We start from the raw sequence: 115343 nt of genomic DNA on the forward strand, positions 1-115343 counted from the left end.
GTCACGGTCGTCGTGTTCTCCTCGGTGCTCGGCACGACCCTGAGCCTCGGCGTCACGCGAGCCGCGGCAGCAGAGGCGGGCGCGGACATCCAGGTGCGCGCCGTCGAGATCGCCCCCGACACCGTGGCGGCCGTCGCCCGGCTCGAGGGCGTGAGCGCAGCCGCCGCGCTCACGCGCAGCGCGGGCCTCCAGCTCGCCGACGGCCTCGGCACGAGCGGGTTCACGCTCGTGCTCGCCGACACGACAGCCCTGCACGCCGTCCGCCCCGAGCTGCCGGAGCTCGACGCCGAGGTCGACGGGCGCATCCCGGTCGTCGTGTCGCGCGACCTGCGCGGCACCGCGGGTGGCTCGGCCGAGATCGGCCCCGCCGCCGTGACCCTCGTCGACACGGCGGCGCCCGACGCTCTCCCCGGCGTCACACGTGACTGGGTGCTCGCCGATGCGCGGTTCGCGGAGGAGCTCGGCCGCGGCACCGCTGTCGCGCAGCGCCTGCTCGTCGCCGTCGACGACCCCGACGAGGCGGACGCCGTCGCGGCGGCCGTCGTGCGCACGGTGACCGAGCCGCTGAGCGAGAAGGCCGCGCAGACGGTCACCGTCACGACCGCGCGCGGCGTGCTCGACGACGTGCGCTCCTCGCCCGTCATCGCCGGTATCGAGGCGGCGCTGCCCTTCGCCGCGGTGTCGGCGCTCGCCCTCACCGTGCTCGCGCTCGTTCTCGCGACGCTGGCGGCGGGCGCGGCGCGCGGACACCTCGTCGGCGTGCTGCGCGTCATCGGGGCGGACCGGCGGCAGTTGCGCCGCATCCTCGCGTGGGAGTCGGCGCCCGTCGTCGTCGCGTCGATCGTGGTCGGCGTGGGCCTCGGCCTCGCCCTGCCGTTCGTCGTGACCTCCGCCGTCGATCTGCGCGCCTTCGTCGGCGGCGACGTCGTGCCGACCCCGGTCGTCGACCCGCTTGCGGTCGGCCTCGCGGTGCTCGCGGTGCTCGCCGCCGCGGGCCTCGCCGGCGCGGTAGCACTCGCGCTCGGGCGGCGCCTCGCGCCCGCCGCGACGTTCAAGATGGGAGAGAGATGAGTCCCCACATCCGCTGCGCCGACCTCGTGCGCATCTTCTCTGCGGAGGGCGTCGAGGTGCAGGCCCTGCAGGGGCTCACCCTCGCCGTCGAGCGCGGCGAGCTCACGGCGATCGTCGGGGCCTCCGGCTCGGGCAAGTCGACCCTCCTCTCGATCCTCTCGGGTCTCGATGTGCCGACCGCCGGCAGCGCCCACGTGGCCGGCCACGACCTGCTCGCGATGTCGACGCGCGAGCGCACGCTCTACCGCCGCCACACCGTGGGGTTCGTGTGGCAGCAGACCTCGCGCAACCTGCTCCCCTACCTGACGGCCGCCGAGAACATCGCGACAGCGCTGTCCGTGTCCCGCACGCCCCGACGCGCGCGCCGCGCCCGGGCCATGGAGCTCCTCGAGCTCATGGGCATCGGCGCGCTCGCCGACCGCCACCCCGCCGAGATGTCGGGCGGCCAGCAGCAGCGCATCGCGATCGCCGTCGCGCTCTCCAACTCGCCCGAGGTGATCTTCGCCGACGAGCCCACGGGCGAGCTCGACGAGGCCAACTCGCAACTCGTCTTCGACGCACTGCGCACCGTCAACGGCGAGCTCGGCACGACCGTCCTCATCGTCACGCACGACCAGGCGGTGTCAGCGCAGGTGCGTCGCACGCTGCAGATCCGCGACGGACGGATGTCGACCGAGGTGCATCGCAGCACGCGCACCGACGAACACGGTCTCGAGAGCGTGCACGCCCAGGAGTACGCGGTGCTCGACCGCGTCGGCCGCCTCCAGCTGCCCGAGGAGTACCTGCGGGCGCTGTCGCTGCGCGACCTCGTGCGGCTCGAGCTCGAGCACGACCACGTGCAGGTGCATCCGACCGACCACAGCACGGGGAGCGAGCGATGAGCCGGCAGATCGTGGCGCGAGCCGAGGGGCTGCGACGCAGCTACGGGCGGGGCGCATCCGTCGTCCACGCCCTCGACGACGTGTCGATCGAGCTCGGCGCGGGCGAGCTCGTCGTGCTGCGGGGGCCGTCGGGCGCCGGCAAGACGACGCTGCTCAACCTCCTCGGCGGGCTCGACACGGCGGATGCGGGGCGCGTCTGGGTGGGCGACGTCGAGTTGGGTGCCGCGAGCGAGGACGAGCTCGTCGAGCTGCGACGCAGCGAGCTCGGCTACATCTTCCAGAGCTTCGCGCTGCTGCCCGTGCTCTCGGCGCGCGAGAACATCGAGCTGCCGATGCGCCTGCGAGGCGCGCCGGCATCGGAGCGCGTCGCGCGCACGGCCGAGCTGCTCGAGGTCGTGGGGCTCGCGGCGCACGCCGAGCAGCGACCCGGGGAGCTGTCGGGCGGGCAGCAGCAGCGCCTCGGGATCGCGCGCGCCCTGGCCAACGGACCGCGCCTGCTCATCGCCGACGAGCCCACGGGCCAACTCGACAGCGCGAACGCCGAGGCGATGATGACGCTCATCGCGTCGCTCGTGCACAGCCGGATGGTCGCGGCGATCGTCTCGACGCACGATCCGCGCATGGCGGCGCACGCCGATCGCATCGTCGACCTGCGCGACGGCAGACTCGTCGCGGGCTAGGTGCCGACGCGGAAAGCGGACGCGCGGGGCGGGACTACGCCGACTTCTCGGCGCGGCGCGCGGGACGCGGCACGATCGTGGGGGCCGCGTTGTCGATGACGGCCTCGCGCGTCACGACGACGCGGGCCACCTCGTCGCTCGAGGGCACCTCGAACATGATCGGCCCGAGCACCTCCTCGAGGATCGCGCGGAGGCCGCGGGCACCCGTCTGGCGGAGCACCGCGAGGTCGGCGATCGCCTCGAGCGCGCCCTTGTCGAACTCGAGCTCCACGCCGTCGAGCTCGAACATGCGCTGGTACTGCTTGACGAGCGCGTTCTTCGGCTCGGTGAGGATCTCCATGAGCGCCGACTGGTCGAGCGGCGACACCGTCGTCACGACGGGGAGACGCCCGATGAACTCGGGGATGAGACCGAACTTGTGCAGGTCTTCCGGGAGCACCTCGCTGAAGAGCTCGGCCTCGTCGCGCTTGCTGTGCAGCGGGGCGCCGAAGCCGATGCCCCGGCGGCCGACGCGCGCCGAGATGATCTCCTCGAGGCCCGCGAAGGCACCCGCCACGATGAACAGCACGTTCGTCGTGTCGATCTGGATGAACTCCTGGTGCGGGTGCTTGCGGCCGCCCTGCGGCGGAACCGAGGCGACCGTGCCCTCGAGGATCTTGAGCAGCGCCTGCTGCACGCCCTCGCCCGAGACGTCGCGCGTGATCGACGGGTTCTCGGCCTTGCGGGCGATCTTGTCGACCTCGTCGATGTAGATGATGCCCGTCTCGGCGCGCTTGACGTCGTAGTCGGCGGCCTGGATGAGCTTGAGGAGGATGTTCTCGACGTCTTCGCCGACGTACCCGGCCTCGGTGAGCGCCGTGGCATCCGCGACCGCGAACGGAACGTTGAGGCGCTTCGCGAGCGTCTGAGCGAGGTAGGTCTTGCCGCAGCCCGTGGGGCCGATGAGCAGGATGTTCGACTTGGCGATCTCGACGTCGTCGCGCTTCGCCTCGGCCGGCGCGAGCTGCTGCATCGAGCGGATGCGCTTGTAGTGGTTGTAGACCGCGACCGAGAGAGCGCGCTTCGCGGGCTCCTGCCCGATGACGTACTCCTCGAGGAAGTTGAAGATCTCCTTGGGCTTCGGGAGGTCGAACTCGCTCGTGACCTCTTCGCCCGCCTCGGCGAGACGCTCCTCGATGATCTCGTTGCAGAGCTCGACGCACTCGTCGCAGATGTACACGCCCGGACCGGCGATGAGCTGCTGAACCTGCTTCTGGCTCTTGCCGCAGAAGGAGCATTTGAGCAGGTCGGCGCTCTCTCCGATGCGTGCCATGCCGGTCTCCCTCCGAAGCGGTACCGAGAGCCTAACCCGTCCCGGTGACGGAGGTGGGCCTTCGCGCGTTTCCCGTGTCGGCGCGCCGTCCCCGATTCGCGTGGCACGCATCCGGGGGCGTCGGACCTGCACCTCGCACGCCGCGACTACTCTGGAGACATGACGCCGAGAGCCGCACGCCTGCTGCGCGGTGCGCTGCTCGGCGGCGTCGCGACGGTGCTCGCGGCCGTGTCGCACCTCGTGGGCGGCGGGCCCGCCCCGAGCGGTCTCGCGCTCGTGCTCGGCGGTGTGTTCGCGACGGCCGTCGGCACGATCGCCGTCGGCCGCCTCCGCCCGGGCCGGCGCGCCCTCACGCTCCCGCGGGTGATCTCGGGCGTCGCGATCTCGCAGCTCGCCTTCCACCTCGTCTTCTCGCTGCTCGGCCAGGGCGCCGCCGTCGCGACGACGGGCGGCCACCACGGCCTCGCGGCGATCGCCTCCGACCCCGGCGCGGCCATCGCGCAGGGCGGCGCCGGGATGTGGATCGCCCACCTCGTCGCGGGCGTGCTCACGGTGCTCTACCTGCGCCACCTCGAGTCGCGCGTGTGGACCGTGCTCGCACAGCTCGGCGGGCTCGCCGTGCGCGCGCTGCGCGTCGCCGCGACCGCGCCCGTCGCCGACGCACCCCGCCTCACGGCCGCGCGCGCCCCGCGCGTGCCCGCCGCATCCGCTCTCCTCGACACGATCGCCCGCCGCGGCCCGCCCGCCGCCGCCCGCGCCTGACGCCGACCGCTCGCGGTCGCCTCCGGCGCGCACGCGACCGCATCCGCTCACCCGTCAGGAGAACCATGTCTTCGATCACCCGCCGCACCACCGCGGCCTCCCTCGCCGTCGCCGCCGCGACGGCCCTCGCCCTCGCCTCCCCGCTCGCCGCGAGCGCGCACGTGACGTTCGACGAGAACACCGCCGAGGCCGGCAGCTACGCCCTCCTCACCCTCAAGGCGCCCAACGAATCGGAGACGGCCGCGACCGTCTCGCTCACCCTCACCCTGCCCGCCGACACGCCCTTCACGAGCGTGCGCACCGTGCCCGTCGCCGGCTGGACCGCCGAGCTCGTGCGCGAGACGCTGCCCGAGCCGGTCACGGTGGGCGACGGCACGATCACCGAGGCCGTCACGCGCATCGTGTGGACGGCGGATGCGGGGGCCGGCCTCCGCGACGGTGAGCTGGGCCTGTTCCCGGTCTCGCTCGGCCCCGTGCCCGACACCGGCAGCATCGTGCTGCCCGTCGACCAGGGCTACAGCGACGGCAGCGTCGTGTCGTGGGCCGACACCGAGGACGGGGCCGACCATCCGGCGCCCGTGCTGTACGTGAACGACGCCCCGGCCTCCGACCACCACGGGGGCTCGGACGACCACGCGACGCCCGAGGTGACGAGCGCACCCGACGCGGACGCCCCCGCCGACGGGTCGGCCGCCCAGGTCGACGTGCTCGCACGCGTGCTCGGCATCGCCGGGCTCGCGGTCGGCGCGGTCGGCGTCGTGCTCGCGCTCGTCTGGCGGCGCCGGGCGGCCGATGCCGCGGTCGCCCCGCGCGCACCCCGCGACGGCGGCGACGCGTGACACGCGCCCTCCGCGCCCTCGCCGCGGCGGCAGCAACCGTCGCGGCGGGGGCCGCCCTCGTGCTCGTCACGGCCCCCGCCGCGGAGGCCCACAGCGTGCTCGTGGCCTCGACGCCCGCCGCGGGGTCGACGCTGTCGGAGCTGCCCGCCGAGTTCTCGGTGACGATGAACGAGACCCTGCTCTCGGGGGCCGGGGATGCCGCCTTCGCGCTGCGCGTCGTCGACGCCGAGGGCCGCTACTTCGGCGACGGATGCCTCACGATCGTCGACGGCACGATGTCCACCGGTGCCGCCATCGGCCCCGCGGGCGACTACACGCTCGAGTGGCAGGTCGTCTCCGCGGACGGTCACCCGGTCGGCGGGGAGATCCCGTTCAGCTGGACCGGGGAGGCCACCGCCGAGGGCGCCGCCCAGCCGGCCGCATGCGGGGACGAGGCGCCCCCGGCCAGCACCCCGCCACCCGCGGACGGCGGTCATCACGCCGGCGACGCGGCCGAGGTGCCGCTCGCCGACGTGCTGTGGATCGTGGGGGCGGTGCTCGCCGTCGCGATCGCCGTGACGGTAGCGCTCGTCGCCACCCGCCGGCGCCCCTGACGCGGACGACCCCCGCCGGACCATCCGGCGGGGGTCGTCTCACGACAGGACGTCAGGCCTTCGTCAGCGCCGCCTGCGCGTTCTTGCGGCTCGAGAGCACCTGGTCGATGAGGCCGTACTCGAGGGCCTCATCGGCCGAGAGGATGCGGTCGCGCTCGATGTCGGCGTTGATCTCCTCGACCGACTTGTTCGAGTGACGCGAGAGCGTCTCCTCGAGCCACGTGCGCAGGCGCATGATCTCCTTCGCCTGGATCTCGATGTCGGAGGCCTGGCCGCGGCCCGCCTCGCCGACCGCCGGCTGGTGGATGAGGATGCGCGCGTTCGGCAGCGCGAGGCGCTTGCCGGGCGTGCCGGCGGCCGCGATGACGGCGGCGGCCGAGGCGGCCTGGCCGAGCACGACCGTCATGACCTGCGGACGGATGTACTGCATCGTGTCGTAGATCGCCGTCATGGCCGTGAACGAGCCGCCGGGCGAGTTGATGTACATCATGATGTCGCGGTCGGGGTCCATCGACTCCAGCACGAGCAGCTGGGCCATGATGTCGTCGGCCGACGCGTCGTCGACCTGCACGCCGAGGAAGATGATGCGGTCCTCGAAGAGCTTCGCGTAGGGGTCCTGGCGCTTGAAGCCGTAGGCCGTGCGCTCCTCGAAGCTCGGCAGGATGTAGCGCGACTGCGGCATGCGCGAGGCGAGGTCTCCGCCCGCCATGAACGTGGGGGTCTCCATGAATCCTGTTCCTTGTCTCTCTCGCGCTTACTTCTGGTCGGTGCCCGCGCCGCCCACGACATCCGCCGCCGAGGCGCGGATGTGGTCGACGAACCCGTACTCGAGGGCCTCCTCGGCCGTGAACCACCGGTCGCGGTCGCCGTCGGCGTTGATCTGCTCGACCGACTTGCCGGTCTGGGCCGCCGTGATCTCGGCGAGGCGGCGCTTCATGTCGAGGATGAGCTGCGCCTGCGTCTGGATGTCGGACGCGGTGCCGCCGAAGCCGCCGTGCGGCTGGTGCAGGAGCACGCGCGCGTTCGGGGTGATGTAGCGCTTGCCCTTCGTGCCCGCCGTGAGCAGCAGCTGGCCCATCGACGCGGCCATGCCGATGCCGACCGTGACGACGTCGTTCGGGATGAACTGCATCGTGTCGTAGATCGCCATGCCGGCCGTGATCGAGCCACCCGGGCTGTTGATGTAGAGGTAGATATCCTTCTCGGGGTCCTCCGCCGCGAGCAGCAGCAGCTTGGCCGCGATCTCGTTCGCGTTGTCGTCGCGCACCTCGGATCCGAGCCAGATGATGCGGTCCTTCAGGAGGCGGTCGAAGACGCTCGGCTGGAATGCCGGTTCTGCCATGGGAGGAAGCTCCTTGATCTGCGACATGGACACCGTGTCGATGTCGCTCACGAATCTACCGGGGCGCATTCTGCGGCTCGGCCGTGTTCGCCCTGGGCAGAGTCGCGTCGCGCCCCTCCCTTCTGCTGTTGTGCAGGACTTCGCTGTTGTGCAGGACTTCGCTGTTGTGCAGGTGATCTCGCGGCGCTGGCATCCGCTGGCCCCGGATTTCCCGGCCTCGCGCAGCGGTCTCCTGCACAACAGCTCACGACCTCCTGCACAACAGCGTCGCGCCGCGCCTAGCCTGGGGCGATGGACTGGCAGCAGCGGATCGCGGCCGTGTGGGCTGAGGCGGATGCGCTCGGGGACGCCGAGCTCGTGGCGCGGATCGACGAGATCGCGGCCGAGCACCCGGACGAGCCGCTCGCGCTCTTCGAGCAGGGCGGCGCGCGCGACTCGACCGGCGACGAGGCGGGGGCGGAGGAGTTCTACCGACGCGCCCTCGCATCCGGGCTCCCCGACGACGAGCGGGCGCAGTGCGTCATCCAGCTCGCGAGCACCGTGCGCAACCTCGGCCGCCCCGAGGAGTCGCTCGAGCTGCTGCGCGAGGAGTTCGAGGGCCGTGCGCCCGACGACCCCTACGCGGATGCCGCGGTCGCCTTCGCGGCGCTCGCCCTCGTCGACCTCGGGCGGCCCGTCGAGGCGGTCGCGGCGCTCCTGCACGCCCTCACGCCGCACCTGCCCCGCTACCACCGCTCGGTGCCGGCGTACGCGGACGCCCTCCTCGGGGAGCTCTAGCCCGTCTTACCGCAGCAGCCGCTCGAGGGTGTTGACGTTGCGGCTCGTGAGGTGCGGCTTGTACGCGGCCTTGCCGATCGCCTTGCCGAGCACCGAGTCGAGCGTGTCGCCCTTAGGCACCGTCCAGTAGACGACGCCGTCGCCGGCCGCGGCGCTCTCGTGCGCGGGGTCGAGCTCCGTCGCGAGCAGCTCGTCCGCAACGCGCGGCTCGAGCACGAAGAGCACGTAGTCGTGCCAGCCGTCGCGGCCGCGCTCGAACGGGTACGCCTCGACGATCGCGCGCAACGCATCCGTCGTGAGCACGTGCACCCACGCGTCGTAGCCGAAGCGCTCCCGCAGGGCCGCCTCGATATCCGCTTTCACCTCGCGGCCGGATGCGTCGCTCGTCACGAGCGCGTTGCCGCTCGCGAGCACCGTGGTGACGTCGGCGTAGCCGCGCTCGACGAGCAGCTCGCGCAGCTCGGCCATCTTGACCGCGACGCCGCCGACGTTGACGCCGCGCAGGAGGATCACGTACCGCACGCCGTCACCCTACGCCCGCCCCCGGACACGCCGAAGGCCCGGCCCTCTCGCCGGTCGAGTGCCGCCGAAGGCCCGGCCTTCTCGCTGGTCGAGTGCCACGCCGAAGGCCCGGCCCTCTCGCTGGTCGAGTGCCGCCGAAGGCGGTGTATCGAGACCGAGAGAAGGCCGGGCCTTCGTGAGACGTCAGTGCTCGTGACCCTCGTGGTCGTCGTGGTCGTGGTCCACGCCGACGAGGTCGGTCTCGTCGATGATCTCGGAGTCGTCCGAGCCGTCGCCGAGCACGGTCGCGGTGAGCGCCGAGACGTCGACCGCCTTGCCCTTCTCGTCGACGACCTTGGCCTTCGAGAGGGCCACGGCGACCGCCTTCGAGCGGGCGACCTCGCCGACCATGGCGGGGATCTGGCCCGAGTTGCCGAGCGCCTGGATGAAGTCGCCCGGCTCCATGCCGTACTGAGCCGACGCCTGCACGAGGTAGGAGGTGAGCTCGTTCTGGCTGACCTTCACCTCCTCCTTCTCGGCGATCGCGTCGAGCAGGATCTGACGGCGGAAGACCTTCTCGCTCTCCTCGGCCACCTCGGCGCGGTGCACGTCGTCCTCGAGGCGACCCTCGTTCTCGAGGTGACGGTGCACCTCGTCGTCGATGAGGCCCTGCGGCACGGGGATGTCGGCGTTCTCGACGAGGAGCTCGACGAGCTTGTCGCGCGCGGCGACCGCCTGGCCGAACTCGGCCGACTTCTCGAGCTGCTCCTTGATGTCCTTGCGGAGCTCGCCGATCGTGTCGAACTGCGACGCGATCTGCGCGAAGTCGTCGTCGGCCTCGGGGAGCTCGCGCTCCTTGACCGAGAGCAGCGTGACGGCGATCTGGGCCTTCTCGCCCTGGTGGTCGCCGCCCACGAGCTCCGACTCGAATGTCGTCGACTCGCCCGCGGTGAGGGTGTCGAGCGCCTCGTCGATGCCCTCGATGAGCTCGCCCGAGCCGATCTCGTAGGAGATGTTCGACGCGGTGTCGATCTCCTCGCCGCCGATCGTCGCGACGAGGTCGAGCTGCGCGAAGTCGCCCTTCTTGGCGGGGCGGTCGACGGTCACGAGCGTGCCGAAGCGGCTGCGGAGGTTCTCCAGCTCGGCCTCCACCTCATCCGGGCCCACCTTGACCGACTCCACCTCGACCTTGAGGCCGTCGTACTTCGGGAGCTCGAACTCGGGGCGCACGTCGACCTCGACGGTGAAGACGAGGTCGCCCGAGAAGTCCTTCTCGCTCGGCCACGTCGAGACGTCGGCCTCGGGGCGGCCCAGAGGGCGGAGCTTCTCCTCGTTGGCGGCCTCGCGGTAGAAGCGCTCGAGGCCCTCCGACACGGCGTGGTTGAGCACCTCGGCGCGGCCGATGCGCTGGTCGATGATGGGCGGCGGCACCTTGCCCTTGCGGAAGCCGGGGATGTTCACCTGCTCCGCGATGTGCTTGTACGCGTGCTCGATCGAGGGCTTGAGCTCCTCGGGGGTGACGGTGATGGTGAGCTTCGCGCGCGTGGGCGACAGCTTCTCGACGGTCGTGCTGACCATGGGGATGTACTCCTGGGGTTGTTCGCTGATGTTCCGTCGGGGCGACAGGATTTGAACCTGCGACCTCCCGCTCCCAAAGCGGGCACTCTAGCCAAGCTGAGCTACGCCCCGGATGTCCGGGCCTTCTCGCAGCCGGCTGTCGGGCGGGGTGACGGACGCGATCCGGCCCGAAAACGGCCTCGCACAGTCTAGCCGGTGCCGCGCGCGCCTTCGCTCCGATGTCGGACGTCGGGCGCACCATGGCTGCATGGCGAACATCGACATCATGGAGATCCGCGCGTTCGAGCCCCGTTGCGTCGACTGCGGCGAGACGGGCCCGATCGAGTCGAGCGCCTTCTGGGCGATGGCGTGGGAGGAGGCGCACGTGTGCGTCGCCGCGCGCATCGACGCCGAGGCGCCCGAGCTCATGAGCGCCTGACCGAACCGACCTCTCCCCTGCGTTAGACTCGCGGGGTTGCCCAGCCGTTCTCGGCGGGGCTCCGGGGCGGTAGCTCAATGGTAGAGCCTCAGTCTTCCAAACTGATTACGCGGGTTCGATTCCCGTCCGCCCCTCCACGTACTGCGTTCTCCGCCTTCGGGATCCCGCGCTTCACAGCGTCCTCCCCGGTGCTGTGAGCGGTCCTCTGTAACCATGGAGGAACCACCGGAGGGGTTTCAGGATGCGTCGCACCCGGACGACCGGCGGACTCGCGGGTCTCGCCGCGCTCACGCTCGCCATGGGCGGCGTGCTGCTGCTCGACGCGCCCGCCGTCGCGGCCGAAGCCCCGGAACCCACCCCGAGCGCAGAAGCGTCGGCTCCGCCCGACCCAGGGGCCGCGGATGCGTCGGCACCGCCCGACACGGGGGTCGCCGACGCCGACGCGCCGGTCTTCACGACTCCCCCGCAGCTCCCCTCGGCTCTGCGCGGCGTCTCCTACGCCACCTGGATCGCAGCGGATGCGGATCCCCCGGCGACCTTCGCCGTCACGTCCGGCGCGCTCCCGGCCGGGCTCGCCCTCTCGCCCGACGGCCTCATCAGCGGTACCCCCGCGACGGTCGACGACGCGACCTTCACGGTGACGGCGACGACGGGCGAGGAGGGCTCGGAGGCGACCGCGGAGCGTCAGTTCACGCTCGCGGTGACGCCGCAGGTGCCCGTGTTCGCGACGGGCGAGCTGCCGACGGCACGCGCGGGCACGCCGTACGAGGCCGCGATCGTGGCGTTCGGCACGCCGACCGCGAGCTACGCGCTCGTCGGCGGAGCGCTCCCCCCGGGACTCACTCTCCGCGCGAACGGGACGATCGACGGCACGCCCGCCGCCTCGGGCACCGTCGGGTTCACGGTGCGGGCGACGATCACCGACGGCGGCGAGTCGACGACCGCGACGCGCGACTTCACCCTCGTGGTCGCACCGCGGGCGGCGGCTCCGGCTCCCGGCCGGCCGCCCGCAGCGCCGCCGCCCGCGGGCACGCCGGGCGGTGAGCAGGAGCCCGCTCCCGCGCCCGAGGCCCCCGCGACGCCGTCGCCCTCCCAGACCTCCACGGCGCCCGACGCCCCGGATACCGACGGACCCACGATCCCGGCGGGGGCCGGCGAGCCCGGCGAGAGCACGGGAGGTGACGAGGACCTCACGTGGCTGTGGCTCGTAGCGGGCGTCGCCCTCGTCGGCGCGGTCGCGGCGACCGTGCTGCTCGTCCGCCGCATCCGGAGTCCGTGACGCTCGATCCCGCGTGCGCCGCTCCACGCGCGCCCGGGCGTAGCCTGACGACGTGAGACGTCTCGCCCGCGCCACCGCCGACTGGTTCCGTCGTTCCCGCCACATCGTGCTCGCATCCGTCGCCGCGGTCGTGCTCGGCGTCATCGTGTGGGCGAACGCGTCGCCCTGGCCGTCGGCCATGGTCATCCGCTGGGTGTTCGAGTCGGGGCGCGACGCCGACATCGCCGAGCTGAACCGCCACCTGCCCGACGCGCTGCCGCACGAGACGCTCGACGTGCCCTACGGCGACGCCGGCCACGACACGACCTTCGACGTGTTCTGGCCCGAGGGCACGACGGATGCGCTGCCGACGGTCGTCTGGATCCACGGCGGCGCCTGGATCTCGGGCGACAAGGTCGACGTCGCGCCGTACCTGCGCATCCTCGCGGCGGAGGGCTACACGACCGTCGGCCTCAACTACACGGTCGCGCCCGAGGCGGCCTATCCGACCGCCGTGCGGCAGCTCAACAGCGCGCTCAAGCACCTCGTCGCGAACGCCGACGAGCTGAACATCGACCCCGATCGCATCGTGCTCGCGGGCGACTCGGCGGGCGGGCAGCTCGCGAGCCAGCTCGCGGCGATGATCACGAACCCCGAGTACGCGCAGCTCGTCGGCATCCGTCCGGCGCTGCGGGCCGAGCAGCTCGTGGGCGCCGTGCTCAACTGCGGCGTGTACGAGCTCGACGGCATGGCGAAGCTCAACGGGATCGTGTCGTGGGGCTTCAAGTCGGCGCTGTGGGCCTACACGGGCACGAAGGACTGGTCGTCGGAGGCACCCGGCACGCTCATGTCGTCACTCGAGTTCGCGACCGCGGACTTCCCGCCGACGTGGATCTCGGGCGGCAACGCCGACGGCCTCACGTGGCTGCAGTCGGTGCCGATGGCGAATCGGCTCGAGGAGCTCGGCGTCGACGTGACGCGCGTCTTCTACGCCGCCGACCACACCCCGGCGCTCGGGCACGAGTACCAGTTCCACCTCGACGGCGACGACGCCCAGGCTGCCCTCGCGAGCACCCTCGACTTCCTCTCCCGCGTCACCCGCTGACCCTCGCCCGCCTCGGCCGTCGCCTCAGGATGCGGCGGCCCGGGCGCGCTCGACCGCGGTCGGGAGGGCGGCGAGGAAGGCGTCGACGTCGGCATCCGAGGTGTCGTGGCCGAGGGTGATGCGCAGGGCGCCGCGGGCCTCCGCCTCGGGCACGCCCATCGCGAGCAGCACGTGCGAGAGCTCCGGCACGCCCGCCTGGCACGCCGACCCCGTCGAGACGGCGATCCCGGATGCGTCGAGCAGGTAGAGCAGGGCGTCGCCGTCGGCGCCCGCGAAGGTGAAGTGCGCGTTCCCGGGCAGTCGCCCCTCCCCCGCGGGCGCGCCCCGGAGCACGGCGCCCGAGACGGAGTCGAGCACCCCCGCGACGAGCCGATCCCGCCCCTCCGCGACGCGCGCGAGCGGAAGCTCCGCGACGGCGCGCGAAGCCGCGACGCCGAACGCGACGGCCCCCGCGGCATCCTGCGTGCCCGAACGTCCGCGCTGCTGATCGCCGCCGTGCAGGAGCGGCTCGACCGTCGCCGTGCGCACGAGCGCGAGCGCGCCGACGCCCACCGGGCCGCCGACCTTGTGCGCCGAGACCGACACGGCATCCGCCCCCACCGCGTGCACGTCGACGGGCACCTGCCCGAACGCCGCGACGGCGTCGAGGTGCACGGGCGCGCCGTAGCGGTGCGCGAGGGCGACGAGCTCGGCGACCGGCTGCACCGTGCCGACCTCGTTGTTGGCCCACAGCGCCGTCACGAGCGCGACCTCCTCGGGGTCGGTCGCGAGCGCCGCGGCGAGCGCGTCGAGACGGATGCGCCCCTCGGCATCCAGCTCGACCCAGTCGACGCGCGCGCCCTCGTGCCGCGCGAGCCACTCGACCGCGTCGAGCGTCGCGTGGTGCTCGCCGAGCGGCGCGATGACGCGCGGACGCCGCGCACCCCGGTTGCGCGCCCAGAACATCCCCTTGACCGCGAGGTTGACCGACTCGGTGCCACCCCCGGTCAGCACGACCTCGACGGGGTCGACGCCGAGCGCGCCGGCCACCTGCTCGCGGCCCGTCTCGAGCAGCTCGCGGGCGGCCTGGCCGGCACCGTGGATCGACGCGGGATTGCCGACGACGCGGAGCGCGTCGGTGTACGCCGCGAGCACCTCGTCCGTCATGGGCGAGGTCGCGGCGTGGTCGAGATAGACCGCCACGATGCCTCCTCCGCCGTTTACAAGCACGTCACGCGCACCACCTAACCTAGACGTCATGCCCGCCGCCGACCCGCTCCGCGATCTCGGCGTCCGCCTCACGCCCGACGGCGGCGAGCTCCGCGTGTGGAGCGCGAACGCGAGCTCGATCGAGCTGTGCATCTTCGACGAGAAGGACGCCGACTGGGTCGCCGAGCGCGTGCCGCTCACGAAAGGCAAGGGCGACGTCTGGAGCGCCTCGACGCCGTCGCTGCAGCTCGGCACCGCCTACGCGCTGCGCGTCGACGGTCCCGATGGTCCCACCCACGACTTCGACCCCGACCGCTACCTGCTCGACCCCTACGCGCGCGGCCTCGCCCGCACGCGCGACGGCGGATGGCGCTCCTACGTTCAGGACACCGCCTTCGACTGGGGCGGCGTCGAGAAGCCCGGCATCCGTCTCGATCACACCGTGATCTACGAGGCCCACGCGAAGGGCCTCACGAAGCTCAACCCGGAGCTGCCGGAGGAGCTGCGCGGCACCTACGCGGGCCTCGCGCACCCGGCGACGATCGCCTACCTGAAGGAGCTCGGCGTCACCGCGGTCGAGCTGCTGCCCGTGCACCAGTTCGTGTCGGAGCAGCGCCTCACCAAGATGGGGCTCGTCAACTACTGGGGCTACAACACGCTCAACTTCTTCACGCCGCACGCCGCCTACGCGACGCGTGAGGCCCAGTTCGGCGGCACGGGCGCCGTGCTGCGCGAGTTCAAGGGCATGGTGAAGCTGCTGCACGAGGCGGGCATCGAGGTGATCCTCGACGTCGTCTACAACCACACGGCCGAGGAGGGCCGCGGCGGGCCGACGAGCTCGTTCCGCGGCATCGACAACGCGAGCTACTACCGGCAGACCGCCGAGGGCGACTACATCGACACGACCGGATGCGGCAACACGCTCGACTTCGGCCGCGCGGTGACGCAGCGGCTCGTGCTCGACTCGCTGCGCTACTGGGCGGAGGAGGTGCAGGTCGACGGGTTCCGCTTCGACCTCGCGGCCACGCTGGGGCGCGGGGAGGGCGCGGAGTTCGACCCCGCGCATCCGCTGCTCCGCGCGATCATCGACGACCCGCTGCTGCAGGGCGTCAAGTTGATCGCCGAGCCCTGGGACGTCGGCATGGGCGGCTGGCAGGTGGGCAACTTCCCCGTCGGCTGGTCGGAGTGGAACGACGGCTACCGCGACCGGATGCGCAACTTCTGGCTGCGCGACATCGCGCAGGCGCGCGAATCGGGCTCCGCGAGCGAGGGAATCGGGTCGCTCGCACGGCGTCTCGCGGGGTCGAATCACGTGTTCGCGCTCGAGCGGGGGCCGCTCGCATCCGTCAACTTCGTGACGGCGCACGACGGCTTCACTGCCGCCGACCTCGTGTCGTACGACCGCAAGCACAACCTCGGCAACGGCGAGAACAACCGCGACGGCTCGAACGACAACAAGTCGTGGGGCCACGGCGCCGAGGGGCCGACGCAGGACGAGGAGATCCGCGCCACGCGGCGCAAGGCCGTGCGCAACCTGCTCGGCACGCTCCTGCTGTCTGCCGGCGTGCCGATGCTCACGGCGGGCGACGAGTTCGGCCGCAGTCAGCGCGGCAACAACAACGCGTACTGCCACGACTCGGAGCTCACCTGGCTCAGCTGGGACCGCCGCGAGTGGCAGGAGGACCTCTTCGAGGTCGTCAAGACGCTCATCCGCCTGCGTCGCGAGAACCCTGCCCTGCGCCCCGTGCGCTACGGGCGCTGGGGCGAGTCCACGCCATCCGCCAGCCAGATGGACTGGTACAACAAGGACGGCGAGACGATGGGCATCGACGACTGGGACTCGCCCGAGGAGCGCACGCTGCAGTACCTCGCGGCGTCGACGCCCGAGTTCGAGGACTTCAACCGCATCCTGCTCGTCGTGCACGGGCTCGAGACGGATGTCACGGTCACCCTGCCCGCGCACGAGGGCGTCGAGCGCTACACGCTGCTGTGGGACTCGGGCCACGACGACATCAGCGGCATCGAGGGGGTGCACCGTCCGGGCGAGGAGCTCGCGATGGCGCCCACGTCGATGCTGCTGTTCCGGGCGGACTGATGGCGGGCACCCCGGCGACGGCCGCGCTCACGGCGGCCGGCATCCCGTTCACCGAGCACGCGTACGCGCACGACCCCGCGAACCGCGACTTCGGCATGGAGGCGGCGACGGCGCTCGGGCTCGACCCCGACCAGGTGTTCAAGACGCTGCTCGCGGATGTCGACGGGCGCCTCGTCGTCGGCATCGTGCCCGTCACGGGCAAGCTCGACCTCAAGGCGCTCGCGGCGGCGGTCGGCGGCAAGAAGGCGGCGATGGCGGACCCTGCGCTGGCCGAGCGACGCACGGGCTACGTCGTGGGCGGCATCAGCCCCATCGGCCAGAAGTCGCGCCACGAGACGGTGCTCGACGAGACCGCCGAGCTGTGGGACGTCGTCTACGTCTCGGGTGGGCGCCGCGGCTTCGACCTCGGCCTCGCGCCCGCCGACCTCATCCGCGCCACGGGCGCCATGGTCGCCGACATCGCCCGCTGATAGTTCCCGTTCCGCGTGTTTGCACCCGAAGGAACGGGAACTAACACGCGGAACGGGAACTAAGACGGGTCGGATGCCGCGGCTGCGGCTCGCGAGCGGCGGGGCTCGATGCCGGCAGCCGCGACGACCGCGACGGCCGCGAGCCCGAGCGACACGAGGATCGCACCGCGGAGCCCCACCTCCTCGCCGATGAAGCCGAGCAACGGCGGACCGACGAGGAACGCGAGGTAGCCCGCCGTCGCGGCGAGCGAGACGCGCGCCGTCGGGTCGGGTCCGGATGCGCCCGCCGCCGAGAGCGCGACGGGGAACCCGAGCGACGCCCCGAGGCCCCACAGCACGACCGCCGCGAGGGCGAGCGCCTGCCCCTGCCCGAACGAGATGAGCGCGATGCCGACGACCGCGCTGAGCGCGCTCACGGCGAGCACGGGCGGGCGGCCGAAGCGGTCGACGAGCGCGCCGCCCGAGAACCGGCCGATCGTCATCGAGACGGCGAAGAGCGCGAACACCGTCGACCCCCACGCCTCGTCGAGCCCGTAGTCGTCGACCATGATGAGCGGCAGCCAGTCGTTGGCGCTGCCCTCCGCGAAGGCCATCGCGAGGATGACGACGCCGATGAGCAGCAGTCGCGGGTCGCGCCACACGGCGGGCCGCGGCACGCGCGGGGCGGAGCGGTCGCGGCGCGGCTCACGGCCCACCCCGCTCGGGATGGCGCGCATCGCGGGCACTACGACGACGAGCCCCACGGCGCCCACGATCACGAGATGCCACAGCACCGAGAAGTCGGTCGCCGAGAACCCGATGCCCGCGACGCCGCCGACGACCGTGCCGAGGCTGAAGCATCCGTGCAGCACGGGCAGGAACGACTTCCCGCCGATGCGCTCGACCTCGGCGCCCTCGACGTTCATCGCGACCTCCGCGAGCCCCGTGCCGAGGCCGAAGACCGCGAGGGCCGCCGTGGCGAGCGGCGCTGATCCGAGCGCCGAGGCGACGCCGAGCACGGGCATGCTTAGCACGGTGCCCGCCGCCCCGACAATGAGCACGGGTCGCGTGCCGACGCGGGCGACGAGCGCCCCCGATCCGAGGATGCCGACCATCGATCCCACGGAGATCCCGAAGATCACGATGCCCATCTCGGCCGTCGAGGCGTGCAGCGCGTCGCGGATGGCGGGGGTGCGGGTGACCCACGAGCCGATCGCGAGCCCGGGCACGAAGTACAGGGCGGCCAGCGCGAGGCGACGGGCCGCGAGGGTGGTGCGCGTCATCCCGCGAGCGCCACCAGTCCGAGCTCGGCGTGCGAGGCGAGCAGCGGATGCCGCGGCACGACGCGCACGGTGTACCCGAAGGCCCCCGCGCGCTCGAAGCGCACCGAGCCGCGGTAGACCGCCGGCTTGCCGAGATCGTGGCTCTCGAGCTCGAGCGGCACGACCCGCACGTCGCCGAGCTCCTCCCCCGCTCGCGGACGGCCGTGCACGAGCTCGACGGAGACGTCGTCGGGGCCGAGCTCGCCGAGCTCGACGAACGCGCGCACGCGCAGCTCCTCGCCCACGTGCGGCGACGCATCCACGCCGCCCGACTCGACGTGCGCGACGTGCACCTCGGGCCACGTGCGGCGCACGGTCGCGGTCCATGCGGCGAGGCCGCGGGCGGGCGCGTAGTCGTCGGCGCTCACGGCGAGCTCGGCCGCCGCGGCGGGCACGTAGAGCCGCTCGACGTACTCGCGCACCATGCGCTCGGCCGAGAGCTCGGGCGACAGCGTCGCGAGCGTGTGGCGGATGTCGGCCACCCACGCGCCGGGCACGTCGTCCGCGCCGCGGTCGTAGAAGCGCGGGGCGATCTGGTGCTCGATGAGGTCGTACATGGCGGCCGCCTCGAGGGCGTCGCGTTCGCCCGCATCCCCCGCCGAGTCGGCCGACGGGATCGCCCAGCCGTTGCGCTCGTCGTGGAACTCGGCCCACCATCCGTCGAGGATCGAGAGGTTGAGCGAGCCGTTGAGCGCCGCCTTCATGCCGGATGTGCCGCACGCCTCGAGCGGACGCAGCGGGTTGTTGAGCCACACATCGCAGCCCGGGTAGAGCTTCTGCGCCATGCCGATGTCGTAGTCGGGCAGGAAGACGATGCGACCGCGCACCTCCGGGTCCTGCGAGAACTCGACGAGCAGCTGGATGAGGCGCTTGCCGCCGTCGTCGGCGGGGTGCGACTTGCCCGCGACGACGAGCTGCACGGGGCGCTCGGGGTCGGTGAGCAGCGCGCGCAGGCGGGCCGGGTCCTGCAGCATGAGGGTCAGGCGCTTGTAGGTGGGCACGCGGCGGGCGAAGCCGATCGTGAGCACGTCGGGCGACAGCAGCTCGCGATACCACGGCGGCGCGGGCACGCCCGGGTTCTGCTCTTCCCAGGCCTCGACCATGCGGCGGCGGGCGTCGTCGACGAGCTGCTCGCGCAGCCGCCCACGCAGCGCCCACAGCTCGGCGTCGCTCACGGCATCCGAGGTCCAGTCGCACGCGGTCGCGTCGTCGGTGCCGAGGCGGGATGCCGCGAGCGCGCGCACCTGGGGATCGGTCCAGGTGGCGGGGTGCACGCCGTTCGTGATGGAGGTGATGGGCACGTCGGCCGGGTCGAAGCCCGGCCACAGGGCGCCGAACATGTGGCGGCTCACGTCGCCGTGCAGCTTCGAGACGCCGTTGGCGCGCTGCGCGAGGCGCAGGCCCATGACGGCCATGTTGAAGGTGTCGGGCGCGCCGCCGTCGTAGTCCTCCGCGCCGAGGGCGAGCACGTCGGCGACGTCGACACCCGGCAGCAGCTCGGTCGAGAAGTAGCGCTCGACGAGCGGCGCCTCGAAGCGGTCGATGCCCGCCGGCACGGGCGTGTGGGTCGTGAAGACGGTGCCCGCGCGCACGACCTCGAGCGCCTCGCCGAAGCTCAGGCCCTCGGCGATGAGCCCGCGGATGCGCTCAAGGCCGAGGAAGCCCGCGTGCCCCTCGTTGGTGTGGAAGACCGAGGGCTCCGGGATGCCCGTGAGACGCGCGTAGAGCGCGACGGCCCGCGCGCCGCCGATGCCGAGCAGCAGCTCCTGCAGGAGGCGGTGCTCTCCCCCGCCGCCGTAGAGGCGGTCGGTGACCGTGCGGAGCTCCTCCGAGTTCTCGGGGATGTCGGTGTCGAGCAGCAGGAGCGGCACGCGGCCGACGGAGAGCTGCCAGATGCGGGCCGTGAGCGCCTTGCCGTCGGGAAGCGCGAGCACGACCTGCGCCGCCGTGCCGTCGGGCGCGCGCAGCACGCTCATGGGCAGTCCGTCGGGGTCGAGCACGGGGTAGCTCTCGAGCTGCCAGCCCTCGCGGGAGATCGCCTGGCGGAAGTAGCCGGCGCGGTAGAAGAGGCCGACGCCGACGATCGGCACGCCGAGGTCGGATGCCGCCTTGAGGTGGTCGCCCGCGAGGATGCCGAGGCCGCCCGAGTACTGGGGCAGCGCATCCGCGATCCCGTACTCGGGAGAGAAGTAGGCGATCGTGGCGGGCACGTCGGGGCCGAGGCCCTGGTACCAGCGCGGCTCGGTGAGGTAGGCGTGCAGCTCGTCGCGGAGCGCGACGGCGCGCGCGACGTAGGCTTCGTCGGCGGCGAGCTGCTCGAGGCGGGCGGGCGGCACCTCGCCGAGGAGCCCGTACGGGTCCTTGCCGAGCTCGTCCCACAGCTCGGGCGCGATGTCGCGGAACAGCTCGAGCGTCGGCTGGTGCCACGACCAGCGCAGGTTCGCGGCGAGCTCCTCGAGCGGCGCGAGCGCCTCGGGCAGCACGGTGCGGACGGTGAACCGTCGGATGGCCTTCACCCGATCAACCCTAGGCGCGCTCGGTTACGGCCGGATGTCGCGGGCGCCGTCAGGAGCCCATGCGGCGGCGACCCGACGGCTTGCCGGTCGCGGCCGCGCGCTTGCGCTTCCTCGCCTTGTCGACGAGACCCGAGACAACCATCCAGATCGCGAACGCGAAGAGGCCGCCCGCGATGATCGGGACGATCAAGCCGCGCGCGTCGCCGTTGATCCAGTTGCTCACCCAGCCGATGTAGGGCACCGAGTACCAGAGCCGTCCCTGGACCTGCACCTCGCGGACGGGATCCGGGTCGGGCAGAGCGCTGTTGTCGCCCTTGAGCGTGAAGCTGTACTCGCCGCCCGCGGTCTTGCTCACCGCGATCACCCGGTGGGTGACGACGGTCGGATCGCCCGAGCGCAGCTGGTAGGTGATGACGTCGCCGATGCGGATGTCGGCCGGCTCGACATCGCGCGAGACGATGAGCGTGCCGGGCGGCAGCCCGGGCTCCATGGAGCTCGTGAGCACGGTGAGCGGGCGCGCGCCGGTCGCGGCCGGCACGACGATGACCGCCGCCGCGAGCGCGAGCAGGCCCGCGAGCAGCGCGATGCTGAGCGAGACGCGCAGGTACGCCCAGAGGCTCGCCTCCTTCTTGGCGGCGGGCGCCTCGGCGGGCGCCGCATCCGGCACAGGGGTCTCGGACGCGGTCGCACGGATGTCGCTCACGATGCGTGAGTCTGCTCGTCGCGGCGACGGCGCCGCAAGACCGCGAACAGGGCACCCAGCGCGAGCATCGCGAGCGCGACGGCGAGCGACTGGCCCACCTCCGCGCCCGTGAAGGGCAGCTTGGGCGCATCGCTCCCGCCGTTGCCGCCCGTGCTGCCCCCGCTCGCGCCCGCCGAGCAGCCGTTGTCGTCGGCGAAGGGGCCGGCGGCCCACTCGTGCGCCGTCACGACGAAGGAGAGCGAGGCGGTCTCGCCCTGGGCGTTCTGCCCGCTCGTCGCGCTGCTCATGCTGACCTCGGCGTCGACCACCAGTGTCTGGCCGGCGGCGAGGTTCTGGGGCTGCACGACGATCTGGCAGTTCGAGAGGGCGCCGAAGCTCGACACGTAGGTGAAACCGTTCATGGTCGACGAGAGAGTGACGGCCGCGCCGAACTCGGGCGACGGCACGACGAGGTCGTTGACGGCGACACGCACGAGGGCCGCCGTCGAGCTGTGGTTGCGGATCCAGAGCCGCCCCGTCGTCGTGTCGCCCGGCACGATGAGCGCGATGTCGTCGAACAGCTGCACCGAGGCCGACGGGGCGAAGTTGACGCCGTCGGTGCTCACGAGGATCTCGGGGGGCGCCGCGTGGGCCGCCTGCGGCTGGGTGAGCGGCACCCCCACCGCGACGAGCGCGGCGGCGATGAGGGCGATGGTGCGACGGATCATCAGAGCGCGGTGAGGACGAAGTTGCGGGTGGTCTGGCTGACGTTCAGCTGGGCGTTCGCGTTGGCGTTCGTGGCACCGAGGTAGCTGCCGCTCCCTGCGTTCTTGAACCGCACGAACGCGTTGCCGCTCGTCGAGTCGTAGTAGGCCTCGGGCGTCCAGTCGGCGTAGTCGCTGCCGCTCGGAGTCGCGACGTCGACGGCGGCCGAGTATCCGCAGAAGATCACGAAGGTGCACGCGTAGTCCTGCAGCCACACCTGGCTCGTGTTGCTCACGCTGACGACGCGCGTGTCCCCGGTGGTCGCCGAGAACGTCCAGCGCTGCGTATTGGGTGCCGCCCCCGCGCAGCTCGGAACGTTGCGAAGTTCGCCGTTCTCGACGTCGACGCAGACCGCGGTCGTGCCGTTCATCCAGGCGATGCGGTACTGGCTCGAGCCGAAGTGGGTGAGTCCCGTGCCCACGGCCGAGGTGGACGCGTTGCCGGCGGCATCCTTCGCGACGATCCGGTAGGCGTACGCCTGTCCCGCGGTCACCCCGGTGTCCGTCCACGAGGTGCCCGTGACGTTGTTGGCGACGGTGGCCCACGTGCCGGTCGAGCTCACGCGCTGCACCTCGTAGTGGTGGAGGTCGGGCGAGGACGACGCGGCCCAGCTGATGTTCATCGAGGTGGTACCCGTGGGCGTGACCGTGGGCTGCCCCGGCGCGACGGGCGGCGTGGTGTCGACGATCGTGACCGAGACGGTGGATCCCGTGCGGGTCATCACGATGCCGGGGTTCGCGGTGTCCCCGTACGACACCGTGGGGGTCGTGGCGATGGTCTGCCCGAGCGCACCCGTAATGGTCGCGTCGTAGGTCACCGTGACGACGCCGCCGCCCGCGATCGATCCGCCGACGGAGCCGTTAGCGCCGGTCCCGATGCGGACGGTGAGCATGCCACCGGCCGTGGTCGACTGCACGCCGGCTGCCGCGCCGTTGATCTGGATGTTGCTCGGGGTGCCGAGCGTCGTCGGTAGCGGGAGCGTCAGCACGGAGGATCCCGCGGTGCGGCCGCCCACGTTGGTGATCGTCGTCGTGACGCGTGCCGTGGTACCCGGCTCGAACTGGGTGCCGCCGACCCGCGCGATCGCGGAGCCGAGGTTGAGGCAGGGCCCCGAGCCGAACGTCACGCCGTCTATCAGGTTGCCCTGGGAGGCGTTGCCGCCGCCCTGGGTGTGCGAGGTGAAGCTGATGCGCGTGGTCGTCTGCCCCGCAGGAACCGTGTAAGTACCGCTGTAGTACTTCCACGCGGTGTTCGTGGTCGGGAACACGATGACGAGGCGAGTGCCGTCGTTGACGAGCGTCGTCGGGTTCGTGTTGCTCGTGGTGCCGCCCTGTACGCCCGCGCCGTTCGCCGTCGAGGGGCCGATCGTGAGCTGCACCTTGTCGGGGTTCGACGCGCTGTCGCGCCCGCGGTGCCAGAAGCCCCACTCGAGCACCTGACCCGGCGCCGTCGAGACGTTCTGATAGAACGTCGCGGCCTCGGTGCCGTTGATCTCGATGTTCTGAGCACCGGAGGCCGGCGTGATCGACCCCGTGACGTTACCGCGCCAGATCTCGGGCGATGTGGCCGTCTGGGTGCCAGGACGCACCGTGACCCACGGCGCGACACCGGTCGATCCGGGGTGGCTCCAGTTGTTGTTGGCGATGACCGGGGTCTCGAAGTCGCCGTTGACGAGGCTCACCGGGTTCGCGCAGTTCATCGCCGCGAGGTCGGCGACCTGCACCGATCCGGTCGTCGAGACGCTCGCGCTCCAGTAGGCGTAGCCCGCGGCCGTGCCGGCGAGCACGAAGAACACGACGATGCCGAGCGCTGCGGCGAGCTTCTTGATCACGGGGCCACCTGCTCGGCGTCGAGCGGGATGGCGAAGTTCGCGGTCGCGCCCGACACGATGCCGGTGGCGCCCGGAGCGAGGCTCGCGGTCACGCAGACCTTGATGGACGCACCGGGCGCGATGGTGACGGCGCTCATCGAGAGATCGGTGACCGTCGCGGCGGGGCACGACGCGGCGGCGCCCGAGACGCGGATCACCTTGAGCACGAGGTTGGCCGTGCTGAGCCCAGTGGTGCTCGACACCGTGGCGGCGCCCTGCTCGACCGACAGGGCGACATCGCCCACGTTGGCGATCGTGAGGGGCGTCGCCGAGTTGGCGGCGGACCCGGGCACGAGCGCGCCCGTGAGGGCGCCGACCGAGGCCGTGCTCCCGCCGTTGATCGTGAGACCCGCGGTGCCGGCGGTGATCGTGCCTGCGCCGACCGGGGTCGCGCTGCTGAAGTAGGCGTAGGTGCCGCCCGCCGCGCCGAGCGCGATGAGGACGGCCGAGCCGAAGGCCGCGGCGGCGCCGACGAGGGCGCGCGTCAGGCGGCGGGTGCGGCTGACGGGAGCGGGTGCGGCACGGTGTGCGGGCATCTCGCGCTCCCTTCGGGTGTGGCTTGTTCGGGGGGGGTGGTGCTGGTGGTGCAAGGGGGATGGGGGCGCGCCGCTCCGGGTGACCGGCGCGCCCCCGAAGGGTGTTACGGCTGCTGCGTGACGACGATCGCGAGCTCGCCCAGGTCGACGACGGCCGACTGGCTGTCGTTGTTGACCGGCGCGTCGGGACCGACTGCGCTGTTGAAGGCGAACGTGAGGGTCACGAGCACCTTGACGGTGTCGCCGTCGTTGTCGTCCGTGATCGTGGTCACGGAAGCGCCGCCGATCGAGAGCGCGGTGGTCGCGGTGAGGTCGTTGCCCCACGCGCCCTTGTCGATGCTCGCGGCGTCCGCCTCGATCGACGCCTCGAGGTGGTCACCGGTCGCCTCGACCGTGAAGCTCTCGACGTAGACGAGCTTGTCACCGGGGACCGCGCGGAAGGCCGCGGGGTCGGTGATCAGGACGCCGTCCGCCTCCGGGTCGGTCGTGGCGGGCACGGCCGAGATGTCGTACCAGGCGCCCGAGTTGGCGACGGCGTCGATGCCGAGCGTGCCGGCGGTGATCGTCCCTGCGTCGGTCGCGGCCGAGTCGTTCCAGTAGGCGAGCGTGCCCGCGCCGCCGAGGAGCAGGACGATGCCCGCACCGGTGGCGATCGACGCCTTGGTGAACTTGTTCATGGGTTTTCCTTTCGGTGGTGCGGCGTACGCATGACGCAGGGCGTGCCTGAAGGCACGTCGAAACGTCGGGTTTGCAGTTCAGGTTCGCGCCCTGCGCAAGCCATTCGGGTCGGGGCGGCTTTGTCCCCGCGTACAGAAGGCTACGGTCCCCCACAATGAGGACAAAGGGGACGCCTGGGCCCCACTGCGGGGGTCATGGGAGCGCTCCCACGTTGAATCGTCACAACCCTCTGACCAGGGATTTCATCCAATACAGAGCTGTCTCACGGGTGATACCCAGCCGTCATACCGGGGTACACGGATGACGGTTCCACCCCCAGAGGAGGCACGCGGAGGACAGACCACTTGGTCTACGGAAAGGTTGTACCCCGAACTCCCACCGGGCCTCGAAGGTCGACGCGATACGGTCGGAACGTGCCCACCGAGCCCACGCCGCCCCCCGCGAGCACGCGGACGCCCCGGATCGGTCGCCTCCCGATCCGTCACCTCAGCCCGCAGCAGCCCGAGAACAGGTGGCCCGCCAAGAGCTACCTCGGCGAGGTCGTGCCCTTCGAGGCCACCGTCTTCCGCGAGGGCCACGGCGTCATCGGCGCGGAGGTGCTGCTCACCGACCCGCAGGGCGCGCAGACCGTCCACCCCATGACGCTCGTGGGCGCCGGCACCGACCGCTGGCGCGCCGAGCTGCGGCTCCCCGAGACGGGCCGCTACCGCTGGCGCGTGCGCGGCTTCAGCGACGACTGGGCCAGCTGGCTGCACGTCGCGACCATCAAGATCGGCGCGGGCGACGACCCCGAACTCGTCTTCGCGATGGGCGCCGAGCTGCTCGCGCGCGTGCCCGGCAAGATCGCCGCGGATGCGCGCGCGGCGTTCCTCGACGCGTCCGCGACCCCCGCCGACCGACTCAAGGTCGCATCCGATCGCCGTCTCGTCGCCCAGCTGCAGCGCCACCCCGCCCGCTCGCTCGTGACGGAGTCGGAGGAGCTCGAGCTCGTCGTCGAGACCACGCGCGCGGCGGTCGGCTCCTGGTACGAGTTCTTCCCCCGCTCGGAGGGTGCCAAGCGCCTGAAGGACGGCACGTGGAAGTCGGGCACCTTCCGCACGGCTGCCAAGCGCCTGGCCGGCGTCGCGGCGATGGGCTTCGACGTCGTCTACCTGCCGCCCATCCACCCCATCGGCGTGAGCCACCGCAAGGGCCCCAACAACTCGACCGTCGCGGGCCCCCACGACCCGGGCAGCCCCTGGGCGATCGGCTCGGCCGACGGCGGCCACGACGCCATCCACCCCGACCTCGGCACCGTCGCCGACTTCCGCTACTTCGTGAAGCAGGCCGAGAGCCTCGGCCTCGAGGTCGCCCTCGACCTCGCGCTGCAGGCCTCCCCCGACCACCCCTGGGTCGTCGAGCACCCCGAGTGGTTCACGCAGCGTCCCGACGGATCCATCGCGTACGCCGAGAACCCGCCCAAGAAGTATCAGGACATCTACCCGATCAACTTCGACCGCGACCCTGAGGGCATCCGCGCCGAGGTGCTGCGCATCGTCGAGCTGTGGATCAGCCGGGGCGTGCGCATCTTCCGCGTGGACAACCCGCACACGAAGCCGCTCGATTTCTGGGAGTGGCTGCTCGGCGAGGTCGCCGACCGGCATCCGGATGTCGTGTTTCTCGCCGAGGCGTTCACGCGCCCGGCGATGCTCCACTCGCTCGCGGGCGCGGGCTTCCACCAGTCGTACACGTACTTCACGTGGCGCAACACGAAGGAGGAGCTCGAGGAGTTCCTGAACGGCATCGCGGGCGAGTCGGCCGACTACCTGCGCCCCAACCTCTTCGTGAACACGCCCGACATCCTCACCGAGTACCTGCAGTTCGGCGGGCCCGCGGCCTACAAGGTGCGTGCCGCGATCGCCGCGACCGCCTCCCCCACGTGGGGCGTCTACGCGGGCTACGAGCTCTTCGAGGACGTCGCGCGTCCCGGCTCCGAGGAGAACATCGACAACGAGAAGTACGAGTACAAGGACCGCGACTGGGCCCGCGCCGAAGCCGAGGGCCGCTCCCTCGCGCCGTACCTCACGATGCTCAACCGCGCGCGCCTCGAGCACCCCGCGCTCGGCCAGCTGCGGAACCTCCGCATCCACTGGTCCGACGACGACGCGATCCTCGTCTACTCGAAGCACCTCGACGGGGCGTTCACCCCGAACGGCCGATCCGACACGATCATCGTCGTCGCGAACGTCGACCCGCACTCGGTGCGCGAGACCACCGTCTATCTCGACCTCGAGGCGATCGGCCTGCAGAAGGGCGACACCTTCGGCGTGCGCGACCTCGTGACGGGCGCCCGCTGGACGTGGACGGATGCCGACTACGTGCGCCTCGACGCCTTCACCGAACCCGTGCACATCCTCGCGGTCGAGCCGCAGAAGGGACGCTGACATGGCCGCCCGCTCCTCCCTGCCCCCTCTGGACGCGGGCCTCGTCGCGAGCCTCGTCGAGGGTCGGCACCCGCAGCCCCACGACTGGCTCGGCCAACACGAGCTCGGGGACGGATGGGTCATCCGCGCCGTGCGGCCGCTCGCCGAGTCGGTCACCGCGGTGCGCGCGGACGGCACGAAGGTGGCCCTCGAGCACGTCGAGGGCGGCCTCTGGCAGGGCTACGCCGCCGGACCGGGCCAGGCGTACCGCCTCGTCACGCGCTACCCCGACGGCCCCGACTGGGAGGCCGACGACGCCTACCGCTTCGTGCCGTCGATCGGCGAGATCGACCTGTTCCTGTGGGGGGAGGGCCGCCACGAGCAGCTGTGGCACGTCTTCGGCGCCCACGTGAAGCAGCACGAGGGCGTCGACGGCACGGGCTTCGTCGTGTGGGCGCCGCACGCGCTGGCCGCGCGCGTCGTGGGCGACTTCAACTCGTGGAACGGTCGCGGGCATGCCATGCGCCGCCTCGACGACAACGGCGTGTGGGAGCTCTTCGTGCCCGGTGTCGGCGCGGGCGGCATCTACAAGTTCGAGCTGCTGACGCCCTCGGGCGAATGGGTCACGCGCGCCGACCCCATGGCGCGCTACACCGAGGTGCCGCCGCTCACGGGCTCGGTCGTCGGGCACTCGAGCTACCTCTGGAGCGACGACGAGTGGATGCGGTCGCGCGCCGAGCGCGACCCGCACCAGGGCCCCATGAGCGTCTACGAGCTGCACCTCGGCTCGTGGCGCCCCGGGCTCTCCTACCGCGCGGCCGCCGACGAGCTCATCGACTACGTGACCGAGCTCGGCTTCACGCACGTGGAGTTCCTGCCGCTCGCCGAGCATCCGTTCGGGGGTTCCTGGGGCTACCAGGTGACGGGCTACTACGCCCCGACGAGCCGCTTCGGGCATCCGGACGACTTCCGCTACCTCGTCGACCGCCTCCACCAGGCGGGCATCGGCGTCATCATGGACTGGGTTCCCGCGCACTTCCCCAAGGACGAGTGGGCGCTCGCACGCTTCGACGGCGCGCCCCTCTACGAGCACTCCGACCCGCGCATCGGCGAGCACCCCGACTGGGGCACGCTCGTGTTCGACTTCGCGCACTCCCAGGTGCGCAACTTCCTCGTCGCGAACGCCCTCTACTGGCTCGAGGAGTTCCACATCGACGGGCTGCGCGTCGACGCGGTCGCGAGCATGCTCTACCGCGACTACTCGCGCAAGGAGGGCGAGTGGGTGCCCAACATCCACGGCGGCCGCGAGAACCTCGAGGCGATCTCGTTCCTGCAGGAGGTCAACGCGACCGCCTACAAGCGCAACCCCGGCATCGTCATGATCGCCGAGGAGTCGACGTCGTGGCCCGGCGTCACGCACCGCACGAGCGACGGGGGCCTCGGCTTCGGGCTCAAGTGGAACATGGGCTGGATGCACGACTCGCTGCAGTACATGCACGAGGACCCGATGTGGCGCGGCAGCCACCACAACGACATCACCTTCTCGTTCGTGTACGCGTTCAGCGAGTCGTTCCTGCTTCCCATCAGCCACGACGAGGTCGTGCACGGCAAGGGCTCGCTGCTCGCGAAGATGCCGGGCGACCAGTGGCAGAAGCTCGCGAACGTGCGCGCCTACCTCGCGTTCATGTGGGCGCACCCCGGCAAGCAGCTGCTCTTCATGGGCTCCGAGTTCGGCCAGCCGTCGGAGTGGAGCGAGCAGCGCGGGCTCGACTGGTGGATCCTCGATCAGCCCGTGCACCAGGGTCTCGCGCGCCTCGTGGGGCAGCTCAACCGCGTCTACCGCGAGCAGCCGGCGCTCTGGGAGCAGGATGCCGACCCCGCGGGCTTCGAGTGGATCACGAGCGACCCTGCGAACAACGTCGTCGCGTTCGTCCGCCGCTCGCGCGACGGCCGCGAGCTCGTGTGCATCGTGAACTTCGGCGGCAACCCGGTCGGCCCGTACCGCGTGGGGCTGCCCGCGGCGGGCGAGTGGGTCGAGCTGCTCAACTCGGATGCCGTGGAGTTCGGCGGGTCGGGCGTCGGCAACTACGGCCGCGTCACGGCGAGCGCCGACGGATGGCACGGCCAGCCGGCATCCGTCGAGCTCACGCTGCCGCCGCTCGCGGCGCTGTGGCTCGTGCGCGGCTGACCGACCGGCTCAGTACAGCAGCGACGCGAGCCGCGCGCGGGCCGCGATGACGCGCGGGTCCTCGGCGCCCGCGACCTCGAAGTACTCGAGCAGGCGCGCGCGGATGCGGTCGCGGTCCTCGGAGGATGCTCCCGCGAAGAGGTCGAGCAGCCGCCCGAAGGCGTCCTCGAGGTGGCCGCCGCTCACGTCGAGGTCGGCGACGTCGAGCTGCGCGTCGACGTCCTGCGGGCCGGCCGCGGCCGCATCCCGGATCTCGGCGGCTGTCTTGCCGCTCAGCCGGTCGAGCAGCGACACCTGTGCGAGCCCCGCGACGGCCTCGTGGTCGCGCGGGTTCTCGGCGATCGCCTTGCGGTACGCGGCGATCGCGGCCGGGTAGTCGCCCGCCGAGATCGCGTCGTAGGCCTCCTGGTGCAGCGGGGGCAGCGGCGCGGGCTCGGGCTCGGCGGCCTCCTCGCCCTCTCCCCCGCCGGCGGGCACGGTCCCCGTGACGCCGTTCTCGGCGGCGAGCTGCAGCAGCTCGTCGAACACCTGCCGCACCTCCTGCTCGGACGGGATGCCGATGAAGAGGTTCACGGGACGGCCCCCGACGACCGCGGCGACGGCGGGAACCTCGCGCACCTGGAACGCCTGGGCGATCTGCGGGCTCACGCTGCCGTCGACGACCGCGAGCACGAGGCGGCCCCCGTAGCTCTCGACGATGGGCCCGAGCGCGGAGCTCAGACCGGGGGCGATGATCTCGACGACGACGGGCACGCGCGTCGAGAGCTGCAGGACGCTCTCGAAGGTCGCATCCGAGCTGTCGAAGACGAGCGACGACTCGGCGGATGCCGCACCCTCGGAGCGGGCACCGCGCGCGGGCTCAGCCGCGCGCCTCACGAGTCCGGACAGGTCGACGGCGCCGCGCAGGTTCGCGGGAGGCAGATCGGTCACGGAGACTACGGTACTTCGCTCGCCGCCACGAGGCCGTCCGCGAACCCGAGCACGCGCACCTGCTGGTCGCTCGCCGTCGCCGGCGGCACGTAGAACAGGATCTGCACGGCGTACAGGGCGGTGAGGCCCTTCGTCGTGCTCTGCTTCTGCGAGAGGGCCTTCACGGCGCCCTTCGGGTTGATCGCGGCGCCCGTCTCGGACGGTCGCACGGTCTCCGACTCGCGCACCTCGACCACGACGATCGCACCCGTGTCGTTCGCCGCGAGGGCGACGATCGGGGCGGTGCTCGCCGTGTTCGCGTACTCGAAGTTCACGTTGGCGGTGCTCGCCTTGCGGGTCTCCTTGTAGCCGGCGCCGAGCTTCTCGTTGAGGAAGTCGTCGGTGAGGTCGAAGCTCGCCGCGAACTCCGACGCAGCCCCCTTCAACAGCACGTCGCCGTACTCGGCCGACAGGCGGGCCGGCGGATACGCGAGCAGCTTCGTGTCGGTCGGGTAGCGCGAGGCGCCGAGCTCGATGGGCGCGACCTCGGGAACCGACTGCGTGAGCCGCACGAGGTACTGCACCTGGTACTGGGCGCGCGGTGACTCCTGCACGAACATGAGGCCGTACTCGGCTCCGTCGGACGAGTCGATCGCCGCGAACACGGCGCGCGGCCAGTCGCGCTGCTGCTGCGGCAGCACGAGACGGATCTCGCCGTCCGGGAACACGGGGACGGCCGGGATCGCGGCGTCCACCTTGCGCGCGGCGTAGTTCGCGGTGCGCAGCTCGAGCGCCGGGCCCGCGAGACGCGCGGCCGCGAGCGTGGCGTCACCGGCGGCATCCGCTTCCGCGACGGCGTCGGCGACGCGCGAGACGATGCGGGTGAACTGCTGTTTGGTGACCACCGGCGGGTCGATCTCGTCGGCGGGCGCGGCGGTGCCGGTGGCCGACGGCACGGGCGCGTCGGGCGTATCCGAGGTGCACGCGCTCAGCGCGAGCGCGCCCACGAGGAGGACCGGGAGCGCCGCGAAGCTCCGGCGACGGCCGCGGCTCGTCGCGTCGTCGCCCGGGGTGAGGGCGGCGCGCTTCGGCGCGGGCTTGAGCTGGGCGGGCCGCGGCGGCTTCGGCATCTTCGGGGTCTTCGGGGCCTTGCGACGCGGGCCGTGGCGGCGGCGGGCGTGGACGAGCGCCCAGATGAGGGCGATGAGCCCGAGCAGGAGAGCGGCGATGCCGCCGATGATGAGCGGGCCCGACCACGGGGTCGAGTTGTCGAGCGGCCACGTGACCGAGATGCTCGCGGGCGCGGCGGTCGAACCGTCGCCCGCGATGATGACCGAGACGTCGGTCGGCACGTTGACCTTGCGCACGAGGGAGCCCTCGCCCTCGAACTCCTGGATCCACAGGTCGCTGCCGACGGGCGAGGCCTCGACGGGCTCGGCGTCGTCGGTCGTGGCGTCGGCGGACTCCTCGGACCCCTCAGCGGGCGTCTCGCTCGCGGTCGGGGTCGCGCTCGGCGACGGGGTCGCGCCGGGCTCCTCGGAGGGCTCCTCCTCGCCGTCGCGCACGGCGAGGTCGCCCGCGACGAGCTCGCCGGTCTCCTCGTCGAGGCGGATCGCGGCGGCGGGCGAGCCGGTCACCCACGCGCGCACGTCGTCGCCGCGGCCGTAGGCCATGAAGACGGGCTGCGAGCCCGTGCCGTCGATCTCGACCAGCTGGGCGCCGGGGTGCGCGTTGAGCGCTGCGCCGTCGATGACGACGAAAGGCGCGCCGCCCTCCACGTCGACGGACGACGTGATGTGGTCGGGGCCTTCCCAGATGGTGCGCTGCGCGACACCGACGCCGATGGACAGCGCGGCGCCGACGAACAGCACGATCGCGATCACGAATCGCACGGATGAACTCCTCTCGAGCTGCCACGCGGAGGGCTCCACGCGGTCCACCAGGACTCGATCGTCGGGGCGGACCCCGCCGTCGGGGGTTCGACGGGGCAGCAGGCAAAGACATCCCAGGTTAGCGGACGGTCCCGCCGTGACCCCGGATGCGGCCCGAAAGCCGCCTGGGAGTCCCCTGACCGGGTTCGAGGCCCTCCGGCCACGGCTCACGCGTGCGCCGATTACACTACGGAGGGGTTCCCCGCCATGAGGCGAGGCCGATGACCCCTGATCTTCCCGAGCGAGGAGCGCACGTGGCGGCAGACGACGCGGGATTCACCACCGAGCTTCGCGGCTACAAGAAGGACGAGGTCGACCAGGCCGTCGCGGCCCTCCGACGCGACCTCATCAAGGCCAACAGCGACCGAGGCGACGCCCTCAAGGAGGTCAAGCGCCTCCAGGCGCTCGCCGAGGACCTGCAGGCCGAGCTCGACGAGGTGGGCAGCCCCACCTACGCGGGCCTCGGCACGAAGCTCGAGAATACCCTCCGTGTCGCCGAGGAGCAGTCGACGCGCCTCATCGCGCAGGCCGACATCGACGCCGAGAAGCTGCGCGCGAGCGTGCAGCAGGAGGTCGAGACGCTCCGCTCGGATGCCGCCGAGACCGCCGATCGGCTCGTCGCGGATGCGCAGGCCCAGGCCGACCGCATCCTCACGGGCGCCCGGAGCGAGGCCGACGAGATCGTCGCCCGCGCCTCTGCGGACGCCGAGGCGACGACCCAGGAGGCGCTGCGCGAGGCCGCCGCCATCCGCGGCGCCGTCGCCACGGAGGTCGCGGAGACCCGCGCCGCCGGCCGTCGCGAGGTCGCGGCGCTGCGCGCCGAGGCCGAGCGCGAGGTCGCCGAGCTGCGCGTCGTCGCTCAGCGCGAGGTCGCGGAGGCCCGCGAGGCCGCCGCCGCGCTCGCCCGCGACACCGAGAAGGGCCGTGCGGAGTTCGAGGCCGAGGACGCGCGACTGCGTGCCCAGCTCGCCCACGACCTCGAGCAGGGGCGCACCGACCTCGAGCGGGAGATCACCGAGGCGCGGGAGAAGCTGCGCATCGACACGGAGGCCGCGACGGCCGCCCTCGACGCCGACACCCGCCGTGCCCGCGCCGAGCTCGAGGAGCGCACGGCCGCCGAGCGCGCCGCCCTCGAGGCCGAGATCGCGAACTCCCGCGCATCCCTCGAGACCGACACCGCGGCTCAGCGCGCGGCGCTCGAGACCGAGGTCGCCGACCGCCGAGCCGCACTCGAGACCGAGCTCACGCGCCTGCGCGCCGAGCTCGACGACGAGCTCACGCGCACACGGGCCGAGCTGGCGTCGGAGGTCGAGTCGACGCGCGCGACCCTCGCGGGCGACCGCGAGCGCACCGCCGCCGAGCTCGAGCACGAGGTCACGACCGCCCGTGCCTCGCTCGCCGAGGAGCTCGCGACCGCCCGCACCGAGCTCGAGCGCGAGGCCGCCACGACCCGCAGCGACCTCGAGCGCGAGGTCGCGACCGCGCGCGCCGAGCTCGATCGGGAGATCACGACGGCCCGCGCCGAGCTCGAGCAGGAGCTCGGCAACGCCCGCGCCGCCCTCGCCGCCGAGCTCGACCAGGTCCGCGCCGCACAGGAGGCGGAGCTCACGGCAGCGCGCGAGACCCAGGAGGCCGAGCTCGCATCCGCTCGCGCACAGCAGGAGACCGACCTCACCGCCGCCCGCGAGAAGCAGGAGGCGGAGCTCGCGAACCTGCGCCAGACGACCCTCGCCGAGCTCGAGGCCGCCCGCGCCGCCCAGGAGGCGCAGCTCACCGCCGCGCGCGAGGCGCACGACACGGAACTCGCGAACGCCCGCAAGGTGCTCGACACCGAGCTGCGCACCTCGCGCAAGGCGCTCAAGACCGAGCTCGAGCAGCGCCGTACGGCCGAGGAGACGGAGCTCGCGGCCCGCCGCACGGCATGGGAGACCGAGGAGACCACGGGACGCGAGGGCTGGGCCGCCGAGCTCGCCGCCGCCCGCGAGGCCCTCGAGGCCGAGCTCGCCGCGCGTCGCGCCGAGGCCGAGCACGAGGTCGCGCGCCTCCGCGAGGCCGCGGCGACCGAGACGGGCAAGCTGCGCGCCGACACCGACCGCGACGTCGCCCGCATCCGCGCCGAGCTCGCCGCCGAGGAGCAGGCCCACCGCGCCCGCATCGCCCACGAGGCCGACGAGCAGGCGTCGCGCCTCGCCGCCGAGGCCGAGCAGGCCCGCGCCGATCTCAACGTCGAGCTCGCGGCCCGTCGCGACGAGGCCGAGAAGGAGTACGTCGCCGCGCAGCAGGAGGCGGCCGCGTCGACGCAGAAGTACCTCGACGAGGCCACCGCGCAGCTGCAGGAGGCATCGGCCCGCGCCGCCGAGAAGCGCGCCGAGGTCGAGAAGCTCCAGACCGAGGGCGTCGCCGAGGCCCGCGCGATCGTCGACGACGCCCGCACCTCGGCGACCGCGACGACACGCGACGCCGAGAAGACGGCCAAGAAGATCGTGCGCGACGCCGAGAAGCAGGCGAAGGCGCTCCTCGACGACGCCGAGCAGCGGCTCGCGAAGATCCGCGTCGAGCGCGAGGCCGTCGCCGGCTACTTCGAGAGCCTCCGGGGCCTGCTCGCGGGCGCCGACAAGCTCGCGATGCCCGACTTCCCCGTGCCGGCCGACGAGGAGCCGGCGGCGGCGCAGCTAGCGGCCGCGCCCGAGGCGCCCACGGCATCCGAGGCCCCGGAGGAGGCGTCGACCGACGACGCCGAGCCTCCCGCGGACGAGCCGAACACGCACGCGACCGCGCACGCCCGCGCCGACGGCTGACGGATAGCCTTTCCCTATCCGCGCGCGCGGAGGGAAAGGGATGTCGATGAAGATCCAGAACGCGTTCCGGCTCGGACTGTTCGGCGGGTTGGGCGTGCTCGTGGCCGTGCTCATCGGCACGGGCATCGGCAACCTCGCCACGATCCTGACCTACGTGGGCGCCGCGCTGTTCCTCGCGCTCGGCGTCGACCCCGCCGTGTCGTTCCTCGAGAAGCACAAGGTGCCGCGCCCGCTCGCGATCGTCACGGTGCTGACGCTCATCCTCGCCGTGTTCGCGGGCTTCATCTTCGCGATCATCCCCGTCATCGCCGACCAGGTCGGCAACCTCATCACCCAGGTGCCGAAGCTCGTCGAGGCGATCGGAGACCAGAAGGCGCTCGAGGAGTGGTGGGCCACCTACGTCAACTGGATCGAGTACGACGACGCGCTCAAGAACGTGCAGGACTGGTTCACGGGCAACCTCGAGGCCATCACGTCGGGCGTGCTCAACACGGTGTTCACGGTCGTCGGCGGCGTCTTCGGCGGCCTCATCGTGCTCATCCTCATGCTGTACTTCGTGGCGTCGCTCGGGGGCATCAAGCGCGCGATCTACCAGCTCGTGCCGGCGTCGAAGCGCGAGAAGTTCATCGACATCTCGGAGCAGATCTCGAGCTCGGTCGGCCGCTACGTCGTCGGGCAGGTCGCGCTCGGCGCATGCAACGGCGTGCTGACGTTCCTGTTCCTCACGGTGCTCGGCGGCATCCTCGGCGACCCGATCGAGTACGCGGCGCTCCTCGCGTTCATCGCGTTCCTGTTCTCGCTCGTGCCGCTCGTCGGCACGATCACCGGTTCCGTCATCATCACGCTCGCCGTGTGGCTCTTCGACGGACCGCCCGCCGTCATCGTCGTGGGCATCTGGTACCTCGTGTACATGCAGGTCGAGGCCTACGTGCTGAGCCCCAACATCATGAACCGCGCCGTCAAGGTGCCGGGCGTCGTCGTCGTGATCGCGGCCCTCGCGGGCGGAACGCTGCTCGGCATCCTGGGAGCGCTCGTCGCGATCCCCGTCGCGGCGTCGATCCTCATCATCGTCAAGCAGGTCATCATCCCGCGCCAGAACGAGCTCTGAGCGGTCAGGCGGTCGGCCACTCCCGCGGGAGCGGCAGCGCCGCGGGGTTGACGACCCCCACGAGCTCGCTCAGCACGCGGTAGGTCTGCTTCTCCCCCACCCAGAGGTGCTTGCCGTCCTCGACGGCGATGAGCTCCGCCTCGGGCACGGCGGCGCCGAAGCGCTCCTGCGCCTCCGGCGGGCGCAGGTAGTCGTCGAGCTCGGGCACGACCGCGACGAGGCGCTTGCCGCTGCCCGCCCACGCGGCGAGCTCGGCATCCGTCGTGCGTCGCAGCGGCGGCGAGAGCAGGATGGCGCCCTCGATCGGGTGCTCGAGGCCCCACTTGAGCGACACCTCGGTGCCGAACGACCAGCCGACGAGCCACGGATGCGGCAGGCCGCGCTGGGCGACGAGCGCCATCGCCGCGGCGAGATCGTGCCGCTCGTCGACGCCGTCACCGAAGGAGCCCTCGCTCGTGCCGCGCGGCGAGGTGACGCCGCGGAAGTTGAAGCGCAGCACCGCGAGGTCGGCGAGCGCGGGAAGGCGGGCGGCGGCCTTGCGGATGATGTGCGAGTCCATGAAGCCGCCGTGCGTCGGCAGCGGGTGCAGGCACACGAGCGTCGCGACGGGGTCCGCCGTCTCGGGGAGCGAGAGCTCGCCGACGAGCGTGAGGCCGTCGGCGGTCGTCAGCTCGATGTCCTCGCGGAACGCGGGCAGCTCGACGCCCCCGGTGATCTCGATGGTCACGTGCGGATCCTCCAGCAGTGGGTGTGCCAGTGCCGCCGGGCGGCGAGGTCGTCCTCCTCGCCGAACAGGCCGTCGGCGCGCCAGGTCACGACGTGAGCCGTGCCGACGGGGATGACGAGCCCGCATCCGGGGCAGGTGTACTCCTTGACGGCCGACGCGGCGCTCTGCGACTGCACGTTCCAGGTGCCGTCACGCCGCGTCTCGGTGCGCCGCATGCCGCCCAGGATGCGCTCGACGTCGAGCGGCTCGGGTTCCGCGTCGCGGCGGCGGGGGCGGCGCGACGGGGACATGCCTCGAGTCTACGAGCGCCTGAGTTCCCGTTCCGCGTGTTAGTTCCCGAACGAACGGGTGCGAACACGCGGAACGGGAACTACTCCTCGACGCGGCCGCCGCGGTCGATCTGCTCGAGCCGCGCCTCCTCGAGGTCGATGAGACTCTGCGCGCGCTGCAGGATGCGCGACGGGTAGGCGCCGCGCGAGCGCGCGTCGAGCAGCGCGGCGCGCTCGGCCGAGATGACCTCACGCCGCAGCGAGCGGTACTGCTGGTGGGGCGACTCCGCGAGGCCGTCGGTGCGGTCGGCGTACTCCGCGCGCTCCCACGCCGACTGCGCCGCCAGCAGCGTGTCGGCGCGCACGCGCTCGACGACCGCGCGATCGATCTCGACGCCCTGGATCGTCACGTCGTCGCCCTCGAGCACCGCGACCCCCGCCGTCGACATCTCCTCGAGGAGTGACGCGAGCTCGCGCCGGTCGGCGGTGCGGTCGCTCCCCCGGATGCCGGACAACCGGATCACGAGCGGCAGCGTGCCGCCCTGCAGCAGCAGCGTCGTGACGGCGACGACGAACGCGATGAGCACGAGCTGCTCGTAGTAGGGCGTCGAGCGCGGCAGGGACTGGGCCGCGGCGAGCGTGACGACCCCGCGCATCCCGGCCCAGCCGAGCACGATGCCGCCGCGCCATCCGAGTCCCTCGGCCCGAAGCTGCGCGATGTCGTTGCGCCGACGGTCGATGCGGCGCTCGATGCCCGAGCGCCGCCGGTCGTGACGCGCCCCCATCGACACCATCGCCTGGAGCCGGTCGAGGGCGCGCGCGAGCCCGCTCTCCTCCTCGGCGAAGTGCTGCTCCTGCCGCCGCATCGCGAACATGAGCGGCCACACGAAGAAGTAGCGGATGAGGATGAGCAGCCCCGTCATGAGCAACCCGAGCAGCACCGCCTCGTGGATCGGCAGCATCCCGGGGTCGATGTCGGCGATGATCGTCGAGATCTGGGCGCCCATGACCAGGAAGACACCGTTCTCGAGCACGAACTGCACCGTGCGCCAGTTGAACCGCTCCGAGATGCGCGACTGCGCCGTGAACGCCTTGGCGCTCTGGTGCCCGCTGTAGAGCCCCGCGGCGACGACCGAGATGACGCCCGAGCCGTGCAGCTCCTCCGCGGGGATGTACGCAATGAAGGGCACAGCGAACGAGATCGCCGTGTCGAGCATGGGGTTGTCGAGCCGTCGGCGCACCCACACGGCGATGATGCCCACCACGACGCCGATAGCGACCGCGACGAACACGGCGTAGAAGAACTCGCCGACGGCGTTCCACGCGACGACCTCGGCACCGGATGCGGTGACGGCGGTCGCGGCGATCGCCGTGCGGAGCATGACGAGGGCCGTGGCGTCGTTGACGAGCCCCTCCCCCTCGAGGATCGAGACGAGCCGTGAGGGCAGGCCGATGCGCTTGGCGATCGACGTGGCCGCGACGACGTCGGTCGGCGAGATGACGGCGCCCAGCGCGATCGCGGCGGCGAGGTTGAGGTCGGGCAGGATCATGTAGAGCACGAAGCCCGTGACGAGCGCGCTCGCGACGACGAGCACGACCGACAGCACGCCGATTGTCGAGAAGTTGCGCCGGAAGTCGACGAAGGGCACCGTGATCGCGGCGGCGTAGAGCAGCGGCGGGAGCACGCCCATGAGGATGATGTCGGGCTCGACGACGATCGGCGGGACGCCCGGGATGAGGCTGTAGCCGACGCCGAGCACGACGAGGATGAGCGGGGCGGCCACGCCGAGCCTCGGCGCCCACGCGGCGGCCGCGACGATGGCGACGATGCCCGCGATCGCGACGAGCGCGTAGTCCATGCTCGATGCTATCGAGCGCCGCGGATTATCGCGGCGCCAGAAGACTCAGTACCAGCCGCGGCTCTGCGAGTAGCCCCAGGCGACGCAGGGGGTGCCGTAGCGGCCCGAGATGTAGCCGAGGCCCCACGTGATCTGGGTAGCGGGATTCGTGGCCCAGTCGGCGCCCGCGCTCGCCATCTTCTCGCCCGGGAGCGCCTGCGGGATGCCGTAGGCGCCCGAGCTCTTGTTGTGGGCGTAGACGTTCCAGTGGGATTCCTTGTTCCACAGGGCCACGAGGCAGTCGTACTCGCCCTGGCTCCAGCCGCGCGCCATGACCATGTCGTAGGCGATCGCCTTTGCCGTGCCGGGGTCGGGCACGCCGGCGGCGGGAGCGGTGGCGGCGGTCGGCTTGGGCTTCGGCTTCACGACGTCGAAGGCGTCGCGCGCGGCGCTGTGCTTCTCGGCGTCGACGATCGAGATGCTCTGGCCGGCGAGCTCGGGCCCCTCGGCGGGGTCGGATGCGGCGGCGAGGGTCGCGGCGGAGGTCAGCCCCGTCGGCTCCACGAGGAACGCGGCGACGAGGCCGATCGAGGCGAGGTACGCGAAGGTGCCGAGCGCCCAACGGGGGCGCACGGCTTTCGTAGCGGGGGTGCGTGCGACCGCGACCGCCTGCTGGGGCGGTTCGGGTTGCGTCCCCCGACGCCGGTATCCGCTCACAGTCGCACCAGTGTACTCACGCCGCCCGGGAAACCCATGGGAGATGGCGCCCCGAACGGGGGCCACGGCATCCGTCGGAGTTCAGCGCACGGCGAGCATGACGCGCGTGACGGTGTCGAGCACGTAGTCGACCTGGGCCTCGCGATAGCCGCCGCGCTGCGGGCGGAAGGCGATCGTGCGCACATCCTCGGTCGTGAGGGTGCCGCCGTTCTGGAAGTAGGCGGCGATGCGGTCGGCGAAGGCGTCGACGTCCTTCACGGAGTAGCCCTGCGTGAGGAAGGTGACGCGCTGGAACTTCTTGCCCGCGGGGCGCACGACGCGGTCGAGCAGCTCCTGCGCGGTCTGGCGGGCCTGCGCGTACCAGGCCTCCTCGCCCATCCGGGCCATCTCGCGCTCGCGCTCGCGTGCGGCGAACGCGTCCTCGAGGCGCTCGAGCGCGGCGTCGACGTGGGACGTGGAGTAGCCGCCCTTGCGCAGCGAGAACGCGGTCGTGCGGATGGTGTCGGCCGTGATGACCGAGACGTCGGGGTTCTCGGCGGTGTAGGCGCGGCGGGCGTCCTCGAGGAACTCCTCCACCTCGTCGATGTCGTAGCCGGGTCGGCCTTTTCGCGCGCGGGGGAAGGTCATGCTCACGGGCCCATGCTACCGAGCGGCGGCCGGGCACCCGGTGCGGCGCCAGAAGGCTCAGGCGAATATGAGGTAGAACGCGTAGGCGACGGCGGCCGACGGGAGGATCGAGTCGAGGCGGTCGAGGAAGCCGCCGTGGCCGGGCAGCCAGCCGGAGATGTCCTTGATGCCGAGCTCGCGCTTGATGAGCGACTCGATGAGGTCGCCCATCGTGCCGACGAGCATGAGCACGAGCCCCATGATCGTCCCCTCCCACCACGGCTGGCCGAGCATGAGCCACGCGAGCAGGGTGCCGGCGCCCATCGCGGCGATCGCGGCGCCCGCGAAGCCCTCCCAGGTCTTGCCGGGGCTGATGCGCGGCGCCATCTTGTGGCGGCCGAAGCTGAGGCCGGCGGCGTACGCGCCGACGTCGGTCGAGACGACGATGATGAGCGCGGCGAGCACCCACCACTGGCCGCCCTCCTCCCCCGCGAGCACGACGTAGAAGCCCGCGAGGAACGTCACGTAGAGCTGCACGAAGACGCCTGCGCCCATGTCGGCGAGCACGGTGCGCGCGGGCGCGCGGTGGCTGGGGCGGAGCAGCTCGCCGAGGCGCCAGAGGCTGATGAGCGCGATGCCGGCGATGACGGCGATCCACAGGCCCGGGACGTGCCAGAAGTAGGCCACCGGGAGCACGGCGATGCCGACCACGATCGAGACGACGCGCGGCACATCCCGCCCCGCTCCGCGCAGCGCCGTCGAGAGCTCCCACACCGTGAAGCCGACGAGGAACGCCGCGAACGGGATGAAGAGCCAGGAGTAGAACAGGAGGCTCGCGAGCAGGATGCCGCCGAGCACGACGCCGATGCCGATCGCCGCGAGCAGGTTGCGGCCCGTGCGCTCCTTGATCTTCTCCTGCGTCGCGTCGAACTGCTCACGCGCGTGTTCGACCCGGGCCTCGAACTCCTCACGCGCGTGCTGCGCGTGAGCCTCGATGTCGGCGCGGGTCTGCTGCGCGCGCACCTCGAACTCCTCGAGGGGGCTGCGCTTCGCGGGCGCGGGATGTTCGGGCGACGACTCGCCCTGGGGGTCTCGGTCCATCAGACCTCGAGGAGCTCGGCTTCCTTGTGCTTGAGGGCGGCGTCGATCTGCTCCACGAAGTTCTTCGTGAGCGCGTCGAGCTCCTTCTCGGCGCGGGCCACGTCGTCCTCGCCGACCTCCTTGAGGAGCGCGTCGAGGTCGTCCTTCGCCTTGCGGCGCACGTTGCGGATCGCGACCTTGGCGTCCTCGCCCTTCGCGCGCACGATCTTGACGTACTCCTTGCGGCGGTCCTGTGTGAGCTCGGGCATCGTGACGCGCACGATGTTGCCGTCGTTCGTGGGCGTCGCGCCGAGGTTCGGGAAGTTGACGATCGCCTTCTCGATTTCCTTGAGCGCCGACTTGTCGTAGGGGGTGATGACGAGCGTGCGCGCCTCGGGGTTCTGGAGGCTCGCGAGCTGCGCGAGCGGCGTCGGCGTGCCGTAGTAGTCGACGAGGATCTTCTGGAAGAGGGCGGGGTTCGCGCGCCCGGTGCGGACGGTCGCGAAGTCCTCCTTCGCCACCTCGACAGCCCGGGTCATCTTCTCCTTGGCCTCGGTGAGGACGTCACTGATCACGGGGGGCTCCTTCGAAGTTCCAGGCGGTTCCTGGTCCAGCTTAGTGACCCGGCGCGGTCACGAAGTCGATGAGCTGCTCGACGCGCGCGAGGAGCGACGGCTCGAGGTCGGTGTACGTCCGCACCGAGCCGAGGATGCGCTGCCACGCCGCCGCGATATCCGCCTGGTCGTCGTGCGGCCACCCGAGCGCGTGGCACACGCCGTGCTTCCACTCGATGCCGCGCGGCACATCCGGCCACGCGCGGATGCCGACCCGCTCGGGGCGGACCGCCTGCCACACATCGATGTAGGGGTGGCCGACGACGAGCACGTGGGCGCCGGAGACCTGCTGCGCGATGCGCGACTCCTTCGACCCCGGCACGAGGTGGTCGACGAGCACGCCGAGGCGCGCATCCGGACCCGGACGCCGCTCGGCGAGCACTCGGGGCAGGTGGTCGACGCCCTCGAGGTACTCGACGACGACGCCCTCGGCGCGCAGGTCGGAGCCCCACACCTTCTCGACGAGCTCGGCGTCGTGCCGACCCTCGACGACGATGCGGCTCGCGCGCGCCACACGCGCGCGCTGCGGCGCCGCCGCACGGGAGCCGGATGCCGTGTAGGCCCGCCCGGGACCGGCCGCCTTGGGCGCCGTGAGCACGACGGGCTCGCCGTCGACGAGGTAGCCCCCGCCGAGCGGGAACCAGCGCACGCGGCCGTGGCGGTCCTCCAGGCCAACGTTCCCCTTCTCGACGCCGACGACGGCGCCGACGAAGCCGTCGGCGAGCTCGACGACGAGCTCCTTCGTCGCCTCCACCTGCGGCACGACCTTGCGCCCGCGGGCGCGCCAGTCGCCGGAGAGGACGTCCTCGCCGTAGCGGTCCGTCATCCGCGGTCAGGCTTCGACGAGGGTGCCGATGTGCTCGCCGCGGAGCGCGCGCGTGATGTTGCCGGCCGGCTCCATGCCGAACACGAGCATCGGCATGCCGTTGTCCATGCAGAGGCTGAACGCGGTCGAGTCGACGACCTTGAGGCCCTGCACGAGCGCCTCCTGGTAGCTCACGCGCTCGAGCTTCTTCGCGTTCGGGTTCTTGCGGGGGTCGTCGTCGTAGACGCCGTCGACGCCGTTCTTGGCGACGAGCACGGCGGCCGCGCCGATCTCGAGGGCGCGCTGGGCGCTCACGGTGTCGGTCGAGAAGTAGGGCAGGCCGGCGCCCGCGCCGAAGATGACGACGCGGCCCTTCTCGAGGTGGCGCTCGGCGCGCAGCGGGATGTACGGCTCGGCCACCTGCATCATCGAGATCGCCGACTGCACGCGCACCTGCGCGCCCGCCTGCTCGAGGAAGTCCTGCAGCGCGAGCGCGTTCATGACGGTGCCGAGCATGCCCATGTAGTCGGCGCGCCCGCGGTCCATGCCGCGCTGGCTGAGCTCCGCACCGCGGAAGAAGTTGCCGCCGCCGACGACGACCGCGACCTCGACGCCGTTCGGGTCGTCGGGGCTCTGGGGCGTCGCCTCGGCGATCTCGCGCGCGATGCTGCTCACGACATCCGGGTTGACCCCGAGCGACCCGGCCCCGAACGCCTCACCCGAGAGCTTGAGCAGGACGCGGCGGCGCTTCGACATGGGGGTCCTTTCGGGACGGGGGGATGCGGCCGGTGGGCCGCATCGATCGTACCCGCTCGGCTGTGCGCAGACCCTGAACCGACCGGACGCGGCGCCGAGCTCGAAACGGTGCCGCGCGCTCCCTCAGCGGCCGGACGGCCACTCGCGGGCCGCGGGGCCCACGTAGAGCTGCTGCGGGCGGCCGATCTTGGTGCCCGGGTCGTTGTTCGCCTCGCGCCAGTGGGCGATCCAGCCGGGGAGGCGGCCGATCGCGAAGAGCACGGTGAACATGCGCGTCGGGAAGCCCATCGCCTTGTAGATGACGCCCGTGTAGAAGTCGACGTTCGGGTAGAGGCGGCGCGACTGGAAGTACTCGTCGCTCAGGGCGATCTCCTCGAGCTCCTTCGCGATGTCGAGCAGCGGGTCCTTGACGCCGAGGTCGGCGAGCACCTCGTCGGCCGACTCCTTCACGAGCTTCGCACGCGGGTCGTAGTTCTTGTAGACCCGGTGGCCGAAGCCCATGAGACGGATGCCGTCCTCCTTGGCCTTGACGCGTTCGACGAACTTGGAGACCGACTCGCCGGAGTCGCGGATCTGCGCGAGCATCCGGAGCACGGCCTCGTTGGCACCGCCGTGCAGCGGGCCGTAGAGGGCGTTGATGCCGGCGGAGATCGACGCGAACATGTTGGCCTCGGTGGACCCGACGAGGCGCACCGTGGAGGTGGACGCGTTCTGCTCGTGGTCCTCGTGGAGGATGAGCAGGCGGTCGAGCGCCCGCACGAGCACGGGGTTCACCTCGTAGGGCTCGGCGAGGTTGCCGAAGTTGAGCTTGAGGAAGTTCTCGATGAAGTCGAGCGAGTTGTCGGGGTAGAGGAACGCCTGGCCGAGGGCCTTCTTGTGCGCGTACGCCGCGATGACGGGCAGCTTCGCGAGGAGACGGATGGTCGACAGCTCGACCATCTCGGGGTTCTTGGGGTCGAGCGAGTCCTCGTAGTAGGTGGAGAGCGCCGACACGGCCGACGACAGCACCGACATGGGGTGCGCGGTGTGCGGCAGGGCGGAGAAGAAGCGCTTGAGATCCTCGTGGAGCAGCGTGTGGCGGCGCACCTTCTCGGAGAACTCCGCGAGCTCCGACTGCGTGGGCAGCTCGCCGTAGATGAGCAGCCAGGCGACCTCGAGGAAGGTCGCGTTCTTGGCGAGGTCCTCGATCGCGTACCCGCGGTAGCGCAGGATGCCCTCGTCGCCGTCGATGTACGTGATGGCGCTGCGCGTCGCGGCGGTGTTCACGAACCCGGGGTCGAAGGTGTTGTAGCCGGTCTGCTTGGCGAAGGTCGAGAGGTCGACGACGTCTCGGCCGTCGACGGCCTTCAGCACCGGGAACTCGGCGACCCGATCGCCGAGATTCAGGGTCACCTTCTCGCTGCTCGTCGCGTCGCTCACCCCTACAGCCTACCGGCGCTGAGACGTGCCACTGCCGCGTCCACCCGTTCGTCGGTGGCCGTGAGGGCGACGCGCACGTGACGCGCGCCCGCGGCGCCGTAGAACGAGCCCGGGGCGACGAGGATGCCGAGACGCGCGAGGGCGCCCACGGTCTGCCAGCAGTCCTCGTCGCGCGTGGCCCACAGGTAGAGCCCGGCGCGCGAGTCGTCGATGTGGAAACCGGATGCCGTGAGGGCTCCCACGAGCGCCTCGCGGCGGCGGCGGTACAGCTCCTTCTGCGCGGCGACGTGCTGCTCGTCGGCGAGCGCCGCGACCATGGCCGCCTGCACCGGCGCGGGCGGCATGAGTCCCAGGTGCTTGCGGGCCGTGAGCAGCTCGCCCACGAGGTCGCTGCATCCGGCCACGAACCCGGCGCGGTAGCCCGCGAGGTTCGACTGCTTCGAGAGCGAGTAGACCGAGAGAGTGAGGCGACGCGAGCCCTGCGTGACCTCGGGGTGCAGGATGCTCGGCGTCGGCTCGTCGGAGCTCCAGTCGAGTTCGGCGTAGCACTCGTCGTTCGCGATGACGGCACCGAGCTCCCGAGCGCGGGCGACGGCGGTGCGCAGGAATTCGATCGAGTGCACGCGCCCGTCGGGGTTGCCGGGGCTGTTGAGCCACACGAGCTTCGTCTCGGCGGGCCACTCCTCCGGCTCGTCGGAGGTGAGCACGGTCGCGCCGACCACGGCCGCTCCGACGGCGTAGCTCGGGTACGCGGCGCTCGGCTGCACGACGACGTCGCCCGGGCCGAGTCCCAGGAGCGTCGGCAGCAGGGCCACGAGCTCCTTCGAGCCGATCGTGGGGATGACGTTGGCGACCGTCAGGTCGGGCACACCGCGGCGCCTGGCGTACCACTCGACGATCGCCTCGCGCAGGGCGGGCGACCCGGCCGTGAGCGGGTAGGCGTGCGCATCCGTGGCCGCCGAGAGCGCCTCGCGCACGGATGCGGGGGTCGGGTCGACGGGCGAGCCCACGGAGAGGTCGACGATGCCGTCGGGGTGGGTCCGGGCCTCGTCGCCGTAGGGGGTCAGCAGGTCCCAGGGGAAGTCGGGCAGCTCGAGCGGCACGTCACGAGCCCCGGGTCACTGGCCCTGGGGCGGGAGTGCGGCGACGATGGGGTGGTCGCCGGGGATCACGCCGACCTTCGCGGCGCCACCGGGCGATCCGACCTCCTCGAAGAACTCGACGTTGGCCTTGTAGTAGTCGGACCACTGCTCGGGGAGGTCGTCCTCGTAGTAGATCGCCTCGACGGGGCAGACCGGCTCGCACGCACCGCAGTCGACGCACTCGTCGGGGTGGATGTACAGCATCCGGTCGCCCTCGTAGATGCAGTCGACGGGGCACTCGTCGATGCAGGCGCGGTCTTTGACATCCACGCAGGGAAGGGCGATGACGTAGGTCACCTGTCCATCCTAAGACGACTCGGAGGGGTTGCCCTGACGCCGCGGACCCGGCAGCGGCCAGAGCGCCGAGCCGAGCGCGACGAGGGTCACGCCCGCCAGCCACGCGATACCGAGGGCGTCCGCCGCGACCACGACGACGTCCCCCTCGACCATGGCGAGCACGAGCGCCGAGCCGACGACGGCCGTGACGGCCGCCCCGGTCACGAGCGGCTGTGCGACGGAGAGCCGCACGCCGAGAACGAAAGCCGCGACGACGACGAGCCCGCCGAGCAGGAACCACGGCGGGGTCGACGCGTGGGCGAAGGTCGTGAGGGCACCGACGGCCGCGCCGACGACGAGCGCGAGGATCGCGACGCCGAATCGCACGGCCGGGTGCACGGCTCGACCTTACGCGTTCTGGTTCTGGCGCTTGAGGCGCGACGCGGCGCGGGCGCGCTCGGTCTGGTCGAGCAGCACCTTGCGGATGCGCACGGTCTCGGGCGTGACCTCGACGCACTCGTCCTCGCGGGCGAACTCGAGGCACTCCTCGAGCGTCAGCTGGCGCGGCACGTCGAGCTTCTCGAAGGTGTCGGCCGTCGAGGAGCGCATGTTGGTGAGCTGCTTCTCCTTGGTGACGTTGACATCCATGTCCTCGTTGCGCGGGTTCTCGCCGATGACCATGCCCTCGTAGACCTCGTCGCCCGGCTGCACGAAGAACGACATGCGCTCCTGCAGGGCGATCATGGCGAACGGGGTGGCGACGCCCGCGCGGTCGGCGACGATCGAGCCGGTGACGCGCGTCTGGATGTCGCCCGCCCACGGGCCGTAGCCGTGCGAGATCGCGTTCGCGATGCCGGTGCCGCGCGTCGCGGTGAGGAACTCGGTGCGGAAGCCGATGAGGCCGCGGCTCGGCACGACGAACTCCATGCGCACCCAGCCGGTGCCGTGGTTCGACATGCCCTCCATGCGGCCCTTGCGCGCCGCGAGCAGCTGCGTGATGGCGCCGAGGTGCTCCTCGGGGGCGTCGATCGTGACGTGCTCGAAGGGCTCGTGGATCTTGCCGTCGATGACGCGCGTGACGACCTGCGGCTTGCCGACGGTGAGCTCGAAGCCCTCGCGTCGCATGTTCTCGACGAGGATCGCGAGCGCGAGCTCGCCGCGGCCCTGCACCTCCCACGCATCCGGGCGCCCGATGTCGACGACGCGGATCGAGACGTTTCCGATGAGCTCGCGGTCGAGGCGGTCCTTGACCATGCGCGCCGTGAGCTTGTGGCCCTTGACCTTGCCGACGATGGGCGAGGTGTTGGTGCCGATCGTCATCGAGATGGCCGGTTCGTCGACCGTGATCGCGGGCAGCGGACGGATGTCGTCGGGGTCGGCGATCGTCTCGCCGATCGTGATCTCCTCGATGCCGGCGACGGCGACGATGTCGCCCGCGGATGCCGACTCGGCCGGGTAGCGGTCGAGGGCCTTCGTCTTGAGCAGCTCGGTGATGCGCACGTTCGAGTGCGAGCCGTCGTGGCGCACCCAGGCGACCGTCTGGCCCTTCTTGATCGTGCCCGCGAAGACACGCAGGAGGGCGATGCGGCCGAGGAACGGCGAGGCGTCGAGGTTGGTGACCCATGCCTGGAGGGGCGCCTCGTCGTCGTACGACGGCGCGGGCACGTACTTGAGGATCGCCTCGAAGAGCGGCTCGAGGTCGTCGTTGTCGGGCAGTTCGCCGTTGGCGGGCCGGTTCCACGACGCGGCGCCGTTGCGGCCCGACGCGTAGACGACGGGCAGCTCGAGGAGTGCGTCGACGTCGAGGTCGGGCATGTCGTCGGAGAGGTCGCTCGCGAGGTTGAGCAGCAGGTCGTGGCTCTCCTCGACGACCTCCTCGATGCGCGCATCCGGGCGGTCGGTCTTGTTGACGGCGAGGATGACGGGGAGCTTCGCCTCGAGCGCCTTGCGCAGCACGAAGCGCGTCTGCGGGAGGGGGCCCTCGGAGGCGTCGACGAGCAGCACGACGCCGTCGACCATGGAGAGGCCGCGCTCGACCTCGCCGCCGAAGTCGGCGTGGCCGGGGGTGTCGATGACGTTGATGGTGACGGGGCCCTCGGTCGCGTGGGTGCCCTCGTAGATGATCGCCGTGTTCTTGGCGAGGATCGTGATGCCCTTCTCGCGCTCGAGGTCGTTCGAGTCCATGGCGCGCTCCTCGACGTGCTCGTGCGAGCCGAAGGAGTGCGTCTGGCGGAGCATGGCGTCGACGAGGGTGGTCTTGCCGTGGTCGACGTGGGCGACGATGGCGACGTTCCGCAGGTCGGAACGGTGGGCGATGGGCATGAAGGAACCTCGGGATGTAGGAGGGGAAGTCGTGGGCGCCCCGAACGGGCGACGGTCCATCCTACCGGAGCCGGTATCGTGACGCCGTGAACGAGCGCCCCGTCGACCGTCTACGGGTCTTCTCCGACCTCGACTTCTCGGCACTCGCGGCGCCCCTGCCCCGGCGACCCGTGGTCTGGCGGCTGCGCACGTCGATGCCCGGGTGGATGGCGACGCTCACGATCACGCTCGCGATCGTGGCCGGCTCGACGGCTGTCTTCGGGATCCTGCGCTCCGTCGGCATCCTCATCACCGGTACGACGCCCGCCGCCGCCACGTGGGTCGCCTCCTGGACAGTGTCGTGTGTCGCGATCGTCGTCGGCGCCGTCCTGCTGTTCCGCTGGTGGCATCGCCGGTTCGGGCGCCCCCTCACCCCGCTCACCGACGAGCTCCGGCCCTTCGCCGATGCGAACGGCCTCGATACCAGCAGCGTCTCGCGCGTCGAGGCGACGCTGCCGGCGCCGTCCGGATGCGAGGGCAAGGTGCAGCGGCTCACGCGCGTGCTGCAACCCGCCGAGGGGTCCCCGTGGCCGCCGTTCCTGATCGGCCGACGCGTGTTCCACGACCCCGTGCCGCCGGACTTCCGTCCCACCGAGCGACGCCAGTACCCGGGCCTCGTCGACGACGGGCTCTTCCTCGCCGTCCCGATGCCGCGGCGGCTGCCGCATATCGCTCTCCTGCGCGACTTCGAGCTCTCCTCGTCGCCGCTCGAGCTGCGCACCGCCTACAGCATGGGGCTCGAGTTCGACGAAGTGTTCACGCTCCTCTGCCCGCCGGGCTACGAGCGCGACGCGCTCTACCTGTTCACCCCGGATGTCATGGCGGCGATGATCGACGACGCGGGCGGCGCGCAGTGGGGCGCCGAGGTGCTCGACGACCAGTTGTTCTTCCGATTTCCGCCGAGCTCGCTGCCGGGCGCGGTGCTCGAGGAGGATCTCCGGCGCGCGTTCCGGCTCGTCGAGCGCACCTCGGTGCAGCTCGAGGAGCAGGCGCGACGCTACTCCGACGCGCGCGTCGGGGAGCGGTCGCTCGATCTCATCGACGACGCGGGCCGGCGCGTGGGGCGGCGACGCATCGCCCCCGCGCTGTTGATCGCGCTCGTCGCGCTGCCGTTCATGGTGATCGCGCCGTTCGTGCTGATCGTGGGCGAGGGCCTGCTGTCCTGAGCGATCACCACGCGGCGGCGTCTAGCCCGCCGGGCTCGCCGCGGGCGCGCCGGGCTCCCACTCCCACGCGTTCCACAGCACGCCCCGCGCGAGCGGCGACCGCGTCACGCCCTCGACGCGATCGGACACCGCGGTGAGGGTCGGATGCGCGAAGAGCGGCAGCCCGTACGCGGCTCCCCACAGCAGGGCGTCGAGCTCGCGGAGCGCGTCCGTCTGCTCGTCCGCGTCGCCCGTGCCGAGGACGCGGTCGACGAGCTCGTCGGCCTCGGGGTCGGAGAAGCGGTTGAGGTTGGCGACGGCGGAGTCGCTGCGGAAGACCGCCGCGACAGCCGAGGGGCCGAGGCGCGTCGTATCCCACGCGAAGAGCGCGGCGTCGTAGGCACCCGAGACGCCGAGCATCTCGGTCCAGTTCGGCCGAGAGCAGTCGGTCACGCGGAAGCCGGCACGCTCGGCGGAGGTGCGGATGAGCTCGAACTCGGCGACGCGGCGCGGATCGGCGGGGTCGTAGAGGATGCACACCTCGGGCGACACCACGCCCGCCTCGGCGAGCAGGGCCTCGGCGGCGTCGACGTCGGTCGAGCCGTACTCCGAGGAGCCGTTCTCGGCGATGACCTCGGCGTAGGCGGGGGCGCCGGGACGCAGCACGAACGAGTCGAGCGGGGCGGCATCCGCCTGCACGGGCTGCACGAGCTCCTCGACGATCTGCTGGCGGGGCACGACGCGCAGGAACGCCTCGCGGATGCGCGCGTCGCCGAAGAGCCCCGACTTCGAGTCGGCGAACTGCAGGTCGATGTGCTCGAACGTCGCCTCGCTCCCGGCGACGACGGCGACGCCGTCGACCGCGGCGAGAGAGCGCGCGAGCTCGGCGTCGGGCGCCGGGGCGGCGACGTCGACGCGTCCGTCCTCGAAGCGCCGCACGAGTTCGGCCGGGTCCTCGACGGTCTCGAGCACGAGCGACTCGATCGCGGGGGCGCGCGATCCGCGGTAGCGGGGGTTCGCAGTGAGGGTCACCGAGCCGTCGCTCACAGCCGACACGAGGTACGGCCCGTTCGCGACGAGCAGCTCGGGGTCGGGCGAGCTGCCGACGAGGTCGAAGCCGCTGTTCCACACGTCGGCGATGTCGGAGAGCGCCGCGGTGTCGCCCTCCTCGATCGCCGCGACGAGCGCGTCCTGTGCGGCGCGCGCCGCCTTCGCGTCGGGGGCGGATGCGGCGTCCGCGTCGTCCGCGCCGAGCGGCAGGTCGAGGGCGCGCGACGCGACGATGTGGGCGGGGAGGCCCGGCGCGAGCGCCGTGGGCCACCCGGGCGTGAACTCGTCGTAGTGCACGAAGAGCGAACGGCCGTCGTCGCCGAGCTGCGGCGTCTGCGTCGCGAGCTCGAGCCCGCGGCCGCGCGCACCGTCGAAGTAGACGACGTCGTCGGGCAGCTCGCCGAGGCGGCCCGTGCCCGCGTCGACGTAGGCGCTCGCATCGACGTCGTCGCTGTCGAGGGCACCCGAGTTCGCGGCCCACGCGAGCAGCAGGTCGGCGGGCGTGACGGGAACGCCGTCAGACCACGTGACCCCGTCGGCGATCGTGTAGCGCACCGTCAGCGGGTCCTCGTCGGTGATCTCGGCCGAGCCGAAGGAGTCGTCCTCGACGAGGCCGTATTCCGCATCCGGGTACGCGAAGGCGCTTCCCGTGAGGTACGCGACGTCGGCGTTGAGGGTCGACGCGCGCCCGTACGAGCTGTTGGCGTTGAGGGAGGTGAGGGCGCCGCTCACGGCGACCGTCGCGCGGGAGCCGTCGACCACGCGGTCGTGCTGCGTGCATCCCGCGAGAGCCGAGGCCGCGACGGCGAGCGCTGCTGCGCCGGCGAGTGCACGGATGGTCCTCATCCGCTCCACCCTACGGCGAAGGGCCGCCGCCGCGTGACGTACGCGGTGGCGGCCCTCGGCCGGTGGGGTGCGCTCAGGCACCCAGCGGGATGTCGGCGCCCGGGATGGCGGCGAGCAGCTCGCGCGTGTAGTCGGTCTTCGGGTTCTCGAAGACCTCGTCGACCGACGCCTGCTCGACGACGCGACCCTTCTGCATGACCGTCACGTGGTCCGCGATGACGCGGACGACGGCGAGGTCGTGCGTGATGAAGAGGTAGGTGAGCCCGAGCTCGGCCTGGAGGTCGGCGAGCAGGTTGAGCACCTGCGCCTGCACGAGCACGTCGAGCGCCGAGACGGCCTCGTCGAGCACGACGATCTCCGGCTTGAGGGCGAGCGCGCGAGCGATCGCGACACGCTGACGCTGGCCGCCCGAGAGCTCGTTCGGGTAGCGCGTGAGCACCGTCTCCGGCAGCGCCACCTGGTCGAGCACCTCGCGCACGCGCGCCTTGCGCGACTTCTGGTCGCCGATGCCGTGCACGTGCAGCGGCTCCGCGATCGTGTTGCCGATGTTGTGCAGCGGGTCGAGCGAGCCGTACGGGTCCTGGAACACGGGCTGCATCTTGCGACGCAGCTTGAGCAGGTCGGCCTTGCCGAGACCCGCGACGCTCTTGCCCTCGACGAGGATGTCGCCCTCGGTGATGTCCTCGAGGCGCAGCAGGAGCTTCGCCGCCGTCGACTTGCCCGAGCCCGACTCGCCCACGAGGGCCATGGTCGAGCCCTTGGGCACCTGGAACGAGATCTTGTCGACCGCCGTGAACGGGATCGACTTCGGGCCGCCCGTGCGGATCTTGAAGACCTTCGTGACGTCGCGGAACTCGATCACGGGAGGCGCGTCGGCCGCGGGGACGTCGGACGCGGTGCGCTCGGCGGCCGTGACGAGGTCGAACGCGGCATCCGCGCCCGAGACCTCGGCCGACTCGAGCGAGGCGCCCGTCGTGACCGCCGACTGGATGCGCTTCGACGCGAGGCTCGGAGCCGCGGCCACGAGACGCTGCGTGTACGGGTGCTGCGGGTTCTGCAGGATCTCCCGGGCGGGGCCCGACTCGACGATCTTGCCGCGGTGCATGACGATGAGGTTCTCGGCGCGCTCGGCGGCGAGGCCCAGGTCGTGCGTGATGAAGATGACCGCGGTGTTCCGCTCGGTCGTGAGGGTCTCGAGGTGGTCGAGGATCTTCTTCTGCACCGTCACGTCGAGCGCGCTCGTCGGCTCATCCGCGATGAGCAGCTTCGGGTGCGACGAGAGGCCGATGCCGATGAGCACGCGCTGGCGCATGCCGCCCGAGAACTCGTGAGGGAACTGGCGCAGGCGCTGGTCGGCATCCGACAGCCCCGCCTCCTTGAGAACCTCGACGGCGCGCTTGCGCACCTCTCGCTTCGAGGTGGCGAGCCCGTTCGCACGGATCGTCTCCTCGACCTGGAACCCGATGCGGTGCACGGGGTTGAGCGAGTTCATCGGGTCCTGCGGGACCAGGCCGATCTCCTTGCCGCGCACGCCCTCCATCTCGCGCCGCGAGAGCTTCGAGAGGTCGCGTCCCTCGAACAGCACCTTGCCGCCCGTGATGCGGCCGGAGCCCGGCAGCAGGTTGATGATCGCGTGCGCGGTCGTCGACTTGCCCGAGCCCGACTCGCCCACGATCGCGACGGTCTCGCCCGGGTAGAGGTCGAAGCTCACGCCGCGCACGGCCGGCACGAAGCCGTCCTGGGTCTTGAACGCGACCTGCAGGTCCTCGACGGAGAGCAGGGGTTCGAGAGCGGTCACCGGGTGGCCCTCGCCTTCGGGTCGAGTGCATCGCGGACCGTCTCGCCGAGCATGATGAACGCGAGCACGGTGATCGACAGGGCGATGGACGGGTAGATCAGGGTGAACGGCGCCGTGCGGAGGCTCGTCTGAGCCGCCGAGATGTCGTTGCCCCATGACATGAACAGGTTGTTGGGCAGACCGACGCCGAGGAACGAGAGCGTCGCCTCGGCCGTGATGGCGCCCGCGAGACCCACCGTGGAGATGATGATGACGGGCGCGATCGAGTTCGGCAGCACGTGCGTGAACATCGTGCGCACCTTCGACAGCCCGATCGCCTCCGAGGCCATGACGTAGTCGAGGTTCCTGACCCTCAGCACCTCGGATCTCAGGATGCGGGCCGTGGATGGCCAGCTGAAGAATCCGATCGCGAGCGAGATCACCCAGATGTTCCGGTCGTGCAGGAACAGGGACATGATCACGACGGCCGCGAGGATGTAGGGGATCGCGAAGAAGATGTCGCCGAGGCGCATGAGGAGCGAGTCGAGCCAGCCGCCGAAGTAGCCGGCGAAGGCGCCGATCACGATGCCCATGAAGGCGACGAGCACCGTCACGATGACACCGACCGAGAGCGACGTGCTCGTGCCGTGCACGATGCGCGAGAAGACGTCGCAGCCCTGCTTCGTGAAGCCGAGCGGGTGGCCAGGGATCGGGCCATGGTCGGAGATGCGCGTGCCGATCGGCAGACCGAACTCCTCGGCCTGCTGCTCGTTCGAGATGCTCAGGATGCAGTTCGAGTTCGGCGGCACGTCGGTGAAGACGCCCGGGAAGAACGCGACGAACACGATGAACGCGATGACGACGGCCGAGACCCAGAACATCCACCGGCTGCGCAGGTCGCGCCAGGCGTCGAGCCAGAGGTTCGACTTGCGGTCGCTCACGCGGACCGCGTCGACGGCACCCAGCCCGCCTTCGTCGACCTCGGCGACGAAGTGGGGCGCGGTGCGGATGGGGTTCTTACTTGACATAGCGGATCCTCGGGTCGAGCACCCCGTAGAGGAGGTCGATGGCGATGTTCACGAGCACGTACACGATGACGAGGATCGTGACGATCGACACGATCTCGGGGGTGTCGTGGCGGTTGATCGCCTTGAACAATTCGTTGCCGACTCCCGGCACGTTGAAGATGCCCTCGGTGACGGTCGCGCCGACGATCAGGATGCCGAAGTCGGCGGCCAGGTTCGTCGTCACGGGGATCATCGAGTTGCGCAGCACGTGCACGGGGATGACGCGCCCTCGCGACAGGCCCTTGCCGTACGCCATGCGCACGAAGTCGTTCTGGTTGGTCTCGATGACGGACGCGCGCGTGAGGCGCACGACGTAGGCCATGTTGAGGCCCGCGAGCACGATCGCCGGGAGTATCAGGTCGCTCCATGGAGCGCCCGCGCCGACCGTCGGTCTGAACCAACCGAGGTTGATGCCGAAGACCCACTGCGCGACGAACGCGAAGACGAAGACCGGCATCGAGATGATGACGAGCGTCACGAGCAGCGTGACGTTGTCGAAGATGCCGCCCTTGCGCAGACCCGAGACGAGGCCGGCGAGCACGCCGATGATCAGCTGGATGAGCACCGCGATGAGCGCGAGACGCAGGGTCGTCGGGAAGGTGCGGGCGAGGATCTCGTTGACGGACTGCCCGGCGTAGGTCGTGCCGAGGTCGCCCTGGAGCACGTCGCCGAGGTAGAGGAAGTAGCGGGCCAGGAAGGGCTGGTCGAGGTGGAACTTCTCCTCGAGGGCCGCGATCTGCTGGGGGGAAGGGGTGCGGTCGCCGAACATGCGGAGCACGGGGTTTCCCGGCATCGCGAACACCATCGTGAAGATGATGAACGTCGACCCGAAGAACACCGGGATGCCCTGCAGAAGGCGCCTGACGATGTACCAGATCATGAGGAGTTCAGGGTTTCAGAAAAAGTCGGGCCACGCACCCTGTGGGGCGGCGCCGAAGCGACGCCGCCCCACAGTGCGTGTTGATCGTCGAGCTGAGTGTCAGCCCTTGGTGATCGCGTAGAGGAGCGGCCAGCTGTCCCAGCCGAACTCCACGTCGTCCACCAGCGTGGAGTAGCCGGCCGTGACCGAGCCGTACCACAGCGGGATCGCGGGCAGGTCCTCGAAGAGGAACTTCTGCGACTGGTTGAACAGGTCGGCCTGCTCCTCCTGGTCGACCGCCGCGAGGCCGGCGCGGAACAGCTCGTCGAACTCGGGGTTCGAGTAGTCCGCGTCGTTCGAGCCCGAACCGGTCACGTAGAGCGCGCCGAGGATGTTGGCGGCCGACGGGAAGTCGAACTGCCAACCCGTGCGGAACGCCGACTTGATGGTGCGGTCGTTGACCTCGGTGCGGAGACCGGCGAAGTCGGGGTAGGGCAGGCCCACCGCGTCGATGCCGAGCGCGTTCTTGATCGAGTTCACCGTCGCGTCGACCCACTCCTGGTGGCCGCCGTCGGCGTTGTAGGCGAGCTGGAAGGTGCCGGTCCACGGACGGATGGCGTCAGCCTGCGCCCACAGCTCCTTGGCGAGCTCGGGGTCGTACTCCATGACCTCGGAGCCCTCGACGGCCTCCGGGTCGAAGCCCGCGATGACCGGCGAGGTGAAGTCCTCGGCGGGGGTACGCGTGCCCTGGAAGATGACCTCGGTGATCTCGGCGCGGTTGATGGCGTGCGAGATGGCCGCGCGACGCAGCTTGCCCTCCTCGTCGTAGGCGAAGCCCTCGAGGGTCGGCTGGATCGTGAACGACTGGAACACGGCCGAGGCCTGCTCGACGGCGCGGTCGCCGAGGTCGTCCTTGAAGGTCGCGAGCGCGCTCGTCGGAACCGAGTCGACGATGTCGACGTTGTCCGAGAGCAGGTCGGCGTAGGCGGCGTCGAGCGTCGCGTAAACCTTGAAGTTCAGACCGCCGTTGGCAGCCTTGCGCGGGCCGTTGTAGTTCTCGTTCGGGACGAGGGACAGGCTCTCGCCGTGCACCCAGCCGTCCTCGCCGAGCTTGTAGGGGCCGTTGCCGATCGGGGCGTCACCGAACGCCTCCGGGTCCTCGAAGAAGGCCTCGGGGAGCGGGAAGAAGACGGTGTAGCCGAGGGCCACCGGGAAGTCGGCGCGGGGCTCGGCGAGCTCGACCGTGAAGGTCGTGTCGTCGATGACCTCGAGCGCGAGGGTGTCCTCGCCGCCGTCGTAGGTGCCACCCTCGAACGCGATCGCGTCGATGAACCACCACTGGTTCAGGAGCTCCGGGTCGGCCGCGGCCCACTGCCAGGCGTTGACGAAGGACTCGGAGGTCACCGGGGTGCCGTCCGAGAACTTCTGGTCAGCCTTGAGCGTGACCGTCCAGGTCTTGTAGTCCTCCGACTCGATCGACTCGGCGGCGTCGTAGTCCCACGAGCCATCCGCCTTGTAGTAGACGAGTCCGGCGAACATGTTGTTGAGAACCTGGCCACCGTTCACCTCGTTGGTGTTGGCCGGGATCAGCGGGTTCTCCGGCTCCGACCAGGCGACGTTGACGACGCCGGACGATGCCGATCCTCCTCCGTTGCCGCCGTTGTCCGACGAGCATCCGGAGAGGACGAGCGCGGCGGCGACTGCGACGCCCCCGGCTGCTGCTGCGATGCGAGAGATTCGCACGGTTCCTCCTGTACACAATGGGACGCCATGCGGGCATACGCGCGCATGGCGGTGTTGCTGAAACCTTAAGTCGCGTTCAGGCGACCGCCAAACCGGATGGCGGAATCGTTACACGGAGGAAACCGCGACGCAGGAATCGTGCACGAGAAGTCACAAGGCGAGGATCCGTTGCGCGGCGTGCTCACATGCTGCGCTGGAAGGCGCATGTGCGCGGAATCTTCGCATTCCGCACGCGTAACATCGGCCGCGTGACCGCCGTGCGAGTGCCCCTCCCGCGCACCCGCCCCGTGCTCGTCTACGACGGCGACTGCGCCTTCTGCACGACGTGGGTGAACCGGCTGCGGGACCTGCTGCCGCGCTTCCCCGAGGCCCTCCCCTACCAGTGGATCGACTACGCCGAGCTCGGCCTCGACGAGCACGACGTCACCCACTACGCCTGGTACGTCACCCCCGGGCGTCAGCTCGGCGGGCACCTGGCATTCTCCGCGCTCCTACGCATCCAGCGAGCCTCGTGGTGGAGGTTCGCCGGCTGGCTCCTCGCCACTCCCCCGTTCTCGTGGGCCGGCTGGCTCGGGTATGCGTTCATCGCCGCCAACCGGCACCGGCTGCCCGGTGGAACCCCCACGTGCGCCCTGCCCCCGTCGGAGCGCGGATGAGCGCCGCCGACCCGGCCATGCACCCCGACGCGCAGCCGCCGCTCACCCGCGCGCGCATCCGCTGGGAGATCGCGATCGTGCTCGCGCTCGGGCTCGGCCAATCGGCGGTGTACGCGATCGTAGCGCTCGCCTACCGGCTCACGAGCGAGGTGTCGCTCGGCAACCAGACGGCGACGCTCAACCCCTCCCGCAGCGATCGGGAGATCTTCGACCTCGTCTACCAGCTGCTGTCGATCGCGTTCGCACTCGCCCCCGTGCTGCTCGTCTGCTACCTGCTGTGGTCGCCGCGGCGGCCGCACCTCGCGGCGCTCGGGCTCGACGGCACCCGCCGCATCCGCGACGTGGCATGGGGCGTGGGGCTCGTGCTCGCGATCGGCATCCCGGGGCTCGCGTTCTACGCTGTCGGCCGCGCGCTCGGGATATTCGTCGCCGTCAACCCGGCCGGGCTCGGCGACCACTGGTGGACCGTTCCCGTGCTGCTGCTCGCGGCGGCGCGTGCCGCCGTCCAGGAGGAGTTCGTCGTGCTCGGCTACCTCTTCGAGCGGCTGCGGCGGCTCGGCTGGGGCCCGTGGGCGATCATCGTCGCGACCGCCGTTTTCCGTGCGACGTACCACCTGTACCAAGGGCCCGGTGCGTTCATCGGCAACCTCGTCATGGGGATCGCGTTCGGCTGGCTCTACCAGCGCACCGGCCGACTGCTGCCCTTCCTGGCCGCCCACTTCGCGATCGACGCCGCCGTGTTCATCGGGTACCCGCTCGTCGCGAGCTGGTGGCCGGGGCTCTTCGGCCTCCCCGGATAGGGGACTTCGGACCGCGCGCGCGTGCGCGTAGACTCGCGCGCATGCCACAGCCCGACTCGGGGGAGTCGACGGCCGCGACGCAGACCGAGGAGCCTGCCGCCGGGCCCGCCCTGCCCCCTCCCCCCGCCGGAGCGACCCGCTTCGAGCTGCCCCCGCCCACCGAGGGCGCCGTCCGCTTCGACCTGCCGCCGCCCCCGGCGTAGGGCGGGCGCTGCCGCCCCCACCCCGTTGGTTGAGTAGCGCCGCGCGCGAAGCGCACGACGCGTATCGAAACCCTCGCACGGGGTATCAACAGCGGGCCATGGATGCGACCCCTCCGCACGCCAAACGCCCGTCGGGTTTCGATACGCCGTGCGTCGCGCGCTTCGCGCACGGCGCGCGGCACTCAACCAGCGGTGAACTCGCGCCACCACGCGCTTGCGCCCCCAGCACAGTGCGGGCGCACATCGTGCGCCCGCACCGCGACTACGCGAACGCCTCCACCGGCGGGCACGCGCACACGAGGTTGCGGTCGCCGTAGGCCTGGTCGATGCGGCGCACGGGGGGCCAGTACTTACCCCCGTGCACGAGGGTGTGCACGGGGTAGACGGCCTGTTCGCGCGTGTAGGGGTGGCTCCACTCCCCCGCGATGACCGACTCGGCGGTGTGCGGGGCGTTGGCGAGCGGGTTGTCGTCCTTCGGCCACTCGCCCGCGCCCACCGCATCCGCTTCGGCCTTGATCGCGATCATCGCCTCGATGAAGCGGTCGAGCTCGGCGAGGTCCTCCGACTCGGTCGGCTCGACCATGAGGGTGCCCGCGACGGGGAACGACATGGTCGGGGCGTGGAAGCCGTAGTCGATGAGCCGCTTCGCGACGTCGTCGACGGTCACACCGGTCGCCTCGCGGAGGGGCCGCAGGTCGAGGATGCACTCGTGCGCGACGAGGCCGTTGTCGCCCGCGTAGAGCACGGGGTAGTGCTCGCGCAGTCGCGCGGCGATGTAGTTCGCGGCGAGCACGGCGGCGCCGGTCGCCCGGCGCAGTCCTTCAGCGCCCATCATGCGCACGTACGCCCACGAGATCGGCAGGATGCTGGGGCTGCCGTAGGCGGCCGAGCTCACAGGGTTCGCATCGACGTCGCCGCCCGCTCCGGGCAGGTACGGCGCGAGGTGCGCCTTCGCTGCGACGGGTCCGACGCCGGGGCCGCCGCCGCCGTGCGGGATGCAGAACGTCTTGTGCAGGTTGAGATGCGAGACGTCTCCCCCGAAGTCGCCGAAGCGCGCGTAGCCGAGCAGGGCGTTGAGGTTGGCGCCGTCGACGTAGACCTGCCCGCCGGCCGCGTGCACGGCATCCGTGATCTCGCGGATGTCGTGCTCGTAGACGCCGTGCGTGGAGGGGTAGGTGACCATGAGCGCGGCGAGCTCCTCGGCGTGCTGCTCGACCTTCGCGCGCAGGTCGTCGAGGTCGACGTTGCCGAGCTCGTCGCACGCGACCACGACGACGCGCATGCCGGCGAGCACGGCACTCGCGGCGTTGGTGCCGTGGGCGCTCGACGGGATGAGGCACACGGTGCGGGTGTCGTCGCCGTTGGCGCGGTGGTAGCCGCGGATGGCGAGGAGCCCGGCGAGCTCGCCCTGGCTGCCCGCGTTGGGCTGCAGCGACACCTCGTCGTAGCCCGTGACCTCGGCGAGCCAGCCGGAGAGCTGCCCGATGAGCTCGCGGTAGCCCGCCGTGTGCGCCTCGGGCGCGAGGGGATGCAGGTTCGCGAACTCGGGCCACGTGACGGCCGCCATCTCGGTGGCCGCGTTGAGCTTCATCGTGCACGAGCCGAGCGGGATCATGCCGCGGTCGAGCGCGTAGTCCTTGTCGGCGAGGTACTTGAGGTAGCGCATCATCCCGGTCTCGGAGTGGTGCGTTTGGAACACCGGATGCGTCAGATATTCCGTCTGCCGCATGTGATCGGGATCGATCGAGCGCGACACGGGTTTGAACCCGAGCGAGGCGGGCGCGGCGTCGCCGAGCACGGCCCGAAGCACGACGAGCGCGTCGGCGGATGTCGTGGTCTCGTCGGTCGAGAACTGCACGGTGTCGGCGTCGACGAGGCGCAGGAGCACGTCCTCCGCCTCGGCTGCAGTCACGACCTCCGCGGCCCGACCGGGAACGCGCACCTGCACGGTGTCGAAGAACAGCTCGTGCACGGGAGCGAGACCCGCGTCGCGGAGCGCGTCGACGACGAGGTTGGCCATGCGGTTCGCGTGGTGCGCGATCGCCTTGATGCCGCGCGGCCCGTGGTAGACCGCGTACATCGACGCCATGACGGCGAGCAGCACCTGCGCCGTGCAGATGTTGCTCGTGGCCTTCTCGCGGCGGATGTGCTGCTCGCGCGTCTGCAGCGACAGGCGGTAGGCGGGGTAGCCGGATGCGTCGACGGAGACGCCGACGAGCCGTCCCGGCAGCTGACGCTCGAGGCCCGCGCGCACGGCCATGTAGCCCGCGTGCGGTCCGCCGAAGCCGAGCGGCACGCCGAAGCGCTGCGTCGTGCCGACCGCGACGTCCGCGCCGAGCTCGCCGGGCGAGGTGATGAGCGCGAGCGCGAGCAGGTCGGCCGCGAGCACCGCGATGCCGCCGCCCGCCTGCACGCGCGCGATGGCATCCGCGGGGTTCCACAGGCGGCCGGAGGCGCCCGGGTACTGGATGACGGCGCCGAAGGCCTCAGGGAGCTCACCGGCGAAGTCAGTGTCGACGAGCTCGATGCCGACGGCCTCGGCGCGGTGCGCGAGGAGGGCGCGCGTGCGGGGCAGCACGTCCACGTCGACGAGGAAGGTCGATGTGGCGGCACCCGAGGCGCGGCGGGCGAGCAGCATCCCCTCGACCACGGCGGTGCCCTCGTCGAGCATCGACGCGTTCGCGGTGGCGAGGCCGGTGAGGTCGGTGACCATCGTCTGGAAGTTGATGAGCGCCTCGAGGCGGCCCTGCGAGATCTCGGGCTGGTAGGGCGTGTAGGCCGTGTACCAGCTCGGGTTCTCGAGCACGTTCCGCTGGATGACGCTCGGCGTGACGGTGCCGTGGTAGCCGAGCCCGATCATGGGTCGCGTCACGCGGTTGCGCCGCGCGAGGGCGCGCAGCTCGGCGAGCGCCTCCACCTCGGATGCCGCGGGCGGCAGGGTCGTCTCGAGATCGTCGGAGACGCGGATGCCGGAGGGGATCGCGGCGTCGACGAGCGCGTCGACGCTCGCGTAGCCGAGCGCGGCGAGCATCGACTTCTGGGCTGCGGTGTCGGTCCCGATGTGGCGGTCGGCGAAGAGCTCGCGCATCACTCGGCCGTGAGCGCGGCGTACTCGTCCGCGGTGAGCAGGGCGGGCAGCTCGCTGAAGCGCACGGCGATCATCCAGCCGGCGCCGTACGGGTCGGAGTTGACGAGCGAGGGGTCGTCGGAGAGCGCGTCGTTGACCTCGACGACCTCGCCGTCGACGGGCGCGTAGAGCTCGCCGACCGACTTGGTGGACTCGATCTCGCCCACGACGCGACCGACGGCCGCGGCCGTGCCGACCTTCGGGAGGTCGACGAACACGACGTCGCCGAGCTTGTCGGCCGCGTAGTCGGTGATGCCGATGCGGGCGACGTCGCCGTCGACGGCGACCCACTCGTGCTCGGACGTGTACTTGAGGTCGGCGGGAAGCGACATGTCAGCTCTTCTTTCTCGAGTAGAACGGCAGGGCGACGACGGATGCGGGGATGCGTGTTCCGCGCACGTCGACGAAGACGGTCGTGCCGACCTCCGCGAGCGCGGGGTCGACGAGGGCCATGGCGATGGGGTGGCCGAGGGTGGGCGAGAGCGCGCCGCTCGTGACGACGCCTGCGGCGTCGGCGGCATCCTCGGTGGCGAAGACCTCGTAGTCGGCGCGTCCGGCGCGCTTGCCCTCGGCGGCGAGGCCGACGAGCACGCGCGCACCCTCCGCCGGGCCCGCCGCGACGGCGTCCTCGCCGACGAAGCCGCCGGGCTTGCCGAGCACGGGCACGCGGCCGAGGCCGACCTGCTGCGGCAGGGTGTCGCGCGTGAGCTCGTGCCCGTAGAGCGGCATCCCGGCTTCGAGGCGCAGCGTGTCGCGTGCGGCGAGCCCGCACGGGATGAGGCCGGCGCCCGCGCCCGTCTCGGCGAGGGCCTCCCACAGCTCGGGGGCGGCATCCGGCGACAGGAAGAACTCGAAGCCGTCCTCTCCCGTGTAGCCGGTGCGCGCGACGAGCACCTCGTGGCCGCGGAAGTCGCCCGTGATGGCGCGGTAGTAGCGCAGTCCGTCGAGCCCCGGGATGTCGAAGCCCTCGACCTCACGCAGGATCTCCTCCGCGCGCGGGCCCTGCAGGGCCACGAGCGCGACGTCGTCGGACTCGTCCTCGACGACGCAGTCGAACCCGGATGCGCGCTCGCGCAGCGCCTCGGCCGCGGGGAAGCGGTTGCCCGCGTTCGCGACGACGACGAAGCGGTCGGGGCCCGTGCGGTACACGACGAGGTCGTCGATGATGCCGCCATCCTCGGCGAGCAGGAGGCTGTACTTCGCCTGACCCTCCTCGATCGCGGAGAGGCGCCCGGCGAGCGCGTGGTCGAGAGCCGCCGCGGCATCCGGACCGAGCACGACGATCTCGGCCATGTGGCTGAGGTCGAAGAGGCCGGCGGCCTCGCGCACGGCGCGGTGCTCGGCGAGGTCGGAGCTGTAGCGCACCGGCATCTGCCAGCCGGCGAAGTCGGTGAAGGAGGCGCCCGCGGCGACGTGGACGGCGTCGAGCGGCGAACGACGGGCGGTGCCGTCTGGTGGGGCTGCGGATGTCATGGCGAGTTCTCCTGGCGCGATGCAGTCATGAACTCCCCCTCTGTCCTCGTGCCTGAGAGTTTCGCGACGGGTGGTCGCTTTCACCATGGGCGGAGCCTGTGCGCGGTGTGAGATCTCGACACGCCGCCTTCGGCGGCTGCTCGATCCGATCCCGCGCAGCGGGATCGCTTTCCAGAGCGGCCTGTCGATGCGGTACACGTACCTGAGAGATTGGCGGGGAGGCTTGCTCCTTCGGTGCCGTGGGCTCTGCCACGGCTCTCCCGCATCGCGTGCGGCCCGATGTTCGATTGTGGGGTCAGCCTACCCGATGCGGGTGCGGGCTCAGTCGGTGAGATCGGCAGCGTAGAGCAGCGCCGAGGCGAGCACGCCCACGAGCACGATCGCCCACATCGCGATGCCGACCCACGCGGCGACGTTGAGGCGCCGCTGCGTGCCGCGGCGGATGCCGTAGGCGCTGAAGATCGCGCCGAGCGCCCACGGGATGCCGGCGAGGAAGGCGCCGCCGACGTCCTCCATATAGCGTCCACGGCCGCCGAAGAAGAGCGTCTCGTAGAGGCCCACGGCTCCCACGGCCCACGCGAGGAGGGCGACGGCGGAGAGCCCCAGGCCGAGCCACGGGAAGACGAGCGCGGGACGCACGGGCCGCGCACGCAACGTCACGCCGACGCCGATGCCGCACGCGATGAGCACGGCGACGAGGTCGATCGTGAGCCCCGCGTTCATGAGCCACTCGACGGGCGCGGCGGCCGGGAAGCCGGCGCCGCCGATGACGTTGAGCACGATGCCGACGAGGGCGAGCGCCGCGACGACCGCGTGCCCCCAGGGGCTCGGTGTGGCGATCCGCAACGGGTCGCTCGGGGCGACCGGGGCTGCCTCGGGGGCGTCGGGCGCGGGCTGCGGCACGGCGGGCGGGGCGACATCGCTCATGAGGCGAGGGTAGCGGCCTGTCGACATCGCTCGCACCGCGGAGCAGGATGTGGGCATGGTCGGCCGGCTGCGGGCGGGCGCCCTCTCCTCGACGGCCCTCGCCCTCCTCGCCCTCGCGTCGCTGCTCGTCATGAACGAGCTCGACCGTCTCGTCGGCGACGTCGTCGCGCCGTCGGGGCGCGTGCACGCGCTCTCGGGCGTGTACGGGCCCACCGCCTTCCTCGAGACGGACGCGTGGGCCGACTGGGCGGCATCCGCGTTCCCGGTGGGGGCGCTCGTGCGCGCGCACCTCGTCGCCGACCTCGTGCTCATCGCGTGCTCCGCGACGCTGCTCGTGCGGCTCGTGCGGCGTCTCGCGCCCGCGGGGTCGCCGGCGAGGCGGCTCGGCATCCGACTCGTGGCGGTGCTCGTGATCGCCGACCTGCTCGAGGACGCACTGCTGCTCGCCCTGAGCTTTCCGGGGGCGCCCGGCTGGCTCGTGTGGCCGCAGGTCATCGCCACCCTCGCGAAGACGGCCGCCGCCATCGTGCTGCTCGGGTTCCTGCTGCTCGGACGCGTGGTGGGAGAGCGGATGCGGCGCGCCCTCGGGCGTGCCTGGCGCGGCCTCTACGCGCAACGGCTCGTGGCGATCGTGGTCGGCGCGATCGCCGTCGTGTCGCTCGTGACGGCCGACGGCGTGCTCGAGCAGCTGCCCGACGTCTACCGCTCGTGGGTGGGCTACGGGGGGCTCGACATGCTGCCGCTCGCGATGACGCTCCTCGCGTTCGCCCTCACGGGCACGGGGCTGCTCTTCCTCACGCGCGGGCGCGTGCGCCGCTACGTGCGCTCGCGCGTCGACGACCGCCCGGAGTCGCCCCTGGTGCCGTGGGTCGTCGCGGCGGGGGCCGCAGCCGTCGTGGGCGTGGCGCTCGGCATCGCGCAGAACCGGTCGCCCGCCGACTGGGTGCCGCTCATCGTCTTCGTCGCGGCCCTGCTCGCTGTCGCCGGGCTGTCGTGGCTCATCCGGGTGATGCGTGCACGGGGCGGCGCGCGACCCACGCCGCCCCTGCGACCGCCCGACACCCACGACGACGCCGTCGCGGCGCGCCACGCGGGCGACGTGCTCATCATCGGGTGGGTCGCGCTCGCGGGTCTCGGGCCGTTGAAGGCCTTCATCGCACCGATCGTGCTCGGCGCGACGGGCGGCTTCGACGACTCGCGCTTCGCCGGCACGACGGGCTGGACGATCGCGCTCGCCGCGGCGTTCCTCGTGCTCGCCGTGGTGGGCGCCGTCGCCTTCCGGCGCTGGGCGGCGGGCGACCCGCCCGCGGCGAGCGCGGCATCCGCGTCGACCGCGATCGGCGCGACGCTCGAGGCCGCCGTGCAGTCGGGCGAGGTGACGGCGCGCCAGCAGCGGCTGCTCGACCGGCTCGGCCTCGTCGTGCTCGGCATCTCGGCGATCGTCGTGCTCGCGTTCCTGCTCGCACCCATGGCGATCTCGGCCGTCGTCGGCGCCGCGGCCGTGCTCGTGCTGCTCGCGGGCGCGTGGACGGGCGTGCTCGGCTGGCTCACCCTCGCGCTCGGGCGACGACGCCCGCTCGAGGTGTTCCAGGTGCTGCGGCTGCGGTCGGCGCCCGTCGTGACGCTCCTCATCGTGCTGCCGCTCGTCGCCTCGACGGTGCAGAGCTCGCCGAGCCTGCACGCCATCCGGTTCGAGGCGGACGGCGGGCTGCCCGCGCGGCCGAGCCTCGCATCCGCCTACGCGACCTGGTACGCGGGCGACAGCTGCGCGACCGAGGTGGCGGGGGTGCGGGTGAAGCCGCTCGTGCTCGTCGCGGCGGAGGGCGGCGGCATCCGCGCGGCCACGTGGACGGTCGACGTGCTGCGGGAGCTTCCCGCCGCCGGCACGTGCGCCGCGAGCGCGGTCTTCGCCTCCACGGGCGCGAGCGGTGGCAGCGTCGGGCTCGCATCGTTCCGCACCGAGGGCAACGCGCGCGGTGGCGGTGCCGCCCAGTCGACGATCGACTTCTCGGCCGACCACGCGCTCTCGGCCGACATCGCTGGGCTGCTCGCGGGCGACCTCGTCGGGTCGGTCGCCGGCATCCGCGTTCCGAGCTCCGGGATGCCGCACGCCGACGGATGGGAGTGGCGCGACCGCACCGCGATGCAGGAGCTCACGTGGGAGAGCCAGGCGCCGCAGTTCGCGAGGCCCTTCGATGCGGAGCCCGTCGAGCCCACCGGCTACCTCGTGCTCGGCTCGACCGACGCCGTGTCGCTGTGCAAGGTGCTCGTGAGCCAGCTCGACCTGAGCGACGGCGGCTGGGCGGCGATGGATGCGCAGACGGATGCGCAGCCGGGTACGCAGCCGGGCGCCGCGAGCGCCGCCTCGCCCGACTGCGCGGCCCGCACCGCCGAGTTCGCGAGCACGATCGACCTCGTCGACTACCTGGGCGAGTGCCACGACGGCCTCACGTGGGCGACCGCCGCGGAGCTCTCGGCACGCTTCCCGTTCGTGAGCCCCGGCGGACGCGTGTCGCCCGCGACCCTGCCGGAGGGATGTCGCGACGTCGCCGACCTCCAGCTCGTCGACGGCGGCTCGACCGACAACAGCGCCGTCGGCACCTGGGTCGACGTGGCGCCCGCGCTTACGGCGCTCATCCGCGCGACGAACGCGGACGCCAACGGGGGCTCCCGCCCCTACGTCGTGCCCGTGCTGCTGTTCGCGACGAACGAGCCCGGCAGCGACGTCATCGTCGCGCCCGACGGATCGCGGCCCGAGGCGCTCGTGCCGCTCGCGGCGATCTTCGGCGCGAAGGGGCCGCAGCTCTCCCCCTCGGCGTGGCTGCGGCGCGCATCCGACGCCTATCGCGAGGTGTGCCCGCCCGCGGCCGACGCGTGCGAGGACGCCGTCGAGGTCATGCGGCAGGGGCTGCCCGGCGGTGTCGTCGTCGCGTCGCCGTCGACGGGCCCCGCGATCTCGGTGCCCCTCGGCTGGAGCCTCTCCGCGTTCAGCCGCAGCCGGCTGCGCTTCGAGGCCGAGGGGCAGGCGCTGTGCGGCCGCGACCCCGCGCAGGTGCACCCGGATGACGTGGTCGCGCACGCGGGCGACCCCTGTCGTGCGAGCGGTGAGTGGGGCATGCTCGGCGACCTGCTCGACCGCTTCGACGACGCGGTGGCGGCGGCGGTTCCCGCCGGGTGAGTAGCGCCGCGCGAGTCAACCCGCGGATGACCTCGCGCCGTCGCCCCTCTCCGTTGGTTGAGTAGCGCCGCGCCGCGCGACGCGCGGCACGGCGCGTATCGAAACCCTCGCACCCGCGTATCAACAGCGGGCCAAGAATGCGACCCCTCCGCACGTCATCCGCCCCTCGAGTTTCGATACGCCGTGCGTCGCGCCCCCGGCGCGGCGCGCGGCACTCAACCAGCGGTGAACACGCGCGATCGCCTATCGAAACCCCGCGTCCGGCGACGTGCCCCCCTCCCGTTGGTTGAGTAGCGCCGCGCGCGCAGCGCACGACGCGTATCGAAACCCTCGCACCCGCGTATCAACAGCGGGCCATGGACGCGATCCCTCCGCACGTGATTCGGCGCGGCGCGCGGCACTCAACCAGCGGTGAACTCGCGCGATCGCCTATCGAAACCCCGCGTCGGGCGACGTGCCCCCCTCCCGTTGGTTGAGTAGCGCCGCGCGCGAAGCGCACGACGCGTATCGAAACCCTCGCACCCGCGTATCAACAGCGGGTCCAAGGATGCGATCCCTCCGCACGTCATCCCCCGTCGGGTTTCGATACGCCGTCCGTCGCGCCCTCCGCGCACGGCGCGCGGCACTCAATCAGCGGTGAGGCGGGCGCGCCCGCAACGGCCGCGCAGCGGCCGCGTCGGCGAAGCCGACCGAGAACGGAGTCGGCGAAGCCGGGCCCTTCCCGCCGAGCTCCCCGCAGAAGCCCACCGCTACCCGGCCACCACACCCCCACCCCACACCCGTCGCACGAGCGGAACGCCGGGACGGTACGCGAGGTGCACATGGCTCGGGGCGTCGAGCTCCACGAGGTCGGCGCGCGCTCCCACCGCCACCCTGCCGACGTCGGAACGGCGCAGCGCCGCAGCACCGCCCGCGGTCGCGGCGTGCACGGCCTCGTACGGCGTCATCCCCATCTCCCGCACCGCGAGCGCGATGCAGAACGGCAGCGAGGTCGTGTAGCTCGAGCCGGGGTTGCAGTCGCTCGCGAGCGCGACCGTGACGCCCGCGTCGAGGAGGCGGCGCGCATCCGGCCACGGCTGGCGCGTCGAGAACTCGGCGCCCGGCAGCAGCGTGGCGACCGTGCCGCTCGCCGCGAGCGCCTCGACGTCGTCGTCGCACAAGAACGTGCAGTGGTCGACGCTCGCGGCGTCGAGCTCGACGGCGAGGTGCACGGCATCCGACGGTCCGAGCTGGGCGGCGTGCAGCCTTACGCCGAGGCCGCGCGCGGCGCCCGCCCGCAGGATGCGCTCGGTCTCGTCGAGCGTGAACGCTCCCGTCTCGCAGAACACGTCGATCCACCGCGCGTAAGGCGCGCACGCCTCGAGCATGTCCCCCGCGACGAGCTCGACGTAGGCGTCGCGCTCGACCCCCTCGGGCACGACGTGCGCCCCGAGGAACGTCACCTCCGAGGTCAGCTCGCGCGCGACGCGCACCGAGCGCAGCTCGTCGTCGACACTCAACCCGTACCCGCTCTTGACCTCGATCGTCGTCGTGCCCTGCCGTCGTGCCTCGGCGACGAGCCGCCGCCCGTGCTCGATCAGCTCGGCATCCGTCGCGGTCCGCGTCGCGGCGACGGTGCGACGGATGCCGCCCGCCGTGTACGCGCGCCCCGCCATGCGCGCCTCGAACTCGTCGCCGCGGTCGCCCGCGAACACGAGGTGCGTGTGCGAGTCGACGAAGCCGGGGATCACGGCGCGCCCCTCGACGTCGACGCGCTCGTCGGCATCCGGCGCCGCGGCCGCCTCGCCGACCCACGCGATGTGCTCGCCGTCGATCACGACGGCCGCGTCGCGCACGATCGGGCGCTCGGCGTCGTTCGCCACGAGCTCGCCGATGCCGGTGAGCAGCACGGTCGTCATCGCGTCTCGAACCCCCGGATCGCCTCGAGCACGCACAGCGCCACGAGTCGCACGGTACGCCCATCGGGGGCGTCGAGCGAGGCGTCGACCTCCGTGAGATCGATCGACACGACCGACGGATGCGCCCCCGCGGCCCGCGCGGCGTGCCGCAGCTCGAGCGCCGAGAACCCGCCGGGGAGCGACGCGGGGCAGGCCGGAGCGACCGAGCGGTCGCACGCGTCGACGTCGAGGTCGACGTGCACGCGCGAGCCGCCCACGCGGTGCAGCGCCCGGCTCATGGCGTCGGCGAGCGGCACCCGCGTGAGCTCGTCGCGCGTCACGACCGCGATGCCCGCCTCCGCGGCGCGCACCCGGTAGGCGTCGGAGTTGGCGAGCGGCTCGATGCCGAGCTGCGCCATCCGCTCGCCCGGGATGCCGGCCTCGAGCAGCTGCCGCACGGGCGAGCCGTTGGAGACGCCGTCGCGCAGGTCGTGGTGCGCGTCGACCGTGACGAGCGTGTCGGCGCGGCGGCCGAGGGCGACGGGCACGGTGGCGGCGTTGTCGCCGCCGACGGCGATGACGAGCGAGGCGTCGAGGGCCGCGATCGCCTCGGCCGCCTGCGCGGGCGAGGCGTCCGGGTCGACGAGGTCGCCCGCATCCGCGACCACGAGGTCCGTCTCAAGGGAGTAACGCTGCAGCGCTTCCCGCACGGCTGCGGGCGTGAGGTGCGCCGAGCCGGGCGTGATCGAGGTGCGCCACGTCGGCACGCCGACGAGCACGACATCCGCGTGGCCCGTGGGCGCGGGCCAGCGCCCGGCGCGCGGCCAGAGCGGGTCGTCGTAGAGCGCCATCACTCCCCCATCGGCACGCGCACGCCGAGCCGCGCGGCCGTCGCCTCGGCCTCCGGATACCCCGCGTCGACGTGCCGCAGCACGCCCATGCCGGGGTCGTTGCGCAGCACGCGCGCGATCTTCTCTCCCGCGAGCGCCGTGCCGTCGGCCACCGTCACCTGCCCCGCGTGGATCGAACGCCCGATGCCGACACCGCCGCCGTGGTGGATCGACACCCACGACGCCCCGGATGCCGTGTTGACGAGCGCGTTGAGCAGCGGCCAGTCGGCGATCGCGTCCGACCCGTCGAGCATGGCCTCCGTCTCGCGGTAGGGGCTCGCGACCGAGCCCGCGTCGAGGTGATCGCGGCCGATCGCGAGCGGGGCCGAGAGCTCGCCCGAGGCGACCATGTCGTTGAAGCGCAGCCCCGCGACATCCCGCTCGCCGTAGCCGAGCCAGCAGATGCGGGCGGGCAGCCCCTGGAAATGCACGCGCTCCCCCGCGAGCCGGATCCAGCGCGCGAGCGACTCGTTCTCGGGGAAGAGCTCGAGCACGGCGCGATCGGTCTTCGCGATGTCGGCGGAGTCGCCCGAGAGGGCTGCCCAGCGGAACGGACCCTTGCCCTCGGCGAAGAGCGGGCGGATGTAGGCGGGCACGAACCCGGGGAAGGCGAACGCGTCGGCGAACCCCGCCGCGAGCGCCTCGGTGCGGATGTTGTTGCCGTAGTCGAACACCTCGGCCCCGGCGCGCTGGAAGCCCACCATGGCCTCGACGTGCACGGCCATCGACTCGCGGGCCCGCTGGGCGAAGCCGGGATCCTTCCGCGCCTCGGCCCAGTCGTCGAAATCGACGCCGAGCGGCAGGTACGCGAGCGGGTCGTGCGCGCTCGTCTGGTCGGTCACGATGTCGATCTCGGCGCCCATCGCGAGCAGGCGCGGCACGATATCGGCGGCGTTGCCGAGCAGGCCGATGGAGAGCGGATGCCGTGAGTCGCGAGCCGCGTAGGCCCGCTCGAGCGCGTCGTCGACATCCGCCGCCTCGGCGTCGAGGTAGCCGTGCTCGATGCGACGACGGATGCGCGAGGGGTCGACGTCGACGCAGATCGCGACCCCGCCGTTCATCGTGACGGCGAGCGGCTGCGCGCCGCCCATGCCGCCGAGGCCCGCCGTGAGGGTGATCGTGCCCGCGAGGCTGCCGGAGAACCGCTTCGCCGCGACCGCCGCGAACGTCTCGTACGTGCCCTGCAGGATGCCCTGCGTACCGATGTAGATCCACGAGCCCGCCGTCATCTGCCCGTACATCGTGAGGCCGAGGGCCTCGAGGCGACGGAACTCGTCCCAGTTGGCCCAGTCGCCCACGAGGTTGGAGTTCGCGAGCAGCACGCGCGGCGCCCACTCGTGCGTCTGCAGCACGCCGACGGGCTTGCCGGACTGCACGAGCAGCGTCTCGTCGCCCTTCAGGGTCTCGAGCGTGCGCACGATCGCGTGGAAGCTCGCCCAGTCGCGCGCGGCCTTGCCGGTGCCGCCGTAGACCACGAGCTGCTCGGGGTGCTCGGCGACCTCGGGGTCGAGGTTGTTCTGCAGCATCCGCAGGGCGGCCTCCTGCGGCCAGCCGAGGGTGTGCAGCTCGCTGCCGCGGGGGGCGCGGATGGTCGGGGCCTGGGTCGTGGTCATGCGTCGAGTCCCTTCACGAGGTCTCCCGCGGCGACGAGGTCGACCGCCGCGGCGATGTCGGGGGCGAGGAAGCGGTCGGGGCCGGCACCCGGCACGCGCTCGCGCAGCGCGGCGATGACCCGCGCGGTGGCGGGGGCGCATCCCTCCCCGCGCAGCTCGATGCCGCGCGCGGCCGTGAGCACCTCGATCGCGAGCACGCGCCCGAGCCCGTCGAGCGAGCGGCGCAGCTTGCGCGCGGCGCTCCAGCCCATCGACACGTGGTCCTCTTGCATCGCGCTCGTCGGGATCGAGTCGACGGATGCCGGGGCGGCGAGCCGCTTGAGCTCGCTCACGATGCCCGCCTGCGTGTACTGCGCGATCATGTGGCCCGAGTCGACGCCGGGGTCGTCGGCGAGGAACGGCGGGAGGCCGTGGTTGCGCGAGCGGTCGAGGAAGCGGTCGGTACGGCGCTCGCTCATCGAGGCGACGTCGGCCACGGCGATCGCGAGGAAGTCGAGCACATAGCCGAGCGGGGCGCCGTGGAAGTTGCCGTTCGACTCGATGCGGCCGTCGAGCGTCACGACGGGGTTGTCAATCGCGCTCGCGAGCTCGACCTCGGCGACGCGGCGCGCGTGGGCCGCGGTGTCGCGCGCGGCCCCGTGCACCTGCGGCGCGCAGCGCAGCGAGTAGGCGTCCTGCACACGCGTGAAGCCGTTCGTGCGGTGCGCGGCCACGACGGGCGAGCCCGCGAGCACCTCGCGCATGACGCGAGCGGATGCCGCCTGGCCCGGGTGCGGACGCAGCGCCTGCAGGTCCTCGGCGAACACGGCATCCGTGCCCGCGAGGCCCTCGATGCTCATCGCGGCGGCGAGGTCGGCGGTCGTGAGCAGGCGCTCGAGGTCGTGGAGGGCGAGGCACAGCATGCCGAGCATGCCGTCGGTGCCGTTGATGAGCGCGAGGCCCTCCTTCTCGTGCAGCTCGAGCGGCTCGATGCCGGCCGCGGCGAGGGCGGCGGACGCGTCGAGCAGCTCGCCGTCGACGCGCACGGGGCCCTCGCCGATCGCCGCGAGCGCGATGTGCGCGAGCGGGGCGAGGTCGCCGGAGCAGCCGAGCGATCCGTACTCGCCGACGACGGGCGTGATGCCCGCGTCGAGCATCGCGGCGTAGACGCGCGCGACCTCCGGCCGTGCTCCCGTGCGGCCCGTCGCGAGCGTCGCGAGGCGCAGCAGCATCGTCGCGCGCACGACCTCGCGCTCGACCTCGGGGCCCGAGCTCGCGGCGTGCGAGCGCACGAGCGAGCGCTGCAGCTGCACGCGGCGCTCACGCGGGATCGACTGCGTGGCGAGGGCGCCGAAGCCCGTCGAGATGCCGTAGTGCGGGCGCGCGTCGGCCGCGAGCTCGTCGACGATCGCGCGGGATGCGGCCATCGCCTCGAGCGCCTCCGGCGCGAGCTCGACGCGCGCGTCGTGGCGCGCGACAGCGACGACCTGCTCGACCGTGAGGGGCGCGGCCCCCAGCAGCACGGACTCCTTCGTCATGGCGCTATTCCACCGATCGCGTGCGGCGCTCGGGAGGGGCTTCGGCGCTAATCTGTCTGAGATTTCAGACGATCGGAGGTGACGGATGCCGACGATCCCCGCCGCCCGCAACGCGCTCGGCATCCTGCGCTACCTCGGCGAGCGCGCCGCCCCCGCGCGGGCCTCGAGCATCGCGCGCGACCTCGCCCTCCCCCGCTCGTCGGTGTATCAGCTGCTGCGCGTTCTCATGGACGAGGGGTTCGTCATCCACTACCCCGAGCACCGCACCTACGGGCCGAGCACGCTCATGGCCGAGCTCGGCGCGGCACCCCGCCGCTCGGCCCAGCTCGCGCGGCTCGCGGCGCCGCTGCTCGAGCGTCTCGTGCCGCGCGCACCCCTGCCCGTCGTCGCGCACCTCGCTCTGCTGAGCGGCGCCGACGTCATCTACCTCGCGCGCGTACAGGGCTTCCGCGCGCCCACGACCGTCACCAACACGGGCGTGCGGCTGCCCGCCCACCTCACGGCGACCGGGCGCTCCCTGCTCGCGGCGCTGCCACCCGGGCAGGTGCGCGCGCTCTACCCCGACCGCGGCAGCCTCATCCGGCGCAACCAGCGCGGGCCGCGCACCCTCGCGCAGCTCGAGGGCATCCTCGCCGAGACACGCGAGCGGGGCTGGGCGCGCGAGGACGGCGAGATCACGGAGGACTACGCGTCCGCCGGTGCGACGGCGCTCGACACGACGGGCTACCCCGCGGCGGCCATCGGGCTCACGTTCCGCAGCACCGCCGCGAGCGCTTCGCACTGGGACGCGCTCGGGGATGCCGTGGTCACGACCGCGCGCGAGGTCACGGCGCGTCTCGCGGGCCGGCACTGAGCCCGGCACGCACACCGGCATCCGGGCCACCACCGACCCGCAGACGCGACGAGCGCGGGCGACGCGATAGCATCGCGGCATCCGCCTCCGGGCACCGGCACCATACGGAAGGGCTGTCGTGGGTTCCCTCATCTACGGCGTCTCGGGCATCGAGATCTCGTTCGACGATCGCGTGCTCGCTCATCTCGAGCTCGTCATCAACGCGAAGCTGAGGCGGCGTGAGTCGTTCATGCTCAGCTGGCGCGACTCCCCCGGCGTCGGCGACGGACGCAGCTCCATCTGGCTCGACACCGCCATCCCGCTGTACTTCCGCTACTCGGGCAGCCGCGTCCCGCTCATCGACAAGGACTGGCTCGAGGAGCTCGTGATCCAGGCGGGGTCGACGCGCGGGCTCGTGCTCGGCGAGGAGCCCGGCAGCGACCGGCAGGTCAAGGCGAGCGACAACTCCGTCAAACGCAAGGACCACCCCGCGCGCTGACGCGGCTGAGGGCTCAGGCGAACCCCAGACCGGCGCTTCCCAGGCGGCTCGCGCGGTGCCGCAGCACGTCGACCGCGTAGTCCTCGCCGTCGAGTGCGACGTCGCGCTCGTCGCTCGTGGTCGCGACGAGCGGCGACATGGCCGTCACGATGAACTCCGCGACGACCGCCACGCCGTTTCGAAGCGCGGGGATCCTCACGCGCTCCGGCGGATGGTTGAGGGGCAGTGTCACGAGGTAGTCGAGCAGCGCCTCGGCGACGCGGTCGCTCGTGACCAATGCGGATCCGGCGTAGTGCAGGGTTCTCATCCAGTGCTCTCCTCGCCTTTCGGCTGAGACCATCGTGCGTCGCGGCCGCGCCCCGTGTGAACCCGTTCCCCTTCGGGCCGAATCGTGCTACACGTCGTCCGTCTGGCCGACTTCCGGCACGGGGCCCGTCTCGATGTGCTCGGCCGTGAGCTGGATGCCGCCCGTCGTGTTCGCGGACCTCAGGATGTCCTCGATCCACTCGCGGTGGAGCTCCGGCGGCTGCTCCTCCTCGAACTCGAAGCGCAGCGGGATGGCCTCGTGCATCCAGATCGTCGTCCGGCCGCTCGGTTGATCCTCGGCGTGCGTCCACGAGAGGGTGAAGCTCTCCCCGCGACGGAGCTTGGTGACCAGCGCCACCTTGAGATGCGACAGCGTGCGGTCGTCCATCTCGATCGCCTGGTCGGCGTAGAAGAGTGTTCCCATGGCCTCATGCTAGGACCGGGGCTTCCCCGTGGGGAGTTCCGGTGCCAGGCTCGTGCTCGGGAGGCACCATGGCCATCATCCACACCCCGGAGCCCGACGAGGTCACGGGCGACGCCGCGGCCCTCTACGCCGACGACCTCGCCGACCTCGGCTACGTGCCGCCGCACACGCGCGTCATGGCCGACAACCCGGCCGCGGTCGCCGCCTTCGTCGACCTCATCCGCGCCTCCCGGCGCACGATGGACCTGCGCCGCTACGAGCTCGTGACGCTCGCCGCCGCGCAGGCGATCGGCTCGCAGGCCTGTCGGCTCGCGCACGGCCGCAAGGCGCTCACGGCGATCAGCGAGGCGGAGCTCGTGCGCATCGCGCGCGACTTCCACGACGCGGGGCTCAGCGATGCGGAGGTCGCGATGATGGAGTTCGCGCAGAAGCTCTCGCGCGACTCCGCGTCGATGACGGATGCCGACTCGCTCCGCCTGCGCGAGCTCGGCTTCTCCGACCAGGAGATCGTCGACATCGCCCTCGCGGCCGCAGCGCGCAACTACTACTCGCGCGCCCTCCACGCTCTCGCGGTGCCCGTCGACGTGCCGCCGGACCTCTCGGTCGAACTGCGCGACGCCCTGCTCACGGGCACCTGAGCGGCTACTTTCTCGCGTTCTGCGGTTCGGGGATCTCGCCCGGCCGATACCTCGGCAGGCGCGCGGCCGGCACGATCGCGAGAGCCGAGATGCCCGCGAGGATCAGCAGCCCCATCCGGAGCGCCGAGAGGCGCGCCTCCTCGTTGATGCGCACGAACTCGTCCGTCTGGGACGGGGTCGCATCCGTGCCCTCGAGCAGCGAGCGCAGCTGGTCGTTGCTGACGAAGTTGGCGTTCTCGAGGCTCACCTCGTCGACGAGCTCCTCGGGCAGGTAGGTGTTCTGCGTGAGGGCGCTCGAGATGTTCGCCGCGAGGATGCCGACGAGCAGCGCCCCCGCGAGCGCCGTGCCGACGGCCGACGCGAGGTTCTGCGTCGTGCCGCGGATCGAGCCGACGTCGCCCGCGAGGTCCTTCGGCACCGCCGTCACGAGCACGTTGAACACGAGTGTCACGAGCGCGCCCTGACCGACGCCGAAGACGAAGAGGCCGAGGATCGTCGGCAGCGTCTCCCAGTTGTTGGTGACGACGAACGACAGCCACACGAGCGCCGCCGTCGTGAGCACGAAGCCCGCGACGCCGATCGTGCGCGGGTTGAACCGGCCGTAGAACCGCACGATGAGAGTGGCCGTCACGAACACCGTGAGGTTGAACGGCATCATCGCGAGCGAGGTGTCGAACGGCGTGCGCCCCTGCACGATCTGGATGTAGAGCGGCACCGTGAAGTTGAGCGCCGCCTCGAGCGCCACGACGATGAACATCGCGTAGACGGCCGCGCGCTCGCTGCCCTTGCCGAGCACCTGCAGACTCACGAGCGGCACCTTGCCCTGCTTCGTGCGCCGCCGCGTCCACAGGAAGAACGCCTGCCCGAGCACGATGCCGAGCAGCACGAGCAGCGGCGCGGGCGAGATGCGGCCGATCGAGAACGGCGCGTTGTCGGTCGCCTCGAGCACGCCCCAGCCGTTGAGGTTGTTGAAGCCGAGCGTGAGCGAGACGATCGCGAGGCCGATGAGCACGGCCGCGACGAGGTCGATGCGGATGCCGGAGTCGCCTCGGTCTCCCCGCAGCCGGAAGCTCAGGATGAAGACGAGCACCGCGATGCCGAGCACCACGCCGAAGACAGGGCGCCAACCGATGAGCGTGCCGAGGGCTCCGCCGATGAAGAACGCCGTGACGCCCGAGATGGCGCGCGCCGACCCGAGGGAGCCGACCGCCGTCGCCTGCTGGCGGCCGCGGTAGTTCTCGGCGATGAGCGCCACGAGGCTCGGCACGATGATCGCGGCCGACGCGCCCGCGACGACCTGCGCCGCGATGATCCAGTACACGTTGGGTCCGAACAGCATCATGAGCGACGAGCCCGCGAACGTCGCGACGACGATGCGGAAGATGAGCACCCAGCCCACGCGCTGCCCGAGCTTCGCGCCCACCATGACGAGCGCCGCGACCGCGAGGCCGTAGACGACGATCGCCGTGCTCGCCGTCGTCGGCGGCACGTCGAACTCCTCGACCATGCCGCCGATCGACACCGGCAGCGCGGCGACGTTGAACGACATGAGCATCTGGGCGAAGAACAGCCCGACCATGGGTGCCCACGAGGCCTTGGGCTCTGCGTGGGCGGGGGCGGCATCCCGAGCGTGCGTGGCGGTCATGACGGCTTCTCTCTCGAGTAGGGGTAGGGCCCGTGCTCGCGGGCCTCGGACGCGAAGATGTCGAGGCCGAGAGCGCGGGCGAGGTAGCGCGTGGCGAGGCGACCGCGCACGCTGTTGCCGGCGCCGTCGAGTCGCGGCGCGAAGACGCCGATGCCCGCCTTGCCGGGAGAGACGGTCATGATGCCGCCCGCGACGCCCGACTTGCCGGGCAGGCCGATCTCGAAGAGCCACTCGCCCGAGCGCTCGTAGAGGCCCGCCGCGGCGAGCACCGCGAGGGTGTCGCGTGCGACATCCGCCGCCACGACCCGCTCCCCCGTCACGGGGTTCACGCCGCCGTCGGCGAGCGTCGCACCCATGACGGCGAGGTCGGTCGCCGTCACGAGCAGCGAGCACTGGCGCGTGTAGGCATCGACGGCGCCGAGCGGGTCGGCCTCGATGCGGCCGTAGGCCTGCAGCAGGGTGCCGATCGCGCGGTTGCGTTGGTTCGTATCGGCCTCCGAGGTGTACACCTCGCCGTCGAGCTCGAGGCGGCGGCCCGCGAACGCGGAGAGGCCGGCCTGGATGCGCGCCCACCGCTCGTCGGCGGATGCGGCGGGCACGAGCGCCGTCGTCGCGATCGCGCCCGCGTTCACCATGGGATTGCCGGGGTGCCCGTCGGCGAGCTCGATCGCGATGACCGAGTTGAACGGCAGGCCCGTGTTGTCGACGCCGATGCGCTCACGCACGACCTCGTGGCCGAGCTCCTCGCACACGAGCGCGTACACGAAGGCCTTCGAGATCGACTGGATCGAGAACAGCACCTCGGCGTCTCCCGCCGCGTGCACGGCGCCGTCGACCTCCGCGACGCTCACGCCGAAGAGCTCGGGGTCGACCTGCGCGAGGCGCGGGATGTAGGTGGCGATGTCGCCGTCGCCCGTTTCGCGCGCGTACGCGTGGGCCTCCCGCACGAGGTTCTCGACCGCATCCCACCCGGGCAGCGTCCCGGTCGAGACGTGCTGTGGGATGTCGTCGAGCTCGGCCATGGACGTCCTCTCACGGCGCTGACGGCGCCAGGGTACTCTCGTGGAGCCGCCGGCACTAGACCGGGTGTTCTACCGCATCCGCATGCCGCGGACGACATGCGCAGCGCCTAGCGTGGAAGGATGCGCCGTCTCGTCGCCCGCATCTTCTGGGCCGTGTCCCGCTGGAAGCTCGTCACCGAGCCCGCTCCCACGCGCCCGACGGTGCTCATCGGCGCCCCGCACACGTCCAACTGGGACTTCGTGCTCATGCTCGGCATCGCGTGGCGCCTCGGCATGGACTTCCGCTGGCTCGGCAAGAAGAGCCTCTTCGCCGGCTGGCGCGGGCCGATCATGCGTGGCCTCGGCGGCATCCCGGTCGATCGCGCGGACGCGAGCCGTGTCGTCGACGAGGTCGTCGCGCGCATCAAGGGCGGCGAGGTCTTCGGTCTCGTCGTGACGCCCGACGGCACGCGCGGCGGCAACACCCACTGGAAGTCGGGCTTCTACCGCATCGCGCGCGACGCGGACATGCCGGTCACGCTCGGCTACGTCGACCGCACGACGATGACGACAGGCCTCGGCCCGACCATCGAGCTCACGGGCGACGTGCGCGGCGACATGGACCGCATCCGCGCCTTCTACGCCGACAAGGCGGGCTTCCGCCCCGAGAAGAAGGTCGAGCCGCGCCTCACCGCGGAGGACGGCGCCGAGCCCTGATCAGGCCTCCGCGGCGGGCCTCGGCGGGTTGTGCATGAACTCGATGCGGATGCCGTCGCTGTTCTCGAGGAACGACGCGTAGTAGCGGTCGGTGAAGCGCGGATACTCCTTCGGCTCGCGCACGGCGGTCCAGCCCGCGCCGAGGGCGAGCGCGTGCATCCGGTCCACCTCGTCGCGCGAGTCGACCTCGAAGGCGAGGTGCTGCCAGCCGACGCGTCCGTGCACGTGCGGCCCCGTGCCCTCCTCGCGGGCGGGGAAGAGGATGACCTCGGTCTCGCCCTCGCGATACCACGAGACCGAACCGTCGATCTCGTGCTTCGTGCACCCGAGGGCGGTCAGGATGGGGTCGAACTCGGCGATGCCGCGGGCCAGGTCGTCGACGGTGATGCCGATGTGGTCGAGAAGAGGCATCCACTCAGTGTGGCACCCGAGCGCGGCTGGCTTGGGCGAACGCATGTCCCCCCTAGAGGAGGGATGACGCGGCCGCCCGATCCGGATAGCCTGCGAAACCACCCGAACCGGAAAGTGCATCACCTTGCGTATCTTCCTGTCCCTCGCGACCGCGCTTTCGATCATTCTGGCAGCCGCTCTGGGCGGGGTCGGCGCCGAGTCCGCCGCAGCCGAGACCGGCAACGCAAACTCGCTGCTGTCGTCGTTGATCGTGAAGTCGCCTTCGACGACTCCGTACGACCGCTCCTACTTCGACCACTGGATCGACGCCGACGGCGACGGATGCAATACGCGCCAGGAGAAGCTCATCGCCGCCTCCGAGGTGCCGCCGACCTACAACCCGAGCGGGTGTACCGTCGCTGCCGGACAGTGGACGTCTCCCTATGATGGCGCCGTCTGGACCGCCCCATCAGACGTTGACATCGACCACATGGTGCCGCTCAAGGAGGCGTGGATATCCGGCGCTCACGCCTGGACGACGCAAACCCGCGCGGCGTTCGCGAACGACCTTGACTGGCCGGCGTCCCTGCAGGTTGTCACCGACAACGTCAATCAGTCCAAGAGCGACCGGGATCCGGCCGCCTGGCTGCCCCCGGATGTCGCGGCGCACTGCCGCTACGTGACCGACTACGTCACCGTGAAATACCGCTGGGGCCTCTCGGTCGACAGCGCGGAACGCACGGCTATCCAGGCTGTGCTCGCTCAGCCGTACGGCGGCTCGACCTGCGGCGAGCAGCCGATCGAGGTCCCCGCCGTGTTTCCGACGGCCTCGGAGCCCACCCCAGCACCGGTGAGCTACACATTCGTAGACGTCGGGCCCTCCTTCCCGTACTACAGCCAGATCCAGTGGCTTGCTGCGCAGCAGATATCGACCGGCTGGGAGGAGCCGAACGGCACCCGGACCTACCGTCCGGGACTGCCCGTCAACCGTGACGCGATGGCGGCGTTCATGTACCGCCTTGCAGGCAAGCCCGACTTCAGCGCGCCCGAGGTCTCGCCGTTCATCGACGTACGAACAGATCACCCCTTCTACAAGGAGATCACCTGGCTTGCCGATCGCGGCATCACCCTCGGTTATGCCGAAGCGAATGGAAAGCGCACGTGGCGCGGCATGGATCCTGTAAGCCGCGACGCCATGGCGCTCTTCATGTATCGCTTCTCGGGCAGTCCGTCACTGGCTCTCCCGCCGCGCTCACCGTTCACTGACGTGCGCCCGGACCACTCCTCGTATAGCGCGCTCGTGTGGATGAACTCGAACAGCATCACGACCGGCTTCGACGACGGCCGTGGCAAGCGCTCCTACCGAGGGCTGGAGGGAGTCTTCCGAGACTCCATGGCGGCGTTCATGTACCGGCTGATTCACAATCCGATGCCCCCCACGAGCCCAGGGGATGTCGTCAACTGCAGCAGCTTCAGCACGTGGGACGAGGCGAACACCTGGTACGCCAAGTATTTCCCGTACTACGGGGACGTCGCGAAACTCGACGAGAACAACGACGGCGTCGTGTGCGAGGAGCTCATCCCTTCCGCCCCGCAGCCGACCGATCCGCGACCGGCGAACCCGGGCAACTCGAAGAACTGCACCGATTTCCGAACGTGGGCGGAGGCCGACGCGTGGTATCGCTACTACTTCCCCTACTACGGGGATATTGCGCAGCTGGACGCTGACGACGACGGGATCGTGTGCGAGTCGCTGCCCGGTGCGCCCCGCCGGTGAGGTGACTTGACGCAGGCGACCGGGCTTGGGCGACAGCAGGCGGCGCTCGCGCGCCGGCATCCCTGCTAATCGGGTGCGCCCGGGTGTGTGCTCGCTTCGTTGTTGCAGCGCGGCTACACGTTGAAGCGGAACTCCACGACGTCGCCGTCCTGCATGACGTAGTCCTTGCCCTCGATGCGGGCCTTGCCGCGCGAGCGGGCCTCCGCGAGCGAACCGGCGGCCACGAGGTCCTCGAACGACACGACCTCGGCCTTGATGAAGCCGCGCTCGAAGTCGGTGTGGATGACGCCCGCCGCCTGCGGAGCCTTCCATCCCTTGCGGATGGTCCAGGCGCGCGCCTCCTTGGGGCCCGCCGTGAGGTAGGTCTGCAGGCCGAGCGTGTCGAAGCCGATCCGCGCGAGCTGGTCGAGGCCCGACTCGGTCTGGCCGGTCGACGCGAGCAGCTCGGCCGCGTCCTCCGGGTCGAGGTCGATGAGCTCCGACTCGACCTTCGCGTCGAGGAACACGGCCTTCGCGGGCGCGACGAGAGCCGACAGCTCCGCCTTGCGGGCCTCATCCGTCAGCACGTCCTCGTCCACGTTGAAGACGTAGATGATGGGCTTCGCGGTCATGAGGCCGAGCTCCTTGAGGAGCCCGAGGTCGATGCCCGTCGCGCGCGACAGCGGCGTGCCCTCGTCGAGCGTCTTCTTGGCGGCGAGCGCCGCATCCAGCACCGCGGGGTCGGCCTTCTTGCCCTTGACCTCCTTCTCGAGACGCGCGATTGCCTTCTCGAGGGTCTGCAGGTCGGCGAGGGCGAGCTCGGTCGTGATGACCTCGAGGTCGGCCTGCGGGTCCACGGCGCCCGCGACGTGCACGACATCGGAGTCGGCGAACCCGCGCACGACCTGCGCGATCGCATCCGCCTCCCGGATGTTGGCGAGGAACTGGTTGCCGAGGCCCTCGCCCTCCGATGCGCCCTTCACGATGCCCGCGATGTCGACGAAGCTCACGGTCGCGGGCAGGATGCGCTCGCTGCCGAAGATCTGGGCGAGGATGCCGAGGCGCTCGTCGGGCAGGTTCACCACGCCCACGTTCGGCTCGATCGTCGCGAACGGGTAGTTCGCCGCGAGCACGGTGTTCTTGGTGAGGGCGTTGAAGAGGGTCGACTTGCCCACGTTGGGGAGGCCGACGATTCCGATGGTGAGAGCCACGGGCGTCAAGCCTACCGGCGGCGGGGTGTCCCGGATGTGTCCCGCGGGTGTCCCGGATGTCGCGCGACACGCCCGGGGTGCTTGCGGCGCGTGTCGCGACCTGGCTAGTGTCATCACCTGTGCCGAGGGTCGGCACGACAACAGACACCGAAAGGAGACGGCAGATGATCAACGCAGTGTTCACCAGCCGCGAGCGTCGACTCGCAGCATTCGCCGGCTTCGTCGGCGTCGACATCGTCCGGGACTGAGCGTTTCTGCGCCACCGTCCATGACGGTGGCGACGCTCTCGAAGCCCGATCAGCGGAGGTCCTCCGACGCTGATCACGTCCCGTCCACGACCCCGCCGACTGTCGGTGGTGGTCGGTAGCGTGCCGCCAGGAGCGGCACTCCTCCGAGGCATCCCACCAGGCCCGCCTCGACATCCACCACATCTGAGGACACCGATCATGAACACCACGCTGACGCGCGACGCGCGTCACACCACCCATCCGTCCCACGAGGTCGAGATGCCCACCGTGCACGCCCCGGCGCGCCCCCTGAGCCTCGTCGACCGCGCCGCGCTGCACCTCGGCATGGCGCTCATCCGCTGGGGCCGTCGCCCCGGGCGCGAGCTCGCCCGGCACGAGCGGCTCGCGAACTCGTTCGAGCTCGGCCTGCTGCACCGCGAGCGTGAGGCGCTCCGCGTGCAGCTCGAGCACGAGCGCGTCGTCTCCCAGACACACGCCCTGGTCCGCGTCCGCTGATGCGACCGCGAAACGGGACCACCATCGGGCCCGTCGTCGGAGCTCCCGGCGACGGGCCCGCCGTGTGAGCGGGCCCGTTCGGCCCGCGCCCGGCGTGCCACGGAGCCGCTGTCGGTGCCCCGTGCGAGAGTCGTGACGTGCCACTGGACTTCACCGCGATCGACTTCGAGACGGCGAACGGGTCCAGTGCGAGCGCGTGCTCGGTCGGCCTCGTGAAGGTGCGCGATGGCCAGGTCGTCGACCGCATCGGCTGGCTCATCCAGCCGCCGCCCGGCCATGACCATTTCGTCGAGTGGAACACCCGCATCCACGGCATCCGCGCCGACGACGTCATCGGGGCCCCCGGATGGGTGGAGCAGCTGCCCGATCTCGTCGAGTTCGCGGGCGACGACATCCTCGTCGCGCACAACGCGGGCTTCGACATGGGCGTCATCAAGTCGGCGTGCGCGGCCACGGGGCTCCCCGTGCCCGCCTACTCCTACATGTGCAGCCTGCAGCTCGCCCGCAAGACCTACCACCTCGACTCGTACCGCCTGCCGATGGTCGCCCTGGCGGTCGGCTTCGAGGACTTCCCCCACCACGACGCCGTCGCCGACGCCGAGGCCTGTGCCGCGATCATCGTGCACGCGGCCGACCGGCACGGCGCGATCGACCTGCACGAGCTCTCGGGCATCGCCGGTATCCGCATCGCGTCGACGGTGCCGCCTGCGGTCGCCGTCGCGTCCTGACGCGCCGCGTTCGGTCGGGCGCGCGCTGACGCGTCAGTCGGCCGCGCCTCGCGGCGGATGTAGCAGCAGCTCCGCGCGCTCGGTGAGGTAGCCCTCGAGCGGCGCGGGGACGGCGCCGGGCGTCCACTCGACGGCGACCCCCGCATCCGTCGCCACGAGCGGCGCCTCGGGAGCCGCGAGGTCGAGCGGGCGGGCGTCGAGCACGACCGTCGAGCCGTCGCGGATGCCCGACTTCGCGGCGAGCTGCCGCAGTTCGTTGCGTCGCAGGGCCGTCGCCGAGCGGTGGTTCGGATGCGTGGGTCGCGCCACGACGAGCACCTCGCCCGTCGCGAAGAGCGCGCCCGACGCATCCGCGCACACGGCGCCGAGCCGCCATACGTCGCCTGCGACGACCATGCGCGTGCCGCGGAACCGGCGCTGCACGATCTCGACCCGCTGCTCGGTGGGCGCGTCGGCGGCGCTCAGCGCGGCGACCACCCGGTCGACCGCGGCACGCGCCGCATCCGTCATGCCATCACCCCGCCGGGACGCTACCACCGCCGGCGGGAGAAACGACAACGGGGCGGGAGTCGTTTCTCCCGCCCCGAGGTCACGGCTCCAGCCGCGCGACGATCAGCCGTTCTGGGGGAAGCCCAGGTTGATGCCGCCGTGCGACGGGTCGAGCCAACGCGACGTCACGGCCTTCTCGCGCGTGAAGAAGCGGATGGCGTCGGGGCCGTACGCCTTCGTGTCGCCGAAGAGCGAGTCCTTCCAGCCGCCGAACGAGTAGTAGCCGACGGGCACCGGGATCGGCACGTTGATGCCGACCATGCCGACCTGCACCTCGCGCTGGAAGCGGCGGGCGGCGCCGCCGTCGTTCGTGAAGATCGCGGTGCCGTTGCCGTACTTGCCGTTGTTGATGAGCTCGAGACCCTCCTCGTACGAGTACACGCGCACGACCGAGAGCACGGGGCCGAAGATCTCGTCGGTGTAGACAGCCGAGTTCGTGGGCACCCTGTCGATGAGGGTCGGGCCGAGCCAGAAGCCGTCGGCCTCGCCGTCGATCTCGATGCCGCGGCCGTCGACCACGATGTCCGCGCCGTCCTGCGCCGCGACGTCGAGGTAGCCGGCGACCTTGTCGCGGTGCTCGCGCGTGATGAGCGGACCCATGTCGCAGTTGCGGGTGCCGTCGCCGACCGTGAGGCCCGACATCCGGTCCTTGATCTTGCCGATGAGCTCGTCGGCCACGGGCTCGACCGCGACGAGCACCGAGATCGCCATGCAGCGCTCGCCCGCCGAGCCGAAGCCCGCGTTGACGGCCGAGTCGGCCACGAGGTCGAGGTCGGCGTCGGGCAGCACGAGCATGTGGTTCTTCGCGCCGCCGAGCGCCTGCACGCGCTTGCCGGCGGCGGTGCCGCGCTCGTATACGTACTTCGCGATGGGAGTCGAGCCGACGAACGAGACGGATGCGACGTCCTTGTGCTCGAGGATCGCGTCGACCGACTCCTTGTCGCCGTTGACGACGTTGAACACGCCGTCGGGGAGGCCGGCCTCCTTGAGCGCCTCCGCCATCCAGATCGACGCGCTCGGGTCCTTCTCGGACGGCTTCAGCACGACCGTGTTGCCCGCCGCGATCGCGATCGGGAAGAACCACATCGGCACCATCGCCGGGAAGTTGAAGGGGCTGATGATGCCCACGACGCCGACGGGCTGGCGCACGGAGTACACGTCGACGCCCGTCGACACGTTCTCGGAGTACTCGCCCTTGAGCAGGTGCGGGATGCCGCACGCGAAGTCGACGACCTCGAGGCCGCGGGCGATCTCGCCGAGCGCGTCGGAGGTGACCTTGCCGTGCTCGGCGGTGAGGATCGCGGCGAGCTCGGTCTTGCGCGAGTTCAGGATCTCGCGGAACGCGAAGAGCACGGCCTGGCGCTTCGCGAGGCTCGTCTCACCCCAGGCGACGGAGGCGGCCTTGGCGGTCGCGACGGCGTGGTCGACGTCGGCCGTGGAGGCGAGGCGCACCTCCTTCTGCACGGTGCCCTTCGCGGGGTTGTAGACGGGTGCGGTGCGGGTGGAATCGCCGGTGAAGACGGCGCCACCCACCCAGTGGTCGAGGATCTCTGCAGCCATAGTCGAGAGGCTACTCGGAGACATTTCGTTAACATTTTCCGCACGTGTTCGACTGTTCACGCGTGCGAGAAATGCAGGAGGAACGGGGCCTGTGGCCCCTGTTCTCGGGGGTGCGGGCGGCATCCGCTCCTGCATTTCTGGGGTGGGGGTGGGGGACGCGGCGGTCCGCGGATGCGGCAGTCGGCGGATGCGGTGGTCCTGCGGATGCGAGGTCCTGAGCGGACGCGGGTGGCCGACGGGACGCCGAGTGCGGATACCGCGGCCCGTCACCCCGACGATGTCGGCGGCCCCTGCGAAACTGGCGGCATGGACGCTCTCCTGGTCGGCCTCGTGGTCGGCAACCTCCTCCTGTCGGTCGTGACGCTCGCGATCGTGCTCGCCCGTCGCGCCGGGGGTGGCAGCGCCGAGGTCGACCTCCGCGAGGAGCTGCGTGCACAGCGACGGGAACTCAACGATGTGCTTCGTCAGGACCGCGAGGAGCGCCTCACCGCGCACCAGGAGGTCCGCCGTGACCTCGACACGTCGCGAGCCGAGGTCCAGCAACGGCTCCTCGCAGAAGCGGAGGCGTCACGCGCCCGTGGCGAGCAGCTCACGCAGTCGGTGGGCGAGCAGCTCACCGCGTTGCGTCAGGAGAACGAGACGAAGCTCGAGAAAGTCCGGGAAACCGTGGACGAGAAGCTCCGCTCGGCTCTCACGACCTCGCTCAAGGAGAACGCCGACCGCATTGAGGCGCTCACCAAGGCCAATAACGACAAGCACCTCGAGCTGCAGGCCGTTCTGCGCGACGAGCTCGAGAAGCTCCGTCAGGGCAACGAGGCGAAGCTCGAGAAGATGCGCGAGACGGTGGACGAGAAGCTCCAGGGCACGCTCGAGAAGCGGTTGGGCGAGTCGTTCTCGCTCGTGAGCACGCGGCTCGAGGAGGTGCAGAAGGGGCTTGGGGAGATGCAGACCCTCGCGTCGGATGTGGGCGGCCTGAAGCGCGTACTGACGAACGTCAAGAACCGCGGCGGCTGGGGCGAGGTCCAGCTCTCCCGACAGCTCGAGGATATCCTCACCCCCGATCAGTACGAGGAGAACGCTGCGGTGCGTCCGGGCTCGGCCGAGCGGGTGGAGTTCGCGGTGAAGATGCCGGGGCGCGAGGAGGGCGGTGCCCCCGTGTTCCTCCCGATCGACTCCAAATTCCCGCAGGAGGACTACGAGCGGCTACTCGACGCCCAGGAGTCGGGTGAGAAAGTCGCCATCGACGAAGCGGGCCGCGCCCTCGAGCGCGCGATCCTCGAGCAGGCGAAGACCATCGCCAAAAAGTACATCGAGCCGCCGCACACGACCGACTTCGCGATCCTGTACCTGCCGACCGAGGGCCTGTTCGCCGAGGTCGTGCGCCGACCGGGCCTCGCGAGCAAGCTCCAGACGGAACTTCGCATCCTCATCACGGGGCCGACGACGCTCATGTCGCTCCTCAACAGCCTCCAGATGGGCTTCCGCACGCTCGCCATCGAGAAGCGCAGCTCGGAGGTATGGCAGGTGCTCGCCGCCGCTAAGACCGAGTTCCAGAAGTACGGGCAGGTCTGGTCAAAGCTCGAGAAGCAGCTGCAGACGGCCCAGAACACGGTCAGCGAGGCCGGTCGACGCACGCGCGCCGTCGAGCGCAAGCTCCGCAACGTCGAGTCCCCCGCGATCGGGGCTGGGGCTTCGATCGTCGACTCGATGATCGAAGATCTCGATCCCTCCGCGGGCGACTTCGCGGTGCTCGACGAGCTCGGCGCTGGTCGCCCCGAGTTCGATCCTTCGATCATCTCGCCCGCCACCGAAGACCCTGACGAGGCCGAGTCGGCCTGACGCGGGCGGCATCCTTCGCCGCGGGACGCGGCTCTGGGCGGACAGCTGCCAGCGGCAGCGGCAGCGGCAGCGGCAGCGGCAGATCGGTCTCATGTCCGACGGTGGCCGTCCGGGACAGCGGCGAGCGGTCGTCATCCGCGGGCGTTGTCGCACCGGTCACGGCGCGTCCCCTCCGCTGATGGCGCGCGCGTGTGGGGATCGGTGCAGTCCGACAAGCGATGTGCGGTCAGGGCAGCCGTCGGCGGGAGAGATCGCAGCACCGGGCGGTGAACACTGCCCCCGGCGGGGGTGGTTGCTCCCGCCGGGTGCACGGACGCCCGCCCGGTTGCCGCAGCCGGCTCCAGTCGGCGGGAGAAGCGACAACGGGGCGGGAGAAACGACTCCCGCCGCACGGTCACTTCCCCCGCCGACTCCGCTCTGACATGCGGCAGGGGAAACGGACGGGCGACGAGAGGAACGGACGCGCGGCGGGACAAAAACGGGCCGCGGCGGGGCAAACGCGCGTGCGGCGGGAGTAACTTCTCCCGCCGCACGAGCGGCTACCCCGCCGCGCGGGCGCGAGTGCCGCATCGAGAACGCCCCACCGCGTATCAGGAGCGGTCAATGGATGCGATACCTCCGCACGTCATGCGCCCATCGGGTTTCGATACGCCGTGCGTCGCGCCCTCCGGGCGCGGCGCGCGGCACTCAACCAGCGGGAGACGGGCACCCCCGCCCGCTGCGAGGTCGGCAGACGGGCGGCCCGCCCGCTGTCAGGTCGCCGGACGGGCGTTCGGCGCCGGCGCCGATCTCTAGCGGCGACCCCGCGCCCGCCGTGATGTCGAGCGGCGGGCACCCCCGCCCGCGTGATGTCGAGCGGCGGCGCCCCTTACTCCGCGTTCTCGGGGCGACCCTCCTCGGCGAGGGCCTCCTGCACGATCGAGGCCGTCGTCGGGACGGGGCCCGTGAGTGCGGCGGCGAGCGACGCATCCGGCGCCACCTCATCCTCGGAGGCGAGGGGCGCCGCGAACTGCGCCTCGTAGAGTCGCGCGTAGGCGCCACGGGCGGCGAGCAGCTCGTCGTGCGTGCCCTGCTCGACGATCGCGCCGTCCTCCATCACGAGGATGAGGTCGGCGTCGCGGATCGTCGAGAGCCGGTGCGCGATGACGAACGAGGTGCGGTCGCGGCGCAGGGCGCTCATCGCGCGCTGCACGAGCAGCTCGGTGCGCGTGTCGACCGACGAGGTGGCCTCGTCGAGGATGAGCACCGAGGGCCGGGCCAGGAACGCCCGCGCGATCGTGATGAGCTGCTTCTCGCCCGCCGAGACGTTGCCGCCCTCGTCGTCGAGCACCGTGTCGTAGCCGTCCGGCAGGGCGTGCACGAAACGGTCGACGTAGGCGGCCGTCGCGGCGGCCATGATCTCCTCCTCCGTCGCATCCGGGCGCCCGTACGCGATGTTGTCGCGGATCGTGCCGCCGAACAGCCACGTGTCCTGCAGCACCATGCCCGTGCGGCCGCGGAGGTCGTCGCGCGTCATGCGCGTCGTGTCGACGCCGTCGAGCGTGATGCGGCCGGCATCCGGGTCGTAGAACCGCATGATGAGGTTCACGAGCGTCGTCTTGCCGGCGCCCGTCGGCCCCACGATCGCCACGGTCTGTCCCGGCTCGGCGACGAGCGACAGCCCGTCGATGAGCGGCTTCTCGGGGTCGTACGAGAACGACACGTCCTCGAACGCGAGCCGCCCGGTCGCGTTCGCGGGCGTCTGGGCGGGCTGCGGATCGGCCACCTGCTCCTCTGCGTCGAGCAGCTCGAACACGCGCTCGGCGGATGCGACCCCCGACTGCAGCAGGTTGGCCATCGACCCCAGCTGCGAGAGCGGCTGCGTGAACTGACGCGAGTACTGGATGAACGCCTGCACGTCGCCGAGCCGCATCGTGCCGTTCGCGACGAACAGGCCGCCGACGACGGCGACGGCGACGTAGACGAGGTTCCCGACGAACATCGTCGCGGGCATGATGATGCCGCTGATGAACTGGGCGCCGAAGCTCGCCTGGTACAGCTCCTCGTTCTTGGCGTCGAAGCGCGCCTGCACCTCGCGGTGGCGGCCGAACACCTTGACGAGCGAGTGGCCCGTATAGCCCTCCTCGATCTGCGCGTTGAGCGCACCCGTGTGGGTCCACTGCGCCACGAAGAGCTTCTGCGAGCGCTTCGCGACGACGATCGTGATGCCGAGGGTGATCGGGATGGCGACGAGCGCGATGAGCGCGAGCCACGGCGAGATGACGAACATCATGACGATGACGCCGATGACGGTCAGCAGCGAGGTGAGCAGCTGCGACAGCGTCTGCTGGAGGCTCTGCGAGATGTTGTCGATGTCGTTCGTGACGCGGCTCAGCAGCTCGCCGCGCGGCATCCGGTCGAAGTACTTGAGCGGCAGACGGTGGATCTTCGCCTCGACGTCGCGCCGCAGCCGCAGCACGGTGCGCTGCGTGATGCCGTTGAGCACGTAGCCCTGCAGCCACATGAAGACGGAGCTCAGCACGTAGAGCAGCAGCACGAGCCCGAGCACGAGCGACAGCGCCGAGAAGTCGATGCCCTCCCCCGGCCGCAGGTTCATGCTGCGCAGCATCTCGGCCTGGGTCGTGTCGCCCGCGGCCTCGAGCTGCTCGATCACCTGCTCCTTCGTGACGCCCTCGGGCAGCTGCGACGAGATGACGCCCTCGAAGATGAGGTTGGTCGCCTCGCCGAGCACCTTCGGCCCGATGACGCTCAGGACGACGCCGATCGTGCCAAGCAGGATCACGAACCACACGCCCACGCGCTCGGGGCGCAGCCGGCCGATGAGGCGCTTCGCGGACGGCCCGAACGACATGGCCTTCTCGGCGGGCATGCCCATGCCGCCCATCGGGCCGTGGCCGGGACCGCCGGGCCCGGGGCGGCGCATGGGCGCCGCGGTCGGAGCGGATGCCGTGGTCGCCTCCGGCTCGGAGCCGCCCTGGGACTTCTGCTCGGCGCTCACGCCGCCTCCTCCGCGCTCAGCTGGCTCTCGACGATCTCGCGGTACTCCGCGGAGCTCGCGAGCAGTTCGTCATGGGTTCCGAGGCCGACGACCTCGCCGTGGTCGAGCACGACGATCTGGTCGGCCTGAAGGATGGTCGACACGCGCTGGGCGACGACGATCATGGTCGCGTCGCCCACCTCGCGCGCGAGTGCCTGGCGGAGCCGGGCATCCGTCGCGGTGTCGAGCGCCGAGAACGAGTCGTCGAAGACGTAGATCTCGGGTCGTTTCACGAGCGCTCTCGCGATCGCGAGCCGTTGCCTCTGGCCACCGGACACGTTCGTGCCGCCCTGTGCGATGGGCGCCTCGAGCCCCTCCGACTTCGCCTCGACGAAGTCGCGGGCCTGGGCGATCTCGAGCGCTTCCCACAGCTCCTCGTCGGTCGCGTCGGGGTTGCCGTAGCGGAGGTTCGAGGCGATCGTGCCCGAGAAGAGGTAGGGCTTCTGCGGCACGAGGCCGATGCGGCTCCACAGCAGCTCGGGGTCGAGGTCGCGCACGTCGACGCCGTCGACGAGCACGGCGCCGCCCGTCACGTCGAAGAGGCGCGGCAGCAGGTTGACGAGCGTCGTCTTGCCGGCGCCCGTCGAGCCGATGATCGCCGTCAGCCGTCCGGGCCGCGCGGTGAACGACACCTCGCGCAGCACGGGCGCCTCTGCGCCCGGGTAGGCGAAGGTCGCGGCGCGCAGCTCGACCTCGCCGTGCGTCGCGAGCTCGGTGACGGGCGCGGCGGGGGCGACGACCGACGGCTCGGTGTCGAGCACCTCGCCGATGCGGTCGGCCGACACCGCCGCACGCGGCAGCAGCACGGCGAGGAAGGTCGCCATCATGACGGCCATGAGGATCTGGATGAGGTAGCTGAGGAAGGCGATGAGCGAGCCGACCTGCAGGTCGCCCTCCTCGATCCGGAACGCCCCGAACCACAGCACCGCGACGCTCGACACGTTGAGGATGAGCATGACGACGGGGAACATGAGCGCGAACAGCCGTCCCGCGCGGATGGCGGTGTCGGTGAGCTCGTCGTTGGCGACGCCGAAGCGCTCGCGCTCGCGCTCCTCGCGCACGAAGGCGCGGATGACGCGGATGCCGGTGAGCTGCTCGCGCAGCACGCGGTTGACGTTGTCGATGCGCGCCTGCATCTTGCGGAAGTACGGCACCATCCGGGTGATGATGAGCCCGACCGAGATGAGCAGCACCGGCACGGCGACGACCATGATCCAGGAGAGCCCGAGGTCCTCGCGGAGCGCGAAGACGACGCCGCCGATCGCGAGGATCGGGGTCGAGACGAGGATCGTGCAGCTCATGAGCACGAGCATCTGCACCTGCTGCACGTCGTTCGTCGTGCGGGTGATGAGCGAGGGCGCGCCGAAGCGGGCGACCTCGCGCTCGGAGAACTCGCCGACGCGTCGGAAGATCGACGCGCGCAGGTCGCGGCCGAGCGCCATGGCGGCCTTCGCCCCGAAGTAGACGGCGAGGATCGCGGCGGCGATCTGGGCGAGGGTGATGAGCAGCATGAGCCCGCCGAGGCCCAGGATGACGCCCGTGTCGCCCTTCGCGACGCCGTCGTCGATGATGTCGGCGTTGAGCGCGGGCAGGTAGAGCGAGGCGATCGACTGCGCGAGCTGGAAGATCACGACGCCGATGAGCAGAAGCCAGTACGGCTTCAGGTAGCGCACGAGGAGTTTGCCGAGCACGGTGCTTCTTTCGGTGGTGGGTGGTGGGGTGAAGGTGAGCGGGTGAAGCGGGTGAAGCGGGAGGGGTGGGGCGGGGCGGATGCGTCAGGCGGCGTGTGATGGGCGCGCCGCGGCCGCGGAACGTGCCGGCCGCGTGGGCGGCGGCGGCACGGGCGCGCCGGTCACGGCGACCCCGTGCACGACGACCGTGGCGAGCTCGGCCGAGTCGAACGGCCGGAAGTGGTTGAAGGGCTCGATGCTGCCGCCGAATGCGACGAGGCGCAGGTACCAGGCGAGCGTCTCGAGGGGCACCGCGAGGCGGTCGGCGTCGGATGCGAACAGCTCGTGCAGGATCGAGATCCATTCGCCCCCGCCGGCGTCGCGCACGGGCGGCGGCCCGTCCACCCCGAAGACCGCCATGATGCGGAAGACCTCGCCGAACCGCGTGCGCAGCGCCTCGATGACGCACGTGACCTTGTCTTCGAGCGGCAGGTCGTGAGGGATGCGGCGCAGCTCCTCGCGGAATCCCTCGGGCGCGAGGAGGCGGATGAGGCCCGCCTCAAGGAGGGTGTCCTTGTCTCCGAAGGCGCGGAAGATCGTGCCCTCCGCGACGCCGGCGGCTTCAGCGAGCTCGCGGCTCGTGACGTCGCGACCCCTGTCGCGCAGGAGCGGGAGCACGGCGTCGAGGATCGCCTCGCGCCGCTCGTCGGGCGCGAGCGGACGCGCGCGCTCACGCACGACCACGAACCCGTTTGGAAGAACCACGTCGGCGAGCATAAGTGAGTGAGCACTCACTCCGCAACTCGGATGCCGGACGCGCCGACGGCCCCGCCTCCCCGGAGGAGACGGGGCCGTCGTGTGCGCTCGTCAGTACGTGAGCACGAGGGTGTTCGACGCCGAGATGAGCGCCACGACCGACGCGTTGAGCACGCCCGCGATGTACGGGTTGCCCGTCGCGCGGTAGAGCTTGCGCGAGATGACGGCCGACACCGCGAGGATGACGATCACCGGGAACAGCCAGATGCTGAAGATGCCGCCGAAGCCCGGCACGAGCTCGCCCGTCGCCGCGAACGTCGTGTACTGCACGACGACGAGCACGATCGGCGCGAGCGAGTTGAACAGGGCGAGCACCGCCGTGTTGACCCACTCGCGACCCGCGAGCGCGAACCGGTTGAACGCGTTGATCGCGATCGAGTTCGCCACGAAGTAGATCAGGAACAGCGGCAGCACGAGGAGCGCATAGCCGATCTTGTCGGGCGAGAACCACTTCACCGCGAGGACCCACAGGCGGAAGTCCGTCTTGAAGAAGTAGTCGACCGCGAAGACGATCGTGAAGGCGGCAGCCGTCGTAACGAGCGCGAGGAGCACTCCCAGGCCGAGGTTGCGCCATCCGGGCAGCACGCCGCTCGCGCGGAGGTCGGAGCCGTTCCTCCGCCCGAAGGCGAGGTACGACGCGCCCATGATGACGAGCCCCGCGACGCCGTTGACGGCGGCCCAGAAGGCGATGAAGAACACCGCACCCTGAGGTACGAGCGCCGAGCCGCTGTAGGCGATCGCCGACAGCCACTGCGCCTGGCTCAGCCAGATGTAGCTCGCGCCCGAGACGAGCGCCGAGACCACGAGACCGCCCCAGAACCACGCGCGACCGGTGCGCCCCGGGTCGACCATCGCCGGCGCCTGCTCGAGCCTCAGTCGCGTGAAGGGACGCAGCGCGAGGAGAGCACGGGCGAAGGCGACGAGGAAGATGCCGAAGCCGACGAGCCCGACGGTCGTGAACGCCTCCTTCACCTGCCACACCTGGGCGTGGGAGTCGATCGCCTCGGGAGCGCCGAACGCCGTCTCGAAGAAGTCGAGCTGGTCGGCGACGGTGCCCGACGAGATCGTGCCCCACGGGTGGGTCTGCGGCGGCGTGTAGAGCACGCGCACGGCCTCGACGCCGTCGATCTCCTGCGAGTAGTACTCGCCCGGCTCGCGCACCTCGGCGCCCGGCTCCTCACCGAAGTAGAGGAACGACTGCGCGTTGGGCGTCGTCGCGAACTCGCGCGGCGGCGTCACCGTCTCGCCGTAGCTGCGGAAGAAGAACTCGTCGTACTGGTCGGCGACGAGTCCGACGTCGCGCGTGCCGTAGTTGTTCGCGAACGCCTTGTCCTCATCCGTGTACATCGCCTCGTTGTCGACGAGGAACACCGCGGAGATGAGCTGCTCGTCGGCCTCGTCGTCGATCGCGACGGCGAAGTTCGCGGCGCGCGCGCCGTTCGAGTGGCCCGAGACGCCGATGCGGTCGTGGTCGACGTAGGGCAGGTCGGCGACGAGCTGGACGGCGTCGTACATGCCCGTGCCCCCGACCTGCAGCTCGTCCGCGGGGAGCGGGTCGGAGTTGCCGTGGCCGTACATGTCGATCGAGACGACGACGTAGCCGCGACGCGCGAGCTCGACGTAGTTGGCGTCCTGCATCTCGCGGTTGTTCCACCAGCCGTGGCTCACGACCACGGCGGGAGCGGGATCGTCGGCGGTCGCGCCTGCGGGCTTGAACAGCAGCGCGCTCATCGCCCGGCCGGACGACGTCTCCCACTTGAGGTCCTTGACGACGACGGAGCCTCCCGCGGTCTGGACGAGCGAGGCGCCGACGGCGGAGACGAGGATGAGGACGAGCGACAGAATCAGCCAGAATCCGTTCCGTCGCCAGAGTGATTGCTTCATGGGTGCGGGTAACTCCTTTGTCAGCGAAGGCTCACCGGGGTGGTGCATCGGGAGCCTAGAGGCGCCGTCCATCCGGTCGGCCATCGAGGCGCCTAAGTTGCACGAATGTGCAGGAGTTCACCGTCCGCCGTCGACCGAGAGGTCGACGGCGTGCACCTCGGCGAGCTCGCGCGTGCACGTCGCGACCTCGAGCTCGCGGCGCGCGGCATCCCAACCGGCGATGTCCGAGACGGCTTTCGCGATCTCGTCGAGGAGCGCCGCGTCGAGCCGGCCCGTGAACGCGAGGTCGGTGCGCCGCAGCACGATGTCCGTGAGGTGCTCGACGTGCTCGCGCTCGAGCATCCAGCGCAGCTCGCCCGTCGAGAGCACGCCGCCCCCGATCGGCGCGTCGTGTTGCTCCCCCATGAACACGGCGACCTCGGCCGCCGCCGTGCCATAGCGCGCGAACAGCAGCTCGCGGCGGTCTGCGTCGACGTCCGTGAGGCGCGCGCGCAGCCACGCCCCGCGCTCGCGCTCCCCTCGCGGGTAGCCGTCCGAGCCGCGGATCACGCGACCCCGGGTCGACACCTCGCGCCGCCGTCCGAGCACCTCGAGCACAGCATCCGCGACCGCCTCGCCGATCGCGCGGAAGGTCGTCCACTTGCCGCCCACGAGGCTCACGACGGGTGCGCTCCCCTCGGCCCGCACGACCTCGACGCGGTAGTCGCGCGACACGAACCCCGGCTGGGTGTCCTCGTGGCGGGGCAGCGGGCGGATGCCCGAGAACCGGTAGACGATCTGCGGACGGTCGACCTCGATCGAGGGGAAGACGTGGCGGATGAGTCCGAAGAAGTAGTCGACCTCCTCCTCCGTGCAGCGCACGGGCTCTGCGGGGTCGGCATCGATGTCGGTCGTGCCGACCATGACGCGGTCCTTGAGCGGATAGATGAGCACGATGCGCCCGTCGGAGTGCTCGAAGAAGATCTCCCGCCCGCGCGTGGCGGCGAGCAGCTCGGGATGGTCGAGGACGATGTGGGAGCCCTTCGTTCCGCCCATCCACCGGCTCGCGTGGCCGAGCGCGGCGTTCGTGAGGTCGGTCCAGGGGCCGGATGCGTTGACGACGACGTCGGCGCGCACCGTGAACTCGCGACCGGTCTCGCGATCCCTCACGCGCACGCCGTCGGCGTCCATCCCGACCGCCTCGACATAGTTGACGGCGGTTGCGCCGGACGACGCGGTCGCGTCGAGCAGCACGTCGAGCGCGAGGCGCTCGGGGTCGTGCATCGCCGCGTCGAAGTACGTCGCCGAGTACCGCACGCGTGGATCGAGGGCCGGCAGGTCGGCGTGCGCGCGGCGACCCACGCGGAACCGATGCCGCGGCACGACGCCGCCCTCGCGCGAGAACGTGTCGTAGATCGTGAGGCCGATCTTGATGAGGAGCGCACCGCGCTCCTTGGGACGCCCGCGATGACGGTGTGTGAGGAACCGCAAGGGTGCGGAGAGGATGCCCGAGAACGTCGAGTAGATCGGGATCGTCGTCTCGAGCGGCACGACGCGGTGGGGCGCCGTGCGCAGGAGCGCGTTCCGCTCCTGCACCGACTCCTTGACGAGCCGGAACTCGCCGTTCTCGAGATAGCGGATGCCGCCGTGGATCATGTGGCTCGAGGCGGCGGAGGCCGCGGAGGCGAAGTCGTCTCGTTCGACGAGCACGACGTCGAGCCCCTGCAGCGCGAGGTCGCGGAACGTCGCGATCCCGTTGATGCCGCCCCCGATGACGAGCACCTGCGTCCGTCCGCGCTCCATGAGACGAGCGACCTCCGGGCGCAGGGCGGTGCGGGGGCGGGGACTCATCTGGGATTGCCTCGTTCCTGCCCGGCACGACCGGGCGTCGAGTGGTGATGTCGTCTATGTTGGTGGCTCTGCGAAAGGATTCGCAACCGAAGTGAACGGATGTGCAGGAGGCTCGATGACATCCGAATCCCCCACCGACCCCAAGCTCATGTCGGCCCTCAAGGCCGCCCAGCTGTACTACCTGCAGGACCTCACGATGGATGCCATCGCGAGCGAGCTGCGCACGTCGCGCTCCTCGGTCTCGAGGCTCCTCGCGCACGCCCGCGACACGGGGCTCGTCGAGATCACGATCACGTCGCCGCTCGACCGCGGCGCTCAGCTCGAGCGCGAGATCGCCGCGCGATTCCGCATCTCGGCGCACGTCGTGCCCGTGCCGGGGTCGCTCTCGGACGTCGACCGCCTCGACCGCGTCGCCATGACCGCTGCGCGACTGCTGCCCCAGTACATCGAGTCGAACAGCATCGTCGGCATCGCGTGGGGCTCGACGCTCGGCGCGCTCAGCCGCCACCTCACCGCCAAGGAGACCCACGACACCGTCATCGTCCAGATGAACGGGGCGGGCAACACCGAGACGACAGGGATCGAGTACGCGAGCGAGATCCTCGAGCGGTTCGGACGGGCCTACTCGGCGCGCATCCAGCAGTTCCCGGTGCCGGCGTTCTTCGACAGCCCCGACACGAAGGAGGCCCTGTGGCGCGAGCGCTCGACGCGCCGCGTGCTCGACCTCATCGCGCGCATGGATGTCGCGGTCTTCGGTCTCGGCTCGCCCTTCGCCGAGGTGCCGAGCCGCGTGTACATCGGCGGCTACCTCGGCCGCACCGACTACAAGAGCCTCGCCGCCGATCGGGCCGTGGGCGACGTCGCGACCGTGTTCTACCGCGCCGACGGAAGCTGGCGCGACATCGCCCTCAACGCGCGTGCGACGGGACCCGGGTTCGATCGGCTCGTCAAGGTCGCGCGCCGCATCTGCATCGTGTCGGGGGCGCAGAAGCTCCCGAGCCTGCGCGGCGCGCTCGCCGCGGGCCTCATCACCGACCTCGTGCTCGACGAGGGGCTCGCCCGGCGGCTCCTCGAGAGCGTCTCCTGACGCGGCGGCTGCACATCCTCCCACCGCCGCGCGTCGCACGCGTGCACCTCGCTACCGTGGAGCCGACCGAAGGAGGACCATGGCTGCACCGGAGCGCCGTCCCACGACCATCGTCGCGATCGACCAGGGCACGACGAGCACGCGTGCGATCGTCTTCGACGACCGGGGGCGCATCGTGAGCGCGGGTCAGCGCGAGCACCGGCAGCTCTTCCCGAAGCCCGGCTGGGTCGAGCACGATCCCGCGGAGATCTGGCGCAACACGCGCCATGTCATCGGCGAGGCCCTCGCGGATGCCGGCATCACGCGCCACGACGTCGCGGCGATCGGCATCACGAACCAGCGCGAGACCGTCATCGTGTGGGACCGCGCGACGGGCGAGCCCATCCACAACGCGATCGTCTGGCAGGACACCCGCACGCAGGACGCGGTCGACGCGCTCGCCGCGGACGGGGGCGTGCGCCGGTTCGCGGCGAAGACCGGCCTGCCGCTCGCGACCTACTTCTCCGCGACGAAGATCGCGTGGATCCTCGATCACGTCGAGGGTGCGCGCGAGCGCGCCGAGGCGGGCGAGCTCGCCTTCGGCACCCCCGACAGCTGGGTGCTGTGGAAGCTCACGGACGGCGCGGTGCACGCGACCGACGTCACGAACGCGAGCCGCACGCTCCTCATGGACCTCGCGACGCTCGACTGGGACGACGAGCTGTGCGAGGCGTTCCGCGTGCCGCGCGCCATCCTGCCCGAGATCCGCTCGTCGTCCGAGGTGTACGGCCACGCCGCGAGCGACAGCCTCCTGCGCGAGACCCCGATCGCGGGCATCCTCGGCGACCAGCAGGCCGCGACATTCGGGCAGGCGGCTTTCGACGCGGGCGAGTCGAAGAACACCTACGGCACGGGGGGCTTCCTCATCGTGAACACGGGCACCGAGCTCGTGCACAGCGGGAGCGGCCTCATCACGACGGTCGCCTACCGCCTCGGCGACGAGGCGCCGCGCTTCGCGCTCGAGGGCTCCGTCGCGGTCGCGGGCTCGCTCGTGCAGTGGCTGCGCGACAATCTCGGCATCATCCGGACGGCGCCGGAGGTCGAGACGCTCGCCGAGACGGTCGACGACAACGGAGACGTGTACATCGTGCCCGCGTTCTCGGGACTCTTCGCACCGTACTGGCGACCGGATGCGCGGGGTGCGATCGTCGGGCTCACGCGCTTCGCGAACAAGGGCCACCTCGCGCGCGCGGCCCTCGAGGCCGTCGCGTACCAGACGCTCGACGTGTTCGAGGCCGCGAACTCTGAGCTCGAGGTGCCCATCACCGAGCTGCGGGTCGACGGGGGCATGGTCGCGAACGAGCTGCTCCTGCAGCTGCAGGCGGATGCGCTCGGCGTGCCCGTCGTGCGCCCCGAGATCACCGAGACGACCGCGCTCGGTGCCGCCTACGCCGCGGGGCTCGCGGTCGGGCTGTGGAAGGACACCGACGAGCTGCGCGCTCTGTGGGCAGAGGACCGCCGCTGGGAGCCCGCGGTCGACGCCGCGACGCGCGCGCACGGCATCGCCCGCTGGCGCAAGGCGGTCGAGCGCACCCTCGACTGGGTGGAATCCGACACGCCGTAGACTCGGGGCGACCACCCCATCCGCTCCAGGAGGACCCCCATGCCCGTCGCCACCCCGGATCAGTACGCCGAGATGCTCGACAAGGCGAAGTCGAACGCCTTCGCCTTCCCCGCCATCAACGTGTCGAGCTCCTCGACCATCAACGCAGTCCTCCAGGGCCTCACCGAGGCCGGATCGGACGGCATCATCCAGGTCACGACCGGCGGTGCCGACTACTTCGCGGGTCAGAGCGTCAAGGCCCGCGCATCCGGGGCGCTCGCCTTCGCGGCGTTCGTGCACGAGGCGGCCAAGAACTACCCCATCACGGTCGCCCTCCACACCGACCACTGCCCCAAGGACGCGCTCGACGGCTTCGTGCTCCCCCTCATCGAGGCCTCGGAGGCCGAGGTCAAGGCCGGCCGTAACCCGATCTTCCAGTCGCACATGTGGGACGGCTCGGCCGTGCCGCTCGCCGAGAACATCGAGATCGCCCAGCAGCTGCTCCCGCGCATGAAGAACATCCGCGCCATCCTCGAGGTCGAGATCGGCGTCGTCGGCGGCGAGGAGGACGGCGTGCAGCACGAGGGCAGCAACGAGGCCCTCTACACGACCCTCGGCGACGTCGAGCAGGCCGTCGAGGCTCTCGGCCTGGGCGAGCAGGGCCGCTACATCGCCGCCCTCACCTTCGGCAACGTGCACGGCGTCTACAAGCCCGGCAACGTCAAGCTGCGCCCCGAGCTGCTCGGCGAGATCCAGGCCGGCATCGCCGCGAAGTACGGCACCGGCCCGAAGCCGCTCGACCTCGTGTTCCACGGCGGCTCGGGCTCGACGGATGCCGAGATCGCCGAGGCGGTCGCGAACGGCGTCATCAAGATGAACATCGACACCGACACGCAGTACGCGTACACGCGCGACATCGCGGGCTGGATGTTCGAGAACTACGACGGCGTGCTCAAGGTCGACGGCGAGGTGGGCAACAAGAAGGTCTACGACCCGCGTGCGTGGGGCAAGCGCGCCGAGTCGGCCATGGCGAAGCGCGTCGTCGCGGCGACACAGCAGCTCGGCTCGGCCGGGCAGTCGATCAGCGCCTGAGGCGTCCGGGTCGCCGCGAGCGACCCGACCCGCTACGGGGTCTCGTCCGGGGGTACCCGGAACGAGACCCCGTCGCGTTTCAGCTGCACGTCGCGCATCGTTCCGCGCAGGTTGAAGTAGTACGGCGCGATGTGCCGCACGCGACGCCCCTCGGGAAGCTCCGTGTCGAGCGTCATGGCGACGGCCGTCGAGCCGTCCGGCTGGGCGCGCAAGGCGAGGAACAGGGTCGTCGCGTCGGTCGAGGGGTCGTCGAGCACGGCGCGTACGAGGTCGCGGATGGCGGCGCGCTGCGGGGCGCGGAGCGACTGGGCGCGGCGGTCGGGGTCCGCGACGACGACGCGCGTGTCATCCGCTCGCAGACCGAGCCACGCGAGGTCGCTGCGCGAGACGAGGTCGTCGCGCAGGTGGCGCGCGAGCTCTCCCGCGAGGTGGCGGTCGCTCTCGCTCACGGTGCCCCGCTCGGCGATCTCGCGGAGGAACGGCACGGCGCGCGCCGTGAAGCGCGCGAGCACGACGCGCTCCGCCTCCTCGTCCTCCGGGTCGGCTGCGAAGGCGGGCGACACGACCTCGCTCGAGCGGTTCGCGACGATGGGCAGCGTGCGGTGCACGACGCTCACCGCGAAGGCGGCGCCGGCGCCTGTCGCGACGAGCGCGGGGCTCGCGATGAGCAGGAACACCGACACCGAGCCCCATGCCGGCACCCGCTCGTCGACGATGAGGAACGCGAGAGGCAGCACCGTGATGAGGGCCATCAGGCCCCAGCCGAGCAGCCTCCCCGTCGAGAGGTAGGGCGAGAGCACCGCGACGCAGAGGCCGAAGGCGAAGGGAGCCCACCACAACTCGACGGCGACGAGCGACTCGGTGTAGCCGAGGGCCGAGAGGATGAGGCCCGCACCTCCCACGAAGACCGCGGTCGCCCCGAGCTGCCAGTCGAAGCGCCGTCTGAGCGAGGTGAGCACCTGGATGAGGATGCACGCCGAGACGCACAGCACGAGCGCGATGAGCTGAAGCCACGGCGCGTCCGTGCGTCCCCACGTGACGATCACCATGCCGCCGCCGTAGCTCGCGATGAGCGCGGCGAAGACGAGCGGCACGTAGGGGCCCGTGAACCAGCTCATGGGATCGACGTCGCGTGCCGCGTAGCGCATGACGTCGACGCGGCGACTAGTGCTCGACATCCGCACCCTCCTCGCTCGCGCGCGGCGCGCCCGTGTCGCTCTCGCGGTGCCGCGACGGCGCGCCCGGGTCGGCCGTCTCGTCGATCGGCATCGTGAGCATGACGGTCGTGCCCGCCCCGGGGGCCGACCAGATGCGCGCGCTGCCACCCACGCCCTCCATCCGTCCGAGGATGGAGTCGCGGATGCCGAGCCGGTCGGGGTCGATCTCGGCCATGTCGAAGCCGACGCCCTCATCCGAGATCATGAACGTCACATCGCTCTCGCCGTAGACGATCTCGACGTTCGCGCTCGAGGCCCCCGAGTGCCGCAGCACGTTCTCGAGCGCGGCTCCCAGCGCGCCGACGAGGGCGTCGCCCTGCGCCGCCCCGTAGCGGTAGACCCCCGTCGTGACGCCCGTGACGTTGATCGTGAGGCCGCGCCAGCGGAACTCGCTCACGAGCCGCGAGATGGCGTTGCGCACGGCCACCTGCGCCTCGTCGGGCACGGCCACCTGGTCCGATGCGTGCAGCCACTCCCCTCCCTCGAGCGTGTCGAGGTCGTCGCGCAGCCGCTCGCGCGTGCGCGCATCGAGCGTGTCGGGCGCGTTCATGACGATCGTGAGGTCGTTGAGCACCGTGTCGTGCACGACGGCGGTCGCGCGGCGCGCGAGGTCGGCCGTCGCGGCCCGGCGCCTCGTCGCCTCCTCGAGCTCCTCGAAACGCGGCAGCTTGCGGCGCTGACGGGCCTGCAGCGTGAAGAGCGTGAGGTTGAGCACGACGGCGAGCAGCAGCACCATCGTCGGCCCCATCCCCGGCCGCACGGGCGTGTCGGTCAGCGAGGCCACGACGACCGCGACGAGGTTGGCGGCGCCGTAGCCGAAGAGACACCACGCGATGCCGCCGAGCGCCGACGTCGACGCGACGCCGATCGCCACGAGCGCGAGCGTCGGGCGGTTCACGAGGTACATCTCGTGCTCGAGCAGCGAGAGGTCGTTCGAGAGCAGGCTCACCTCGTAGACGACGGATGCCGCGGTCGCGACGACGAGGTAGCCGACGACGACGGGCGGCGTCATGCGCCACACGGCGACGCCGATCCCCGCGAGCACGACGAGCAGCATCCCGAGCGGCAGGGGCAGGAGGCCCAGTTCATCGCGGCGCGCGAGCGTCTCGACGAGCACCGGGATCGCGAGCACGACGATCCAGGCGCCCGCGGCCCAAGCGAGCGTCGCGATGGAGCCGGTGATGACGCGCGCGGCCGCCTCACGCGGCAGCAGTGTCACGCGCATCCGAACCCCCTCGTCCTCCCGATTCTCCCGGATGGTGCGTCGCGCGCTCGTCAGGCGCGGGCGCGTCCCCCGAGTGCGCGCGCATCCGCGTTGCCGGATGCGTCGCGCCGCAGCTCCTTCGGCAGCGAGAACATGAGGTCCTCCTCGGCCGTGCGCACCTCGGAGACGTCGCGATAGCCCGCATCCGCGAGGTCGGCGAGCACCTCCTGCACGAGCACCTCGGGCACGGATGCGCCGCTCGAGACGCCGATCGTCGCGACGCCCTCGAGCCACTCCTGGCGGATCTCGCTCGCGTAGTCGATGCGGTGGGCGGCCTTGGCGCCGTGCTCGAGCGCGACCTCGACGAGGCGCACGCTGTTGGAGGAGTTCGCGGAGCCGACGACGATCACGAGGTCGGCCTCGGGCGCGACCTTCTTGATGGCCACCTGGCGGTTCTGCGTGGCGTAGCAGATGTCGTCCGACGGCGGGTCCTGCAGGTTCGGGAAGCGCTCGCGCAGGCGGCGCACCGTCTCCATCGTCTCGTCGACGCTCAGCGTGGTCTGCGAGATCCACACGAGGTTGTCGGGGTCGTCGACCTCGAGCGTCGCGACGTCGTCGGGCGAGTTGACGAGGATCGTGCGCTCGGGCGCGTGGCCCATGGTGCCCTCGACCTCCTCGTGGCCTGCGTGGCCGATCAGGAGGATCTGCAGGTCCTGCTTCGCGAAGCGCGTCGCCTCGCGGTGCACCTTCGTGACGAGCGGGCACGTCGCGTCGATCGCGAGCAGCTCGCGCTCGGATGCGGAGCGCACGACCGCGGGCGAGACGCCGTGGGCGCTGAAGACCAGGTGGGAGCCGGGCGGCACCTCGTCGACCTCGTCGACGAAGATCGCGCCACGGCGCTCGAGCTCGGAGACGACGTGCACGTTGTGCACGATCTGCTTGCGCACGTAGACGGGCGAGCCGAAGTTCTCGAGGGCCTTCTCGACGGCGATGACCGCTCGGTCGACGCCCGCGCAGTAGCCGCGCGGGGCGGCGAGGAGCACGCGCTTCGGAGCCCCGACGGGCTCGTCGTGGAGGCGCCCGCGCACCGCGGGCATGCGGGGAGCCTCGAGGGTCGTCCCCAGCGCGCCGTTCGTGATCCCGCTCACCCCCCGAGTCTACGGGGGACGCCTGGGACGACGCCGGGCGGCGACCGCGGCATCCCGTACCCTGGCCGCATGACCGACGTCGAGGGCCCGAGCGCCGAGCATCCGTGGCCCGTCGCGACCCTGTCGGCGAAGGTCAAGGGCTACATCGACCGCCTCGGCTCGGTGTGGGTCGAGGGGGAGCTCACCCAGTGGAACCTCGCGCGGGGCGTCGTCTACGCGAAGCTCAAAGACCTCGACCAGGACGTCACGGTCTCGCTCACGGTCTGGTCGTCGACCCTCCAGCGCCTCACCGAGCAGTTCTCGCAGGGCGACCGCGTCGTCGCGCTCGTGAAGCCCGACTACTGGATGCGCGGGGGCACGCTCTCGATGGTCGCGTCCGATCTGCGGCACGCCGGCATCGGCGACCTCCTCGCGCAGCTCGAGCGCCTCAAGCGCACGCTGCAGCAGGAGGGGCTCTTCGACGCGTCGCGCAAGAAGCCGCTTCCGTTCCTCCCGCAGTGCATCGGCCTCGTCACGGGCCGCGACTCGGACGCCGAGAAGGATGTGCTGCGCAACGCCCAGCTGCGCTGGCCGCAGGTGCGCTTCCGCGTGCGTCACGCGGCCGTGCAGGGGGTCAACGCTCCCCGCGAGGTCGCGGCCGGCATCCGCGAGCTCGACGCCGACCCCGAGGTCGACGTCATCATCGTCGCGCGCGGCGGCGGCGACTTCCAGAACCTCCTCGTGTTCAGCGACGAGCAGCTCGTGCGCACGGCCGCGGCCTGCGAGACGCCGCTCGTGTCCGCGATCGGCCACGAGGCCGACAGCCCCCTGCTCGACCTCGTCGCCGACCTGCGCGCCTCGACGCCGACGGATGCCGCCAAGCGCGTCGTCCCGGACGTCACGGAAGAGGCGGCCCGCGTGCAGCAGGCGCGCGCCCGCATGGCGATGCGCCTGTCGTCGCTCGTGACAGGTGAGATCGATCGCATCGCGGCGCTGCGCTCACGACCCGTGCTCGCCGACCCGGGCGTCATAGTGCAGTCGCGCGCGGAAGACCTCATCCGCCTCGTCGACCAGGGCTCGCGCCTCATGCAGCTACGCGTCGAGCGCGAGGAGACGGCCGTGCACCGGCTGGCGGCCGAGCTGCGCGCCCTCTCCCCGCAGCGCACCCTCGACCGCGGCTACGCCGTCGTCCGCTCGGGGGATGCCGTCGTGCGGAACCCCTCACAGGTGGCGCCCGGCGACGCCCTCCGCATCCGGGTCGCGGGCGGCGAGCTCACGGCGAGCGCCGAGTAGGCTTGAGGGCATGACCGACGCCACCCCCGCCGACGTCGCCGAGCTCAGCTACGAGCAGGCACGCGACGAGCTCGTGCAGGTCGTGGCGAAGCTCGAGCAGGGTGCCGCGACCCTCGAGGAGTCGCTCGCCCTGTGGGAGCGCGGCGAGGCACTCGCCCGCCGGTGCGAGGAGTGGCTCGTCGGTGCGAAGGCCCGCCTCGACGCGGCACGCGCCGCGGCCGAGGAATCGTGAGCCGGCGCGGCAGCGGCATCGACGAGTCGGGGCGTCCGATCGTCGCGGAGCTCGGTCGCGCCGAGACCCCCGAGGAGATGGCCGCCCGCAAGGCCGCCACGAGCCAGAAGCACCGCAGCAGCCAGACGGCCCGCAACCTCTTCGCGGCCGTCATCGCGTCGCTCGGCATCGTCGCGTTCCTCGTCATGGTCGTCGTACGGCCCGACCAGGGCAGCCTCCGTGAGCCCGCAGATTACCTCGGCGCCGCTGCAGACCTTCAGGCCTCTGTTGAGGTCCCCATCGTCGCCCCTCCGATGCCTGACGCCTGGTACGCAAATCACGCAGGCAAGGAGACCAGGTCGGACGGAGTTCTGACATGGAAGGTGGGGTTCACCACGCCCGAGGATAAGTACCTCGCGATCATCCAGGGCGTCGACGCCAACCCGAGCTGGACCGCCGACCAGGTCCGCGACGCGCGCGCCGGCGCGGTCATCACGATCGACGGCGTGCAGTGGACCATCTTCGACCGTCGTGACTCCGACGACCCGGGCAACGTGGCCTATGCGCTCGTCACGGAGGCCGACGGTTCCACCATCGTGCTCGCCGGAACCGCCGGCGACGAGGAGTTCGCGGCCCTCGCGGCCGCCGTCGCGAAGGAGCTGTCATGAGCGGAACCCCCCGCCGCACACCGGCCGACGCCTGGCGCGAGATGGCGCGCGGCAACGAGCGCTTCGTCGCCGGCGCACCGCTGCATCCGCGTCAGGACGTCGAGCGCCGTGAGGAGCTCGCCGCGGCGCAGGCGCCGCACGCCGCGCTCTTCGGCTGCAGCGACTCGCGTCTCGCGGCCGAGATCATCTTCGACAAGGGCCTCGGCGACCTGTTCGTCGTGCGCAACGCGGGTCAGGTCATCTCCGACTCCGTCATCGGGTCGCTCGAGTACGCCGTCGCCGTGCTCGAGGTGCCGCTCATCGTCGTGCTCGCGCACGACGCGTGCGGCGCCGTGCGGGCCGCGATCGACCTCGACGCCCCCGACGCCCGCCCGCTGCCCCCGCACATCGCGGGGCTCATCGCGGCCATCCGTCCCTCGGTGCGCGCCGCGCCGTCGCGCGAGCCCGAGGATGTCGGGCTCACCCACCTGCAGCGCACCGTGAGCGACCTCGTCGCGCGCTCCGAGCTCATCACCGACGCGGTCGCCGACGGAACGCTCGCCGTCGTGGGCGCCAACTACAAGCTCCTCGAGGGCACGGCCAAGCCGTCGTTCGTCATCGGCGACATCGGCGCCGACTCCTAGACCTCCCCCGCACCCGCACGCACAGCACGCACCGCACGAAAGGCACCACGCATGGGCACCGACGCCGAATACCGCATCGAGCACGACACCATGGGGGAGGTCCGCGTCCCGATCTCGGCCCTCTACCGCGCGCAGACGCAGCGGGCCGTCGAGAACTTCCCCATCTCGGGCACGGGCCTCGAGGGCGCGCAGATCGTCGCGCTCGCCCGCATCAAGCGCTCCGCCGCCATCGCCAACAACGAGCTCGGCGTGCTCGACGGCGCGATCGCCGACGCGATCGTCGCGGCCGCCGACGAGATCATCGCCGGCTCGCACCACAAGCACTTCCCGGTCGACACGTACCAGACCGGCTCGGGCACGAGCTCGAACATGAACATGAACGAGGTGCTCGCGACGATCGCGACCGAGAAGCTCGGCTCCCCAGTGCACCCCAACGACCACGTCAACGCGTCGCAGTCGTCGAACGACGTCTTCCCGACCTCGGTGCACGTCGCCGTCACGGGCGCCCTCATCGGCGACCTCATCCCCGCCCTCGACCACCTCGCGACGGCCCTCGAGAAGAAGGCCGAGCTCTGGAAGAACGCGGTCAAGCCCGGCCGCACGCACCTCATGGACGCGACGCCGGTGACCCTCGGCCAGGAGTTCGGCGGCTACGCGCGCCAGATCCGCCTCGGCATCGAGCGCATCGAGGCCGCGCTCCCCCGCGTCGCCGAGGTTCCGCTCGGCGGCACCGCCGTCGGCACGGGCATCAACACCCCGAAGGGCTTCCCGCAGAAGGTCATCGCGGAGCTCGCCGCGGCATCCGGCCTCCCCATCACCGAGGCGAAGGACCACTTCGAGGCGCAGGCCAACCGCGACGCCCTCGTCGAGGCCTCGGGCGCGCTCCGCGTCATCGCCGTCTCGCTCACCAAGATCAGCAACGACCTGCGCTGGATGGGCTCGGGTCCCAACACGGGCCTCGGCGAGCTGCACATCCCCGACCTGCAGCCCGGCTCGTCGATCATGCCGGGCAAGGTCAACCCCGTCGTCCCGGAGGCCGTCATCATGGTCGCGGCGCGTGTCGTCGGCAACGACGCGACCGTCGCGTGGGCGGGCGCCACGGGCTCGTTCGAGCTCAACGTCGCCATCCCCGTCATGGGCACGGCGCTCCTCGAGTCGATCCGCCTGCTCGCGAACTCGACGCGCGTGCTCGCCGACAAGACGATCGACGGCCTCGAGGCGAACCTCGAGCGCGCCGCCGCCCTCGCCGGCATGTCGCCGTCGATCGTGACGCCGCTCAACAAGTTCATCGGCTACGAGAACGCCGCGAAGATCGCGAAGCACGCGGTCGCGAAGGGCATCACGGTGCGCGAGGCCACGATCGATCTCGGGTTCGTCGAGCGCGGCGAGCTCACGCTCGAGCAGCTGGATGCGGCGCTCGACGTGCTCTCGATGACGCACCCGGGTTGATGCACCGCTGAGGTGGCAGGGGGCTGGTTTCGACACGCCCGCTCCGCGGGCTACTCAACCAGCTGGTTGACACACCGCTGGAACGGGGCTGGTTTCGACACGCCCGCTCCGCGAGCTACTCAACCAGCGGGTGGGCACCCACCGCTGGTTGAGCAGCGCCGCAGGGCTTTCACCGCTGGTTGAGTAGCGCCGCAGGCGCGTGTCGAAACCAGCCCTCCGCCCTACCCCGCTTCTGCGGCAACCACCCGCATCCGTGCGGGCAGCAGCCCGACCAGCACCGCCGCGACGAGGTACCCGAGCCCGACCACCGCGAGCACGGGGCCGGAGGCCGCGGCGTCGCCGCCGCTCGTCGCGAACGCGTCGGCCATGCCCATCCCCATGCCGAAGCCCACGAACCACGAGCCCCCGGTCACGAGGGCGACCCCCAGGATTCCGATGCCCGCGATCCGGCGCGCCGTCGCGAAGCGGCGGATGCCGAGGAACGGCAGCGCGGCGAGCACGACGAGGGCGAGGGTCGCCAGGCACCACAGCGCGGCCCAGGCGACCGGCACGATCGGACTCGGCAGCTCGTGCGCCGCGTCGAGCCCGGCGTAGATCTCGTCGAGGCTCATGCCGGGTAGGCGTGCGAGCGGGTTCCACACGTAGATGTGCAGCAGCGAGCCTGCGAGCGCGGCGAGGATGCCGACACCCGACAGTGCGGCGAGGCCCGCGGCGGGGAGCCGTCGCAGTGGTGTCTGCTGCGGTCGGGGATCCTCGACGACGATGACGACGAGCAGGGCGATGAGGCCGCCGAGCACGAGCGGTGCGCTCACGAACGGCACGAGGAGGGTCGCGGCGAGCGCGAGGGGCAGCGTGGCGGCGACCGCGACATCCGCTGCGCCCCATCGCCGACGCCCACGCGAGCGGAGGCGGGCGCGGAGCACGCCGACGAGGGCGATGAGCCCGATCGCGGTGCCGACGAGCACGAGGACGAGCAGCACGCGGCCCGCGACCGAGTCGGCCTGCGGCCAGACACCCCACATGACGCCGAACGCGAGCAGCAGGAGGGTCGTGGTGATCGCCGCGAGGGCGACGCGCAGGCGCCGGAACGCGAGGCGACGCGGCGGCGTCCCGCTCAGCAGCGGATCCTCACGGTCGAGGCCCACGGCGACACCGAGCGCTCCCCCGACGACCGACCAGGGCGACACTCCGAGCTCGCGCGACCCCGCGGCATCCGCGAGCCACTCCTCGCGGTAGCGCTCGCGCACGCCCGCGGGCACGGTCGCGGAGATCGCGCGGATGGCGGTCACGGCGATCATGCGCTCGCTCCCGCCACGCGGCCGGACGCGGCCCCGGTTCCGCGGATGCGCGCCACGGCCGCGCGGGCCGCGGGCACCCCGTCGGCGGTCAGCTCGTAGAGCCGCCGACGCGGACCCGAGCGACTCGGGTCGTCCTCCCACACGGACGTGACCCATCCCGCGCTCTCGAGGCGCGACAGGATCGGGTAGACGCTCCCGGCGGGACGGCCGGTCTCGTGCACGATGCGGAGTCCCCACACGGGCGCCCCCGCGTCGAGCAGGGCGTGCAGCACCTCGGCGGTCGCGGGTGTCAGGCGGCTGAGCGGCTCCATGCGCTAACTCTAGCTATATAGAGATGGGGGCGGAAGGGGGTGAGCCGGGGCTGGTTTCGACACGCCCGCTTCGCGGGCTACTCAACCAGCGGGCTTTCGCCGCTGGTTGAGTAGCGCCGAAGGCGGCTTTCGCCGCTGGTTGAGTAGCGCCGAAGGCGGCGATCACCGCTGGTCGAGTAGCGCCGCAGGCGCGTATCGAAACCAGCCCCTCGCTTCACGCCAGCTCGGCCGGCTCGAGCAGCTCCGTCACGAGCGCCGCGATCGCCGAACGCTCGCTGCGGGTGAGGGTGATGTGGCCGAAGAGCGCGTTGCCCTTGAGCGTCTCGATGACGGATGCGACGCCGTCGTGCCGCCCGACGCGCAGGTTGTCGCGCTGGGCCACGTCGTGCGTGAGCACGACGCGCGAGTTCTGCCCGATGCGGCTGAGCACCGTGAGCAGCACGTTCCGCTCGAGCGACTGCGCCTCGTCGACGATCACGAACGCGTCGTGCAGCGAGCGCCCGCGGATGTGCGTGAGCGGCAGCACCTCGAGCATCCCGCGCTCGATGACCTCCTCGAGCACGTTGTCGGAGACGAGGGCGCCGAGGGTGTCGAACACCGCCTGCCCCCACGGGCTCATCTTCTCCTCCTTGTCGCCGGGAAGGTAGCCGAGCTCCTGGCCGCCGACGGCGTAGAGGGGGCGGAACACCATGATCTTGCGGTGCTGCTGCTTCTCGAGCACGGCCTCGAGGCCCGCGCACAGGGCGAGGGCCGACTTGCCGGTGCCCGCGCGGCCTCCGAGCGACACGATGCCGACCTCGGGGTCGAGCAGCAGGTCGATCGCGAGGCGCTGCTCGGCGCTGCGGCCGTGCACGCCGAACACGTCGCGGTCGCCGCGCACGAGCTTGAGCTCGCCCCGACCGGTGACGCGACCGAGGGCCGAGCCGCGGTCGGAGTGGATGACGAGGCTCGTATTGACCGGAAGGTCCTGAACCTGCCGGCTCACGAGGGTCTCGGAGTCGTAGAGCTCGGCCATCTGCTCGGCCGAGATCTCCAGCTCGGCGAGCCCCGTCCATCCGGAGTCGACGGCGAGCTCGGCCCGGTACTCCTCCGCAGCGAGGCCGATCGACGCGGCCTTGACGCGCAGCGGAAGGTCCTTCGAGACGACGACGACGTCGAGCCCGTCGTTAGCGAGGTTCATCGCGACGGCGAGGATGCGCGAGTCGTTGTCGTTCAGCTGCATGCCCGAGGGCAGCACCGACATGTTGGAGTGGTTGAGCTCGACGCGCAGCGTGCCGCCCGCGTCGCCGACCGCGATCGGGAAGTCGAGCCGCTCGTGCTCGACGCGCAGGTCGTCGAGCAGGCGCAGGGCCTGGCGAGCGAAGTAGCCGATCTCCGGGTCGTGGCGTTTCGCCTCGAGCTCGGTGATCACCACGACGGGCAGCACGACGGAGTGCTCCGCGAACCGGTAGAGCGATCGCGGATCCGCGAGCAGCACGGAGGTGTCGAGCACGTAGGTGCGCTCCCCCTGCTTCCGCGTGCGAGCTGCGACGGTCGTGGACTTCTGCTGGGGCTTGTCGAGCGCGGGCACTCCCACTCCATCCCCGGGTGGGATGCCACCCGGATCCTGTCGCGGATCGGCCAGGGGCTCGTCGGTAGCGAACTTGTGTGGCCGCTCCGATCAGGCACGGTGCCTGATGCCCCGACGCTATGCCCGCCCCGCGGCGCACCCCGACCGCGACACGCCCGCGCCTGTTACGGACTCATGAACTCTCAGCGAGCAGCGGATGCGGTGGCGAACGACAGGAGCGCCGAGCGCAGCAGGGTGAGCGAGTCGGCATCCGTCGACACGTGCGCGGACAGGCGCACGGTGCCGCCGCGCGTCGTGACGCTCACGCCGTGGTTGTGGAGCGCGGCCGAGAGCACCGTGAGCTGGTCGGGGTCGGGCTCCACGACGACGATGCCCGCGCGCTCGTTCTCGGCGCGCGGCGAGAGGACGGGCAGGGCGAACTCGTCGGCGACGTCGATGATGTCGCTCACGCGCTGCGCGATGCGCGCGTTGATCTCGGCGACGCCGACCTCGGCGATCTCCTCGAGCGCCGCGGCGAACCGGGCCATCGCGATCCAGTCGGGGTTCGAGACCGTGTAGGCACGCGCATCCGACGCCGGCGCGAGCACCTCGTCGAGCGTCAGACCGACGCGCTCCGACGCCGGGAAGCCCGACCACACGGGCGTGAGGTGGTCGAGCGCGCGGTCGGAGAGCGCGAGGAAGCCCGTGCCCCACCCCGCTCGCACCCACTTCTGGCCGCCCGCGACCACGACATCCGCGACCTCGTAGGGCGCGTCGACGACGCCGAAGCCCTGGATCGCGTCGACGATGAGAAGCCGGTCGCCGATCACCTGGCGCAGGCCCTCGAGGTCGACGAGATGGCCCGTGCGGAAGTCGACGAGGCTCACGGCCACCGCGACGGTCGACGAGTCGAGCTGGTCGCGGATGTTGCCGGGCGTCACGCGCCCGTGGTCGGTCTCGAGCCACTGCGGCGTCACGACCCCGAGCGCCTGCTGCGCGCGCACGGCCGCGTACGGGAGCGACGGGAACTCGCTCGGCGAGAGAGCCACACCGCCCGTGAGACCGAAGAGCGTGTGCATGAGGCCCTGGGTCGTGTTCGGCTGGAAGGCGATCTGGTCGGTGCGGAACCCGGTGAGCGCCGAGATCGCGTCGCGCACGCGCGCATCCTGCTCGTAGAACGACGCGAACGAGCCGAAGCGGCCTCCGCTGAGCACCGAGGTGAACGCGTCCATCTCGGCGCGCACGGTGTCGCCCATCGGCCCCGCCGAGGCGAAGTCGAGGTAGCCGGGCTCCTCGTGGAAGCGGGCGGCGAAGTCGTCGATCCCGAGCGTCATGGGCGGTCTCCCGTCGTGGTCACTGCCCGAAGCGGCGGTGCCGCGTCGCGTACGCGCGGAGGGCGCGCAGGAAGTCGACCTCGCGCAGGTCGGGGCCGAGCGCCTCCACGAAGTAGAACTCGCTGTGCGCCGACTGCCACAGCATGAAGTCGGAGAGGCGCTGCTCGCCCGAGGTGCGGATGATGAGGTCGGGATCCGGCTGGCCCTGCGTGTACAGGTGCTCGCCGATGAGCTCGGGGGTGAGGATCTCAGCGAGCTCCTCGACGCTGCCGCCCTTGTCGCCGTGGTCGCGCACGATGCTGCGCATGGCATCCGCGATCTCCCGCCGGCCGCCGTAGCCGACCGCGAGGTTGACGTGCAGTCCCGCGTTGCCAGAGGTGCGGTCCTCGGCGGCGCGCAGGGCGCCGACGAGCGGCTCGGGCAGGCCCTCGGTCGTGCCGACGTGCTGGATGCGCCAGTCGGCCGCGCGCGAGAGGTCGTCGGCGAGGTCGGCGATGATCTCGAACAGCTGGTCGAGCTCCTCGCTCGAGCGTCCCGTGAGGTTGTCGGTCGAGAGCAGGTAGATCGTGACGACGCGGATGCCGAGGTCGTCGCACCAGCCGAGGAACTCGCGCATCTTCTCGGCCCCGGCGCGATGCCCGTGGGCGGCCGTCTCGAGCGCGCGCTCGCGTGCCCAGCGGCGGTTACCGTCGATGATCATCGCGACGTGGTGCGGGAGGTTGGCGTTCTGCAGCTGGCGTCGCAGGCGCGCCTGGTAGAGGCCGTAGAGGACGCCCGTACCCCCGGGTCCCTGGCGCTCGCTCACGGAGCTACGGTACTCGACCCCGCGTGCGGCGGCGATGCAGCCCGCTCTCAGGATGCGGCATACGGCTCGCGCTATCGTCGCGACATGACTGCCGCGACCTCCCCTGAGGCGGAGGCGGAGCGCGAACCCGGCGCGAGCCTTCCCAACCTGCCGCTCCTCGAGGACGAGCTCGAGCATCCGCCCGTCGAGGTGAAGCCGCTGTGGCGCGGATGGCTGCACGCCGCGACCTTCCCGCTCGCGATCGCGGGCGGCATCATCCTCATCGCGCTCGCCGACGGCGCGCCCGCCAAGTGGGCGTCGGCCGTGTTCATGATGTGCTCGATGCTCCTGTTCGGCATCTCGGCCACCTACCACCGCTTCAACTGGACGCCGAAGGTGAAGGCGGTGTTCCGCCGCCTCGACCACGCCAACATCTTCCTGCTCATCGCGGGCACGTACACGCCGCTCGCGGTGTGCGCGCTCCCGACCGACAAGGCGATCGTGCTGCTGTCGATCGTGTGGGGCGG

General features: G+C 71.5%; 101 protein-coding genes, 2 tRNA genes and 2 riboswitches (2 of these 105 running past the window's edge). Of the genes, 39 read left to right on the top strand and 64 right to left on the bottom strand.

Annotated features, from left to right (window positions below):
- The 3 genes in view from H4J02_RS09670 to H4J02_RS09680 are tightly spaced (each overlapping or abutting the next) and all read left to right on the top strand, a layout consistent with a single transcriptional unit that may run on beyond the window.
- A protein-coding gene (locus tag H4J02_RS09670) for an FtsX-like permease family protein (protein ID WP_187674389.1) crosses the window boundary here: on the top strand, positions 1-1071 show its 3' portion. It extends 1596 nt beyond the left edge of the window; only the last 1071 of its 2667 coding nucleotides appear in the window; its start codon lies off the left edge, out of view; its stop codon occupies positions 1069-1071.
- Positions 1068-1952 carry an ABC transporter ATP-binding protein gene (locus H4J02_RS09675; protein ID WP_187674390.1) on the top strand — a complete coding sequence of 295 codons (885 nt, stop codon included), beginning with the start codon at positions 1068-1070 and terminating at the stop codon, positions 1950-1952. Before H4J02_RS09670 ends, H4J02_RS09675 begins: the two co-directional genes overlap by 4 nt.
- The gene (locus H4J02_RS09680) at positions 1949-2632 is read left to right on the top strand and encodes an ABC transporter ATP-binding protein (RefSeq protein ID WP_187674391.1); all 684 of its coding nucleotides are present in this window, start codon (positions 1949-1951) and stop codon (positions 2630-2632) included. The genes H4J02_RS09675 and H4J02_RS09680 overlap by 4 nt, the downstream gene beginning before the upstream one ends.
- Positions 2633-2666: 34 nt before the next feature.
- On the opposite strand, the gene clpX is transcribed toward H4J02_RS09680, so the two are convergent.
- The gene (clpX, locus tag H4J02_RS09685; RefSeq protein WP_187674392.1) at positions 2667-3944 is read right to left on the bottom strand and encodes an ATP-dependent Clp protease ATP-binding subunit ClpX; all 1278 of its coding nucleotides are present in this window, start codon (positions 3942-3944) and stop codon (positions 2667-2669) included.
- A gap of 159 nt (positions 3945-4103) precedes the next feature.
- Between clpX and H4J02_RS09690 the strand changes: the two genes are divergently transcribed.
- From H4J02_RS09690 to H4J02_RS09700, 3 genes are all read left to right on the top strand, one after another.
- Positions 4104-4706: a hypothetical protein gene (locus H4J02_RS09690; RefSeq protein WP_187674393.1), complete on the top strand. Its 603-nt coding sequence runs from the start codon at positions 4104-4106 to the stop codon at positions 4704-4706.
- A gap of 65 nt (positions 4707-4771) precedes the next feature.
- Positions 4772-5545 (top strand): YcnI family protein, encoded by a 774-nt coding sequence (locus H4J02_RS09695; protein WP_187674394.1) that lies wholly within the window; start codon positions 4772-4774, stop codon positions 5543-5545.
- On the top strand, positions 5542-6138 hold the full coding sequence (locus tag H4J02_RS09700; protein ID WP_187674395.1) for a copper resistance CopC family protein: 597 nt from the start codon (positions 5542-5544) through the stop codon (positions 6136-6138). Before H4J02_RS09695 ends, H4J02_RS09700 begins: the two co-directional genes overlap by 4 nt.
- 52 nt (positions 6139-6190) lie before the next feature.
- Here H4J02_RS09700 and H4J02_RS09705 read toward each other — a convergent pair whose 3' ends face one another.
- Both H4J02_RS09705 and H4J02_RS09710 read right to left on the bottom strand, forming a co-directional pair.
- Entirely contained in the window at positions 6191-6865 is a 675-nt protein-coding gene (locus tag H4J02_RS09705) for an ATP-dependent Clp protease proteolytic subunit (protein ID WP_187674396.1), read from the bottom strand.
- 27 nt (positions 6866-6892) lie between these two features.
- The gene (locus tag H4J02_RS09710) at positions 6893-7480 is read right to left on the bottom strand and encodes an ATP-dependent Clp protease proteolytic subunit (RefSeq protein WP_316250695.1); all 588 of its coding nucleotides are present in this window, start codon (positions 7478-7480) and stop codon (positions 6893-6895) included.
- Positions 7481-7771: 291 nt separating this feature from the next.
- On the opposite strand from H4J02_RS09710, the gene H4J02_RS09715 reads away from it, so the two are divergent.
- Positions 7772-8257: a tetratricopeptide repeat protein gene (locus H4J02_RS09715; protein ID WP_187674397.1), complete on the top strand. Its 486-nt coding sequence runs from the start codon at positions 7772-7774 to the stop codon at positions 8255-8257.
- A gap of 6 nt (positions 8258-8263) precedes the next feature.
- Here the strand turns inward: H4J02_RS09715 and H4J02_RS09720 are convergent, their stop codons facing one another.
- The 3 genes from H4J02_RS09720 to H4J02_RS09730 all read right to left on the bottom strand — a co-directional run bounded on the left by H4J02_RS09720 (position 8264) and on the right by H4J02_RS09730 (position 10447).
- Positions 8264-8779, bottom strand: coding sequence for a DUF1697 domain-containing protein (locus H4J02_RS09720; protein ID WP_187674398.1), 516 nt, complete (start codon positions 8777-8779; stop codon positions 8264-8266).
- Positions 8780-8962: 183 nt separating this feature from the next.
- Positions 8963-10336 (bottom strand): trigger factor, encoded by a 1374-nt coding sequence (gene tig / locus H4J02_RS09725; RefSeq protein ID WP_187674399.1) that lies wholly within the window; start codon positions 10334-10336, stop codon positions 8963-8965.
- A 36-nt stretch (positions 10337-10372) separates the two neighbouring features.
- Positions 10373-10447 (bottom strand) — tRNA-Pro (locus tag H4J02_RS09730).
- 136 nt (positions 10448-10583) lie between these two features.
- On the opposite strand from H4J02_RS09730, the gene H4J02_RS09735 reads away from it, so the two are divergent.
- The 4 genes from H4J02_RS09735 (at position 10584) to H4J02_RS09750 (ending at position 13117) form a co-directional block, all read left to right on the top strand.
- Positions 10584-10754: a hypothetical protein gene (locus tag H4J02_RS09735; protein ID WP_187674400.1), complete on the top strand. Its 171-nt coding sequence runs from the start codon at positions 10584-10586 to the stop codon at positions 10752-10754.
- A 63-nt stretch (positions 10755-10817) separates the two neighbouring features.
- Positions 10818-10891 (top strand) — tRNA-Gly (locus H4J02_RS09740).
- 104 nt (positions 10892-10995) lie between these two features.
- Positions 10996-12033 (top strand): putative Ig domain-containing protein, encoded by a 1038-nt coding sequence (locus H4J02_RS09745; RefSeq protein ID WP_187674401.1) that lies wholly within the window; start codon positions 10996-10998, stop codon positions 12031-12033.
- 52 nt (positions 12034-12085) lie between these two features.
- Complete coding sequence (locus tag H4J02_RS09750) at positions 12086-13117, top strand: alpha/beta hydrolase (protein WP_262406014.1); 1032 nt, start codon at positions 12086-12088, stop codon at positions 13115-13117.
- A 24-nt stretch (positions 13118-13141) separates the two neighbouring features.
- Here H4J02_RS09750 and H4J02_RS09755 read toward each other — a convergent pair whose 3' ends face one another.
- Positions 13142-14299, bottom strand: a complete 1158-nt coding sequence (locus H4J02_RS09755; RefSeq protein ID WP_187674402.1) for a cysteine desulfurase family protein — start codon at positions 14297-14299, stop codon at positions 13142-13144.
- Between the two features lie 55 nt (positions 14300-14354).
- On the opposite strand from H4J02_RS09755, the gene glgX reads away from it, so the two are divergent.
- Together glgX and ybaK are read left to right on the top strand one after the other, a co-directional pair.
- Positions 14355-16400, top strand: coding sequence for a glycogen debranching protein GlgX (glgX, locus tag H4J02_RS09760; protein WP_187674403.1), 2046 nt, complete (start codon positions 14355-14357; stop codon positions 16398-16400).
- Entirely contained in the window at positions 16400-16870 is a 471-nt protein-coding gene (gene ybaK / locus H4J02_RS09765) for a Cys-tRNA(Pro) deacylase (protein ID WP_187674404.1), read from the top strand. The genes glgX and ybaK overlap by 1 nt, the downstream gene beginning before the upstream one ends.
- A gap of 59 nt (positions 16871-16929) precedes the next feature.
- Here ybaK and H4J02_RS09770 read toward each other — a convergent pair whose 3' ends face one another.
- From H4J02_RS09770 to H4J02_RS09800, 7 genes are all read right to left on the bottom strand, one after another.
- The gene (locus H4J02_RS09770) at positions 16930-18132 is read right to left on the bottom strand and encodes an MFS transporter (RefSeq protein WP_187674405.1); all 1203 of its coding nucleotides are present in this window, start codon (positions 18130-18132) and stop codon (positions 16930-16932) included.
- Entirely contained in the window at positions 18129-20687 is a 2559-nt protein-coding gene (glgP, locus tag H4J02_RS09775) for an alpha-glucan family phosphorylase (RefSeq protein WP_187674406.1), read from the bottom strand. Before glgP ends, H4J02_RS09770 begins: the two co-directional genes overlap by 4 nt.
- 49 nt (positions 20688-20736) lie before the next feature.
- The gene (locus tag H4J02_RS09780) at positions 20737-21390 is read right to left on the bottom strand and encodes a signal peptidase I (RefSeq protein ID WP_187674407.1); all 654 of its coding nucleotides are present in this window, start codon (positions 21388-21390) and stop codon (positions 20737-20739) included.
- Positions 21387-22097, bottom strand: a complete 711-nt coding sequence (locus H4J02_RS09785; protein WP_187674408.1) for an LPXTG cell wall anchor domain-containing protein — start codon at positions 22095-22097, stop codon at positions 21387-21389. Before H4J02_RS09785 ends, H4J02_RS09780 begins: the two co-directional genes overlap by 4 nt.
- A complete protein-coding gene (locus tag H4J02_RS09790) occupies positions 22097-23965 on the bottom strand; it encodes a fibronectin type III domain-containing protein (RefSeq protein ID WP_187674409.1) in 1869 nt (622 codons plus the stop codon). Before H4J02_RS09790 ends, H4J02_RS09785 begins: the two co-directional genes overlap by 1 nt.
- A complete protein-coding gene (locus H4J02_RS09795; protein WP_187674410.1) occupies positions 23962-24540 on the bottom strand; it encodes a SipW-dependent-type signal peptide-containing protein in 579 nt (192 codons plus the stop codon). Before H4J02_RS09795 ends, H4J02_RS09790 begins: the two co-directional genes overlap by 4 nt.
- A gap of 104 nt (positions 24541-24644) precedes the next feature.
- The gene (locus H4J02_RS09800) at positions 24645-25217 is read right to left on the bottom strand and encodes an alternate-type signal peptide domain-containing protein (protein ID WP_187674411.1); all 573 of its coding nucleotides are present in this window, start codon (positions 25215-25217) and stop codon (positions 24645-24647) included.
- Between the two features lie 414 nt (positions 25218-25631).
- Between H4J02_RS09800 and H4J02_RS09805 the strand changes: the two genes are divergently transcribed.
- Together H4J02_RS09805 and glgB are read left to right on the top strand one after the other, a co-directional pair.
- Positions 25632-27641: an alpha-1,4-glucan--maltose-1-phosphate maltosyltransferase gene (locus tag H4J02_RS09805; protein ID WP_187674412.1), complete on the top strand. Its 2010-nt coding sequence runs from the start codon at positions 25632-25634 to the stop codon at positions 27639-27641.
- A 1-nt stretch (position 27642) separates the two neighbouring features.
- The gene (gene glgB, locus H4J02_RS09810) at positions 27643-29808 is read left to right on the top strand and encodes a 1,4-alpha-glucan branching protein GlgB (protein ID WP_187674413.1); all 2166 of its coding nucleotides are present in this window, start codon (positions 27643-27645) and stop codon (positions 29806-29808) included.
- A 9-nt stretch (positions 29809-29817) separates the two neighbouring features.
- On the opposite strand, the gene H4J02_RS09815 is transcribed toward glgB, so the two are convergent.
- Together H4J02_RS09815 and H4J02_RS09820 are read right to left on the bottom strand one after the other, a co-directional pair.
- Positions 29818-30738 carry a tetratricopeptide repeat protein gene (locus H4J02_RS09815; RefSeq protein ID WP_187674414.1) on the bottom strand — a complete coding sequence of 307 codons (921 nt, stop codon included), beginning with the start codon at positions 30736-30738 and terminating at the stop codon, positions 29818-29820.
- A gap of 5 nt (positions 30739-30743) precedes the next feature.
- Positions 30744-32609: a hypothetical protein gene (locus H4J02_RS09820; RefSeq protein ID WP_187674415.1), complete on the bottom strand. Its 1866-nt coding sequence runs from the start codon at positions 32607-32609 to the stop codon at positions 30744-30746.
- A gap of 293 nt (positions 32610-32902) precedes the next feature.
- Between H4J02_RS09820 and H4J02_RS09825 the strand changes: the two genes are divergently transcribed.
- Both H4J02_RS09825 and H4J02_RS09830 read left to right on the top strand, forming a co-directional pair.
- Complete coding sequence (locus tag H4J02_RS09825; protein WP_187674416.1) at positions 32903-35446, top strand: hypothetical protein; 2544 nt, start codon at positions 32903-32905, stop codon at positions 35444-35446.
- A 40-nt stretch (positions 35447-35486) separates the two neighbouring features.
- Entirely contained in the window at positions 35487-36554 is a 1068-nt protein-coding gene (locus H4J02_RS09830; protein ID WP_316250696.1) for an AI-2E family transporter, read from the top strand.
- Between the two features lie 4 nt (positions 36555-36558).
- Here the strand turns inward: H4J02_RS09830 and H4J02_RS09835 are convergent, their stop codons facing one another.
- The 14 genes from H4J02_RS09835 to typA form a co-directional block, all read right to left on the bottom strand.
- Positions 36559-37275, bottom strand: coding sequence for an alpha/beta hydrolase (locus tag H4J02_RS09835; protein WP_222942247.1), 717 nt, complete (start codon positions 37273-37275; stop codon positions 36559-36561).
- Positions 37276-37277: 2 nt separating this feature from the next.
- On the bottom strand, positions 37278-37571 hold the full coding sequence (locus H4J02_RS09840) for a hypothetical protein (RefSeq protein ID WP_187674418.1): 294 nt from the start codon (positions 37569-37571) through the stop codon (positions 37278-37280).
- An 80-nt stretch (positions 37572-37651) separates the two neighbouring features.
- Complete coding sequence (locus tag H4J02_RS09845; protein ID WP_187674419.1) at positions 37652-39409, bottom strand: sodium:proton antiporter; 1758 nt, start codon at positions 39407-39409, stop codon at positions 37652-37654.
- A 45-nt stretch (positions 39410-39454) separates the two neighbouring features.
- A complete protein-coding gene (locus tag H4J02_RS09850; protein WP_262406015.1) occupies positions 39455-40021 on the bottom strand; it encodes a lytic transglycosylase domain-containing protein in 567 nt (188 codons plus the stop codon).
- A gap of 165 nt (positions 40022-40186) precedes the next feature.
- Positions 40187-40732, bottom strand: a complete 546-nt coding sequence (locus H4J02_RS09855) for a DivIVA domain-containing protein (RefSeq protein ID WP_222942248.1) — start codon at positions 40730-40732, stop codon at positions 40187-40189.
- A gap of 57 nt (positions 40733-40789) precedes the next feature.
- Positions 40790-41812: a phosphatidate cytidylyltransferase gene (locus tag H4J02_RS09860; RefSeq protein ID WP_187674421.1), complete on the bottom strand. Its 1023-nt coding sequence runs from the start codon at positions 41810-41812 to the stop codon at positions 40790-40792.
- Entirely contained in the window at positions 41812-42366 is a 555-nt protein-coding gene (gene frr / locus H4J02_RS09865; RefSeq protein ID WP_187674422.1) for a ribosome recycling factor, read from the bottom strand. The genes H4J02_RS09860 and frr overlap by 1 nt, the downstream gene beginning before the upstream one ends.
- A gap of 40 nt (positions 42367-42406) precedes the next feature.
- Positions 42407-43231, bottom strand: coding sequence for a DUF3097 domain-containing protein (locus H4J02_RS09870; RefSeq protein WP_187674423.1), 825 nt, complete (start codon positions 43229-43231; stop codon positions 42407-42409).
- Between the two features lie 6 nt (positions 43232-43237).
- A complete protein-coding gene (gene pyrH, locus H4J02_RS09875) occupies positions 43238-43966 on the bottom strand; it encodes a UMP kinase (protein WP_187674424.1) in 729 nt (242 codons plus the stop codon).
- A 123-nt stretch (positions 43967-44089) separates the two neighbouring features.
- Complete coding sequence (locus H4J02_RS09880; RefSeq protein WP_187674425.1) at positions 44090-45385, bottom strand: citrate synthase; 1296 nt, start codon at positions 45383-45385, stop codon at positions 44090-44092.
- Between the two features lie 2 nt (positions 45386-45387).
- Positions 45388-46488, bottom strand: a complete 1101-nt coding sequence (dapC, locus tag H4J02_RS09885) for a succinyldiaminopimelate transaminase (RefSeq protein ID WP_187674426.1) — start codon at positions 46486-46488, stop codon at positions 45388-45390.
- A gap of 15 nt (positions 46489-46503) precedes the next feature.
- Entirely contained in the window at positions 46504-46824 is a 321-nt protein-coding gene (gene fdxA / locus H4J02_RS09890) for a ferredoxin (RefSeq protein ID WP_187674427.1), read from the bottom strand.
- Between the two features lie 9 nt (positions 46825-46833).
- Positions 46834-47202, bottom strand: a complete 369-nt coding sequence (locus H4J02_RS09895) for a hypothetical protein (protein WP_187674428.1) — start codon at positions 47200-47202, stop codon at positions 46834-46836.
- A 9-nt stretch (positions 47203-47211) separates the two neighbouring features.
- Positions 47212-49125: a translational GTPase TypA gene (typA, locus tag H4J02_RS09900; RefSeq protein WP_187674429.1), complete on the bottom strand. Its 1914-nt coding sequence runs from the start codon at positions 49123-49125 to the stop codon at positions 47212-47214.
- 86 nt (positions 49126-49211) lie between these two features.
- Here typA and H4J02_RS09905 point away from each other — a divergent pair, with 86 nt between their 5' ends.
- The gene (locus H4J02_RS09905; protein ID WP_187674430.1) at positions 49212-50330 is read left to right on the top strand and encodes a hypothetical protein; all 1119 of its coding nucleotides are present in this window, start codon (positions 49212-49214) and stop codon (positions 50328-50330) included.
- Positions 50331-50351: 21 nt separating this feature from the next.
- On the opposite strand, the gene H4J02_RS09910 is transcribed toward H4J02_RS09905, so the two are convergent.
- The 5 genes from H4J02_RS09910 to H4J02_RS09930 form a co-directional block, all read right to left on the bottom strand.
- Entirely contained in the window at positions 50352-52205 is a 1854-nt protein-coding gene (locus H4J02_RS09910) for an ABC transporter substrate-binding protein (protein WP_187674431.1), read from the bottom strand.
- A 73-nt stretch (positions 52206-52278) separates the two neighbouring features.
- Entirely contained in the window at positions 52279-54003 is a 1725-nt protein-coding gene (locus tag H4J02_RS09915) for an ABC transporter ATP-binding protein (protein ID WP_187674432.1), read from the bottom strand.
- Positions 54000-55010: an ABC transporter permease gene (locus tag H4J02_RS09920; RefSeq protein WP_187674433.1), complete on the bottom strand. Its 1011-nt coding sequence runs from the start codon at positions 55008-55010 to the stop codon at positions 54000-54002. Before H4J02_RS09920 ends, H4J02_RS09915 begins: the two co-directional genes overlap by 4 nt.
- On the bottom strand, positions 55000-55929 hold the full coding sequence (locus H4J02_RS09925; RefSeq protein ID WP_187674434.1) for an ABC transporter permease: 930 nt from the start codon (positions 55927-55929) through the stop codon (positions 55000-55002). Before H4J02_RS09925 ends, H4J02_RS09920 begins: the two co-directional genes overlap by 11 nt.
- Positions 55930-56028: 99 nt before the next feature.
- Positions 56029-57651: an ABC transporter substrate-binding protein gene (locus H4J02_RS09930; protein ID WP_187674435.1), complete on the bottom strand. Its 1623-nt coding sequence runs from the start codon at positions 57649-57651 to the stop codon at positions 56029-56031.
- Positions 57652-57899: 248 nt separating this feature from the next.
- On the opposite strand from H4J02_RS09930, the gene H4J02_RS09935 reads away from it, so the two are divergent.
- The 3 genes from H4J02_RS09935 to H4J02_RS09945 are packed head-to-tail and all read left to right on the top strand — an operon-like array spanning position 57900 to position 59310.
- The gene (locus H4J02_RS09935; RefSeq protein WP_262406018.1) at positions 57900-58307 is read left to right on the top strand and encodes a thiol-disulfide oxidoreductase DCC family protein; all 408 of its coding nucleotides are present in this window, start codon (positions 57900-57902) and stop codon (positions 58305-58307) included.
- On the top strand, positions 58304-59107 hold the full coding sequence (locus H4J02_RS09940; protein WP_262406020.1) for a CPBP family intramembrane glutamic endopeptidase: 804 nt from the start codon (positions 58304-58306) through the stop codon (positions 59105-59107). The genes H4J02_RS09935 and H4J02_RS09940 overlap by 4 nt, the downstream gene beginning before the upstream one ends.
- Positions 59108-59148: 41 nt before the next feature.
- On the top strand, positions 59149-59310 hold the full coding sequence (locus H4J02_RS09945) for a hypothetical protein (protein ID WP_187674437.1): 162 nt from the start codon (positions 59149-59151) through the stop codon (positions 59308-59310).
- Positions 59311-59572: 262 nt separating this feature from the next.
- Here H4J02_RS09945 and gcvP read toward each other — a convergent pair whose 3' ends face one another.
- The 4 genes from gcvP to H4J02_RS09965 all read right to left on the bottom strand — a co-directional run bounded on the left by gcvP (position 59573) and on the right by H4J02_RS09965 (position 64837).
- On the bottom strand, positions 59573-62398 hold the full coding sequence (gene gcvP / locus H4J02_RS09950) for an aminomethyl-transferring glycine dehydrogenase (RefSeq protein WP_187674438.1): 2826 nt from the start codon (positions 62396-62398) through the stop codon (positions 59573-59575).
- Positions 62398-62769, bottom strand: coding sequence for a glycine cleavage system protein GcvH (gcvH, locus tag H4J02_RS09955; protein WP_187674439.1), 372 nt, complete (start codon positions 62767-62769; stop codon positions 62398-62400). Before gcvH ends, gcvP begins: the two co-directional genes overlap by 1 nt.
- A 1-nt stretch (position 62770) precedes the next feature.
- A complete protein-coding gene (gcvT, locus tag H4J02_RS09960) occupies positions 62771-63910 on the bottom strand; it encodes a glycine cleavage system aminomethyltransferase GcvT (protein ID WP_187674440.1) in 1140 nt (379 codons plus the stop codon).
- A 30-nt stretch (positions 63911-63940) separates the two neighbouring features.
- Positions 63941-64090: riboswitch (glycine riboswitch) on the bottom strand.
- Positions 64091-64183, bottom strand: a riboswitch (glycine riboswitch).
- Between the two features lie 48 nt (positions 64184-64231).
- A complete protein-coding gene (locus tag H4J02_RS09965) occupies positions 64232-64837 on the bottom strand; it encodes a hypothetical protein (protein ID WP_187674441.1) in 606 nt (201 codons plus the stop codon).
- Positions 64838-64892: 55 nt separating this feature from the next.
- Between H4J02_RS09965 and H4J02_RS09970 the strand changes: the two genes are divergently transcribed.
- Positions 64893-68015, top strand: coding sequence for a hypothetical protein (locus tag H4J02_RS09970; protein WP_187674442.1), 3123 nt, complete (start codon positions 64893-64895; stop codon positions 68013-68015).
- Between the two features lie 749 nt (positions 68016-68764).
- On the opposite strand, the gene hutI is transcribed toward H4J02_RS09970, so the two are convergent.
- From hutI to hutH, 4 genes are read right to left on the bottom strand one after another with little or no spacing between them, the layout of a single operon-like run.
- On the bottom strand, positions 68765-69913 hold the full coding sequence (hutI, locus tag H4J02_RS09975; protein ID WP_187674443.1) for an imidazolonepropionase: 1149 nt from the start codon (positions 69911-69913) through the stop codon (positions 68765-68767).
- Positions 69910-70743: an arginase family protein gene (locus H4J02_RS09980; protein ID WP_187674444.1), complete on the bottom strand. Its 834-nt coding sequence runs from the start codon at positions 70741-70743 to the stop codon at positions 69910-69912. The genes hutI and H4J02_RS09980 overlap by 4 nt, the downstream gene beginning before the upstream one ends.
- A complete protein-coding gene (hutU, locus tag H4J02_RS09985) occupies positions 70743-72395 on the bottom strand; it encodes a urocanate hydratase (RefSeq protein ID WP_187674445.1) in 1653 nt (550 codons plus the stop codon). Before hutU ends, H4J02_RS09980 begins: the two co-directional genes overlap by 1 nt.
- A complete protein-coding gene (gene hutH / locus H4J02_RS09990; RefSeq protein WP_187674446.1) occupies positions 72392-73912 on the bottom strand; it encodes a histidine ammonia-lyase in 1521 nt (506 codons plus the stop codon). Before hutH ends, hutU begins: the two co-directional genes overlap by 4 nt.
- A gap of 85 nt (positions 73913-73997) precedes the next feature.
- Between hutH and H4J02_RS09995 the strand changes: the two genes are divergently transcribed.
- Complete coding sequence (locus tag H4J02_RS09995; protein ID WP_187674447.1) at positions 73998-74765, top strand: IclR family transcriptional regulator; 768 nt, start codon at positions 73998-74000, stop codon at positions 74763-74765.
- 118 nt (positions 74766-74883) lie between these two features.
- Positions 74884-75243 (top strand): ATP-dependent DNA ligase, encoded by a 360-nt coding sequence (locus H4J02_RS10000; protein ID WP_187674448.1) that lies wholly within the window; start codon positions 74884-74886, stop codon positions 75241-75243.
- 13 nt (positions 75244-75256) lie between these two features.
- Here H4J02_RS10000 and H4J02_RS10005 read toward each other — a convergent pair whose 3' ends face one another.
- Both H4J02_RS10005 and H4J02_RS10010 read right to left on the bottom strand, forming a co-directional pair.
- On the bottom strand, positions 75257-75550 hold the full coding sequence (locus tag H4J02_RS10005; RefSeq protein ID WP_187674449.1) for a hypothetical protein: 294 nt from the start codon (positions 75548-75550) through the stop codon (positions 75257-75259).
- 87 nt (positions 75551-75637) lie between these two features.
- Positions 75638-75973, bottom strand: coding sequence for a hypothetical protein (locus H4J02_RS10010; protein ID WP_187674450.1), 336 nt, complete (start codon positions 75971-75973; stop codon positions 75638-75640).
- Positions 75974-76041: 68 nt separating this feature from the next.
- On the opposite strand from H4J02_RS10010, the gene H4J02_RS10015 reads away from it, so the two are divergent.
- Complete coding sequence (locus H4J02_RS10015) at positions 76042-76611, top strand: carboxymuconolactone decarboxylase family protein (protein ID WP_187674451.1); 570 nt, start codon at positions 76042-76044, stop codon at positions 76609-76611.
- Positions 76612-76615: 4 nt separating this feature from the next.
- Here the strand turns inward: H4J02_RS10015 and H4J02_RS10020 are convergent, their stop codons facing one another.
- The gene (locus H4J02_RS10020) at positions 76616-78256 is read right to left on the bottom strand and encodes an MFS transporter (RefSeq protein WP_262406022.1); all 1641 of its coding nucleotides are present in this window, start codon (positions 78254-78256) and stop codon (positions 76616-76618) included.
- Positions 78253-79278: a glutaminase A gene (glsA, locus tag H4J02_RS10025; protein WP_187674452.1), complete on the bottom strand. Its 1026-nt coding sequence runs from the start codon at positions 79276-79278 to the stop codon at positions 78253-78255. Before glsA ends, H4J02_RS10020 begins: the two co-directional genes overlap by 4 nt.
- A gap of 120 nt (positions 79279-79398) precedes the next feature.
- On the opposite strand from glsA, the gene H4J02_RS10030 reads away from it, so the two are divergent.
- Entirely contained in the window at positions 79399-79974 is a 576-nt protein-coding gene (locus H4J02_RS10030) for a 1-acyl-sn-glycerol-3-phosphate acyltransferase (RefSeq protein WP_187674453.1), read from the top strand.
- On the opposite strand, the gene H4J02_RS10035 is transcribed toward H4J02_RS10030, so the two are convergent.
- Positions 79975-80385, bottom strand: a complete 411-nt coding sequence (locus H4J02_RS10035; protein WP_187674454.1) for a VOC family protein — start codon at positions 80383-80385, stop codon at positions 79975-79977.
- 124 nt (positions 80386-80509) lie between these two features.
- Here H4J02_RS10035 and H4J02_RS13930 point away from each other — a divergent pair, with 124 nt between their 5' ends.
- Positions 80510-82141: an excalibur calcium-binding domain-containing protein gene (locus tag H4J02_RS13930; RefSeq protein WP_262406023.1), complete on the top strand. Its 1632-nt coding sequence runs from the start codon at positions 80510-80512 to the stop codon at positions 82139-82141.
- Positions 82142-82254: 113 nt separating this feature from the next.
- Here the strand turns inward: H4J02_RS13930 and ychF are convergent, their stop codons facing one another.
- Positions 82255-83331 (bottom strand): redox-regulated ATPase YchF, encoded by a 1077-nt coding sequence (gene ychF / locus H4J02_RS10055; RefSeq protein ID WP_187674455.1) that lies wholly within the window; start codon positions 83329-83331, stop codon positions 82255-82257.
- 446 nt (positions 83332-83777) lie between these two features.
- Here ychF and H4J02_RS10060 point away from each other — a divergent pair, with 446 nt between their 5' ends.
- Both H4J02_RS10060 and H4J02_RS10065 read left to right on the top strand, forming a co-directional pair.
- Positions 83778-84074, top strand: a complete 297-nt coding sequence (locus H4J02_RS10060) for a hypothetical protein (protein WP_187674456.1) — start codon at positions 83778-83780, stop codon at positions 84072-84074.
- 137 nt (positions 84075-84211) lie between these two features.
- Positions 84212-84802 carry a 3'-5' exonuclease gene (locus H4J02_RS10065; protein WP_187674457.1) on the top strand — a complete coding sequence of 197 codons (591 nt, stop codon included), beginning with the start codon at positions 84212-84214 and terminating at the stop codon, positions 84800-84802.
- A 33-nt stretch (positions 84803-84835) separates the two neighbouring features.
- Here the strand turns inward: H4J02_RS10065 and H4J02_RS10070 are convergent, their stop codons facing one another.
- Positions 84836-85312, bottom strand: coding sequence for a hypothetical protein (locus H4J02_RS10070; RefSeq protein WP_187674458.1), 477 nt, complete (start codon positions 85310-85312; stop codon positions 84836-84838).
- Between the two features lie 102 nt (positions 85313-85414).
- Entirely contained in the window at positions 85415-86911 is a 1497-nt protein-coding gene (locus tag H4J02_RS10075; protein WP_187674459.1) for a CoA-acylating methylmalonate-semialdehyde dehydrogenase, read from the bottom strand.
- Positions 86912-87217: 306 nt separating this feature from the next.
- Between H4J02_RS10075 and rmuC the strand changes: the two genes are divergently transcribed.
- Positions 87218-88750, top strand: coding sequence for a DNA recombination protein RmuC (gene rmuC / locus H4J02_RS10080; RefSeq protein WP_187674460.1), 1533 nt, complete (start codon positions 87218-87220; stop codon positions 88748-88750).
- Between the two features lie 868 nt (positions 88751-89618).
- On the opposite strand, the gene H4J02_RS10085 is transcribed toward rmuC, so the two are convergent.
- From H4J02_RS10085 to H4J02_RS10105, 5 genes are all read right to left on the bottom strand, one after another.
- Positions 89619-91673, bottom strand: a complete 2055-nt coding sequence (locus tag H4J02_RS10085; RefSeq protein ID WP_316250711.1) for an ABC transporter ATP-binding protein — start codon at positions 91671-91673, stop codon at positions 89619-89621.
- 71 nt (positions 91674-91744) lie between these two features.
- On the bottom strand, positions 91745-93478 hold the full coding sequence (locus tag H4J02_RS10090) for an ABC transporter ATP-binding protein (protein ID WP_187674461.1): 1734 nt from the start codon (positions 93476-93478) through the stop codon (positions 91745-91747).
- An 84-nt stretch (positions 93479-93562) separates the two neighbouring features.
- The gene (locus H4J02_RS13935) at positions 93563-94222 is read right to left on the bottom strand and encodes a TetR/AcrR family transcriptional regulator (RefSeq protein ID WP_262406025.1); all 660 of its coding nucleotides are present in this window, start codon (positions 94220-94222) and stop codon (positions 93563-93565) included.
- Positions 94223-94324: 102 nt separating this feature from the next.
- Positions 94325-96157, bottom strand: a complete 1833-nt coding sequence (locus H4J02_RS10100; protein ID WP_187674462.1) for a S9 family peptidase — start codon at positions 96155-96157, stop codon at positions 94325-94327.
- A gap of 117 nt (positions 96158-96274) precedes the next feature.
- Positions 96275-97987: a glycerol-3-phosphate dehydrogenase/oxidase gene (locus H4J02_RS10105; RefSeq protein WP_187674463.1), complete on the bottom strand. Its 1713-nt coding sequence runs from the start codon at positions 97985-97987 to the stop codon at positions 96275-96277.
- 115 nt (positions 97988-98102) lie between these two features.
- Between H4J02_RS10105 and H4J02_RS10110 the strand changes: the two genes are divergently transcribed.
- From H4J02_RS10110 to fbaA, 3 genes are all read left to right on the top strand, one after another.
- A complete protein-coding gene (locus H4J02_RS10110; RefSeq protein WP_187674464.1) occupies positions 98103-99074 on the top strand; it encodes a sugar-binding transcriptional regulator in 972 nt (323 codons plus the stop codon).
- A gap of 79 nt (positions 99075-99153) precedes the next feature.
- The gene (gene glpK, locus H4J02_RS10115; protein ID WP_187674465.1) at positions 99154-100677 is read left to right on the top strand and encodes a glycerol kinase GlpK; all 1524 of its coding nucleotides are present in this window, start codon (positions 99154-99156) and stop codon (positions 100675-100677) included.
- A 39-nt stretch (positions 100678-100716) separates the two neighbouring features.
- On the top strand, positions 100717-101748 hold the full coding sequence (fbaA, locus tag H4J02_RS10120; RefSeq protein WP_187674466.1) for a class II fructose-bisphosphate aldolase: 1032 nt from the start codon (positions 100717-100719) through the stop codon (positions 101746-101748).
- 32 nt (positions 101749-101780) lie between these two features.
- Here the strand turns inward: fbaA and H4J02_RS10125 are convergent, their stop codons facing one another.
- From H4J02_RS10125 to H4J02_RS10135, 3 genes are read right to left on the bottom strand one after another with little or no spacing between them, the layout of a single operon-like run.
- On the bottom strand, positions 101781-102926 hold the full coding sequence (locus H4J02_RS10125) for a hypothetical protein (RefSeq protein ID WP_187674467.1): 1146 nt from the start codon (positions 102924-102926) through the stop codon (positions 101781-101783).
- On the bottom strand, positions 102913-104190 hold the full coding sequence (locus H4J02_RS10130; protein ID WP_187674468.1) for a sensor histidine kinase: 1278 nt from the start codon (positions 104188-104190) through the stop codon (positions 102913-102915). The genes H4J02_RS10125 and H4J02_RS10130 overlap by 14 nt, the downstream gene beginning before the upstream one ends.
- A 50-nt stretch (positions 104191-104240) precedes the next feature.
- Positions 104241-105266 (bottom strand): 4-hydroxy-3-methylbut-2-enyl diphosphate reductase, encoded by a 1026-nt coding sequence (locus tag H4J02_RS10135; protein ID WP_187676536.1) that lies wholly within the window; start codon positions 105264-105266, stop codon positions 104241-104243.
- 120 nt (positions 105267-105386) lie between these two features.
- Here H4J02_RS10135 and xseA point away from each other — a divergent pair, with 120 nt between their 5' ends.
- From xseA to H4J02_RS10160, 5 genes are read left to right on the top strand one after another with little or no spacing between them, the layout of a single operon-like run.
- Positions 105387-106589, top strand: a complete 1203-nt coding sequence (gene xseA / locus H4J02_RS10140; protein ID WP_187674469.1) for an exodeoxyribonuclease VII large subunit — start codon at positions 105387-105389, stop codon at positions 106587-106589.
- Positions 106590-106599: 10 nt separating this feature from the next.
- Complete coding sequence (locus tag H4J02_RS10145; RefSeq protein WP_187674470.1) at positions 106600-106821, top strand: exodeoxyribonuclease VII small subunit; 222 nt, start codon at positions 106600-106602, stop codon at positions 106819-106821.
- Positions 106818-107468: a DUF4245 domain-containing protein gene (locus H4J02_RS10150; protein WP_262406027.1), complete on the top strand. Its 651-nt coding sequence runs from the start codon at positions 106818-106820 to the stop codon at positions 107466-107468. The genes H4J02_RS10145 and H4J02_RS10150 overlap by 4 nt, the downstream gene beginning before the upstream one ends.
- Positions 107465-108091, top strand: a complete 627-nt coding sequence (locus H4J02_RS10155) for a carbonic anhydrase (protein WP_187674471.1) — start codon at positions 107465-107467, stop codon at positions 108089-108091. The genes H4J02_RS10150 and H4J02_RS10155 overlap by 4 nt, the downstream gene beginning before the upstream one ends.
- A 51-nt stretch (positions 108092-108142) precedes the next feature.
- Entirely contained in the window at positions 108143-109540 is a 1398-nt protein-coding gene (locus tag H4J02_RS10160) for an aspartate ammonia-lyase (RefSeq protein WP_187674472.1), read from the top strand.
- A 221-nt stretch (positions 109541-109761) separates the two neighbouring features.
- Here H4J02_RS10160 and H4J02_RS10165 read toward each other — a convergent pair whose 3' ends face one another.
- From H4J02_RS10165 to H4J02_RS10185, 5 genes are all read right to left on the bottom strand, one after another.
- On the bottom strand, positions 109762-110838 hold the full coding sequence (locus H4J02_RS10165) for a hypothetical protein (RefSeq protein ID WP_187674473.1): 1077 nt from the start codon (positions 110836-110838) through the stop codon (positions 109762-109764).
- The gene (locus H4J02_RS10170) at positions 110835-111149 is read right to left on the bottom strand and encodes a PadR family transcriptional regulator (RefSeq protein WP_187674474.1); all 315 of its coding nucleotides are present in this window, start codon (positions 111147-111149) and stop codon (positions 110835-110837) included. Before H4J02_RS10170 ends, H4J02_RS10165 begins: the two co-directional genes overlap by 4 nt.
- A gap of 214 nt (positions 111150-111363) precedes the next feature.
- Complete coding sequence (locus tag H4J02_RS10175; RefSeq protein WP_397420129.1) at positions 111364-112719, bottom strand: PhoH family protein; 1356 nt, start codon at positions 112717-112719, stop codon at positions 111364-111366.
- A 182-nt stretch (positions 112720-112901) separates the two neighbouring features.
- Complete coding sequence (locus H4J02_RS10180; RefSeq protein WP_187674475.1) at positions 112902-114032, bottom strand: aminotransferase class V-fold PLP-dependent enzyme; 1131 nt, start codon at positions 114030-114032, stop codon at positions 112902-112904.
- A 19-nt stretch (positions 114033-114051) separates the two neighbouring features.
- On the bottom strand, positions 114052-114837 hold the full coding sequence (locus H4J02_RS10185; RefSeq protein ID WP_262406029.1) for an isoprenyl transferase: 786 nt from the start codon (positions 114835-114837) through the stop codon (positions 114052-114054).
- An 84-nt stretch (positions 114838-114921) separates the two neighbouring features.
- On the opposite strand from H4J02_RS10185, the gene H4J02_RS10190 reads away from it, so the two are divergent.
- Positions 114922-115343 carry the 5' portion of a hemolysin III family protein gene (locus H4J02_RS10190; protein WP_187674477.1) on the top strand. 319 nt of this gene lie beyond the right edge of the window, so the window shows 422 of its 741 coding nt (coding positions 1-422); it begins with the start codon at positions 114922-114924; its stop codon lies beyond the right edge, outside the window.

This window comes from Protaetiibacter sp. SSC-01 (assembly GCF_014483895.1).
In the GTDB taxonomy this organism is placed as follows: domain Bacteria; phylum Actinomycetota; class Actinomycetes; order Actinomycetales; family Microbacteriaceae; genus Homoserinibacter.

Excerpts from the sequence above, each read along its gene's own strand:
- H4J02_RS09910 (WP_187674431.1), bottom strand. The coding sequence starts at position 52,205 with ATGAGGACCATCCGTGCACTCGCCGGCGCAGCAGCGCTCGCCGTCGCG.
- H4J02_RS09715 (WP_187674397.1), top strand. The coding sequence starts at position 7,772 with ATGGACTGGCAGCAGCGGATCGCGGCCGTGTGGGCTGAGGCGGATGCG.
- H4J02_RS10015 (WP_187674451.1), top strand. The coding sequence starts at position 76,042 with ATGGCCATCATCCACACCCCGGAGCCCGACGAGGTCACGGGCGACGCC.
- H4J02_RS09925 (WP_187674434.1), bottom strand. The coding sequence starts at position 55,929 with ATGATCTGGTACATCGTCAGGCGCCTTCTGCAGGGCATCCCGGTGTTC.
- xseA (WP_187674469.1), top strand. The coding sequence starts at position 105,387 with ATGACCGACGTCGAGGGCCCGAGCGCCGAGCATCCGTGGCCCGTCGCG.
- H4J02_RS09830 (WP_316250696.1), top strand. The coding sequence starts at position 35,487 with ATGTCGATGAAGATCCAGAACGCGTTCCGGCTCGGACTGTTCGGCGGG.
- H4J02_RS09840 (WP_187674418.1), bottom strand. The coding sequence starts at position 37,571 with ATGTCCCCGTCGCGCCGCCCCCGCCGCCGCGACGCGGAACCCGAGCCG.
- H4J02_RS09705 (WP_187674396.1), bottom strand. The coding sequence starts at position 6,865 with ATGGAGACCCCCACGTTCATGGCGGGCGGAGACCTCGCCTCGCGCATG.
- H4J02_RS09995 (WP_187674447.1), top strand. The coding sequence starts at position 73,998 with ATGCCGACGATCCCCGCCGCCCGCAACGCGCTCGGCATCCTGCGCTAC.
- H4J02_RS09855 (WP_222942248.1), bottom strand. The coding sequence starts at position 40,732 with ATGACCTTCCCCCGCGCGCGAAAAGGCCGACCCGGCTACGACATCGAC.
- H4J02_RS09675 (WP_187674390.1), top strand. The coding sequence starts at position 1,068 with ATGAGTCCCCACATCCGCTGCGCCGACCTCGTGCGCATCTTCTCTGCG.
- H4J02_RS10010 (WP_187674450.1), bottom strand. The coding sequence starts at position 75,973 with ATGGGAACACTCTTCTACGCCGACCAGGCGATCGAGATGGACGACCGC.
- H4J02_RS10070 (WP_187674458.1), bottom strand. The coding sequence starts at position 85,312 with ATGACGGATGCGGCGCGTGCCGCGGTCGACCGGGTGGTCGCCGCGCTG.
- H4J02_RS10020 (WP_262406022.1), bottom strand. The coding sequence starts at position 78,256 with ATGACCGCCACGCACGCTCGGGATGCCGCCCCCGCCCACGCAGAGCCC.
- H4J02_RS09785 (WP_187674408.1), bottom strand. The coding sequence starts at position 22,097 with ATGATCCGTCGCACCATCGCCCTCATCGCCGCCGCGCTCGTCGCGGTG.
- H4J02_RS10105 (WP_187674463.1), bottom strand. The coding sequence starts at position 97,987 with ATGAGTCCCCGCCCCCGCACCGCCCTGCGCCCGGAGGTCGCTCGTCTC.
- H4J02_RS10035 (WP_187674454.1), bottom strand. The coding sequence starts at position 80,385 with ATGCCTCTTCTCGACCACATCGGCATCACCGTCGACGACCTGGCCCGC.
- H4J02_RS10005 (WP_187674449.1), bottom strand. The coding sequence starts at position 75,550 with ATGAGAACCCTGCACTACGCCGGATCCGCATTGGTCACGAGCGACCGC.
- H4J02_RS09970 (WP_187674442.1), top strand. The coding sequence starts at position 64,893 with ATGGTCGGCCGGCTGCGGGCGGGCGCCCTCTCCTCGACGGCCCTCGCC.
- pyrH (WP_187674424.1), bottom strand. The coding sequence starts at position 43,966 with ATGTCGAAGCGCCGCCGCGTCCTGCTCAAGCTCTCGGGTGAGGCGTTC.
- H4J02_RS10075 (WP_187674459.1), bottom strand. The coding sequence starts at position 86,911 with ATGGCTGCAGAGATCCTCGACCACTGGGTGGGTGGCGCCGTCTTCACC.
- H4J02_RS10030 (WP_187674453.1), top strand. The coding sequence starts at position 79,399 with ATGCGCCGTCTCGTCGCCCGCATCTTCTGGGCCGTGTCCCGCTGGAAG.
- H4J02_RS09770 (WP_187674405.1), bottom strand. The coding sequence starts at position 18,132 with ATGACGCGCACCACCCTCGCGGCCCGTCGCCTCGCGCTGGCCGCCCTG.
- gcvH (WP_187674439.1), bottom strand. The coding sequence starts at position 62,769 with ATGTCGCTTCCCGCCGACCTCAAGTACACGTCCGAGCACGAGTGGGTC.
- H4J02_RS10085 (WP_316250711.1), bottom strand. The coding sequence starts at position 91,673 with ATGCGCCGCCCCGGGCCCGGCGGTCCCGGCCACGGCCCGATGGGCGGC.
- H4J02_RS09710 (WP_316250695.1), bottom strand. The coding sequence starts at position 7,480 with ATGGCAGAACCGGCATTCCAGCCGAGCGTCTTCGACCGCCTCCTGAAG.
- glgB (WP_187674413.1), top strand. The coding sequence starts at position 27,643 with ATGGCCGCCCGCTCCTCCCTGCCCCCTCTGGACGCGGGCCTCGTCGCG.
- rmuC (WP_187674460.1), top strand. The coding sequence starts at position 87,218 with ATGGACGCTCTCCTGGTCGGCCTCGTGGTCGGCAACCTCCTCCTGTCG.
- H4J02_RS10110 (WP_187674464.1), top strand. The coding sequence starts at position 98,103 with ATGACATCCGAATCCCCCACCGACCCCAAGCTCATGTCGGCCCTCAAG.
- glpK (WP_187674465.1), top strand. The coding sequence starts at position 99,154 with ATGGCTGCACCGGAGCGCCGTCCCACGACCATCGTCGCGATCGACCAG.
- gcvP (WP_187674438.1), bottom strand. The coding sequence starts at position 62,398 with ATGCGCGAGCTCTTCGCCGACCGCCACATCGGGACCGACACCGCAGCC.
- H4J02_RS09980 (WP_187674444.1), bottom strand. The coding sequence starts at position 70,743 with ATGGCGCTCTACGACGACCCGCTCTGGCCGCGCGCCGGGCGCTGGCCC.
- H4J02_RS09680 (WP_187674391.1), top strand. The coding sequence starts at position 1,949 with ATGAGCCGGCAGATCGTGGCGCGAGCCGAGGGGCTGCGACGCAGCTAC.
- H4J02_RS10170 (WP_187674474.1), bottom strand. The coding sequence starts at position 111,149 with ATGGAGCCGCTCAGCCGCCTGACACCCGCGACCGCCGAGGTGCTGCAC.
- fbaA (WP_187674466.1), top strand. The coding sequence starts at position 100,717 with ATGCCCGTCGCCACCCCGGATCAGTACGCCGAGATGCTCGACAAGGCG.
- gcvT (WP_187674440.1), bottom strand. The coding sequence starts at position 63,910 with ATGACATCCGCAGCCCCACCAGACGGCACCGCCCGTCGTTCGCCGCTC.
- H4J02_RS10155 (WP_187674471.1), top strand. The coding sequence starts at position 107,465 with ATGAGCGGAACCCCCCGCCGCACACCGGCCGACGCCTGGCGCGAGATG.
- H4J02_RS10145 (WP_187674470.1), top strand. The coding sequence starts at position 106,600 with ATGACCGACGCCACCCCCGCCGACGTCGCCGAGCTCAGCTACGAGCAG.
- H4J02_RS09690 (WP_187674393.1), top strand. The coding sequence starts at position 4,104 with ATGACGCCGAGAGCCGCACGCCTGCTGCGCGGTGCGCTGCTCGGCGGC.
- H4J02_RS10165 (WP_187674473.1), bottom strand. The coding sequence starts at position 110,838 with ATGATCGCCGTGACCGCCATCCGCGCGATCTCCGCGACCGTGCCCGCG.
- H4J02_RS10100 (WP_187674462.1), bottom strand. The coding sequence starts at position 96,157 with ATGAAGCAATCACTCTGGCGACGGAACGGATTCTGGCTGATTCTGTCG.
- H4J02_RS09920 (WP_187674433.1), bottom strand. The coding sequence starts at position 55,010 with ATGTCAAGTAAGAACCCCATCCGCACCGCGCCCCACTTCGTCGCCGAG.
- H4J02_RS09745 (WP_187674401.1), top strand. The coding sequence starts at position 10,996 with ATGCGTCGCACCCGGACGACCGGCGGACTCGCGGGTCTCGCCGCGCTC.
- typA (WP_187674429.1), bottom strand. The coding sequence starts at position 49,125 with ATGCCCATCGCCCACCGTTCCGACCTGCGGAACGTCGCCATCGTCGCC.
- H4J02_RS10160 (WP_187674472.1), top strand. The coding sequence starts at position 108,143 with ATGGGCACCGACGCCGAATACCGCATCGAGCACGACACCATGGGGGAG.
- H4J02_RS09800 (WP_187674411.1), bottom strand. The coding sequence starts at position 25,217 with ATGAACAAGTTCACCAAGGCGTCGATCGCCACCGGTGCGGGCATCGTC.
- hutU (WP_187674445.1), bottom strand. The coding sequence starts at position 72,395 with ATGACCACGACCCAGGCCCCGACCATCCGCGCCCCCCGCGGCAGCGAG.
- glgX (WP_187674403.1), top strand. The coding sequence starts at position 14,355 with ATGCCCGCCGCCGACCCGCTCCGCGATCTCGGCGTCCGCCTCACGCCC.
- glsA (WP_187674452.1), bottom strand. The coding sequence starts at position 79,278 with ATGGCCGAGCTCGACGACATCCCACAGCACGTCTCGACCGGGACGCTG.
- H4J02_RS09945 (WP_187674437.1), top strand. The coding sequence starts at position 59,149 with ATGCCACAGCCCGACTCGGGGGAGTCGACGGCCGCGACGCAGACCGAG.
- tig (WP_187674399.1), bottom strand. The coding sequence starts at position 10,336 with ATGGTCAGCACGACCGTCGAGAAGCTGTCGCCCACGCGCGCGAAGCTC.
- H4J02_RS09795 (WP_187674410.1), bottom strand. The coding sequence starts at position 24,540 with ATGCCCGCACACCGTGCCGCACCCGCTCCCGTCAGCCGCACCCGCCGC.
- H4J02_RS09870 (WP_187674423.1), bottom strand. The coding sequence starts at position 43,231 with ATGACGGACCGCTACGGCGAGGACGTCCTCTCCGGCGACTGGCGCGCC.
- H4J02_RS10060 (WP_187674456.1), top strand. The coding sequence starts at position 83,778 with ATGAACACCACGCTGACGCGCGACGCGCGTCACACCACCCATCCGTCC.
- H4J02_RS09860 (WP_187674421.1), bottom strand. The coding sequence starts at position 41,812 with ATGGACCGAGACCCCCAGGGCGAGTCGTCGCCCGAACATCCCGCGCCC.
- H4J02_RS10125 (WP_187674467.1), bottom strand. The coding sequence starts at position 102,926 with ATGTCGAGCACTAGTCGCCGCGTCGACGTCATGCGCTACGCGGCACGC.
- clpX (WP_187674392.1), bottom strand. The coding sequence starts at position 3,944 with ATGGCACGCATCGGAGAGAGCGCCGACCTGCTCAAATGCTCCTTCTGC.
- H4J02_RS09735 (WP_187674400.1), top strand. The coding sequence starts at position 10,584 with ATGGCGAACATCGACATCATGGAGATCCGCGCGTTCGAGCCCCGTTGC.
- hutH (WP_187674446.1), bottom strand. The coding sequence starts at position 73,912 with ATGACGAAGGAGTCCGTGCTGCTGGGGGCCGCGCCCCTCACGGTCGAG.
- H4J02_RS10180 (WP_187674475.1), bottom strand. The coding sequence starts at position 114,032 with ATGACGCTCGGGATCGACGACTTCGCCGCCCGCTTCCACGAGGAGCCC.
- ybaK (WP_187674404.1), top strand. The coding sequence starts at position 16,400 with ATGGCGGGCACCCCGGCGACGGCCGCGCTCACGGCGGCCGGCATCCCG.
- H4J02_RS09965 (WP_187674441.1), bottom strand. The coding sequence starts at position 64,837 with ATGAGCGATGTCGCCCCGCCCGCCGTGCCGCAGCCCGCGCCCGACGCC.
- hutI (WP_187674443.1), bottom strand. The coding sequence starts at position 69,913 with ATGACGACCGTGCTGCTCACCGGCATCGGCGAGCTCGTGGCGAACGAC.
- H4J02_RS09695 (WP_187674394.1), top strand. The coding sequence starts at position 4,772 with ATGTCTTCGATCACCCGCCGCACCACCGCGGCCTCCCTCGCCGTCGCC.
- H4J02_RS09940 (WP_262406020.1), top strand. The coding sequence starts at position 58,304 with ATGAGCGCCGCCGACCCGGCCATGCACCCCGACGCGCAGCCGCCGCTC.
- H4J02_RS10135 (WP_187676536.1), bottom strand. The coding sequence starts at position 105,266 with ATGCCCGCGGTGCGCGGGCGCCTCCACGACGAGCCCGTCGGGGCTCCG.
- H4J02_RS10130 (WP_187674468.1), bottom strand. The coding sequence starts at position 104,190 with ATGCGCGTGACACTGCTGCCGCGTGAGGCGGCCGCGCGCGTCATCACC.
- H4J02_RS09845 (WP_187674419.1), bottom strand. The coding sequence starts at position 39,409 with ATGGACTACGCGCTCGTCGCGATCGCGGGCATCGTCGCCATCGTCGCG.